Source organism: Prevotellamassilia timonensis (assembly GCF_900106785.1).
GTDB classification, from domain to species: domain Bacteria; phylum Bacteroidota; class Bacteroidia; order Bacteroidales; family Bacteroidaceae; genus Alloprevotella; species Alloprevotella timonensis.
Genome location: NZ_LT629841.1, coordinates 115344 through 230686 on the forward strand (window position 1 = coordinate 115344; position 115343 = coordinate 230686).

At 53.9% G+C, this 115343-nt stretch carries 68 protein-coding genes and 2 tRNA genes (2 of these 70 cut by a window edge); 39 read left to right on the forward strand and 31 right to left on the reverse strand.

What is annotated here, in order from left to right; genetic code table 11:
• The 26 genes from BQ5453_RS02360 to BQ5453_RS02490 form a co-directional block, all read right to left on the reverse strand.
• Nucleotides 1–648, reverse strand: partial view of a uroporphyrinogen-III synthase gene (locus tag BQ5453_RS02360; protein ID WP_071121981.1) — the 5' portion only. The gene continues 93 nt to the left of window position 1, outside the view; 648 of the gene's 741 nt are visible here — the first part of the coding sequence; its start codon is at nt 646–648; its stop codon lies off the left edge, out of view.
• A gap of 57 nt (nt 649–705) precedes the next feature.
• Nucleotides 706–1722 (reverse strand): DUF4271 domain-containing protein, encoded by a 1017-nt coding sequence (locus BQ5453_RS02365; protein WP_071121982.1) that lies wholly within the window; start codon nt 1720–1722, stop codon nt 706–708.
• 115 nt (nt 1723–1837) lie between these two features.
• A complete protein-coding gene (locus BQ5453_RS02370; protein ID WP_071121983.1) occupies nt 1838–2413 on the reverse strand; it encodes an LOG family protein in 576 nt (191 codons plus the stop codon).
• A 182-nt stretch (nt 2414–2595) separates the two neighbouring features.
• Nucleotides 2596–3906 carry a methionine adenosyltransferase gene (gene metK, locus BQ5453_RS02375; RefSeq protein ID WP_071122086.1) on the reverse strand — a complete coding sequence of 437 codons (1311 nt, stop codon included), beginning with the start codon at nt 3904–3906 and terminating at the stop codon, nt 2596–2598.
• 240 nt (nt 3907–4146) lie between these two features.
• Nucleotides 4147–4221: transfer RNA gene (locus tag BQ5453_RS02380), tRNA-Val, on the reverse strand.
• Between the two features lie 125 nt (nt 4222–4346).
• Nucleotides 4347–4976: a hypothetical protein gene (locus BQ5453_RS02385; protein ID WP_071121984.1), complete on the reverse strand. Its 630-nt coding sequence runs from the start codon at nt 4974–4976 to the stop codon at nt 4347–4349.
• Nucleotides 4977–5768: 792 nt separating this feature from the next.
• The gene (locus BQ5453_RS02395; RefSeq protein ID WP_071121986.1) at nt 5769–7349 is read right to left on the reverse strand and encodes a S41 family peptidase; all 1581 of its coding nucleotides are present in this window, start codon (nt 7347–7349) and stop codon (nt 5769–5771) included.
• Nucleotides 7346–7816, reverse strand: a complete 471-nt coding sequence (coaD, locus tag BQ5453_RS02400; protein WP_022101522.1) for a pantetheine-phosphate adenylyltransferase — start codon at nt 7814–7816, stop codon at nt 7346–7348. The genes BQ5453_RS02395 and coaD overlap by 4 nt, the downstream gene beginning before the upstream one ends.
• Nucleotides 7813–9852, reverse strand: coding sequence for a DNA topoisomerase IV subunit B (locus BQ5453_RS02405; protein WP_071121987.1), 2040 nt, complete (start codon nt 9850–9852; stop codon nt 7813–7815). Before BQ5453_RS02405 ends, coaD begins: the two co-directional genes overlap by 4 nt.
• A 54-nt stretch (nt 9853–9906) precedes the next feature.
• The gene (locus BQ5453_RS02410; protein WP_071121988.1) at nt 9907–11040 is read right to left on the reverse strand and encodes an N-acetyltransferase; all 1134 of its coding nucleotides are present in this window, start codon (nt 11038–11040) and stop codon (nt 9907–9909) included.
• Between the two features lie 769 nt (nt 11041–11809).
• Nucleotides 11810–21550, reverse strand: a complete 9741-nt coding sequence (locus tag BQ5453_RS02415) for a LamG-like jellyroll fold domain-containing protein (protein ID WP_083361098.1) — start codon at nt 21548–21550, stop codon at nt 11810–11812.
• Between the two features lie 1429 nt (nt 21551–22979).
• Complete coding sequence (locus BQ5453_RS13905) at nt 22980–24119, reverse strand: helix-turn-helix domain-containing protein (protein WP_083361099.1); 1140 nt, start codon at nt 24117–24119, stop codon at nt 22980–22982.
• Between the two features lie 543 nt (nt 24120–24662).
• Nucleotides 24663–24830: a hypothetical protein gene (locus tag BQ5453_RS14305; RefSeq protein ID WP_154668733.1), complete on the reverse strand. Its 168-nt coding sequence runs from the start codon at nt 24828–24830 to the stop codon at nt 24663–24665.
• Nucleotides 24831–24873: 43 nt separating this feature from the next.
• Nucleotides 24874–26922 (reverse strand): hypothetical protein, encoded by a 2049-nt coding sequence (locus BQ5453_RS02425; protein WP_071121990.1) that lies wholly within the window; start codon nt 26920–26922, stop codon nt 24874–24876.
• 1071 nt (nt 26923–27993) lie between these two features.
• Entirely contained in the window at nt 27994–32061 is a 4068-nt protein-coding gene (locus tag BQ5453_RS02430) for a glycoside hydrolase family 2 TIM barrel-domain containing protein (protein WP_071121991.1), read from the reverse strand.
• 191 nt (nt 32062–32252) lie between these two features.
• Nucleotides 32253–32334: transfer RNA gene (locus tag BQ5453_RS02435), tRNA-Leu, on the reverse strand.
• 603 nt (nt 32335–32937) lie between these two features.
• Nucleotides 32938–34896 (reverse strand): DNA topoisomerase (ATP-hydrolyzing) subunit B, encoded by a 1959-nt coding sequence (gene gyrB / locus BQ5453_RS02440; protein WP_071121992.1) that lies wholly within the window; start codon nt 34894–34896, stop codon nt 32938–32940.
• A gap of 433 nt (nt 34897–35329) precedes the next feature.
• Entirely contained in the window at nt 35330–35674 is a 345-nt protein-coding gene (locus tag BQ5453_RS02445) for a type II toxin-antitoxin system HicB family antitoxin (protein WP_071121993.1), read from the reverse strand.
• Complete coding sequence (locus BQ5453_RS02450) at nt 35671–35922, reverse strand: type II toxin-antitoxin system HicA family toxin (RefSeq protein ID WP_071121994.1); 252 nt, start codon at nt 35920–35922, stop codon at nt 35671–35673. Before BQ5453_RS02450 ends, BQ5453_RS02445 begins: the two co-directional genes overlap by 4 nt.
• A 147-nt stretch (nt 35923–36069) precedes the next feature.
• Entirely contained in the window at nt 36070–39768 is a 3699-nt protein-coding gene (locus BQ5453_RS02455) for a hypothetical protein (protein WP_071121995.1), read from the reverse strand.
• A gap of 1278 nt (nt 39769–41046) precedes the next feature.
• The gene (locus BQ5453_RS02465) at nt 41047–41703 is read right to left on the reverse strand and encodes a porin family protein (protein ID WP_071121997.1); all 657 of its coding nucleotides are present in this window, start codon (nt 41701–41703) and stop codon (nt 41047–41049) included.
• A 660-nt stretch (nt 41704–42363) separates the two neighbouring features.
• A complete protein-coding gene (locus BQ5453_RS02470) occupies nt 42364–42768 on the reverse strand; it encodes a GxxExxY protein (RefSeq protein WP_071121998.1) in 405 nt (134 codons plus the stop codon).
• A gap of 8 nt (nt 42769–42776) precedes the next feature.
• A complete protein-coding gene (locus tag BQ5453_RS02475; protein ID WP_071121999.1) occupies nt 42777–44669 on the reverse strand; it encodes a DEAD/DEAH box helicase in 1893 nt (630 codons plus the stop codon).
• Between the two features lie 608 nt (nt 44670–45277).
• Nucleotides 45278–46408 (reverse strand): DNA-processing protein DprA, encoded by a 1131-nt coding sequence (gene dprA / locus BQ5453_RS02480; protein ID WP_071122000.1) that lies wholly within the window; start codon nt 46406–46408, stop codon nt 45278–45280.
• Between the two features lie 8 nt (nt 46409–46416).
• Entirely contained in the window at nt 46417–46836 is a 420-nt protein-coding gene (locus BQ5453_RS02485) for an acyl-CoA thioesterase (protein WP_071122001.1), read from the reverse strand.
• 234 nt (nt 46837–47070) lie between these two features.
• Nucleotides 47071–48372 (reverse strand): DUF2851 family protein, encoded by a 1302-nt coding sequence (locus tag BQ5453_RS02490; RefSeq protein WP_235860010.1) that lies wholly within the window; start codon nt 48370–48372, stop codon nt 47071–47073.
• A 111-nt stretch (nt 48373–48483) separates the two neighbouring features.
• Between BQ5453_RS02490 and mnmG the strand changes: the two genes are divergently transcribed.
• The 6 genes from mnmG (at nt 48484) to deoC (ending at nt 54679) form a co-directional block, all read left to right on the forward strand.
• Entirely contained in the window at nt 48484–50361 is a 1878-nt protein-coding gene (gene mnmG / locus BQ5453_RS02495) for a tRNA uridine-5-carboxymethylaminomethyl(34) synthesis enzyme MnmG (RefSeq protein WP_071122002.1), read from the forward strand.
• A 189-nt stretch (nt 50362–50550) separates the two neighbouring features.
• Nucleotides 50551–51087: an adenine phosphoribosyltransferase gene (locus BQ5453_RS02500; protein ID WP_071122003.1), complete on the forward strand. Its 537-nt coding sequence runs from the start codon at nt 50551–50553 to the stop codon at nt 51085–51087.
• Entirely contained in the window at nt 51084–52901 is a 1818-nt protein-coding gene (gene uvrC / locus BQ5453_RS02505) for an excinuclease ABC subunit UvrC (RefSeq protein ID WP_071122004.1), read from the forward strand. Before BQ5453_RS02500 ends, uvrC begins: the two co-directional genes overlap by 4 nt.
• 20 nt (nt 52902–52921) lie before the next feature.
• On the forward strand, nt 52922–53374 hold the full coding sequence (gene dtd, locus BQ5453_RS02510; protein WP_071122005.1) for a D-aminoacyl-tRNA deacylase: 453 nt from the start codon (nt 52922–52924) through the stop codon (nt 53372–53374).
• Nucleotides 53374–53718 carry a nucleotide pyrophosphohydrolase gene (locus BQ5453_RS02515; protein WP_071122006.1) on the forward strand — a complete coding sequence of 115 codons (345 nt, stop codon included), beginning with the start codon at nt 53374–53376 and terminating at the stop codon, nt 53716–53718. Before dtd ends, BQ5453_RS02515 begins: the two co-directional genes overlap by 1 nt.
• Before the next feature lie 58 nt (nt 53719–53776).
• A complete protein-coding gene (gene deoC / locus BQ5453_RS02520; RefSeq protein WP_202614958.1) occupies nt 53777–54679 on the forward strand; it encodes a deoxyribose-phosphate aldolase in 903 nt (300 codons plus the stop codon).
• Between the two features lie 120 nt (nt 54680–54799).
• On the opposite strand, the gene BQ5453_RS02525 is transcribed toward deoC, so the two are convergent.
• A complete protein-coding gene (locus BQ5453_RS02525; protein ID WP_071122008.1) occupies nt 54800–55774 on the reverse strand; it encodes a polyprenyl synthetase family protein in 975 nt (324 codons plus the stop codon).
• Nucleotides 55775–55868: 94 nt separating this feature from the next.
• Here BQ5453_RS02525 and polA point away from each other — a divergent pair, with 94 nt between their 5' ends.
• The 28 genes from polA (at nt 55869) to BQ5453_RS02665 (ending at nt 100845) form a co-directional block, all read left to right on the forward strand.
• Nucleotides 55869–58637: a DNA polymerase I gene (gene polA, locus BQ5453_RS02530; protein WP_071122009.1), complete on the forward strand. Its 2769-nt coding sequence runs from the start codon at nt 55869–55871 to the stop codon at nt 58635–58637.
• A gap of 228 nt (nt 58638–58865) precedes the next feature.
• Nucleotides 58866–59447, forward strand: a complete 582-nt coding sequence (locus BQ5453_RS02535; RefSeq protein WP_071122089.1) for a four helix bundle suffix domain-containing protein — start codon at nt 58866–58868, stop codon at nt 59445–59447.
• 95 nt (nt 59448–59542) lie between these two features.
• Nucleotides 59543–59815 carry a hypothetical protein gene (locus tag BQ5453_RS02540; protein WP_071122010.1) on the forward strand — a complete coding sequence of 91 codons (273 nt, stop codon included), beginning with the start codon at nt 59543–59545 and terminating at the stop codon, nt 59813–59815.
• 328 nt (nt 59816–60143) lie between these two features.
• On the forward strand, nt 60144–61106 hold the full coding sequence (locus BQ5453_RS02545) for a metallophosphoesterase (protein WP_071122011.1): 963 nt from the start codon (nt 60144–60146) through the stop codon (nt 61104–61106).
• Between the two features lie 23 nt (nt 61107–61129).
• A complete protein-coding gene (locus tag BQ5453_RS02550; protein WP_071122012.1) occupies nt 61130–63925 on the forward strand; it encodes a TonB-dependent receptor in 2796 nt (931 codons plus the stop codon).
• A 149-nt stretch (nt 63926–64074) separates the two neighbouring features.
• The gene (locus BQ5453_RS02555; RefSeq protein ID WP_071122090.1) at nt 64075–65460 is read left to right on the forward strand and encodes a hypothetical protein; all 1386 of its coding nucleotides are present in this window, start codon (nt 64075–64077) and stop codon (nt 65458–65460) included.
• Between the two features lie 261 nt (nt 65461–65721).
• Nucleotides 65722–66591: a PfkB family carbohydrate kinase gene (locus BQ5453_RS02560; protein WP_071122013.1), complete on the forward strand. Its 870-nt coding sequence runs from the start codon at nt 65722–65724 to the stop codon at nt 66589–66591.
• Between the two features lie 627 nt (nt 66592–67218).
• Nucleotides 67219–68724 carry a GH3 auxin-responsive promoter family protein gene (locus tag BQ5453_RS02565; protein WP_071122014.1) on the forward strand — a complete coding sequence of 502 codons (1506 nt, stop codon included), beginning with the start codon at nt 67219–67221 and terminating at the stop codon, nt 68722–68724.
• Nucleotides 68724–70664: an Ig-like domain-containing domain gene (locus tag BQ5453_RS02570; protein WP_071122015.1), complete on the forward strand. Its 1941-nt coding sequence runs from the start codon at nt 68724–68726 to the stop codon at nt 70662–70664. The genes BQ5453_RS02565 and BQ5453_RS02570 overlap by 1 nt, the downstream gene beginning before the upstream one ends.
• A 121-nt stretch (nt 70665–70785) precedes the next feature.
• Nucleotides 70786–71595 carry a DUF3108 domain-containing protein gene (locus BQ5453_RS02575; protein ID WP_022102048.1) on the forward strand — a complete coding sequence of 270 codons (810 nt, stop codon included), beginning with the start codon at nt 70786–70788 and terminating at the stop codon, nt 71593–71595.
• Nucleotides 71596–71968: 373 nt separating this feature from the next.
• A complete protein-coding gene (locus BQ5453_RS02580; protein ID WP_071122016.1) occupies nt 71969–72436 on the forward strand; it encodes an Lrp/AsnC family transcriptional regulator in 468 nt (155 codons plus the stop codon).
• A gap of 82 nt (nt 72437–72518) precedes the next feature.
• The gene (locus BQ5453_RS02585; RefSeq protein ID WP_071122017.1) at nt 72519–72809 is read left to right on the forward strand and encodes a DUF4491 family protein; all 291 of its coding nucleotides are present in this window, start codon (nt 72519–72521) and stop codon (nt 72807–72809) included.
• 42 nt (nt 72810–72851) lie between these two features.
• On the forward strand, nt 72852–74609 hold the full coding sequence (locus BQ5453_RS02590; protein WP_235860011.1) for a gamma-glutamyl-gamma-aminobutyrate hydrolase family protein: 1758 nt from the start codon (nt 72852–72854) through the stop codon (nt 74607–74609).
• Between the two features lie 119 nt (nt 74610–74728).
• Complete coding sequence (locus tag BQ5453_RS02595) at nt 74729–75733, forward strand: M28 family peptidase (protein ID WP_071122019.1); 1005 nt, start codon at nt 74729–74731, stop codon at nt 75731–75733.
• A gap of 32 nt (nt 75734–75765) precedes the next feature.
• Nucleotides 75766–76197, forward strand: coding sequence for a SufE family protein (locus BQ5453_RS02600; RefSeq protein ID WP_071122020.1), 432 nt, complete (start codon nt 75766–75768; stop codon nt 76195–76197).
• 151 nt (nt 76198–76348) lie between these two features.
• Nucleotides 76349–77863 carry a butyryl-CoA:acetate CoA transferase gene (locus BQ5453_RS02605; protein ID WP_071122021.1) on the forward strand — a complete coding sequence of 505 codons (1515 nt, stop codon included), beginning with the start codon at nt 76349–76351 and terminating at the stop codon, nt 77861–77863.
• 247 nt (nt 77864–78110) lie between these two features.
• Nucleotides 78111–79202, forward strand: coding sequence for a hypothetical protein (locus BQ5453_RS02610; RefSeq protein WP_235860012.1), 1092 nt, complete (start codon nt 78111–78113; stop codon nt 79200–79202).
• A gap of 202 nt (nt 79203–79404) precedes the next feature.
• Entirely contained in the window at nt 79405–79626 is a 222-nt protein-coding gene (locus BQ5453_RS02615) for a DUF2795 domain-containing protein (RefSeq protein ID WP_022101416.1), read from the forward strand.
• A gap of 256 nt (nt 79627–79882) precedes the next feature.
• The gene (locus BQ5453_RS02620) at nt 79883–81199 is read left to right on the forward strand and encodes an ATP-binding protein (RefSeq protein WP_071122022.1); all 1317 of its coding nucleotides are present in this window, start codon (nt 79883–79885) and stop codon (nt 81197–81199) included.
• A 900-nt stretch (nt 81200–82099) separates the two neighbouring features.
• A complete protein-coding gene (locus BQ5453_RS02625) occupies nt 82100–83821 on the forward strand; it encodes a hypothetical protein (protein WP_071122023.1) in 1722 nt (573 codons plus the stop codon).
• Nucleotides 83822–83981: 160 nt separating this feature from the next.
• Nucleotides 83982–85856 carry a hypothetical protein gene (locus tag BQ5453_RS02630; RefSeq protein ID WP_143033265.1) on the forward strand — a complete coding sequence of 625 codons (1875 nt, stop codon included), beginning with the start codon at nt 83982–83984 and terminating at the stop codon, nt 85854–85856.
• A gap of 305 nt (nt 85857–86161) precedes the next feature.
• Nucleotides 86162–86761, forward strand: a complete 600-nt coding sequence (locus BQ5453_RS02635) for a DUF3575 domain-containing protein (protein ID WP_235860013.1) — start codon at nt 86162–86164, stop codon at nt 86759–86761.
• A gap of 107 nt (nt 86762–86868) precedes the next feature.
• On the forward strand, nt 86869–88284 hold the full coding sequence (locus BQ5453_RS02640) for an OmpA family protein (RefSeq protein ID WP_083361100.1): 1416 nt from the start codon (nt 86869–86871) through the stop codon (nt 88282–88284).
• A gap of 33 nt (nt 88285–88317) precedes the next feature.
• Nucleotides 88318–90171, forward strand: coding sequence for a fimbria major subunit (locus BQ5453_RS02645; RefSeq protein ID WP_071122025.1), 1854 nt, complete (start codon nt 88318–88320; stop codon nt 90169–90171).
• A gap of 234 nt (nt 90172–90405) precedes the next feature.
• Nucleotides 90406–91524 (forward strand): FimB/Mfa2 family fimbrial subunit, encoded by a 1119-nt coding sequence (locus tag BQ5453_RS02650; protein WP_071122094.1) that lies wholly within the window; start codon nt 90406–90408, stop codon nt 91522–91524.
• A gap of 35 nt (nt 91525–91559) precedes the next feature.
• Nucleotides 91560–92987, forward strand: a complete 1428-nt coding sequence (locus BQ5453_RS02655; protein WP_071122026.1) for a fimbrial protein — start codon at nt 91560–91562, stop codon at nt 92985–92987.
• 53 nt (nt 92988–93040) lie between these two features.
• Nucleotides 93041–94444, forward strand: a complete 1404-nt coding sequence (locus BQ5453_RS02660; RefSeq protein ID WP_071122027.1) for a hypothetical protein — start codon at nt 93041–93043, stop codon at nt 94442–94444.
• A 20-nt stretch (nt 94445–94464) separates the two neighbouring features.
• On the forward strand, nt 94465–100845 hold the full coding sequence (locus tag BQ5453_RS02665) for a hypothetical protein (protein WP_071122028.1): 6381 nt from the start codon (nt 94465–94467) through the stop codon (nt 100843–100845).
• An 840-nt stretch (nt 100846–101685) separates the two neighbouring features.
• Here the strand turns inward: BQ5453_RS02665 and BQ5453_RS02670 are convergent.
• On the reverse strand, nt 101686–102855 hold the full coding sequence (locus BQ5453_RS02670) for an ATP-binding protein (protein ID WP_071122029.1): 1170 nt from the start codon (nt 102853–102855) through the stop codon (nt 101686–101688).
• A gap of 346 nt (nt 102856–103201) precedes the next feature.
• Here BQ5453_RS02670 and rpoN point away from each other — a divergent pair, with 346 nt between their 5' ends.
• The 4 genes from rpoN to BQ5453_RS02690 all read left to right on the forward strand — a co-directional run bounded on the left by rpoN (nt 103202) and on the right by BQ5453_RS02690 (nt 107934).
• A complete protein-coding gene (gene rpoN / locus BQ5453_RS02675; RefSeq protein WP_071122030.1) occupies nt 103202–104725 on the forward strand; it encodes an RNA polymerase factor sigma-54 in 1524 nt (507 codons plus the stop codon).
• Nucleotides 104726–104781: 56 nt separating this feature from the next.
• Nucleotides 104782–105471 (forward strand): hypothetical protein, encoded by a 690-nt coding sequence (locus tag BQ5453_RS02680; protein ID WP_235860014.1) that lies wholly within the window; start codon nt 104782–104784, stop codon nt 105469–105471.
• A 74-nt stretch (nt 105472–105545) separates the two neighbouring features.
• The gene (gene purE / locus BQ5453_RS02685) at nt 105546–106052 is read left to right on the forward strand and encodes a 5-(carboxyamino)imidazole ribonucleotide mutase (protein WP_022100990.1); all 507 of its coding nucleotides are present in this window, start codon (nt 105546–105548) and stop codon (nt 106050–106052) included.
• A gap of 13 nt (nt 106053–106065) precedes the next feature.
• Entirely contained in the window at nt 106066–107934 is a 1869-nt protein-coding gene (locus BQ5453_RS02690; RefSeq protein ID WP_071122031.1) for a 4-hydroxy-3-methylbut-2-en-1-yl diphosphate synthase, read from the forward strand.
• A gap of 549 nt (nt 107935–108483) precedes the next feature.
• Here BQ5453_RS02690 and BQ5453_RS02695 read toward each other — a convergent pair.
• Nucleotides 108484–110157 (reverse strand): nucleoside kinase, encoded by a 1674-nt coding sequence (locus tag BQ5453_RS02695; protein WP_022101645.1) that lies wholly within the window; start codon nt 110155–110157, stop codon nt 108484–108486.
• Nucleotides 110158–110517: 360 nt separating this feature from the next.
• Here BQ5453_RS02695 and rpsO point away from each other — a divergent pair, with 360 nt between their 5' ends.
• A complete protein-coding gene (gene rpsO, locus BQ5453_RS02700) occupies nt 110518–110787 on the forward strand; it encodes a 30S ribosomal protein S15 (protein ID WP_022101646.1) in 270 nt (89 codons plus the stop codon).
• A 271-nt stretch (nt 110788–111058) separates the two neighbouring features.
• On the opposite strand, the gene pckA is transcribed toward rpsO, so the two are convergent.
• Complete coding sequence (pckA, locus tag BQ5453_RS02705) at nt 111059–112663, reverse strand: phosphoenolpyruvate carboxykinase (ATP) (protein ID WP_071122032.1); 1605 nt, start codon at nt 112661–112663, stop codon at nt 111059–111061.
• Nucleotides 112664–112791: 128 nt separating this feature from the next.
• Nucleotides 112792–115343: the 3' portion of a YfhO family protein gene (locus tag BQ5453_RS02710; RefSeq protein ID WP_071122033.1), read on the reverse strand. 91 nt of this gene lie beyond the right edge of the window; the window shows 2552 of its 2643 coding nt (coding positions 92–2643); its start codon lies beyond the right edge, outside the window; it ends in the stop codon at nt 112792–112794.

Here is a 115343-nt window from a genome sequence, read left to right on the forward strand (position 1 = left end):
CTCAATAGCCGCTTTTGTTACACCGCCAAAGCAAGCCAAGCGCTTGTCGCCCTGTTTGAAGTCGGGGAAGTTCTCAAGCAACGACTTCACACCGGCAGGGGTAAAGAGCACGATCATGTCAAAGTCAAAATCCTTGTCCTTGGGATAATCGTTGGTCACGGTACGATACATCACGCATTCGGTGTGCTTGAGCTTTTTCTCATCAAGCATACGGGCCACATCGTCGTTGTGCACGTCCGACAATGGCACGAGGTAATTTTCCGTCTTGTGTTTGGCCATCACCGTTACCAGCTCGGGCCAACGACCTGTGCTGCCAAAGAACACCTTGCGCTTGCGATACTGAACATACTTTTGAATGTAAAGGGCAATAGCCTCCGACAATCCGAAATATTTCATATCCTCGGGCAAAACCACACGCATCTCCTTGCAGAGAGTGAAGAAAAAGTCCACAGAGTGGCGTGAGGTGAACACAATGGCCGAGTGGTCGAGAATTTGAATTTTTTGTTGGCGGAACTCACGCGCGGTGAGGCCTTCGACCTTTATAAAGGGGTGGAAAGTAAATTCCACGTGTTCTTTGTTTGCAATCTCGAAGTAGGGAGATTTTTCGGAAGTAGGTTTCGGCTGCGAAACAAGAATCTTCTTGATCATGACTACTTTTTAGTTCAGCATAGCGGCCGCTCAAGACCGCGGATTTTGTATCGTTAATTAGTTAATTGTTAACAGGAAATTGCACGCGTAAATCAGTGCGCGGAACAATATGAATAGGGGTGCTATTTCAAGGGTGCAAAAGTACAAAAAAAGATGCACCCAGCCCAGCGTGTAACTGAAAAATATGCGTGAGCACTTGTACAACAGCAGCATTTTGTCAATTACGAGTATGCAAAAGAAGCTTATAAACATATTATGCATACTAAGGTCGAAATACACTACCAACAATGCCACTGGCAGCAAGGCAAGACCAAGCCCGAGCACACACAGCATGTACGACTCTGCCCATTGCTCGTTTTGCTTGCGTTCGAAAAAGATGTGGTTGACAAAGGTGTAAACTGCCATTTTGAACAGAAAGTACACACAGCACAGCCCCACACTCACGCCCAGCACCTTGTAGGGCGAGAGTTGGTTGAACACCTGCACCTGGTAATCCTGCGTGTAGTCGAAGAACAGAATGCCTAACACAAAGCAGGTTTGGAAGATAAGGAACAGCTGCCCGCGTATTTCGGTCTGCGTGCGCTCGGCAAACAGATTTTCGCGCTGACGGTGATGAAAGAAGTCCTTCACCTGATGGCGCAGGTAATGGCGCGAACGCGAAATAACCCACACCACGAGGAAGAAGCTCACCATCAGCACAATGGTTACAAAGCTGTCGGTGCGAAACAGATAGGGCACGGGGTCGCCCGCTATGCCCGATGTTTTCAAGCCCACGAGCGAGTTCTTTTTTACGCCCGCCACACTGTCGAGTTGTTGCACGAACGCATTCTTGGGCATATAGGTGAGCGCGTGCTCCCAATAGTCGCTTTCAAGCGCAACGGGCTTCATTTCGAGCGGTTGTCCTGCTGGCAACGGGCGCATCTGCCGCGGGTCGGGCGGCAGGGTGTCTGCCGGAACTTCTTTTTTATGCCGGGGCTGGTATTTGCGCACACTACCCTGCCCGCTCTCAACCTCAAGAGCGGCTTCCATGTCGGTGTGTGTCACCAACGAGTCGGTTGTTGTTATTTTTGGCATGCTATGAGTGATGTGCAAATGTATGGATACAAGCTAAATATGCGCTAAGCAGATGCCCCAATTTAGCTATTGTGAATTGGTGCGGCGTTAACCTATGGGATGTTTGAACACCTGCTTACATGGCAGCAAACTTGCGCAGCGACTTGTCCCACAACGGTGTAGTCTGTGCCAACTGCAGGGCTTCGGCCGGTGTGGCGGCCACTTGCCAGATGGCGGCATGCTGGCTGCGCATAAATTGCTCGTCGACGGCACGCTGCAACTGTTGCAACAAGGGGTCGTAATAGCCCCCGGTGTTGAGCACCACTATGGGTTTGAGATACAGGCCGAGCTGCTTCCACGTAATGATTTCGAGCAGTTCCTCAAGCGTGCCTACCCCACCCGGCAGGGCTATGCAGGCATCGCTCATTTCGGCCATGAGCTCCTTGCGGCGGTGCATGTTGGGCGTCACCTCCAGACGTGTCATGCCCGTGTGCTGCCACCCTTGGTCTATCATAAATTGAGGTATTACGCCCACGGCCTTGCCGCCATTGGCAAGGCAAGCGTCGGCACAAGCCCCCATCAGCCCTGTGCGGCCCGCACCATTCACCAATGTGTGGCCGCCCAAGGCAATAAGGCGGCCCAGTTCATGGGCCGCCTTTATATACGTCTGCGGCACTTGGCCGCTTGATGCGCTATATACTGTAATTTGCATTAAGTAGGTATTCAAAATTAGTTTATATAACCATGTTCAGAATTAGTCGATATGCCTTGGCGCATTCTTTCGCCCATAAACATAGGTTTCATCGGTCACGTAGCCCGCTACGCTCCCTCTTCAACCTATGTTTATGAACGAAATACTGCACCAATTCATATCAACTAATTTTGAACACCTACTTACAATCCAAATTCTTTCTTAATCTCGTCCACCTTGTCGAGTTTTTCCCAAGTGAAGAGTTCCACCTGCATGGTCTTTTCGTCAGCCTTGCCCTCGTTAAAAGTCTTGCTCACCAGTTCGGGGGTACGACCCACATGGCCATAGCTTGCAGTTTCTTCGTAAATGGGCTGGCGCAACTTGAGATCCTCTTCAATGGCTGCCGGACGCAAATCGAACATTTTGCCAATGATTTGGGCTATCTCACCATCGGTCTTGTTTACATGGCTGCGTCCATAAGTGTCCACATATATTGATATAGGCTCTGCCTTGCCAATGGCATAGCTCAGCTGTACGAGCATTTCGTCGGCCACGCCGGCAGCCACCATATTCTTGGCAATGTGTCGGGCAGCGTATGCTGCTGAGCGGTCTACCTTTGAGGGGTCTTTGCCTGAGAAGGCTCCACCGCCGTGTGCGCCCTTGCCGCCATAGGTGTCTACAATAATCTTGCGACCCGTAAGGCCCGTGTCGCCATGAGGACCGCCAATCACAAACTTGCCCGTGGGATTGACATAGTATTTGATGTTACCCTTGTGGAAAAGGGCTTTAATTTCGGGAGTATGGACACGCTCGTCTATCACGCGCGGAATGAGTATCTCCTCCACGTCTTTTTGTATGCGAGCCTGCATCTGGCGGTCGGCCTCCTCTTGTGAGCCAGCCTCAGCAGCACTGATAAACTCGTCGTGCTGGGTGCTCACCACAATGGTGTCGATGCGCTGTGCCACGTTGTTGTCGTCATACTCCACAGTCACCTGGCTCTTTGAGTCGGGACGCAAGTAGGTCATAACCTTGCCCTCGCGGCGTATTTCGGCCAGCACATACACGATGTCGTGGGCCAGCGAAAGCGGCAGCGGCATGTAAGTGTCAGTTTCGTTATTGGCATAACCAAACATCATGCCCTGGTCGCCGGCACCTTGTGCCTTGCGGTCGATGTTGTTGTCGGCCCCTTTGCGGTCCACACCGCGGTTGATGTCGGCACTCTGCTCATGAATGGCGCTGAGTATGCCACAGCTCTCTGCCTCAAACTTGTATTCAGCCTTGGTGTAGCCAATGCGTGCAATGGTGTGGCGCACCACGTTCTGCAAGTCAACGTAGGCTTCGGTCTTTACTTCTCCGGCCACAACCACCTGTCCGGTGGTCACGAGCGTTTCGCAAGCTACTTTCGAGTTGGGGTCGTATGCCAGCAACTGGTCAAGCACGGCGTCAGATATTTGGTCTGCCACCTTGTCGGGGTGTCCTTCCGACACCGATTCGGACGTAAATAAATATCCCATGATATTGTGTGAGAATAAATAGTTAAAACACAAAACAGCCTGCTTTCGCATGGCGGAAACAGGCAAGGCAGAACTCAGCTAAAATGTTTTGCAATTCGCGAGGTGTGTGCGCCAGCGTTTGTAGCCCATAGCACCCATTGCGCAGCCCGCAGCCACACATCACGAGTTTTAGCATTGTTTTTGAGAGGTTGCAAGCAGCCAAATCTGTCCTCTGTTGTTTCGCTAATAAAACTTAGTTAGTAGGGACGATCGGGCTCGAACCGATGACCTCTGCAATGTGACTGCAGCGCTCTAAACCAACTGGGCTACGCCCCTAACTTTTGTTTTCGGGTGCAAAGTTACGCTTTACTATGAGAAAGGCAAAGCAAATGCCGACTTTTTTTGAGGGAAACAATTACAATGGCAAGGCAGAGCCAAATGCAGCAGAACATGATGTCCCATCAGTCCCAGCCATCTGTTTGAATAAAAAACCTCCATTTTATTGTGTCTTTTATTTGTGGTATACTAATGTCTACTCTGTTTTTATTATCATCATATCCAACAAACCTTGTATAGGTAATAAAAGTCGTTACACTGGGATCCGCTTCACTCCGAATCACATCAAATGTTTTGATATCGCCTCCCATGGAGGGATATCCCATATTTTCCTTGTAAAATTTAGGGCAAATCATGAGACCACTCGGAGGCGTAACTACATTCAGAGTGTAGACCTTTGTTGAAACATAATACTTCCTATTAGACTTTAAGCCATACTTCGAAGCCCATTCACCAAAGCGCACAATTCTCCACCTTGTATTAAAAGTTTGTGAGACTTTACTTATTGTGTAAGATTCACCTTCTTTATAGTTAATGACTTCCTTACTTCCAACTTGAATAGGAAGTTCTCCTGTTGCGAAGACAGACTGCTCAAATTGCGCCTCGCTGCTATAGTAAGTTACATTCAGATTTCTGATAGTTATCTCATTCCCATCATTCATAGTGATGGTTGCGGTATGAGGTTCAGTATCACAAGCTACCACCAACAGGACTATTACAAATACAATATAAATAAAGTTCTTGCCGTATCTCATAGCTAATATTCTAATAGTGTTTTACGATGCGAATATAAGGAAAATCTCCACACTAATACATCTATTCGGCTACATTAACCAGAGTTTATACTACTTCACCAAAAAACATCAGCCGCAAGTCGTTAACTTACAAAACAAATAACCATTAATGCGCAATAAGAACAAACAGAAATGCAGAGAGTTATATACCACAGAGTTCCTATCCACCACCCCTTGCGCACATACACAAAAAAAGCAGTGTCGTATAGACACTGCTGAGGAAAAAGAGCCTTGCAAGCAGGGAAAGACTGCAAGACTCTGGGGGAAGGGGAAGTTGTTCCACTCCGATTCGAACGGGGACTGAGAGAACCAAAAACTCTAGTGCTGCCATTACACCATGGAACATCCACAAAAGGGCATTTCTGCTCTTTGCAGTGCAAAAGTACGACAAGTTTTCCGAACAACCAAATTTTGGTGCATAAAAAGTGCATCGTACAGATAAAAGTGGACACAAAAGTGGCCTACATGCCCTTCCGCGAGCACAAAACTCGCACAAAACGCTAGCTCTAATGGGGGCGACGCGTCTCGCGTCGGGGAAAAATAGCACTAAATAAAGGCTCACAGATAGTACTAATTTCACCACTATCTGTGAGCCTTTGCTTTAATTTTCCCGACGCGAGACGCGTCGCCCCCATTAGTGCTTGCGTTTGAAGCTTGCGTTGGGTGTTAGCGTTTGGTGTTAGCGCTTGGTGTTAGCGCTTGGTGTTAGCGTTTGGTACTTGCGTTGGGCACTTGCGTTTTATGCTTATGACCTTACTTGCCCTCGCTCAAGAACTGGAGCGCACGCTTTACAATGTCGCTGCGCTTGTTCACCAGGCGGAAGTACTCATTGCGGTCCCAGAGATCGTAGGCAATGGTGGTTTTGAGCGTAAACTGCAAATCCTTGAGTGCCGACTCGCGCTCCTTGTCGTCCTTAGGCTCCACCTTTTTGCGCTTGCCCTCGGCCATGATAGAATCGGTGAGTGAGGCGGGCACCTCAAAGTTCTTGTCAAAATCCTCAAACTTGCGATATTTGCGCTTCAGCTCCTTGCGGTGGTCGTCCACATAGCGCAGTGTCCACTCGTTAATGAGGTTGTAGCGGCGCAGCGCGCGGTAGTAGGGCGTGTAAGTGGTTGTGTCGAGCGGCACAAATATGTCGGGCATAATGCCACCGCCACCATACACGGTACGCCCCTTTACCAGGGTTTTGTACACCTTGGCCGAGTCAAGGTGTATGCTGTCAATGCAAGTCAGCTCGCCACGGGTGTAGCGCTTTTCAAGGTCCTGGTCGTACTCACTCTTCTCGCCCTTGGTGTAGGGCTTTTGAATGCAGCGACCCGAGGGCGTGTAATAGTGCGACACGGTGAGGCGTATCATCGAACCGTCGGGCAAGTCGATGGGGCGCTGTACGAGCCCCTTTCCAAATGTGCGTCGGCCAATAATGGTGCCACGGTCGTGATCCTGTACGGCACCGCTCACAATTTCGGCTGCCGAGGCGGTAAACTCGTCAACGAGTATGACCACGCGGCCCTCAGTCTGCATCAGTCCGTTGCCCTCTGAGCGCAATTCCTGACGCGGCATCACGCGGCCGTCGGTATACACTATCATCGAGCCATTGGGCAGGAACTCACTGGCCACCTCCTGCGCTGCGTTAAGGTAGCCACCGCCATTCATACCGAGGTCAAGAATGAGGTCCTTCATGCCCTGCTTCCGCAGTTCGGCTATCTTGTCGTGCACCTCCTTGCCCGATGTGGCACCAAAACTGTCAAGGTGTATGTAGCCGGCAGTAGGCGTTATCATGTAAGCAGCATCAACCGTGTTGACGGGTATCTTGTCGCGCACCACCTTAAAGTGCAGCACACTGTTTGTGCCACGGCGCACAATGTCAAGGTTGGCAACGGTGCCCTTCGGCCCGCGCAGTTTGGTCATGATGCTGTCGCGGTCCATCTTCACACCGGCTATGGTCACGCCATTAACGGCAATGATGCGGTCGCCGGCCAGCACCCCCGCACGCTCGCAAGGGCCTTTGCTTATAACCTGCAACACCACGAGGGTATCCTTCACCATGTTAAAGCTCACGCCGATACCCTCAAAGTTGCCACTGAGCGGTTCGTTCAGTTTTTTGGTGTCCTTGGCATTGGTGTACGACGAGTGCGGGTCGAGTTTGCTGAGCATGCCGTTAATGGCGTCCTCGGCCAGTTTCTTTTGGTCCACACTGTCAACGTAGAGGCTGGTGATGGCCACCTGTGCCATTTGCAGTTTTTTGATTTGCTCAAAGTCCACATCGCCAAAGCGCGATTGTGCGCAGGCGGGCAGTGTGAGCAAGATGGCTAAAAGCAGATAGATATGTTTCATTTCAGTAAGTTGGTTTCGGTTTGTGCCGGCTGCGGCAAAAACGCGCTCACGTCCTTGCCATAGGCAATAAGTTCGCGCACCACGCTCGACGATATGTCGGAATAATGTGCTTCGGTAAAGAGCATGACGGTTTCGACGCCCGCCAGCCGCTTGTTCATGGCAGCAATGTCGCGTTCGTACTCAAAGTCCTTTACAGAGCGCAAGCCGCGCAATATGAATTGTGCGCCCTCGCGCCGCACCAGGTCGATGGTCAAGTCGTTGTAAGCCACCACCTTGATGCGCGGCTCATTGGCATACACGCGGCGTATGGCCTCCACACGCTGTTCGGGGTCATAGAACGAGCGCTTTTTATCGTTTACGCCCACCCCTATCACGATGCGGTCGAACATGGGCAACCCGCGCTCCACTATGCTGGCATGTCCCACCGTAAAGGGGTCGAACGAGCCGGGAAATATAGCTACTTTCATAAGTCGTTGGTATCTTCGTCGGCCAAGTCTTCCTCAACCACCAGATTGTCTATTATAAAACCTTGGCGCTCCATGGTGTTTTTACCCATATAGTACTCGAGCAGCTTGCCCACATTGTCGCTCTTGTGCAGCGTAACGGGGTCGAGGCGCATGTCGGGACCTATAAAGTTTTTGAACTCGTCGGGATCTATCTCGCCCAAACCTTTGAAACGGGTTATTTCGGGGTTCGGACTGAGCTTTTCGATAGCTGCCAGACGCTCCTCGTCGCTGTAGCAATAAATGGTTTCATACTCTGAGCGGTCGCTCACCTGCGTCTTTTTCAGTATGGCAGCCCCCGCGCTGGCATCGGTCACCGTTTTGGGCTTGTTTGCCCCGCGCACCTTCTTCTTTTTGTTACGCACACGGAAGAGGGGCGTTTGCAGTATGTACACGTGCCCCTTCTTGATAAGGTCGGGGAAGAACTGCAGGAAGAAGGTGATAATGAGCAGCCTGATGTGCATACCGTCCACATCGGCATCAGTGGCCACAATCACCTTGTTGTAGCGCAGCCCGTCGAGTCCGTCCTCTATGTTGAGGGCTGCTTGCAACAGGTTGAACTCCTCGTTTTCGTACACCACCTTTTTGGTCAGACCATAACAGTTGAGCGGCTTGCCGCGCAGCGAGAACACGGCTTGCGTCTGCGCATTACGTGTTTTGGTTATCGAGCCGCTGGCCGAGTCACCCTCGGTAATGAATATAGACGACTCTTGTCGCGGGTCTTCTTGGTCGTCGTCGCCCTTTTTGCGCGACTTTGGAGCGGGGTCGTTAAGGTGTATGCGGCAGTCGCGCAACTTGCGGTTGTGCAGGTTGGCCTTTTTGGCGCGCTCGCGTGCCAATTTGGTCACACCGGCTATGGCCTTGCGCTCCTTCTCGCTCTCCTCTATTTTTTGCTTGATAACCTCGGCCACATCGGTGTGCTTGTGCAGGAAGTTATCTACATTTTCCTTTATAAAGTCGCCCACGAACTTGTTCACGCTCACGCCAGACAGTGGGAAGGGTTTCCCGTTCGAGTCCTTGTCGGGGGCCATGGTGAGCGAGCCGAGCTTGATTTTTGTCTGACTCTCAAACAATGGCTCTATCACACGTATGGCTATGGCGGCCACCAAACCGTTGCGCACGTCCTGCACATCGTAGTTCTTGCCGAAATACTCCTTTATGGCCTTGGCTATGTGCTCCTTAAAGGCACTTTGGTGCGTACCGCCCTGGGTGGTATGTTGTCCGTTAACAAACGAGTAATACTCCTCGCCATACTGCGAGGTGTGGGTAAAGGCTATATCGATGTTTGGCCCTGTCAGGTGTACGATGGGGTACAGGCCCGGCGCAGTCATGTTGTCGTTGAGCAAGTCCTCAAGTCCGTTGCGGCTCAATATGCGCCGCCCGTTGTAAAAGATGGCAAGTCCGGTGTTGAGGTAGGTATAGTTGCGGAGCATGTTCTCAACAAACTCTCCGTGGAATCGGTAGTGCTGAAACAGCGTGCTGTCTGGCTCAAAAAATATGTAAGTGCCGTTTTCCTCCTCGCAAGGGCCTTGTTCGTCGCTCACGAGCACACCTTTCTCAAATATGGCCTCATGCATCTGGCCATCGCGCACACTGCGTGCAATAAAGCGGCTCGACAGGGCATTAACAGCCTTCAAGCCCACACCATTCATACCCACCGAGGCGGTAAACACAGCGGTGTCGTACTTGCCGCCCGTGTTGAGTTTCGACACAGCATCTACCAAGGCACCAAGGGGTATGCCACGGCCATAGTCGCGTATTTCGGCAGTGAGGTTGTCGTGTATGTTCACCTCAATGCGTTTGCCAAACCCCTCGTTAAACTCGTCGATACTATTGTCTATACTCTCCTTGAGCAGCACATATATACCATCTTCGGCATGTGAGCCATCGCCCAAGCGACCAATGTACATGCCGGGACGCGTACGTATGTGCTCGGTATCCTCAAGATGTCGTATTTTGCTCTCGTCATAAACGACGGTCGAAGTATTCTCGTTCTCCATTGTCTTGTTATGTTTATGGCAGACCCGTTAACTCGTTAACCCTGTCACGCCCCATCAAATGTCCGCTTTGAAGCAGCGGCGGCGCTTGTGTTGTTCCGTTTTGAAATACTGCCATTGGTTCTGCACCTTCTCGTTCATTTCGAGTTCGGGGTTACTCTCGGCATATTCAAAGCCCAATTCCTTGTAAACGGGAATAAGGTCGGTAAATAGCAGTGCATTCACCCCCTTGCCCTGGTAGTCGGGACGTACAGCCACGAGCAACAAGTCGAGCACTTTGGGGCGTTTCCACATCAAGGCTTTCAGCAGGTGGTACCACCCAAAGGGCAACAAGCGGCCCTTGGCCTTTTGCAGCGCACGCGACAGCGAGGCCATCGATATGCCCACGGCCACTATCTCGTTCTGTTCATTCTCCACAATGCTCACCATGCGCAGGTCGAGCACCGGCACATACATCTTGACATACTGGTCTATCTGCCGTTCGGTCATGCGCGAGTAGCCAAACAGTGGTGTATAGGCATCGTTTATAAGGCGGAATATATCATGTGCCACACCACTCTGTCGCACCTCTTTCTTACTCTTGAGCTTGCGGATATGCAGATTATAGCGCTTGGCTATAATATCCGATATGCGGCGGTGCTTTTCGGGTATGGCATCGGGCACATATATCTTCATCTCCACCCAGTCGGCACTCTTGCTCAGCCCGAGGCGTTCCATGTGCTGCGGGTAGTAGGGATAGTTGTAGATGGTGGCCATGGTCGAGAGCTGGTCAAAACCCTCCACAAGCATACCCTCAGCGTCCATGTCGGTAAAGCCAAGGGGGCCTTCTATCTCGGTCATGCCGCGCTCCTTGCCCCATTGTTTTACGGTGTCGATAAGGGCTGTGCTCACCTCCATGTCGTCAATAAAGTCTATCCAGCCAAAGCGCACCGTCTTGCGGTTCCACTTCTCGTTGGCACGACGGTTGATAATAGCAGCCACGCGGCCCACTATTTTACCATCGCGCAGAGCCAGAAAGTAGTCGGCTTCACAAAACTCGAAGGCGGCATTCTTCTTGGGTGAGAAGGTGTTGAGCATATCATCGTACAAGTCGGGCACCGAATAGGGGTTGTCCTTGTAAAACTCGTAGTTGAAGCGTATGAAGCGTTTAAGCTCGCTTTTGGTTGTTACTTTCTTTATCTCGACAGACATGTAGCGTTATGTTTTGTTTGTGAATGTAGCTTGCAAAATTACTCATTTTTTATCAGTAACAAGGCTTTATGCTTCAATAACCCGCCCTCTGGCGATTATTTTGCCGCAAAATATCACTGTCTGATAAAACTCCGATGCACATAGTAATGCTTTTGCACTTACAGGTAGGGTGTTCAAAATCGGCATCAAAAATGAAATCGTTTTTGGGAATTCTATTCGTTGTTGTTGCTATTCGGTGAAAAGTAAACATGCGAACGGACTCAAGCACAAAACGCTACCTCTAATGGGGGCGACGCGTCTCGCGTCGGGAAAAGATGCAGCTATTATTTAGTAGAGGTTAGTATTTCCCTCCCTTCTCTATTCCGACGCGGGACGCGTCGCCCCCATTAGTGCTAGCGTTTTTTACAGCGCGTTTCAGGCAACTTAAAATGCCTCAAAAACAGTCGCGTTTTTGATGCCGATTTTGAACACCCTACCTTACAGGGCGCGACAGCTCCAACACGCGATTACCCAGGGTGTCGCTACGCTTGCCCTGGGCTATGGATTACATTGGGCTTTTATTGACATCATCGGCTGCGGCTCAGCAATTCAAGCAAGCTTGATTGCATTCGCCTTGCACGATGATTCAGCCCGCACTTGCTAAATCCGAAACTCAAATTACTACACGCATTGGTGGTATTAGCAAACAAATTGACGGGTTAACGGGTAAGTTTGCCAATATAGCATACTTACGCGTCAACCCGTCAACAGGTTAATCAATATTTCGTTCCTACTTCATCAACTTGGCAGTATGGCTCTTGCCGTCTGCCGTCTGTACGGTGATGTAGTACACACCCTCGGCATAGCGCGACATGTCAATGCGCTCTGTGTCGGGTGCGGGGTTCTGGTTGATGTACAACAGCTGGCCATTGGTGGCGTGAATGGTGATAAGACGCATGGCCGGACCATTGGTGCTTGCTGTCACGTGCGTCTTGACGCGACGTGGCATAATGTTCACCTGAGGAGCCTCAGCATCTGTCACACCTGTCGCAGTGAGCAGCTCTATGGCAAACGGCTCGTTGAGCGTACCAATCATGGCATTGTCAACATAAGTCAGAGCAGCGTTGGTTGAACGCACCTGCCCATTGTGTGCCACGCGCACATCAAGTTGCGGTCCATTGCCATCGCCACTGATGGTTATGAAATACAAACCATCAATTTCGACCGATGTACCACGGCACTCGTCGTCAGCAAACACGCCTATCTCGGCACCACTTACGGGTTGGCCGCCTTGCGTGATGCGTGCTATCACCGTCATGTTGTTGGGATAAGCATGGCGGTCAACAGGCGGGAAGGCCGACTGCACCTCGTCACTATTGGCAGCCTTGCCACCGTACGCCTCGCCATCATTGGCTACCATGCGGCGCGCCTTGCTGGCAGGAGCGGCAGTAGGATAACCAAACTGGCGGCTGTCATCAGCTGCGCTGAAGTATATGTAGCCCTGTCCGGGTTCCATAACCTCGAGCGAACCTATCCACTCATAGTCCTGATACATGGCAAATCCGTTTTGGCCCTTCACAATATCACCCGTAACGGGTGCCGCAGGTGCCAGGGCATAGAGCGGCGATGCGGCGTAAGTGGGCGTGTAGCCGAGCCATGTCCAGCCCTTGTTCAGTGTAACAGGCGTGGTGGCAGTATTCACCTGCTCGCCCTTCACGCTGAAGTCAGCGGGCTGCTCCATATAGAGCATGTACATTTCCTTCACATTGAGCTTGTCAAGGCCACCCGTCCAGACCAGACTGTCGGCAGCGGGCACTGCAAACTGCGTCTGGTTCTTGAGCATGCGGGCTGTTGCAGCCACGGGGGCAAAGGTGCCGGCCACGGTGGCATCAACTGGCGTCACGCTGAACGACAGCCACTGCCAGCCCTGATGCAGACTGAACTGCTGCTCTACGGCGTTCGTAGCATTAAGCACATACGGCTTCGTTACGCTGCCGTACACAGCATTGGCGCTGAAGGTCACCTTGTCAGCGGTTGCAACCACCGGGTGTACCTTGCCCGTAGCGGCATGCCATGCCTTGAAGCTCACAGGCGAGCCTGGCTCGTCGGAGTTGCCATAAATGGTAAGCATGGCAAAGTAGCAGTCGTAGCGCTTGTTGTAGACGGGCGAAGCCACACCCACACAAGTGCCCTTGGCATTGAATGCTGCCACAAGGTCGGCGCCATTCTCCGACGGCACACCGTTGAATTGCAACTGGGCCACCATGCTCATGTTCATGTCATACTTAGCAGCATCAACACGCCAGTCAGGCTGCTGTCCTGTCACAGTGAGCTGCACGTGCAGCGGCTGTGCCACACCCTGGTTGCCAGTGAGGTAGAGCGTTGCCTCATAGCGGCCTGCTGCCACCGACGCGGGCACTGTCAGGCGCAACTTGGCTGTGCCAAGGGGCTTGAGCTGTCCGCTCTCGGTATTGAGCGTGAGCCATGAGGGCAATCCGCTGATAGTCCATGCCTCGGCGGCGCTGCTGTTGTTCACAATCTCAACCTCGGTGGTGAGTTTGTCGGCCTGTTGCTTGGCAAGCGTCAACTGGCTGTCGCCCCAGAGCAACTGGTTCTGCTGCACATAAGCCGTCCAGCTGATGGGGTCGGCCAAGTTGTTGTTCACATCGCGTATGCCACGCAGCGTAAAGTTGACGGTGCAACCCTCGAGCGCAGCGGCCGATTCGTTAAGGGTGATAACCACCTTGCGCTCCGATGCGGTAAAGTTGAATGCCACATTGCTGAGCTTGGGAGCAGCCTTCAACCCGGGAGCCTCATCGCCAATGGCAGCCGAGCCATAGAGCTTGGCCTCGTGCGGCTTGGGCAGCGTGGTGGTGGCATGGTCAGCCATGTCGGCCACCACTTCGGCCTGACTGTACTGGTTGAGCTGTATCTTCTCAAACGGATAGTAGGCCACCAGTCCGCTCTCGGTGCCTTCGAGGCGCTGCAAGCGTGCGGCGCGCAGCACATCAGCAGTAAGGCGGGCATTCCACAGGCGCAACTCGTCAAGCTGACCGTTGAAGTAATTGCTGTACACAAAGTCGGCAGCCCCCGCAGTCTGTGCGCGGCGCATCACGCCAAGCATCAGGCTGTCGCTCTGCAAGCGGAGCGGAGCGCTGGGTGTAAACTGTGCCACATTGTTACCGTCAACGTAGACAGCTGCCGTGCCATCGTGCAGCACGTTCAGTGCAAAGTGGTGCCATTGGTTGTCAAGGCAGTCAGCTGTGCCAGTGGCCAGCATCTGGTCGTTCTGGCTCAGTTGCAGCTGGCCTTGGGCATTGAAAGCAGCCATCACGCCATCGACATGGGTGCTGAAAAGCGTAGCCTGCTTGCCTGCCTCGGGCTTGCTGCCCTTAAACCACAGTTCGAGGGCATAATCCTCGTCGGTGGCGGGTGAGCATGAGGTCAGGTCAATGGCAGCATAATCGGTTGTACCGTTCAGGCTGATGGCCTTGTTGGGCGTAGCCATATACCACGAGGCGGCAGGCAGCGTGATGTGGCGCGAGCGGGCCACATCGTTGGCTGTAGTGCCAGTGCCCTCGTTGAGCGGCCAGTAGCCAGCTATGTCGGCAGAGTTGGCCTGCTTGGTCGTGTACATGTCGGCCTTGGCCTCGGCGTATGAGCGGGCAGCGTTCCACAGGGTGAGTTCCTGCATGGCGCCCTTCATTCCGCCACCTATGCGCAGCGGGCCATTGCCGTTGTAGGCGGGCACGGGCTGCGATGCAAACAGACTGGCGTCGGTGTCATCGTAAGCACAGTCGGCAGTGAGTGTGCCGCCCTGGCTGGCGGGCGCATAGCTGAGTGCGAGGTAGGTCCACTTGTCCTTGGGCAGTGTGCCTTCCGACGTCACCTTGGTGCCGGCCACATCGGCCGTGAGGTGACCCTCGTCGTCAACCGACAGGGTAAACTTGGTAGCTGCTGCGCCATGGCTCAGTATCTGGCCGGCGCCAGTGTAGTTGAGCCACATGTTAAGGGCGAACGGACGTGCGGCCAAGTCGATGTCGGCCTCGGTTTGTGCACCCTCGGCACCTGTGAGTTGCAGGGCCACATCGTGGTCAACCTTCGAGCCGTTGAGCTTGCTGGTCACCACAAAGTTCTCGGTCCTGATAAGGCTTGATGCCTTGATGTCCTCGTTGAAGGTGATTGACACTTCACCTTCGGGGGTGAGCACACCGTTGGCGGGCGACGGGTTGCCCAACAGTTTGGGGCGCGCCACGTCTTTCACCACTTCAATGGTCTCACTCTCATTGTTCACCTCGCCACTGCCAAAGTCGCACATGGTGATGGCGCGCAGTTCGTAGGTCTGGTCGGGGAAGAGTGCGTTGTTGCCCATGTCGAGCACATAGGTGGTCGATGCACCGCTGATAAGCTGGTTGTTGTCGGTAAGGTCGGCCTCATCGTTGACAAACTCCTTGGCCAACTGCCAGTCTACATCGCGGGCGCCCTTGTACTGTATGCGGAAGCCCTTGAACGAACGGAAGTTGCGGTCGTAGCGGCTTACCACCATCTTGAGCTGGCTGCCGGTGTTGCAGTTCACCACGCGGTCGGGCACGCTGAGCATGATGTCGGAACAGCTGGGCACAAACTGGGCCGAAATGGCCACGGTGTCGGCTATTACCGGGAATGACCCTGTGGGGTCGCTCTGACACTGCGAGCGCAGGGCGAGCTTGATGTTGTTGTACTCCAGCACGCTCTGGTCGGTTTGTGTGAGTTGCAGCTGCTTGCGCAGGGTGTTGCCAGCCGGCACCAGGAACACGCGGCCGTCGGTCAGTGCCTGGCCGTCGATGCTGAGCTTGGCGCCATTGGGGTTGGTTTCGTCGAGCATAGAGAGCTGGAACCACACGTCCTCACCCGTCTCGCTGTCGTTCTGCATGAGCAGGGTAAAGTTAGCGGTACCGCCTGAGGGCACATCGGTGGCATAGTTATTCTCCACATTGAGTTTGGGCACTTCTATCTGCATGGTAGCGGCCGATATCTCGGTGCCTGGCTCATAGTACTTGCTCACATACTTGTCCTCATAGGGGCAGCAGGTTTGTCCGCCACGGGTTATGAAGATGGGGCCGAAACCGTCGGGGGCATTGAACACGTCTACCGACAGGGCATCGTCGTCGCCATTCTCCTTGAGCGTATAGCCAATGGTCTTGGCGTTCTCCGAGCTTGAGCCTTGCACAAAGGTGTTGCGGGTGCCTGTGGTGGTCTTCACCGTGAGGTCGACACCTGTGCCGTTTATCTCAAATCCGGTAGTCACACCGCCCACTATCATCACCTCAAACTCCTCGCTGGTTTCGTGGCTCTTGGCCTCGATGGTGCCTACCGAGTTCTCGATGGTGGCACCGGCGTCGAACGAGTAGTTGCTTATGAGGTATTCTGTGCGGCTGCTCTTGGCCTCAATTTTGGCCTTCTCGTTGTTGGCCAGGGTCTGTGTCCAAAGCGCCATTTGCGAATTGTACCACTTCACCTTGTCCTCAAAGGCTATGGGCTTGCCATTGCTGTCGGTGGTCTTGGCGGGGAGCATCATGGTGTAGCTCGGCCCATCAAGCTTGTCGCCCGACACGGCGGCAGCGCCCCACACGTCCTTGTCGTTGTTGTTCGAACCAAAGCGCGGATCGTCCTTGCTCACCTTCGACACATACACCACCTCGTTGGTCGTGTTGCTGGTAATGCCCTCTGAGGGGTCGTGCAGCAAACTGTTGCGCACGCTTTCGAGGTTGGGCAGCAGGGTGTTCTCCACATAGTTCTGCGAGTAGTTGAACCCTGTGCCAAACTCCATGCCGGTTGATATAACGTTCTCGCGGGTCACGCCAAAGCCGCCCTTGCCGTCGGGACGTATGTCCACGCTGCGGGCATTGCCAAACAAAATGTTGGTGGCGGTACCTATAAACACGTCGCCGTTGGCGCCCACATAGTCCTCCTCGTCAGACGTGCTCACGCGGTTGGTCGTAGTGGTGGTGGTAGAGCTTGCCTGACTGTCGGTAATGTCGAGGTTGACCTCGGCACCCACTTCAAGGTCGGCCTTGGTCGATGCTTCGGTTATGACACCTGCACCCACGCCCACCCAAGTGGCGGCCTCGAAACCGAGCTTGGTGAGGGTGCTCACCTCGTTATTGGTTACAAACGAACCGGCGTACGAGGTGCTTTCGGTCACAGAGGTGGCTGTCTCATAATAGGCGTTTGAGTTTGAACCCGGGGGGTCGCGCAGCACCATGAGCACCTTGTCGGGGCCTGATGTCACAAAGTTGTTGCCCGACGGCAGTTCGCCAAGCACAATGGCCTTGAAAGTGCCGTTGCCGCTCCACTGCTTTTGTGCGCCATTCACGTCGAACACCATGTTAAGCCCCAGAGTGTACGGTTCTGTGATGTTGGGGAAACCTGCCATAAAGGTGTATTCGGCATGGCCGAGCGAGTCGAGCTGCAACTGGTTGGTGGCCAAGTTGTTCTCGTCCTTAAACTTGCCGTCATCGGCACCTTCAAAGTTCACCACCTGTCCGGCAGCAAACTGGTTGGTGATGGTGACAGTTGACTGCTGCAACGGTACACGGTCGGTGACGGGATTTTGGGCATCGTCCTGGTTGACGTACTGCTCGTAGCCGTCGAGGGTGAAGGTGTAGCGGCGCAACTGGGTGAACACCGGGGCACCCATGGCATAGGTCACTGTGCCCTGCTCGTCGGTGGTGTAGAGCGGCACTTCCTGGCCCTTGGGGTCGCTGAGTGTCACGTACTTGAAGGTGGCGTCGCCAAAGGCCGGAGCACCCTTCTGCTTGACATCGAATGTCGGCTCCACGCGGTGGGCCAAGTTGAGCGATGCCACATAGCTGAAGCGTTGCACAATGCCCTTGTCGGTGGTGACGGAGTCGGTCTTGACGGCCAGCGGATTGCTGGCGTCGATGCCAGGAATGGTGGCGCGGTCGAACACAATCTCGGCGTTTGACGGCACCTCGACACTGGTCACCTTGTACTGCACGGGGGGCACCAGGGCGGCAAACTCGCCTGTGGCGGGGTCGGTGGTGATGGTGATGGTTTTTACGGCATCGTCATCGCCGCCACCCACCTGGGCGGTGCTCTTCACCTGCTTGCTTGCTGCTTCATAGTTGCGGGCGTCGGTGGCGTTTTCGTAGGTGTAAGCACCACCATTGTCTTTGCGCACCACATTCATGCGATAGGCATCGCCTGCGCTGAGCTTTATCACGGCCTGGCCAATGTTGGCCTTGCTCTGTGCCAAACCAAGGGGCTTGCCCTTTTCAACGTCGCCACCTGCCACACGGCCGGCTATTACGACTTTGGTCACATCGGTAAAGTTCACCGCCTCTTCCTTCACAAAGGTGTAGCGTGTGCCAACGCCCTTGTCGTCGGCGGGGAAACGGCCTGCCGAGGCAAACTCGTGGCCCTGCTTCTTTATCTGTATAAAGTGGTCGCCAATGGGCACACTGATGCTGAAGCGGCCCTCGCTGTCGCTGGTGATGGGTTCGCCGTCCTTATAGCAAATGTTGCCGTCTACATAGAAGTTGCAACCCTCCACCGGATAGGTGGTGCCTTCGTACAACACCTGGCCTGTGACGGGGAAGCTTGAGGTATCCTCAAAGTCAACGCCATTGTGGTTGATTGAGTTCTGGCTGACGTAGCGCGAGAGCTTCTGTGGTGTAAAGCTGTGTACGCCCTTGCTTGGCACAACCGAGTAGTTGGTGCCGCTGCCGGTAAATGGCACACCTTTTATCACATAGTTGCCCTCGGCATCGGTGCGGCCGTAAATGCTGAATGCATCGTCGGGGGGCACAATGGTGCTGATGCTGTTCGACGACTTGATGGTGCCGTGATGGCCATTGGCCACGCCGCCAGTCTTGCTGTAGTCGTAAGCGGTGGTCTGATTGGTAATGCCCTCGTCGAGCGGCCAGTACAGATAGAGGTCTTTCTCGTCGCCCGAGAGCTGGTGGTCGTAGGTGGCTGTCAACTCGGCATCGGCAAGGACTTTGTTCCACAAGCGCACCTCGTCGATGTAGCCGTTGAAGTTGTAACTTGCCAAATCGCTCACATTCGTACCAAAGGCCAGGTTGTAAAGCTTCTTTCTGTTTTCCTTGGGCATGCCCGTGGCCTTGGTCTCAAACTTCTGCATCTTGCCCTTGGTGTCGATGGCGCGCAGGGTCCAATTAGCGGCGCCGTCGGTTGACAGGGCTATGGCATAATAGTTGTTGGGCTCGAGCATCACCGTGGTGGGTGTGTCGGCATACTTGTTAGGTGTAGGCAGGCGCAACGTCAGCTGGTAGGCACCGCTGCTGGTACGCTTGCCAAACAGTGAGAAGTTGTCGTAAGTGTCAATCAGCATGGGCGTTGCATCTTTGGTTGCATTGCCCGACTCCTTGATGTTGTCGTCGAGGCGGAACCATGCCTGCATGGTGAGGGGTACACTGTCCATAAACAGGGCACCGGCCTCCTCACGGTCGAGGGGCAGCACAAGGCCACCGCCCACATTGTCTACACGCAATGAGTAGAACTGCGATTTGGCCTCGGCATCGTCCTTGGCCTGCACCAAATTGACACGCACGCCCTCAACGGCCGTACCTGTGCCATAGGCTATGCGGCCGGCTATGGTGCCGGTGGCCTGGCAAAAGCCGTTGTCGGTGGCCTCGGCGGTTTGAGTGCTGTTGCCATTACAGTTTATGTACGACGACACGCGGTATTCGTAGTACTGGCCGGGGGCCACATTGTTGTCGTCGAAAGTGTACATCTCCGAGGTGCCCGACACGGTGTGTATGTCGCTCCAGTTGCCCTTGCTGCCAAGCATACGACGTGCCACCACATAACGGGTGTTGCCCTCAGATATTTGCTGGGCGTTCCAGGTGAGCTTGACACTGTTGCTGTACAGGCCCTTGCTCACGTTTAACGATGCCACACGGCTGCTGCCGCTGATGGAGCCTACGGCAATGGGCGACTCAAAGGTCTTGCCAAAGGCTTTCAGCGCAACCTTGAACTCGTAAGAGTCGCACACATTCTTGATGCCAGTGTACTCGTATTCGCCCGAGGTGGCATTCACATCGGTGCGGGGCACGCTCACGGGGTTGCTCCACTGGGTTGTGCCGGCCAAACGGCTGTACACAAGGAAACTCTGCTCGCTGTTTCTGAAAGCACCATAGTTCCAAGTCACCACCACGCTCTGCTCTTCAGAACGGGTGTCCACCTTGTCAAATACGAACGACGGCACTATCTTGGTCGTCACTGTGGCCTTGAGGTCGTCTACTATGCCTTCCTTCCACCCGTCCTTTTGGTAGGTGACGATATACACATATTCGGTTTCAAGGCTCGGCACTTCCACCTCGCAGTTGTTGGTGTTATAGTCAACGGTAGCGATGAGCTTGGCCGAACTTGCCGACTCGCCTTGCTTGTAGCGGTACACCAGCCACTTGTCTTTATCGCTGCTCAAGCGGGTGTCACCCTTGGTGTTCCAAGTCAGCTTTACGGTTTTGGTCCACTGTTTGGGTTCTGCACTCAAATTGCCCGGGTACGGACAACCGGGCACGGTGACTGACCAAATGGTGCCGTTGTTGTAACGCTGGAACACACTGTTCTTGTTGTCGTGGATGGGATCTACCACACTACCCTCGCCAATATTCATCACGGCACTCCATGCGCCCCAATAGTAGATGGTGACGGCATCGCGGTTGCTGAACGTGCCGTCGAGCGTCTTGGTCACGCTGGTGGCATTGTCGGCCGCATACACCGAACCATACTTGAGGGAAGTATACGACCTTGAATTGTTGAAATAGTAGGTGGGCGCGAAACCCCAGGCTTTCTTATTCGGCAGCTTCGAAGCATTGAATGTAATTTTGCCTGCGGCACTGCGCACAAAACTGCCCTTATTGGTTTGGGACTCGTTGATGGCCGAGCCGGCAGTGAAGTTCAAGTACACGTCTATGTTGTCGGGGTCGTCGCCATTGTCATTGTTGTCCCAACAACCCACGAACCTGATGCCACGCAACTTGCCCTTGCCGTCAGGGGTGCCTTCACCCTCGAGCAATTTCTTTGAAGGGTAAAAGCGGGCGTAGACAGTACGCTTTTTGCCGTTCATCACGTCCTTTACAATGGTAAGGCGGCCATACGCTTCGTTGTGACGCACCAGCTTGTCATGACAACGGGGCATTTCGCCCACCAATATGTCATTGTAAACGGGGAAATTTTTTATAAGCGGCGAAATAGTTCTGTACTCAACGAATTCATTCGCATATATTCTGATTCTACGCATGGCATCAGGCTTGCTGTTATCCTTGTCGTAGTCCATGTAACGGAATTCGATGTACGGACGTGCCTCGCTCAAGGCAATATTGTCAATACATATTGTCTTGGCTACATCTTTGGGGTCGGTGTTTGCCCTCACCACCTGCGGCACAAGACCCCAGGTCATGAGCAACACGCCCAACATGAGCAGCCACCGGCCCAATAGGGGCGGAGGAGGCACTTTCTTCGCTACCCGCTGATGGGGTAATCGTGTAAAGTGTGTGTGCATAATGATAAATGTTTATGAAATTAGTGAATTTGTTTACAAATTTAAGTATTGCCATCGTTTCGATGCAAACGATTGCCCTGTCTTGTTGTCCGATTGCTCATAAGTAGTTGTCCGATTGGTACCAATCGGACACTTTACCCGTTTTTTGCACCGGAATGGCCGTTTTTACGATGAAATGGGGCATTTCTGCGATGAAATGGGCCATTTTTGCACTTTGCACCCCTCATCAGCACGTTTACACGCTTTTTACCTACATCTTACACTTTTTGCCTGCACTGCGCTGATTTTCAATGCTTTACGGAGTGTATGTTACGCTGCACTGTGCCTACACCCCCTTTGCACACTACCTACACACCCTTTGCACTGCCTGCACGGCGGTTGTTCACGCCTTGCACTGATTGTTTTTTCGACAATGGTGGGCAGCAAAAACGCTTGCGGCAGGTAGAATCACCAGTCGGAGCAACTGATAATTCTACCTGCCGCAAGCGTTATAACGCGCTGGCACAGGTGCCAATATGTTGGGTGCAGACAATGCCGTGCTGTCAGTGCAGGGGGGTGTGCAAGATGCACATAGAGCGTGTGGGTAGTGTGTAGGTGGTGTGCAGATAGTGTGTAGGTAGTGTGCAGTTTTACCTACACTCTGTAACGCGCTGATAATCAGCGCAGTGCAGGCAAAAAGTGTAAGATGCAGGCAAAAACGTCACTTTTCACTTTATAGGGGGGTACACAAACGCTACCTCTAATGGGGGCGACGCGTCCCGCGTCGGTGCAACTCAAGCGCTAACCGCTAACGCGGAAAACATAAGAACAGAAGGACATAAGAACAGAAGATATCGCGTTCGTGTTAGCCGCTTACCGCGGGAAACATAAGAACAGAAGTTTACATAAGAAACATATAAGGCCGCTGCGCGGCTGACGGCCACGGACTAACGTCCGGGTGGCCTCAAAAAACATAAGGGCTGACGCCGTAGCGGGGCGGGGCAGCCGCTAACGCGGGAAACAGAAGGACAGAAGAACATAAGGACATAAGGGCTGACGCCGTAGCGTTACAAGTAGTAACGCTACGGCGTCAGCCCTTATGTTTCTTGAGGCCACCCGGACGTTAGTCCGTGGCCTTCAGCCGCGCAGCGGCCTTATGTGTTTCTTATGTAAACCTATGTTCCTTATGTTTTCCGCGCTAAGCGGCTAACACGAACGTTATCTTCTGTTCTTATGTCCTTATGTTCTTATGTTTTCCGCGTTAGCGGTTAGCGCTTGAGTTGCACCGACGCGAGACGCGTCGCCCCCATTAGAGCTTGCGTTTCTTCAAGCGCAAAAGCTTGCGTCTCTTCAAGCACAAAACACCACCAACAAACGCTACCTCTAATGGGGGCGACGCGTCCCGCGTCGGAAAAATAAAAAGAAAATGCTCACCACCGGACACAGCTCGCTACGCTATCTGCCCGTCACGCCACTCGCGGGGCGTCATGCCCGTGCGGTCGCTGAATATCTTGTACAACTGGCTGCGCGATGTAAAGCCACAGGCCGACGACACACTCTCGTTGGTGTACTCGGGGTGCGCCTTGATGTAGTCCTGCGCCTCCTTAAAACGTATGTCGCTCAACCAAATGCGGAAGGTGGTGTGCAAATGCTGGTCGAAATAGATGCTGAGGGTGCGGCGCACCACACCTATGCTCTGCGAGAGTTTGACCATGTTGACGGTAGTGTCGCGAAAGTTCTTTTCGGCACACCACGCAGCAAGGGCGGCCTCGACAACACACACCATTTCGGGTGACAACCGCTCGGGGACGGCATTGCCTGATGCCAGCTCATCGGCGTCACCATCGGCCATTGACTGTGCGTCGTCGGCCTCGTCGTCGGCCACATCGGTCAGCACCTCGTCGATGGGGGCAAGGTTGTAGCCCATGGCCACAAAACTCATGTTGAAGATGACGGCGGAGAGCAACACGGCCGGCCCTACAACAAAGAGCAGCGGACGCCACATGATGGCACCCACAAGGGCAAGCGAGGTGCAGCTAAACAGCAGGTAGCCCGCCCACGTGTAGCGCACATAGGGCATGATGTCGCCACCCGTTTCGGCCTCTACCCTACTCCTGTTACGGTGTATCACGCTAATGGGTATGAAAATGCTCGCGATCATGGACACCAAATAGAGGGTGTGCAACACCATTTGCTCATAGGGCATGTACAGACTGTTGCATGTAAGCCACCCGCTGCCAAACGCAACGAGTGTGGCCACAAACAATGTGACGAACAACAGGTCGTAGCGACGGCGCCGACGCTTTTCGCACTCGAGGTTGAGTATGGAATGGGACACCAGGAAGGCGACGGGGGTGTAGAACAGTATGTTTACTATCACACCGGCATCGTCGCTGTGAGCTCTGAAGCCGTAGACCATTTGCAAGCCATAGTGTATCACCAGCAGCAGGGCGGCAGTCACGAGCGACCAGCGCGACTTTTCGTACTGGCGGTTGACTACGGACACCTGAAAGCGTGACACGACAAGCACGAGTGTTTGCATGGCAAACACTAACAGACAGGTGTATTGTAATAGAAATAATGATGACATTTATTGATTGTTAAGTAGTGCCCGACAAAAGGAGGCACTATCCTTTCGGACTCTGCAAAGTTAAACACATTTTTGCCGCTATTCCAAAAATATTTAGATATTTGCGGAATTAATTCCAAGAATATTTAGATATTTGCGGAATTGGGGTTTGTGAGCGGACCCATCAGAATGGGGAGATTAGAGCCGGTTATTGGCGTTCGGTGAGACTCTAAAACGCACATTTAATGCTTTGGATTTTTACCGGACTGCAATAATTCTAAACGCTAACACAAAACGCTAATTCTAAACACAAGTACAAAACGCAAGCACTAAACGCAAACACAAAACGCAAGCTCTAATGGGGGCGACGCGTCTCGCGTCGGGAAAATTAAAGCAAAAGCTCACAGATAGAAGCCTAATTAGTGCTCATTTTTCCCGACGCGAGACGCGTCGCCCCCATTAGAGTTTGAGTTACTTACGGCACTAAAAATGGGGTTGGCTAACCTCACGGTCTGCCAACCCCCCATGTATAATAAATCTAACCTAATATTTTCAAGTTGTAGCTTAGTCCTCGTCAGACCAAGACTCGCTGCTCCAGCCCTTCTCACCAGAGAAAGAGGTGCCTGCGTCAACTTCCTTGTCGCTCACCTTCAGTTCGTTTGAGGCGGCGAGCATGGTCATGGCGTCGAATGTGATAGCCTGGGCTGTGGGAGCCATATATGTCTTTTTCATTGTCATTATCTGTTTTGATGGTTTAATACTACTGTCAATTTAATTAGCGTGCAATGAACTTGTTGCCACCCTTGATGTAGAGGCCACCCTTAACGGTGCGCACTACGCGACGGCCGGTGAGGTCGTAAACGGGGGCGTTGTTCTGCTCGGCATTGACGATTTGGTTGATACCAGTTACGTTGCCACCAAAGTTCATAGAGATGGCTTCGGGAGCGCCAGCTGCATCGAGAGTCAAATATGCCTTGTTGGCCTTGAGTGTTGTACCAATTTTACCCTTGTAGAATGCTGTGCCGTTAGCACCCTTAGCAAGAATGTAGGCATTGTCGCCTTCGGCGATTGTCTTGTCTGCACCAGCAGAGTTGCCGAGCTTGTTGTTCTCGATTGTAGCAAGAGTTTCATCAGTAGCGGGAACCATGGTTACAGCATCAGCGCTTTCAGAGGTCAAAAGAACGCCTGTCTTTGCGGGGATAGCCTTGCCTGCCTCGATGGCCTTCATTGTAGCCTTGGTATTGTCGGCAGTGCTTACATAGTAGGCTGTAACACCCTCGGGGATAACAGTGGCAAATGGTGCGCTGAATGTGGCGAGGTTGCTCACGCCCTCAACGTCGCTAACAGCGTTGAAAGTAACGGTGTTGGGGTAAGTGGTTTCTTCAATCTTGATGAGTGAAGAGTGTTTGTCACCTCCACTTGTTTTATAGAAAGGCGCATTAGCCTGGTTATAAGAATAAGTTGAACCATTCACCGTGAATATAAAATAATCCTGTTCTGGGTTTTTGCCTGAAGGTTTACGATAACCCATCACGCCTACGTAACCTAAAAGGTCTTCGTTTTCTTTGTCTACTACATAGCCACCCTTTACTATTTTGGCAACAGTTACGGCATATTCTGCGTTGTAAGTATCAACATAGCCCTTGTTGCTATTGGCTCCGTCTGTGCCACCCTTCCACACAAAATGCTTGCCTGCATTATTTGCGAAGGTAAACTTATTGTCACCCACTTTGCGGCAAATCAACTTTGCTGTCTCAGGATAGTTGGCATTAGTTTCGTCTGAAGTAGGCACGAGCGAGTAACCACTCTCTGCATAATCCATATATCTCTTTGCACCATCATAAAATATAGCTGTAAAGGTATAAGCCTTACCATCTTCAGGCATTTGAATATCCGATGAAGCAAGATATGCCGTGTAAGCCGAGCTAAGTGCACTATAATTGGCTAAAGTTTTTGAGGTCTTGGCATTGGTTAAAGCTGTACTAAGATTGGTACGCACCGTCGATGTAGCGGTAGGATAACCTATGCCTGTTTTGCCCAATACATTCTCTGCCTTAGTAATAAGAGACTCGTCAAGCGTGTAATTCACTGTCAGAGTTTTTGCAGAAGCGTCAAAGGCAACTGTCTTGGTACAACCAGCCACATCGGGAATGGTGAAGTCGCTCTCGCTAATTGAGGTGCCGGCTGTAAAGAAGTAACTACCGCCATTGTACACTGTTTTCGTACCCTTATTGGCAGTATTAGTGCTGGTAACCGAGACCGTTGTTGCATCACCTGTAATACTTACAGTATAAACATCATAAGCAGCAAGAGCGGTCTCACCGACCTTTGAGAACTCGAAACGGGCGGCTTTAGTTTGCGCACTTGAAGCACCTCCCATATAGTTCCAACCCGTCCAATCGTCCCAAGTTGCGCCTACTTGATACTGAGTATTGTTACTTGCATCCTGAGTGATTGCATATGAGGGTTCCGCATTACCCTCAATATATTTAGCCATGTTACTACCCCACTTGCCATTGATGTTCATAATGGCATAATTGCTGCCATTTTTGTGCACATACACAAAAGCAGTGGCATCAGTTTTCTGCGAAGCATCGGTACCGAACCACGTATAATTCTTGCCCAAAGCATCTGCCGAATACACATAACGAGGTGCAGTGGCAGAAATATCATTTCTTGAAACGCCCACCACCTGGCGCATCTGATACCAACCAGATTCGAGAGTTGCCGTCGAAACCGGTTCAAAAGTTACCTGTGCCGAAGCGGGCATAGACAGGCTGCCCATGGCAATGAGTGCCAAGGCAAGAGTAGAAATTTTCTTCATAGGTTGTGATATTTGTTGATATTTAGTTATAAGTGCAGCGTCGGACAACGTACAACACAACTATCGCCGCGCTATGGACTGGCAATGCAGGCCATGGCGCGGCGATGACACTACGGCACAAAGGGGGCTTGCACCATAGCGTGTGTACGTTGCTGATGTTAAATGTCTATAACAAATGGGGGGGGGGTAAATAGCAGCATATTGCTGGCGTACAATGCCACGTGCTTTACCTTACGACCAAACTCGGAGGAAAGTACATAATACGCGTTGCGTGTCATAATTTGTTGCTAAATAATTTTGTGTAAAATTACGCTGCCGCATTTGTAAACGCACAACTGCGGCGTGACAGCCTCATCGCTCTGCTCTGCTTTTATCAACAACACTTAATGCAATGGCTGTATCTTGCGTTTTCATTATAAATTCGGCGCAAAAATAAAACCTTTTTAGGTATTGCGCAACACTTCTGTCACACTTTGTGTCACTTTTATGCTTAAAAACATATTCTGAAAACTGTGCGGCAAAGTTCCAAGACTCATAGTGATGCTTTTGCCCTTACAAGCAGGGTGTACGAAATAGACTTTTAGCGAGACAGGTTTTTTGGAGGATTATAAGTTGTATGAAACGCGCCGCAAAGGAACGCAAGCACAGAACGCAAGCACAGAACGCAAGCACACAACGCAAGCACACAACGCAAGCACTAATGGGGGCGACGCGTCTCGCGTCGGGAAAAGATGTGGCTATTTATTTAGTAGAGTTTGTATCTTCCTCCTTTCTCTATCCCGACGCGAGACGCGTCGCCCCCATTAGTGCTTGCGTTGGGTGCTTGAGTCCATTCGTATGTTTACGTTTCACCGGACTGCAATAAGATGAAAACATATTCTGAAAGCCATACACGCAAATGGGCTGACAGGAAGATGTGCTGATGATGCGCACGCGCACAAAAAAAGGGCTGACGCCGTAGCGTTACAATTTGCAACGCTGCGGCATCAGCCCATTATTATATTAGCATATTGCGCATCTGCTCACATTTGTACATTTGCACATCTGCGAGCGAGGCGCCCTGCGTGTTCGTTATTCTGCAATCAGCGAGAACTCTGCGCCTGAGGCGAAGTCCTGGCCATTCTGCTCGTTGAGTGCACGGAAACGAATGTAACGTGCCTTGACGGGCTTGCTGAACATGACGCGCTTGAGCTCGGCATTGGCAGCGAAAGTGCCTTTGCATACAGGCTCACCCCACGACTTGCCGTCCTGGCTCACATACACCTCGTAGTCCTTGACCCAACCATTCTGGCCGCTCTGACGGGGCAGGAAGGTGAAGCCCTTCATGAGCTTGGGCTCGGCGGCATCGAAGTCTACCCAGTGGGGGTACTTGGCCAGGGTGATAGAGTACATGGTGTGCCAAATGGTGGCGGGGTCGCCATCGACAAGGTATGAGGCATCGCCACTGCCAGGCTCCTGCGACGAGGCAAAGACTACCTGCAGGGGCACGCTCTCAACCTTGGCATAGGTCATGGAGGTCTTCATAGCGGGATTGTCCTTGTACCACGTGGTGATGGTGCCACCGGCACGCAGATTGACGGGCGCGGTGTAGGCTGTGGCCTTCTTGCTGCCGCCCAGGGCATACATGATGGTGCGGCCCTTGGCAGGACTGCTCAGTGTGACCATGCCCGTGCGGCTGTGTTCGATGCTGATGGGCTGCTCACCCGAGGGGCTTACCTTGGCCACCTCGGCAAGCTGCTGCTGGGCTGCGAGCGGACGTATGATGAAGCCGAAGTTGTAGTTGTGGCTGAGGGCCTGGTCCTCAACAAACGGGCCACCCTGGCCGCAGCTGGCTCCGCCAAGACCGGTTACCTTGGCGTCGAGATGCAGGTAGGTGCCATCGCTCTCGGGCAGCTGGTAGATGTGGGCTGCCTGGGTGAGCTGCTGCTGGCTCCACGGCAGAGCCGATACAGACATGACGCTGTCGGCCACAAAGGCTACACCCTCGCCACCCTGGGCGGGACGCAGGGCGCAATAGCGCACCTCCTCGCGGTTGCCCATAGACTGGGGCTTGGGCAGTATGATGTCTTGCTTGCCCACCTCGCCCTGGTGCAGCTCGATGAACTGGCCGGTTTTGCGGTCGGCATAGTTGTTGACAGGGCCGCGGCCGTAGTAGCTGAACTGGTTGTACTGCTTGGGCAGTTTCATAGAGTAGCCTATGCGGGGCAGTACCACATTGGTGCGGTTGGCCGAGATGGCGCTCTGCAACTCTACCGAGCCATCAGGATAGATGGTGTACACCTGGTTGGTGGTGAACTTGAAGTCGTCGGCACCAAGGGCGTGCTTGCCCTGGCTGAAGGTGTAGACTGTCTGCGGGTTGCGGTCGCGGTCGGAGTATACCTGCTGGCTGCCCTCGCGGCCCTGGCTCTCGATGGTGAGGCTTATTTGTGTAACACCGTCCTTGCCCTTGACAATGGTGGGCTTGCCCACTACCTTGTGCTGCAGGTCGTAAAGTCCGTTTTTGAACCACGCGTTGTGATAGCCAATGCCGGCATCGTTGTCGGTGGGGGCACGGAAGGCGTCGAGCTTGGGACCGTTGCCGTTGGCAATAATCTCCTGTCCGTTGTAGGCAAGGTGGCTGATGGCGCCTGTGCTGAGGTCGATGTCGATGTCGTAGTTATGGCCCTTGACGCTGACTTGCTTGCTGCCTACTGTGACATTGGCAGTGCCCTTGGCGGCCACGCTCTTAATGGCGGGGGCCTTTACGTCGGCACCTTTCACGCGGAGTTGCTCCTCCATCTGTACATAGCCCTTCTTGGCCCACGGCATGTCCTTGCCCTGCAGGAACTGCACCTTGACAAAGTACTCGCTGTTAGGGTCGAGCTGCGCGTAGTTGTAGGGCAGCACATACTCCTGGCGCTCACGCGGGCCGAGTATGTTCTTGGCGCCCAACAGGGGTTTGTCCTTCTCCACACACACGCCGTCTTTGTAGAGCGACCATACTACTTGATAGCCCTTGAGCGGCTCGAAATAGTTTTTGTTGAATATCTCGATGCGTCCCTGTTTGAGGTCGACAGCCTTGACGCCCACATTCTGATACACCTTTTTCACCTCGAAGTACTGTGCCTTGGGTGAGAGGTCGGGGCGCATCACGCCGTTCATGCAGAACATGCCGTCGTTGGGCTTGTTGTCGGGTCCGAAGTCGCCGCCGTAGCCCCAGTAGGTTTTGCCGGTTACGGAGTCGGTGCCCTCCATGGCCTGGTCTACCCAGTCCCAGATGGCGCCGCCCATAAAGAAGTTGGTGCTCTCTATGGCGTTCCAATAGTCTACCAGGTTGCCCACGGCATTACCCATAGAGTGTGCGTACTCTGATATGTGGTAAGGGTACTTCATGTTGTAGTTGCCCTTGACAGCGCCCTGCACCCAGGCTATTGAGGGGTACTGGTTAGAGCCTATGTCGACAATGTCGTTGTTGCGCTCATACTGCACGGGGCGGCTCTGGTCGTACTGCTTGATGGCGGCATAGCAATCCTTGAAGTTGTCGCCGGGTCCGGCTTCGTTGCCAAGGCTCCATATCACCACCGAGGGGTGGTTGACAGTGCTGTGCACCATCTCCATGTTGCGTGCCAAGTGGGCGTTGCGGAACTCGGGCACATGTGAGAGGCTTTCCTTGCCATAGTAGTACTCGTGGCTTTCGATGTTGGCCTCGTCCTCAAGGTAGATGCCGTACTTGTCGCAGAGGTAGTACCAGTAGGGTGCATCGGGATAGTGTGAGTTGCGCACGTGGTTGATGTTGCCACGCTTCATCAGGAACACTTCCTTCTGCATTTGCTCGCGGGTGACGTAGTGTCCCGTCTGCGGATTGTTTTCATGACGGTTGACGCCCTTCATCTTGATGGGCTTGCCGTTGAGGTAGTAGTAGCGTCCGGCCAGTCCGAACTCGTCCTGGCTGGCGGGTGTGTCCTTAATTTCGATTTTGCGGAAACCTACGTTGGTTGAGAAGGTCTCCACCACCTGTCCCTTTTTGTCCTTGAGCTGTCCGACGAGGGTGTAGCGGTGTGGTGCCTCGGCGCTCCAGGGCTTTACCACATTGCCGGCATTGAGGGTGACGCTGGCGGTAAGTTCGCCATTTTTGGCCACGTCGCCCACCTTGGCCACTGCTGACACGCCTGGCACGAGGGTGTTGTTGTCGGAGTAGAGTTCGTTCTCGTAGAGGCTGTACTCAATGGTGTAGCCCTTGGCGGCCTTGGTGGTGAGGTTGCTCACCTCGGCACTGATGTGGAGGTTGCCATTGGTGTAGGTGGCATCAAAGTCGGGAATGGCCTTGATGTCGCGCACCTGCACCTTGGGTTTGGCAGTGAGTGCCACGGTGCGGAAGATGCCCGGCAGGCGGAACATGTCCTGACTCTCGAGGAAGGAACCGTCGCTGTGGCGGTATACCTCGACGGCTATCACGTTTTCGCCCTTCTTGTTGAGATAGGGTGTGATGTCGAACTGTGCGAGGTTGCGTGAGTTCTTTGAGAAACCTACGTAATGGCCATTAATGTAGAGGTAGAAGAATGAGTCTACGCCATCGAAGTTGATGTACACTTCCTTGCCGTCCCACGCTGCGGGGAGGGTGAAAGTGCGGCGGTAGGAGCCTACCTCGTTGCGGTTTTTATACGTCATCCAGTCCTTGGGCGGGGTGCGCATCACCCCACCCTTCCAGTCGCCCTGTCGCACTTGGTGCTGGAATATGACGCGCTGGTTTGAGTAGAGGGGTTCACCATACTTAAAAGTGCCGTTGGCTTGTTTGCCGGCCATGTTCCACGACATGGGCACTTGTATTTTGTCCCATGCCGAGGCGTCGAAGTCTGTCTTGTAAAAGTCCTTTGGGCGTTCGTCGGGATTTTTGGCCCAATGGAACTGCCACTGGCCGTCGAGGCTCTGCCAGAGGGCGCTGTTTTCGGGCAGCACCTTGCGCGCCTGCTCTACATTCTCAAACGAGAAGAACCAGGCGTGTGGCTGCTGCTTGTTATAGGCTACCGAGTCGGGGCTTTGCCACTCCCAGCCTGTGGGTGCGGGCATTTGTCCGTAGTAGAAGCCTCCAAGGGGCGTTACTTGTGCCCACATCGGGGCAGCCAGCAGGGCTGCCATGAGGGTCATTGTTGTCTTACGCATATTTATAATATAGGTGTATGTAACTGTTCAACACTGCGGGCAGACTGTATGTGGTCTGCCTCAACGCGTTACAAAGGTAAGTATTTGTTTTAATAAACTGACGCCCGTACAGCACATTGTGGGGCGCAACAAACAAAAAAAGGATAATTCATTGAGCCTCGTGCTCAAATCATTATCCTTTAAGAATAGCGTACCCAGAGCCGGGGTCGAACCGGCACGGGTTGCCCCACTGGTGTTTGAGACCAGCGCGTCTACCGATTCCGCCATCTGGGCTGCTTGCCATACCCCTTTGGGGCTTTAAGCGGTGCAAAGATAGGCACTTATTTGTAAACTGCCAAATTTTTTGGAGAAAAACTGATGTGGTAATGTGGTAATGGCTAATATGGTAATGGGCTAATATTTTAATGGGCTAACGCCGTAGCGGGGCTTGGCAGCCGCTAACGCGGGAGACAGAAGAACATAAGAACATAAGGACATAAGGGCTGACGCCGAGGCTTTTGAAGCGCTTACCGCGGGAACATAAGGACATAAGGACATAAGAACATAAGGACATAAGGCCGCTGCGCGGCTGACGGCCACGGACTGACGTCCGGGTGGCCTCAAGAAACATAAGGGCTGACGCCGTAGCGGTACTATATGTAACGCTACGGCGTCAGCCCTTATGTCCTTATGTTCTTATGTTCTTTTGTTTACCGCGTTAGCGGCTGCCAAGCCACGCTACGGCGTCAGCCCTTATGTTTCTTGAGGCCACCCGGACGTAGTCCGTGGCCGTCCGCCGCGCAGCGGCCTTATATGTTTCTTATGTAGCTTATGTTCTTATGTTCCCGCGGTAAGCGTTACAAAGCCGCGCAGCGGCGTCAGCGCACGCGCAGCCCGCTAAGCATCTACATTAGCATAAATAGCGTTCTTCTCGATAAACTCGCGGCGCGGACCTACATCGTCGCCCATAAGCATGGAGAACACATAATCGGCATCGGCGGCATTCTCGAGCGACACCTGCTTGAGCAGACGCGACTCAGGACACATGGTAGTGCTCCACAACTCCTCGGGGTTCATCTCACCAAGACCTTTGTAACGCTGCGTCTTGATGCTGCCCTCGGTGCCGTCGCCATACTTGTCCATAAACACCTGACGGTCGCGGTCGTTGTAGCAATACTCCGACACCTTGCCCTTGGTGCACTTGTAGAGGGGCGGCATGGCAATGTAGAGGTAACCGTCTTGAATAATCTGCGGCATGTAGCGGTAGAAGAGTGTCATGATGAGGGTGGCAATGTGCTGACCATCGACATCGGCATCGGCCATGATGATAACTTTGTGGTAGCGCAACTTGTCGAGGTTGGCCTCCTTTGAGTCCTCGCCCATGCCAAAACGTATGCCCAGGGCCTGAATGATATTGTTCACCTCGTCGCTCTCAAACGCCTTGTGCCACATGGCCTTCTCCACATTAAGTATCTTACCACGCAGAGGCAGAATGGCTTGTGTGGCACGGCTGCGGCCCTGCTTGGCAGAACCACCGGCCGAGTCACCCTCGACAAGGAACAGCTCGCAGATGGCAGGGTCCTTCGATGAGCAGTCGGCCAATTTGCCGGGCAGCCCGCCACCCGACAGCGGACTCTTGCGCTGCACGCTCTCACGCGCCTTGCGGGCGGCAATGCGGGCGGTGGCGGCAAGTATCACTTTGTCTACAACGAGCTTGGCCTCCTTGGGGTGTTCCTCGAGGTAGTTTGTCAACGCCTCGCCCACGGCCTGGTTTACAGCACCGGTCACCTCGCTGTTGCCAAGTTTTGTCTTGGTCTGGCCCTCAAACTGCGGTTCGGCCACCTTGACGGAGATGACGGCAGTAAGACCCTCGCGGAAGTCCTCGCCCGATATTTCCACCTTGGCCTTCTCTATCTGTTTGGCGGCAGTTTCCTCGGCATACTTTTTGAGCACACGGGTAACAGCCTGACGGAAGCCCACAAGGTGTGTACCGCCCTCGATGGTGTTGATGTTGTTGACGTAGGAGTGTATGTTCTCGCTGTACGAGGTGTTGTACATAATAGCCACCTCGATGGGTATGTTGTTCTTCTCGGTGTTGAGATAGATCACATCGTCGAAAAGGTGCTGGCGCGAAGAGTCGATGTAGCGCACAAACTCGCGCAAGCCGAGGTCGGAATGAAACACGTCCTTGCGCTGGTTGCCCTCCTCGTCGGGACGCTGGTCGGTAAGGGTGATGGTGATGCCGGCGTTGAGGTAAGCCAGTTCGCGCATGCGGTTGGCCAGTATCTCGTACTTGTAGGTGGTGGTGGTAAAGATGGTGGGGTCGGGCCAGAAGTGCTGGCGTGTGCCCCGAATGTCGGTGTCGCCCACCACGGCCACAGGTGCCTGCGGGTGGCCCTTGGCATACTCCTGACGGTAGATTTTGCCATCGCGGAACACCTCGCTCACCATTTTGGTGGAGAGGGCGTTCACACAACTCACACCCACGCCGTGCAAACCGCCTGACACCTTGTAGGAGCCCTTGTCAAACTTGCCGCCGGCATGGAGCACAGTCATTACCACCTCGAGTGCCGAACGGTGCTCTTTGGGGTGCATGTCGACGGGGATACCGCGTCCGTTATCCTGTACGATGATGGAGTTGTCGGTGCAGATAGTCACCTCGATGTGGGTGCAATAGCCTGCAAGTGCCTCGTCGATGGAGTTGTCCACGGTTTCGTAAACCAGGTGGTGCAAGCCCTTTTCACTGATGTCGCCAATATACATGGCGGGGCGCTTGCGCACGGCCTCCAGGCCTTCGAGCACCTGAATGTTACTGGCGCTGTATGCCGAAGCGCCTTTCTTTTCAAGATCTTCCATTATAGGGATTATGAGTAGTTAGCATGTTGGAGTGCGCAGCGTGTGTACACCTGCACATATTAGCGTACAAATATACTCATTTATTTTGAGTTACAGGGCATAGATGCGGCTGATAAACGCATTGATCGCTACCACCAAACACAAGCACTAATGGGGGCGACGCGTCCCGCGTCGGAAAAAGATGCAGCTACTTATTTCGCAGAGCTTGTTTTCACCTTTCTCTGTCCCCGACGCGAGACGCATCGCCCCCATTAGTGCTTGCGTTTGGTGCTTGCGTTTAGTGCTTGCGTTTGGTGATTGCGTTTATCGCAGAGTGGCATCATTAGGAAGCACAAAACGCTAGCACTTATAGGTAGTCGCGTTTGACGCTCCATTCGCATGTCTACGTTTAACTAAAACAGCAATAATTGCCATTAAGTAGGCGCACTGAAGACTATAACATGGCTGCTATTTGCCTGTCAATTGCTTGCCTGACAAACGCATTGATTGATATGCCTGCTTGTGCTGCAATTTGCGCTATTTTAGTGTATGCATCGGGCGATATACGAATATTCAACGCACCCTTGCAACTCTTGCACGGCTGCACACCCTTACTCTCACAGTATGCTATATAGTCGTCTACAGCATTCATAAAGTCCTCCTTTAGTTGGGCCACAGTTTCGCCCTCGTATGTTATTTCTGTTTCGTGAGGCAAATCAAGCACATGCCCGTAAAGACAATTATCTTCTTCACTCATCTCCACACTGCCTACATACCCTTTATATCTCAACTTATTCATAGCAAACCATTATTTTGTAAAAAATCCATTACTTGTTTCATCACATAGGCTTTTATAAAACGCTCTGGGTGAGGTTTATGAGCCATATAGGCCATGTCGCCGTTCTCGAAAATGACTCTCGAACCGCTTGTACGTCCTTTGTTACTGACTTCAAAACCCAATAGAGCAAAAAGTCTTACCAACTCTTGCCATGTAAAATCCTTTGGCTGGAGCTTAAAGCGTTGTATTAGTTTGTCTTTTGTTCCCATTTATGCACTATAATGCTGCAAATGTAATTATTATTTTGTTACGCTGAAAGCGACAGGGCATGAAAAAAGGTGCGCCCCGTGTTGGGGGACGCACCTTATTAAATTATTGCATGTCAGCTGAACGGGTCAGCTGTGATGCGGGCTTTGTTACTTAACAAGCACCTTCTGACCACCGATTACGTAAACACCAGCGGGGAGGTTCTTGGCAGCGTTGCTGCTCTTAACACCCTGACGGAGGAGCTTGCCATCGATGCTGTAAACGTCAACCTTGGCAGGAAGTACGATTACCTTAGTAGCGTCGATGCCAGTGAGGGCATTGCCAACCATCTTGCCGAGTTCGAGTGTTTCGTCACCCTTCTCAGAAGTAGTTGAAGCGTCACCGTTGAAGTAAGCGCCGTTGGCAGCGATGTCAGCACCAGCTTCAGGAGCTACAGCTACAGCACCATTGTTGTTGATGTAAGCCTTGCCTGCGGGGATCTTGACAGCTTCGGTCAGTACACCCTGGAGGCCGTTTACGTTCTTAGTTTCGTAAGTGTAGTTACCTTCAGTCAAGTCGTTGGCTGTTACTACCTGAGTAAAGCCTAATGTAGTAACTTGACCAGCAGCAGTAGAGTTAACCATGTCTACAGAGTAGATGAACGGTGTACCGGCTTCAACTACATCATCGTATGCGCCAAGCACAAGCTTGTCACCGTTTACACCAATTACCTTGTACGGTGTGATGTAACCGTCGCCTGCGGCGATGTCTACTGCGAATGTACCAGCATAGAACTGGCCTTCCTTCACGTTAGCAAGATAGAATGACTGAGTGGCGATCTTATCCTTTGCCACCTCTTCGATGAAGAAGTTAGAGTTAACGTCGGCAGTATCGCTCCATGTTACAATGGTGTTGAATGCAGCCTTTGCATTCATATACTGGGTTACACCATTCTCGTCCTTGCCTGCGTTGAAGCGGAATGTTTCGGGTGCGATACCCTCTACATTGATAGGAGTAGCCTCGATGCTCTGGTAGATCTTACCGTTAGCACCAGTGAGGTACATACCTGTAGCGAGGTTGCGGAAAGTAACCTGACCATTGGCAGAAGCCTCAGCCTTCCAAATGAGGCGAGCATCTTCTGCAATGTTGATAGTATCCTGCAACTTGGTGAAGTCAGCATCAGCAAATGAGGCAGAGTCCTTAATGGCAGAAGAGCCATTCATACGGTAGAAGCGAACTGGAGTAAAGCTGCCAGTTACTTCGGTAGTAGCATTGTTGCTCTCTGAGTAGATGATAGCACGGTAAGTAACACCCTTTGAATCGTTGCCAGCCTTGTTCTCAAACTTCTTAGCAGCACTACGGAGTGTGTAGAACTTGCCAGCTTCGGGCAACTTGATAGAAGCCTTGAACTCGGCTACAGCAGCATTGATTTCGTTAACAGCAGCATTGATGTCAGCGAGCTTAACGCTGTTGAAGCTCTGATACTTGGTTATAACATTAGCGAGTTTTTCGGCAACCTTAGTAGGATACTGAGCAAGCTTGTCACCAATCAAGTTCTTAGAGCTTGCAGCGTTGTAAACGCTTGAGGCTTCAGCCAAAGCAGTTGTTACGCGGCTGGGATCGGGGTAGTTGTTGTTGAAAGCATCGAGCGCAGCCTGCAATGAAGCAATCTGAGCGTCGGTAGCTGAGCTGTCAGCCACCTGCTTGCCAGCAGCTTCAATCTGGGCCTGGAGTTCTGTAATTACAGCCTCATTGGTGTTCTGCACGTCCTGAAGCTCGGGAGTGTAGCTCTTCACTACGGGTTCGGCAGCCTCCCAAATGTTGAGCTTGGCTATAGCAAAGTAACCACGGTTAGTCTGGGGGTTAGATGCATTGAAGAGTGTCTTAGTGGCAGCGAGCTTGATGTAAGCGTATGAACCATCGAGGTGCATAGCAGCAACACCTACTGCATCGGGAATGGTTTTGGTTTGGCCTTCAGCCTTGTGACCCTTTTCATCTACATCAGTGTAAGTTACAGCAACAGAGTCAGTGTAGTTGATGTCGGCCAATCCCTGGAACTTCCATTCGGTAGCATTGGGATTTTCCTTGTTAAACTTGTTAGCGCCATAAACGGCGAACTGAGTGGGGAAGTCGTTGCCAGTAGCACGCTTAGCCACCTTAACGAGGATGTCGCCAGTAGCGTCTTGTTCGAGTTCGGCTACGAGGTAGTGGTTCTTGCTGATGCTGGGCTCGAAAGCGCCACCTGACCATGAAGAGTGGAAGTAAGTAGTACCATCCCAGCCTTCGCCTGTAAGGGCTTCGTAAGTATTAACTTCGTTAGTTTCCTTTTTGTTGCAATACCAAGGAGTGTTATCCTCATCGCCAGTGTGACGTACGAGGGCACCTTCGGCAGAGAAGTCGTTGTCGAGCACATAGTCGGCAGCGGGAGCGTAAGAGATGCCCTTGTTAAGAGCATATACTGCATCGCCATAAAGGCTTGCAAGCTTTTCGTTGCGCACATCCTGCTTGGCTTCTTCCAACACAGCGTTAAGTTCGTCTTCGGTAACTGACTCAAATACGAACTGGTTGCCCGGATCATTGTCGTAGTTCCAATTCAACACCCCATGTGAATCAGGGTTGGTGCAAGCACGCTCGTTGTTCTTGGTATTCTTGATGTAGAATGATGCGTGGTTGAACATGTTGCCAGTCTCAGCACCCTTGCGCAACATCACGATGTTTTCGCTCTGGCTCAAACCATAGTGGTTGGCTACAGCAATCTTGTGAGTGAAGTAGAGGCCAGTCAGCACATTTTGGACAGTGGCAGAGTCGCCCTTTACCACCTTCACACGCCACAAGTACTTCACAGCATCGGCGTCGAGCTTGGCAGGCTTGGTGTAGTTGCCATTGGCGCTGATGTAGTCCTTACCATTGCCCTTGTCGCCATAAAGGAACATGGTGTTGCCCGCATTGAACATACCACGGCTATCGTGAATGAAGTAAATGCCATCGGCCATGGGGAAGGTAGAAGTCTTCAGCTTTTCGATAGTAGCTTCGATACGGTTGCAGAGGTCGTTCACCTGCTCGTCAGTGAGTGTGAATTCGTCGGCATTGAGTGCGGCGTTAGCCTCAGTGTAAGCTGCGTGGGCAGCTTCTACGAGTTCGGCAGGACAAGCACCAGGATTGGTACCTGCAGGATAAGTTACTGCAGGATCGGTGTTGTTGGCAAAGTATGCGTCCATGTACGCCTGGAGCTTCTCCTTACCCTGGGGCTCGTCTACAGCATGAATCTGCCAAGCATTGGTATCTACATAAATTGCGTAGAAGGGTGAGTAGTAGTGACCAAGGAACTGGATAGCACCATTAGCCGAGGGCTGCTTTGTAGCAAGCACAAAGCTGGGCTGGCTCAAGTCCTGAGCCTGACCCTGAGTGGTTTTAGAACGAGGATCTGTACCATTTTCAACAGCCAAAGACACGGTGAACTGCATGGCCTCAGCCTTGTCTGCAGTTACAGCGATCATCTTGCCGTTGAAGGGGCCGTAAGAAGTATCCTCTTCAGAGTCATCTCCGCTGGTTGTCTGCAAAGTGTAATCCTTTACATAAAGACCGGTTGATACTTGTTTCAGGACGTAGAGGTTGAGTCCGTCAACTTGACCCGACACTTGTTCGAGGCGGTAACGGCAGTCCTTGGTTACAGTGCTCGAATAGCCCTGTCCGCAAAGGTACTGACCACCACCCATGTTACCCGTACCGTTGAGGAGGATATCCTGGCTTGTCACAGCTTCCACTGTTTCAAGGAGGTTACCCTCTCTGTACGCCTGGGCCATAGCGCCGGAGATTCCTACTGCCATGAGCAGGAACAATGAAAGGAAATAGTTGTAAAACCTTTTCATTTGCGTAAGTGATTTATAAAGTTAAACATAGAATTGAGTTTCAACAGATTTAAGGAGCGTTTTTGCACCCCCGATGTGGTGCAATGTGCGCACCATACCATATTACGTGGCAAAGATAGTGAAATGTTTTTCAATGTAACAAAGTTTTCACGCATCTTTTTTCAGATTTAATAGAACTTAGTGTTTGATGTTGCTAAGAGCGGTGTGCAATTTGGGGTGTTTGTGCAGGCTGCGAAATGGTGTAGTTTCCCTCACAGCACTTTTTGGTTGTTTTGCTTGCATCTTGCACTTTTTACCTGCACTGAGCTGATAATCAGCACTTTGCGTAGTGTAGGTATACTTGCACTCTGCCTGCACTGTCACTTGCACTTGTCTGCACTGGGGGTTACACGTGCGTGCACTGGGTGCCACACTTGTCGGCACTGGCAACGGGTGTTGTGTGTCATGGCAGGGGCGTGTGCCGGCATAGGGGGACAGGCGCGGCGGGTGCTCCTATCGGGTTTTTGCGCTCCCTATACTGACATGAGCGGGTGGCGTGATTGTGGTGCTGCGTGCATGACTCGGGTTTTTTGTAGTGCAGGTGGTGTGTAGTTGGGTGTGTAGTTTAGTGTAGGTAGTGTGTAGTTTAGTGTAGGTAGTGTGTAGTTTAGTGTAGGCAGTGTGTAGTTTAGTGTAGTTTAGTGTAGGCAGTGTGCAGGTGTACCTACACTGCGCAAAGTGCTGATTATCAGCTTAGTGCAGGTAAAAAGTGCAAGATGTAGGTAGAATGGCTATTTCCTATTTTTAGGGGTATATGGTGGCATGTTGGCTTGCTGCAATAGTTTGACGCAAGCACTAAACGCTAACACTAATGGGGGCGACGCGTCTCGCGTCGGGGAAATGCAAGAGCACTAACTCCACGCCTGTTTGGGTGCCTTTGCCTTAATGCCCGACGCGAGACGCGTCGCCCCCATTAGTGGTAGCGTTTGGTGCTTGCGTATAGTGCTTGCATTTGGTGGTAGCGTTTAGTGCTTGCGTATAGTGCTTGAAGTCGTTCGCATATTTACATTTACCTGTCAACAATGGTTTGATAAGTTGGTATTAAAAAGACTTTGAGCACTTGCATAGTACAAACGAGGCTGTACAGCGCTCTGTACAGCCTCATTTAGGACAAGAACATAACAATCTATGTATTCTACTTAACTCGATGCAAAGGTACGCTGTGTTTGTGGCCTTGGCAATACCTAATTGTGGGTATTTGGCTTTTTCGTACCTCGCAATGGTGCGATGGAGGGAGTGTCAGAATTTGTAGCCTAAGGCTATGAGGGCTGACACATTGCGGCGACCCGCGGTGTTGAATTTGGCTATTCCCCAATCGGCTTCGAGACCTACGCTGACTGATGAGGGGAATTGGTAGCCGAGGTAGGTTTGCACGCCGTAGTCGAAACGGTGTGTGCCTGGCTCGTTGAAGGTTTTGTGCTCGTAGTAGTAGCGCTGCGAACCGCTCTGCTGGGTGTCGCCTTTGGTTTTTTGTTTACCGCTGAGGCCGTAGGCCAGATAGGGGCCTGCGCTGACGATGATGTAGCTTGAGGGTGCTGTGCGGAGGTAGTAACTGATGAGGAGGGGTACTTCGAGGTAGTTTTGGGTGGCGGAGCGGTTGATGACGCCTGTGAGGGGCTGGCCGGTGTCGGGGTTGTAGAGCTGGTTGTGGTCGGGGTCGAACACGTAGGCGGTTTGGTTGGGATTTTTGGCGCCTTTGCCGTATACTTCGATGCCTGGGGTGAAGCTCCAGTGTTGGGTGAGTTCTACTTCGTAGCCGATGCCTATTTTGAAGGCGCCTATCACTTGGTCGGAACCGTAGTGTGAACTGAGGCCGCCGCCGAACTTGAGGTGTATGCCTTGGGCGGTGGCGGTGAGGGGGAGAAGGAGGAGGAGGGGGAGAATGTGGTGTTTCATTGTTGGAGAGTTGTGATATTTGCCGATAATATTCGCCGCTAATATTTGCTGCTAATATTTGCCGCTAACGCGGAAAACATAAGAACATAAGGACATAAGAACATAAGACCAAATGTGCTTCAAGACGTACGGGCATGGACTGCGTCCATATGCCCTCAAGAACATAAGAGCTACGCCGTAGCGTTTCATGCAGTAGATCTTATGTTCTTTTGTTCTTATGGTTCCGCGTTAGCGGATAAAGCCTGTATGGGGAAAAGTGGTGTTTCATTGTTCGTGAGTTGTGATATTTGCCGCTAACATTTGCCGCTAACGCGGGAAACATAAGAACATAAGGACATAAGAACATAAGTGATGCAAGACATACGGGCATGGACTCCGTCCATATGCCCTCAAGAACATAAGGGCTACGCCGTTAAGACCTTGAGCGATATATAAGGAAGCAATAGCATGAAACGCTACGGCGTAGCCCTTATGTTCTTGAGGGCACATGGACGCAGTCCATGCCCGTACGTCTTGAAGCACATTTGGTCTTATGTTCTTATGTCCTTATGTTCTTATGTTTTCCGCGTTAGCGGATTGTTATAAACAGGGCTACGCCGTAGCGTTTAATGCTATTGGTCTTTTGTTCTTATGGTTCCGCGTTAGCGGATAACTATAGACCTATAAACTATATTTGTCATAAGTGCCACGTGACAAGCCCTGGCGATATTTGCGCTTTATTTTTATCTTTTCGCCCCAGAAATTTATCAATAGGCCGGTATCTAATCGTGATGCTTTCAAATAATTGACTAATTGCATTTCATGTCGTTCTGTCAAATCGCCAACTGTTTTTAACTCAAGTATCAAACAGTCCTCGACTAACACATCCACCTTAAACAGACCAATCTCACTGCCATCATCATAAATTACCCTTATGGGAACTTCTTTCTCCGCACTGAGACCAACTTTGCGCAACTCTATAAGAAGAGCTTCCTGATAGACGCTCTCTAAAAAGCCCTCACCAAGATAACGACGCACTTTAACAGCACAATTTACAGTTTCTTTGACAATTTCCTCAATGTCCATATATTATTCTACTCGAAGAACTGCTTCCAATCGTCCTTGGTGATCTTCTTCTTGGCTGGGGCGTACTCGGGCTGGGAGTTGGACTTGCGCTTGGCTTTCTTGTCGGCCTTTTTGTCGGCTTTCCACTGCTGCTTCATGCTGCGGGCATCGGCTACCTCGGCATAGGTGCGGCGCTGGCCACGCTGCTTGCGCTCGGGACGGGCATTGCGCTCACTGGCATGCGGGGCAGACTGACCGTCGGTGCGCTCGGCATGGTCGACCACGACCTTGCGGTCGCCTACCTTGACGCGCTTCATCTTGCTGAGCACAAGGGGGGCGTCGGCGTCGGGCACCTCGAAGAATGAACAGTTGTTGGTGAGGTCGATGCGGCCTATCTCTACCTTGGCACCACGCACATGGCGGTTGACAAGGTTGATTATCTCGCGGGCATAGAAGTTGTCACGCTTGCCAAGGTTGATGAACAGACGGGTGTAGCCCTCCTCGGCCTGGTGGGTACCTTCTGCCCCACCCTTGCGGCGCTCGCGGCGTGAACGGCCGTCAGCCTTGCCGCTGCCGTCCTTGGCGTCGCGGCCGGTGGGCTGCTCTATGACGGGGGCATCGGCATAGTAGCGCAGGAAGTGGCCAAACTCGCGACTAACGATGCGCTTGATGAGGTCCTCCTTGGTGAGCCAGTCGAGCTTGCGGAATATCTCGGGCATGAAGGGGGCTATCTCGGTGTCGTTTACCTCGATGCGCTCAAGCTCGTCCATCACCTTGTAGAGCTGCTTGGTGCATATCTCTTGAGGCTCGGGCAGGGTGCCGACCTCGAATTTCTTGCCTATCACCTTTTCGATGATGCGCACCTTGCCCTTCTCGCGCAGGTGGATGATGGAGATGCTTGTGCCTCGCTTGCCGGCACGGCCGGTGCGGCCCGAACGGTGGGTGTAGTTCTCAACATCGTCGGGCAGGCCGTAGTTGATGACATGGGTGAGGTCCTCGACATCAAGGCCGCGGGCTGCCACGTCGGTGGCCACGAGCAGCTGGGTGTGGTGCTGGCGGAACTTTTGCATGGTGAGGTCGCGCTGGGCCTGCGAGAGGTCGCCGTGCAGGGCTTCGGCATTGTAGCCGTCGCGAATGAGGTGGTCGGCCACCTCCTGTGTTTCGAGACGGGTGCGGCAGAAGATGATGCCGTAGATGCGGGGATAGTAGTCGACCACGCGCTTGAGGGCGGCATACTTGTCTTTGGCGTGGACAAGGTAGTAGATGTGGTTGACGTTTTCGGCACCTTCGTTGCGCGAACCTACCACAATTTCTTTGTAGTCGTGGAGGTAGCTCTTGGCTATGCGCTCAATTTCCTTGCCCATGGTGGCCGAAAAGAGCAGGGTGTTGCGCTCGGCAGGCACACCGGCCAGTATTTCGTTGATGCTCTCGGTGAAGCCCATGTTGAGCATTTCGTCGGCTTCGTCGAGCACCACATTCTCAACGGCGTCGAGACGGGCCACGCCACGGTGCATGAGGTCGATGAGGCGGCCGGGGGTGGCTACTATCACTTGGGCGCCCTTGCGCAGGGAGCGTATCTGGCTCTCGATGCTCGACCCGCCATATACGGCGAGCACGTGCAGATTGTCGATGTAGCGTGAGTACTCTTTGAGGTCGCCAGCTATTTGCAGACAGAGTTCGCGTGTGGGACTGAGTATGACGGCCTGTGTGGCACGGTTGTCGGGGTTGACCTTTTGCAACACGGGCAGTCCAAAGGCGGCTGTCTTGCCTGTGCCGGTCTGGGCAAGGGCTATGACATCGTTGCCTACGCCAAGGAGGTAGGGTATTACTTCTTCTTGTACGGGCATGGGGTGCTCGTAGCCCATTTCGCTGATGGCGCGGCGTATCTCGGCCGAAACGCCTAACTCTTCAAATGTTTTCAATGTGGGTGGGGTATGTTTAGTTGTTGCTTTGCTTGTGCTAACAGAAGAGCCGTTCTAATCGCGGCTTCGGCAATCGAACGGCTCAGATAATGCTTTACTCAACTTTCGAATTTAGCAAATGCGGGCTAAAACCGAAAGTTTAATGCTTTACTGAAGTTTCGGATTTAACAAGGGCGGGCTGAAAGCCCAATGGAGCACATAGCCCAGGGCAAGCGAAGCGACACCCTGGGTTTCACGTGTTGGAGCTGTCGCGCCCTGTAAGGGCAAAAGCTTTAACCCTTTAATCCTTTATATTGCCTTAGCTGATAGCTGGATTTGCGGTCATAATATGAAGCACCAAGCGTATGTATATCTTGTTCAAGAACTGCGCCATAGCTTAAAGCTTTTGCCCTTACAGGGCGCGACTGCTCCAACGCGTGATACCCAGGGTGCCGCTTCGCTTGCCCTGGGCTATGTGCTGTTGGCCTTTCAGGCCGTACCCGCCTAAATCCGAAACTTGAGTGCTTTATATCTATGTGCTGATTAGCGGTTTGCAGTATTACGGTGCAAAATTACTGAAAATCAGCAACGTGTACAAGTAAATGACGTTACTTTCGGAGGGAGGGGCTTCAGTTCTTCAGCCTGAAGCGGTTGCCGGGCAGGCGCTTGATGGCGTTGAGGTCTTCGAGGTCGAAGAGCACGTCGGTGAGGGCTGCGGGGGCAAGGCCTGTTTGGTAGGATATTTGGTCGGAACTGAGGGAGTCGGCGGTGCCGAGTGCATCGACTACTAACTGCTCGAGCGGCTTGTAGGAGGTGAAGAGCTGTGGCTCGGCGGGCGCGGGGGCGGGCTGCCACTTGAGCAGGCGCACAATGTCGGACGCGGAGGTGACGAGTTCGGCCTGGCGGTCGGCTATGAGGCGGTTGCAGCCCTCGGAGGCGGGGTCGGTGGTGCGGCCGGGCACTGCCATGACGGGGCGGCCGTAGCTGCGGGCTATGCGGGCTGTGACAAGGGAGCCGCCATGGTGGGCACTCTCAACAACGAGTGTGGCAGAGGAGAGGCCGGCTACTATGCGGTTGCGCTGTATGAAACGGCCACGGTCGGGCGAGGTGCCGGTAAAGTACTCGGTAATGAGACCGCCATTGTGGGTCATCTGGCTGGCGGTGTCGCGGTGCAAACGGGGGTAGATGCGGTCGAGGCCGTGGGCCAGAACGGCGGCGGTGGGGAGGTGGCTATCAAGAGCCGCACGATGGGCATGTATGTCTACGCCATAGGCTAACCCGCTGATTATCAACACATCCGGAATGAGCAGCGCGAGGTCGCGAAGGAGGCTTTCGCACATCTGCTTGCCGTATTCGGTGACGTGGCGGGTGCCTACCACGCTGAGTATGTGGCGGCGGTTGAGGGTGCCTGTGCCGCAGTAGAATAGCTGCAGCGGGCGGTCGGTGACTTTGGGCTCGAGCAGACGCGTGGGGTAATTGGCGCTGGTGGTGGGTATGACTTGTATGTGATGTTGCTGGCAGAAGTCCATTTCGGCCTCGGCACGGGCTTGGGCTTGGTGCAGGGCGGCAGTGTCGGCACGCAGGGCGGCCCACTGGCTGTGGGTGGGACGGGTGTCGGCAAGGGCGGCGGTGGCGGTGCCATAGTGTGCCACAAGGGCAAGGGCTTGCGACTGGCTCAGACCTCGCAGGGCGCTGAGGATGAGTGTGGCAAGGGCTTCGGCGGACTCGTCGGGGTGTGGGGCGATGGGGGCTGAGGGCATGGCGGCGCTTACTTTGCGGGGGTTGTAACGTGGGGGTCGGGCACTATGAGGTCGAGCTCGGGGCATTGGCTGAGACGGCCGTTGACCAGGCAGACGGCTTCGACGGTTGACTTGAACACGGGGCGCATGTCGGGCAAGCGGTAGAGGTCTTGCACGAATACGTATTTTATGCCTTCTTTTTTCAGGCCGAGCTTGCTCACAAATTCGTCGCCGCTGCGCAGGGGGGTCTTGAAGCGCATTTGCATGCCGGCCACCACGGCGTCGATGCCGCGCTCGTGCAGCTCGGCAAAACTGACGCCGCGCGAATGCAGAAACTCGTGACGGGTGTGCTCGGTGTAGTGTTGGTAGTTGGCATTATTGACAATGCCCTGGAGGTCGCACTCGTAGTCGCGTACCTTGAAGTTGAGGCTATAGATGTACATTTGAATTTTAGTTGAAGAGTTGAGGAGTTGAGGAGTTGGTGAAGAGTTGAAAAGTTGAAGAGTTGAAGAGTTAAGGAGTTAGTTTATGAGTTGATGGGGTGACGGGTAAGTTTGCCAAGTTATTTCACTCAAGTTTCTTATCAATTCAACGTTAACACAACAAGCAGTGTAGCGCATGGCATGCTTACTCGCTAACTTCTCAACTCATCAACTTTTCAACTTGTTAACTCCCCCCACAATTCAGCTCCTGCCTTGCTTGAGATAGAGTGCGCCGAACTGGCAACGCAGGCAGTCCTTGCCATCGCAGTAGTGCTGGCGCAACTGTATGAGGGCCTGGCTGTCGGCAGCGTGGGCGGCCTTGATGCCGGCGCGCTCCCAGCAGCGGGTTATGTAGTTGCGCTCGGCGGGCAACTGCTCGAGCAGGGTGAAGGCGCGCTCGGCCAGGTCTTCGTCCATGCGCTGGCGGCCACAGGCAAAGAGCAAGGGCGACACGGTGTTGATGAGCAGCAGGTTGAGCGAGGAGGTTTGCAGGGTTTTGTCACTCTCGCGACTTTCCTCGCCAAAGGCGTAATGGGTGCGCCAGTAGTTGGTGACGCCTATTCTGAACAGGGCACGCAGAGCATCGAGGCTTGACGTTTCGGTCAGCAATGAAAAGTCGGCACGGCGCTCGCTGTAAAGGCGGGCCAGTTGCGACAGGCGCACATGCGGAAAGTTCTGCGGACGCAACCGCCCGAAACGCCACTGTGCATGGCTGATGGGGGTGAGGCCGAACTTGTGCTGCAAAAATGCGTACTCCGACTTGAGACGCATATAATAGCTGTCGCGACGCTCGGCCTTGACGAGGGTGTCGTCGAGCAGTCCGGCCTGGCCCATGAAGAAGGCTTCGACCTGGAACACGTCGTCGCGGTGCTTGCCTATCTGCTGCGGGTCGATGGTGAGGGCCCACTGCTCAAAGGCTTGGGCATTGGTGCCGAACCCGAAATTGCGCGCAAGGGTGATGAAAAAGGCACGCTCCCAGTCGCCGCCCGTGCGGTGCAAATATTGCTGCACACGGTCGGTTTTGCTCTCGAGCCGCTCTACCGTGAGGCGACTGAGCCAATTATGTACGGTGAGGGGAGGCACATGGGGTATGATGCGGTAGCAGGGCGGATAGGTTTCCTCATCTATCAGTGCCTGATAGTTGTGTTGCAGATAGTCGGGCACGCTGAGCACCATTTGCGGCAACTGCTTGCCGTCGGCTGTGTGCACCTCGGCATCGGCTGCCGACACAATGTGTAATACGACATTGTTGTAGGCCGCATCGGTGTCGTGATGGTGGCGGAACCAGTCGCTCGAACGCTCGTGCACCTCGACATTGCCGGCCCACAGCATGCCGTTTATTTTTACTTTTGCGTTGAAAAAGTCTGGGCCGGAGTTGACCAGGTTGTGCACGCCGGGGTCTATCACATCTACTGCTTGCCCGTCGGTGGTGGCAAGAGGCGCAAGGCCGTACAGGCGATGCTGCCAAACGTAATGGAGCAGGTATTCCATGAGTCGTTCCATATTGGTTAAACCAACAAAGGTAGGCTTTTTTTGAAATCCCGCAAACGGGGGAATGAGATAAATCAATAAAAACTCGTAATTTTGCCACAAATAATAATACAATCACAATACATGGAAACTGTATTTCACTACGACGTCGTTGTTGTCGGTGCAGGCCATGCCGGTTGCGAGGCGGCAAGTGCCGCTGCACGCATGGGGGCCAAAACGTGCCTGGTGACAATGGACATGAACAAAATAGCGCAGATGAGCTGCAACCCTGCCGTGGGCGGTATTGCCAAAGGGCAGATTGTACGCGAAATTGATGCGCTCGGCGGACAAATGGGTGAGGTGACTGATGCCACGGCTATCCAGTTCCGCATGCTTAACCGCTCTAAAGGCCCCGCCATGTGGAGCCCAAGGGCACAGTGCGACCGCGCACGCTTTATTACTGAATGGCGACACCGGCTCGAAAATACGCCTAACCTGAACATTTGGCAGGACGAGGTGACGGAGGTGATTGCCGAACAGGGCGTGGTGAAAGGTGTGCGCACCATTTGGGGTGCCACGCTCATGGCACGTGCCGTGGTGATTACTGCGGGCACTTTTCTGCGCGGCTTGATGCACATTGGTCGCAAACAGGTGAGCGGCGGACGATGCGCCGAACCTGCTGCGGCTTTCCTGACCGAAAGTATCAACAGTCTGGGCATTCGCTCGGCACGCATGAAGACGGGAACGCCTGTGCGCATTGACAAACGTTCGGTGCATCTCGACGAAATGACCGTGCAGCCGGGCGAGACGGATTACCACCGCTTTTCGTACATCAGTCCGATGCGCCCGCTGCCGCAACTGCCTTGCTGGACGACCGACACCAACGCCGAGGTGCACGAGGTGCTGCGTTCAGGATTGGCCGATTCCCCACTCTACAATGGCCAAATCAAGAGTATCGGTCCGCGTTACTGCCCGAGCATCGAAACCAAGCTTGTAACCTTCCCCGACCGTGACCACCACCCTTTGTTTCTTGAACCCGAGGGAGTGGAAACTAACGAGCTTTACCTGAATGGCTTTTCGTCGAGTCTGCCGATGAATGTGCAGATTGAGGCACTCAAGCGCATACCGTGTTTCCGCGACATTGTGGTGTACCGTCCGGGCTATGCCATCGAATACGACTTTTTCGACCCCACACAGTTGCACCACTCTCTCGAGACGAAGGCTGTCAGCGGCTTGTTCTTTGCAGGACAGGTTAACGGCACCACCGGATATGAGGAGGCGGCGGGCCAAGGCTTGATGGCGGGTATCAATGCCGCACTCAAGTGCGCTGGAAGCGAGCCTTTCGTGCTTCACCGCGACGAGGCGTATATTGGCGTGCTCATCGACGACCTTGTGACAAAAGGCGTGGACGAACCCTATCGTATGTTTACCTCGCGAGCCGAATACCGCATACTGCTGCGCCAGGACAATGCCGACATTCGCCTCACGCCTTATGCCGAAAAGTTTGGATTGGCCACAGCGGAACGTTTGCAGCGTTTTCACGCAAAGAAAAACAAGATTGGCGAAATCATCGATTTCTGCAAGCAGTACCCCATCAAGCCAAACGACATCAACGCCTTTCTTGAAGCGGTGGGCACTACCCCACTCCAGCGCGGCTGCAAATTGTTCGACCTCATCAACCGTCCGCAGTTGTCGCTGCTAAAATTGGCTGATGTCATCGCACCATTCAAGGAATTTCTCAACGCCATCACTTCTGACGCTGAAGAAACGATTGAGGCGGCCGAAATAGAAATGAAATACCACGGCTACATAGCTCGCGAGCGTGCCATGGCCGACAAGATGCAGCGCCTTGAGAATATCAAAATCCGCGGGCACTTCGACTACGACAGTATCACGCAGTTGAGCACTGAAGCACGCCAAAAGCTTACTTCAATCGACCCCGAGACGCTTGCACAGGCCAGCCGCATTCCGGGCGTTTCGCCAAGCGACATCAGCGTACTGCTTGTTTTGATGGGACGATAGGCGGTGCTTGACAGGACGGCGAACGGCGCACTTTTATTTCAAGGCCGTTCGCCGCTTGTTTAAAGTAACGCTCTAACAGAATATCCCCGCATAGGCGTTCAAACAGCCAAATACGGCCATTTTACCGCCGTTTAGTTCGCGTTCCACGTGAAACAAACAGCACTAAAGCATATCAAAATCAGGAATTTCATGAATACAAAACTGCTTTTAGACAATCTCCGCACGGTATACGACTTTCCGAAACCTGGCATACACTTCAAGGACGTTACCACACTGTTCAAAAATCCCGCGTGCATCGAAGAAATGGCGCAAGAGTTGGTGCGCATTTACCAAGACAAGGGCATTACAAAGGTAGTGGGCATTGAGAGCCGCGGCTTTGTAATGGGCGCCATTTTGGCCCAGAAACTCGGTGCCGGCTTTGTGATGGCGCGCAAACCCGGAAAGCTGCCAGCCGAAACGCGCAAAGCCACCTACCTTAAAGAGTACGGCTACGACACCATCGAAATACACGCCGACGCCATCACCGCCGACGATGTGGTGTTGATACACGACGACCTACTCGCCACCGGCGGTTCGATGCAAGCCGCATACGACCTTGTACAAGCGTTCAAACCGAAGCATACGTACATAAATTTCCTTATAGAATTGCAAATGGAAGGCCTTGAAGGACGCAAAGCCCTTGGCAAAGACCTTGACATTACAACACTACTCACCATCAGCGAATGAATGCCGAGTTACAAACCTACCTCAAAGGCATCGTAAATAATCTGCCCGAAACACCGGGGTGCTACCAGTACCTCGATGATTCGGGCACTATCATTTACGTTGGAAAGGCCAAGAACCTGAAACGACGCGTCAGCTCATACTTCAACAAAGAGCAGCAGACGCGCAAAACCCGATTGCTCGTCACACACATACGCGACATTCGCTATGTGGTTGTAAAGACGGAGGCCGACGCCTTGTTGCTTGAAAACAACCTCATCAAGCGTTACAAGCCGCACTACAACGTTCTGCTCAAAGACGATAAAACCTACCCTTCCATCGCTATCACCACCGAATATCTGCCTCGCATATTCAAAACACGACAACGCGGCAAACGCGGTGCAATATACTTTGGCCCCTACAGCCATGTGCCCACTCTCTATGCACTGCTCGACTTGTGCCGCGAGCTGTACCAACCGCGCCCGTGCCACACTCCCATGACCCGCGAGGGCGTTGAAAACGGCAAATACGACGTCTGCCTCGACTACCACATACACCGCTGCAAGGCTCCATGCGTGGGCAAGCAAAGCCACGACGACTATATGCGCTGCATTGAAGCCTGCAAGGAAATACTGAAGGGCAACACCGCCGATGTGGCCCGCAAAATGCGCGAAGAAATGATAGCCCTGGCCAACGAACTGCGTTTTGAGGAGGCACAAGAAATCAAGCGGCGGTACGACTTGATAGAGAGTTACCGCGCAAAGAGCGAGGTGGTGTCGAACGTGTTGCACAATATTGACGTATTCAACATCGAGACCGAGGAAAAAACGGCCTACATCAACTATCTGCACGTAACCAACGGCTGCATCAACCAGGCATTCACCTTTGAATACAAGAAAAAACTCGACGAAACCGACGAGGAGTTGCTCACGCTGAGCATTATCGAGATGCGCGAGCGCTACGCCAGCCAGTCGAAAGAGATAGTTGTGCCGTTCCACGTCGACCTGCCCGATGGCATGGTGGAACAGACCGTGCCCCAGAAGGGCGACAAGAAGAAGCTGCTCGAACTGTCAAAGCTCAATGTCAAGCAATACAAATTCGACCGTCTGAAGCAAGCTGACAAGCTCAATCCCGAACAAAAGCAGACACGATTGATGAAGGAGATACAGCGCGACTTAGGTTTGCCCAAATTGCCCCTTCACATCGAACTTTTCGACAACTCCAACATCAGCGGCGCCGATGCCGTGGCCGCTTGCGTCGTGTTTGAAAAGCTCAAACCCGCCAAAAGCGAATACCGCAAGTTCAACATCAAAACCGTGACCGGCCCCGACGATTACGCCTCAATGAAAGAAGTGGTGCGCCGCCGCTACACCCGCCTGAGCCAGGAAGGGCGCCCCCTGCCCGACCTCATCATAGCCGACGGCGGACGCGGACAAATGGAAATGATACGCGAGGTGGTTGAGGACGAGTTGGGACTCGAAATCCCCATAGCCGGTCTGGCCAAGGACGACCGCCACCGCACCCGTGAGATGCTCTACGGCTTTCCGCCCGCCATCATCGGCATCAAACCCGAGAGCCAGCTGTTCCGCACCCTCACACAGATGCAGGACGAGGTACACCGCTTCGCCATAAGTTTTCACCGCGACAAGCGTTCTAAGCGCCAGACAGCCTCCGAACTCGACACCATAGCAGGCATAGGCCCCGCCACCAAGCAAACCCTGCTCAAGCAGTTCAAGAGCGTCAAACGCATAAAGGAAGCCACTCTGCCCGAGCTGCAAGCCCTGTTAGGCACAGCCCGAGGCGAAAAAATATACCACAATCTGCACACCAACGGATAAATAGACGTAACTTTGCCCACATGAGAGCAGTAATACAACGCGTGCAACACGCATCAGTCACCATCAACGGCCAAATAAAATCGGCCATACACCAAGGTTTCCTCATTCTGTTAGGCATTGAAGAGGCCGACAACCGCGACGACGCCGACTGGCTATGCCGCAAAATAAGCGCTCTGCGCGTGTTTGACGATGAAGACGGGGTGATGAACCGCAGCCTGCAAGACATTGGCGGAGAAGCGCTCGTAGTAAGCCAATTCACCCTCATGGCCTCATACAAGAAGGGCAACCGCCCGTCGTACATACGCGCCGCCGGCCATGAGCACGCCATACCCCTTTACGAATACTTTTGCCAAGCTCTCGAGCAAGCCCTCGGCCGCCCCATCGGCACAGGCCAGTTTGGGGCCGACATGAAAGTCGAGCTGCTCAACGACGGCCCGGTAACCATCTGCATGGACACCAAAAACAAAGAATAATGCCCCAAACCTTAGCCGACCTACAAAGGCGTGTAGACAACTGGATACACACCTATGGCGTACGCTATTTCAGCGAACTCACCAACATGGCCTGCCTCACTGAGGAGGTGGGCGAACTGGCCCGTGTGATGGCCCGAAAGTATGGCGACCAATCGTTCAAAAAAGGCGAGACACACGACCCTTCTGAAGAAATGGCCGACGTGCTATGGGTACTCATCTGCCTGGCCAACCAAACCGGTGTAGACCTTACCAAGGCCATGGAGCAGAGTTTTGAAAAGAAGACCAAGCGCGACGCCACACGCCACCTCAACAACCCAAAACTGGCACCCCGCGAGCAGCCCTGAGCCGCCCGCGCACACAACACAATAACACACATATCAAGAGACTATGCCCGAATTACACATCAACCGCAACGATGCTCAAAAGAGCAAATACGAACAAGCATTCGACAAGTTCAATCTTCACCTCGACGACGCCCAGGTTAGCACCCAAGTACACAAACTCGTGGCCGACAACCGCAGCAAATACAACACCCCCGAGGTGCTCAAGCAGCTGCTCAGCACCGTCGAACTGACCACCCTCAAGGTGACCGACTCACAAGAGAGCGTGCTCCAGCTCACCGAGCGCGTCAACGAGTTCTCTGATGCGCACCCCGACCTCCCACCCCTGGCCACCATCTGCGTATATCCCAACTTTGCAAAGATAGTAAGCGAGAGCCTCGAAGCCGACGGCGTCAAGGTAGCCTGCGTGGTAGGCGGTTTCCCATCGTCACAAACATTCATCGAAATCAAGACCGCCGAGACTGCCCTTGCCGTACACGACGGAGCCGACGAGTGCGACTGTGTGCTCAACGTGGGCGCCTTCCTCAGCGACGACTACGAAACCTGTGCCGACGAAATTGAAGAGATAAAAGCCGCCTGTGCCGACAAGCCCCTCAAGGTCATACTCGAAACGGGAGCCCTCAAGTCTGCCATCAACATCAAGCGCGCCGCAATACTCGCCATGTACGCCGGTGCCGACTTTATAAAGACCTCTACAGGCAAAATAGAGGTCGCTGCCACGCTCGAGGCAGCCTACGTGATGTGCACCGCCATCAAGGAATATTACGACCTCACAGGCACGTTTATAGGCTTCAAGGCTGCCGGTGGCATCAAAACCACAGCCGAAGCCATAGACTTCTATACCGTGGTACGCGAAATCCTTGGCGAGGACTACATCAAGCAGGGCCTCTTCCGCATCGGCACAAGCCGTCTGGCCAACCTGCTCGTCAGCGACATCTTGGGCGAGGACGCAAAGCCCTTCTAAAGCCGCCCCCACACACCAACAAACCGGGCTGCATTCTGCCATACATTGGCAAAATGCAGCCCGGTTTTTGTATCTTTGAAAAACGGCCCTACCATGGGCGTTTCACAGCATCACATATCGTTACAAAGAGCGTTCCACTACAAAGTCGATGTAGCCTCTGAGCGCCTCACGCACCTCAGCGTTATGCCAAGTGTCGAGCAGCGACAAAGCCTGTGCGTGAAACTCCTCCATGCGCCGCTGCGCATATTCAATGCCGCCATGCGCTTTGGTATAATCCACCAGCGCTGCAATGTCGTCGGCCGTGGCCTCGCCATTTTTTACACGCATGGCGAGTGCTCTAACTTCCTGGTTATCAGCGTTATTGATAGCATATATAGCCGGCAGGGTAAGCTTACCCTCGCGCATGTCATTGCCCGTAGGCTTGCCAATGCGGTTGTCGGCATAATAGTCAAAAATGTCGTCCCTGATTTGGAAACACAGGCCCACAATCTCGCCAAAACGCTTGGCGCGCGCCACATACTCAGCATCGGCACCAGCCGATATGGCCCCTAATTCGGCACAAGCCGCAAAGAGCGCCGCCGTTTTGTGGTGAATGATATGAAAATAAGCCTCCTCGGTGATAGCCTCGTTGCGGATATTAGCCAACTGGCAAATCTCGCCCTCCGAAAGCGTGCCACCCAGGCGCGAAATAATCTCCACCACCCCGATGTTGCCCGTCATGGCAGCCTGCAGCAGCGAAGTCGACAGCAGGTAGTCGCCCACCAGCACTGCCACTTTGTTGTCATACACAGCATTCACCGAGCGTTGTCCGCGTCGTTCGCCACTCTCGTCCACCACATCGTCGTGCACAAGCGAGGCTGTGTGCAGCAGTTCGAGCGTCACCGCCGAGCGTAGCGAGTCAACCGAAACGTCCCCCAGCTCACGAGCCATCAGCACCACCAGTAAGGGGCGCATCATTTTGCCCTGACGCCGGCGCACATAGTCGAGCGCCTGGCCCAGGAAATCATCATCGTGAGTCAGTGCGTTGTCAAACAAAGCCTTGTACTGAGCCATCTCCTGCAACACAGGTTGGCGAATTGCTGCTAATTTGTCCATACGTTTCGGTTTCAGCTTACAAAAGTAGTAAAAACTAACTTATTGTACGAGAGTATTTGCGTACTTTTGTAAGCATAATAACAATATATAAGCTATGCAAACCCTCTATCTGCTCGACGCCTACGCGCTCATATACCGCGCTTACTATGCACTGATACGCTCGCCGCGCATCAACTCCAAAGGTCAGAACACCTCGGCCGTGTATGGTTTTGTCAACACACTCAACGATGTACTGAACACCGAAAAGCCCGATTTCATCGGCATTGCCTTCGACCCCGCCGGCGGCACCTTCCGCCACGAAGCCTACCCTGCCTACAAGGCCCAGCGCGAGGCCACGCCCGAAGACATAAAGTGGGCCGTGCCCGTTATCAAGGACATCATACGCGCCTACAACATACCCATTCTCGAAGTGCCGGGCTACGAGGCCGACGATGTGATAGGCACACTGGCCATGAAGGGGCGTGAGGCCGGACTCGAAGTGCACATGGTCACCCCCGACAAGGACTATGCCCAACTGGTGAAACCGGGCATTTTTATGCGTCGTCCCGGCCATGGCGCCTCAGCCATGGAGAAACTCGGCCCCGACGAAGTCTGCCAAAAATACGGCATCAGCCACACCGACCAGGTGATTGACCTGCTCGGCCTCATGGGCGACACCGCCGACAATGTGCCGGGTTGCCCCGGCGTAGGCGAGAAAACCGCCGTCAAGCTCATCACCCAGTTTGGCTCGATTGACAATCTGCTCAACAGCACCGACCAACTCAAGGGAGCCATCAAGCGCAAGGTGGAAGAGAACAAAGAGCAAATCAGTTTTTCTAAATTCTTGGTCACCATCAAGACCGACGTGCCAATCGACCTCAACCTCGATACCTTGCACACCACCGAGCCCAACAAGGAGGCCTTGCGCCCGATTTACGAAAATCTGGAATTTCGGGCCTTCATCAAGAAACTCGATGACAAACCTGCCGAAGTGCAAAAAAGTGTGAGCGAATGGGGCGCTCTCTTTGACGCGCAGCCCGACAACTGCGCAGACGAGCCAAAAGAAATCACGCAAAAAACACTCAATGACGTGCCACACACTTACATTCTCGTTGATAATGAGAGTGATGCGCAGCAGCTTTGTGAGCATTTATTGACTTTCAGCACGGTAGCCATCGACACCGAAACCACCTCAATCGATGCCATCAGCGCCAAATTGGTAGGATTAAGCTTTGCCGTCGACGGCGGCAAGGCCTGGTACGTTGCCGTTCCACGTGAAACGGAGGAAGCGTGCCGCATGGTTGAGATTTTCCGTCCGTTGTACGAAAGCCCCGACACGCTCAAAGTAGGACAGAACCTCAAGTACGACCTCACCGTGCTCCACACTTACGGCATTGCCCTCGCCCACCCCATGTTCGACACCATGCTGGCCCACTACCTGGTACAACCCGAGTTGCGACACAACATGGATTATCTGGCCGAGATATACCTGGGCTACCAAACCATACACATCGATGAGCTGATTGGCCCCAAGGGCAAAAAGCAGAAAAACATGGCCGACCTCGAACCCGCACAAATTTGCGACTATGCCTGCGAGGACGCCGACATCACCCTGCAACTCATGCAACCGCTCAAGCAGGAACTTGAAAAATACCAGCTCACTCATGTGTTCAACGAGATAGAGATGCCACTCATGCCCGTGCTGGCACGCATGGAGATGAACGGCGTGTGCCTCGACACCAACACGCTGGCCCAAACCGGCCAACACTTTACGGAGCGCATGCAACAGCTCGAGGCCGACATCTACCAACTGGCAGGTCATGAATTTTTGCTCACCTCGCCGCGCCAGGTGGGCGAAGTGTTGTTTGACGAACTCAAACTCAACGAAAAGGCCAAAAAGACCAAGAGCGGACAATACTCCACTGGCGAGGAGGTGCTCGAAGCCATCAAGCACAAGCACCCCATTGTAGAGAAAATTCTGGCACACCGCGCCTTGAAAAAGTTGCTGAGCACCTACATCGACGCGCTGCCCAAACTCATCAACCCCGCCACGGGCCACATTCACACCTCGTTCAACCAGGCTGTCACAGCCACGGGCCGACTGTCATCATCCAACCCCAACCTGCAAAACATACCGGTGCGCGGCGACGACGGCCGCGAAATACGCAAAGCCTTTGTGCCCGAACCGGGCTGCATATTCTTCTCGGCCGACTACTCGCAAATCGAGTTGCGCATCATGGCCCACATCAGCGGCGACGAACATTTGGTCAACGACTTCCGCGAGGGGCGCGACATACACGCCGCCACAGCAGCCCGCGTATTTCACAAGCCGCTCGACGAGGTGACGCGTGACGAGCGCCGCAAGGCCAAAACGGCCAATTTCGGCATCATCTACGGCATATCAGCCTTTGGCTTGGCCGAACGCATGGAGGTATCTCGCGCCGAGTCCAAAGAGCTCATTACCAACTATTTCAGCACCTATCCAAAGGTGAAGGACTACATGGAACGCAGTGTGGCCGAAGCCAAAGAGCGCGGCTACATTGTCACCGCCTTTGGCCGTCGCCGCTACCTGCCCGACATCAACTCACGCAACGCTGTGGTGCGCGGCTATGCCGAGCGCAATGCCGTCAACGCCCCCATTCAGGGCACCGCTGCCGACATCATCAAAGTAGCCATGATACGCATCGACGAGCGCTTCCGCCGCGAGGGCATACAGTCTAAAATGATACTCCAGGTGCACGACGAACTCAACTTTTCGGTTGTCCCCTCCGAGCTCGACACGGTCAAGCGCATCGTCATCGACGAGATGGAGCAAGCCTACCAAATGAGCGTGCCATTAGTGGCCGACTGCGGCGAAGGCCACAACTGGCTCGAAGCGCACTGATAGGAGATAAGCCAGATGGGTCTAATGAGCCTATTGAGCCTAATATGCCTATTGAGCCTAATATGCCTATTAAGCCTAATATGCCTATTAAGCCTAATATGCCTATTAAGCCTAATATGCCTATTAAGCCTAATATGCCTATTGGGTCTAATATGCCCATTATGCCCAATAGGCACCCCCAAACAACAAACCAACCAAACCCAACCAAACAACAAAAAAGAAACTACCATGGAAAAGCGCCCAGTTGACAAGCAATTCCTTCGGCAAGGCAAGGACTACACCACGCTCATTTGCTACAAAAAGGCGGTGATAAACTACGACATCACCTACCACTTTGCCCACAAGTATCTGGAGCGTGGCGACCGCACCATCGACCAAATGATACAGGCGGCGCGCTCGGGCAAGCAAAACATTGTGGAGGGCAACATCGACGGCATCACATCAACCGAGATGGAAATAAAGCTCACAAATGTCAACCGTGCCAGTCTGCATGAGTTGTTGGAGGATTACAAAGACTACCTGCGCGTACACGGCCTTGAACAATGGCCTGTCAATTCGCCCAAGGCGGAGCAAACGCGACGCTACTGCGCCACCCACAATGCCCCCGAGGACTATACACAGAAAATAGCGGAGCGGTCGGCAGAAACGATATGCAACATTGCCATCACGCTAATTCTGCAAACCGATGTCATGATAAAGGGACTGATAGAGTGGCAAAAGAACCATTTCAAAGATAAAGGCGGCATAAAAGAGCAATTGTATAATGAGCGACGCAAACAGAGGGGGGTATTAAAGAGAGAGGAGCAATAAACCATCTAATACATTGTATAAAACACTTTAAGCACACCGGCAAGCAACAATGCCACAAAGAAAAGAATTTTAATAATAATATAAACCATTCAACTATGACGACACACACCACCATTATGCGCGCAGTGCACAACAACCGCAGCACCCTGAGGCTCTGCATATTCATTGCGCTATCCATCACCCTGACTGTCAAGCCGCAACCCTTGGGCGCATACACCGGTCTGCTGTTTGCACTGTCAGTCATTGTTGGCGCATGCCACATCAGCCAGCTTGCGCGCAACAAACAAAACTTGTTGCAACTGTTGCAAAAGAGCATATACAGCATACTGTTCAGCCTTGCGCTGCTTGCCATCTGGCTGCTGTCGTAAGCGACCAATGCGCTCTGCGCCCAACGTTGCACGCCACCCCATAAGGCGTGCACACAGCAATGGCAGAGCGATGTTACGGCAACGGGAGGTAGAAAATTCAATCGGAGCGTTTGAATTTTCTACCTCCCGTTGCCGTTTTTACGTCCTCCCGTTACCGTTGTTACACCCTCGCGCAACCCGAAAGCCAGCACCCCGTGGCACAAAGCGGGGTGTGGTGCGAGGCACGCGTGGTAACGAGTTCTTAACAACAACGTTACATCACGTTCATATAGCACACCTAACTTTGCAGCGTAAAACAAACGTATATACTACTTAACACAAAGGCTCAATGAAAAAGAACCTGTTCAGTACCACACTGACCATGCTGTGCACAGTGGCCATGCTGCTGGCGGCCACACTGAAAATGCAAGCCCAAACGCCTGCCGAATGGAAAGCCATGAAGGGCAATGTTACCATGTACATGACCAACGACATGGGGCGCAACGGCTATTACGACCAAAAGCCCATAGCCGAACTCATGGGGCACATGGGCGAAACACTCGGCCCCAAATGCGTGCTGGCCGTGGGCGACATACACCACTTTAATGGTGTGGCCTCGGTAAACGACCCCCTGTGGACAACCAACTACGAGCAAGTGTACTCCCACCCCGAACTCATGCTCAACTGGTTTCCCGTGCTGGGCAACCACGAGTACCGCGGCAACACACAGGCCGTGCTCAACTATGGCACAGTGAGCCGCCGTTGGGTGATGCCCTCGCGCTACTACACCAAGGTAATCACAGGCAAAGGCACAAGCGTGCGTGTGGTGTTCATTGACACCACGCCCCTCATCGACCGCTACCGCGCCGACAGCATCACCTACCCCGACGCCCACAAGCAGGACATGCAAGCCCAGCTCAACTGGCTGGACAACACACTCAAGACGGCCCGCGAGGACTGGGTGATTGTAGTGGGCCACCACCCCATTTATGCCCAAACCCCCAAGGCCGAAAGCGAGCGCACCGACATGCAAAAGCGCGTGCTGCCCATACTCAAGCGCTACCACAATGTAGCCATCTACGCCTGCGGCCACATTCACAACTTTCAGCACATCAAAATGCCGGCCGACGACATTGACTATGTGGTCAACTCCTCGTCATCGCTGGCACGTCCCGTGCAAGCTGTTCAAGGCACCGTGTTCTGCAGTCCGGCCGACGGCTTTTCAGTCATTTCGGCCACCAAGGAGCAACTCAACATGTACATGATAGACAAAGACGGCAAGGCCATTCACACCATCAGCCGCCGCAAATAACAGCACAGGCAGCATACCACATAATGAAAAAGTATTTACTCAGCACAGCACTCATGGCCGCCATAGCCACCGCGGCCGGGGCGCACACCATCGACGGCATAGTCAAGGACCAAAAGACGGGCGAGCCGCTCATTGGTTCGGTGGTCGAAGTAAAGGAATTGCCAGGCGTCAAGACCACCACCGGCCTTGACGGCTCATTCCGCCTGCACGAACTGCCCGACAGAGGGCGTTACACGCTGGTGGTAAGATACCTGGCCTATAAAACCCGCGAGGTGCCAGTTGAGGTGTCGGACACGGGCACCGTGACCATTACGCTCGACGAGGACGTCCGCCGCTTTGGCGAGGCCGTAGTGACAGGCCACCGCAACAGCCGCACCGACATCAGTGCCATCAGTCTTGAAAAGAATGCCGGCAATGTGCTCAACGTGATGAGCCAGCAGAGCATACAGCTGTCGCCCGACGTCAATGTGGCAGCCGTGCTGCAACGCGTGTCGGGCGTAACGCTTGAGCAAAGTGCATCGGGCGAGGCATCGTACGCCATACTGCGCGGCATGGACAAGCGCTACAACTACACGCTGGTGAACGGCGTAAAAATACCCTCGCCCGACGACAAAAACCGCTACATACCGCTCAACATATTCCCCTCCGACCTGATGGACCGCATTGTGGTGTCGAAATCACTCACGGCCGACATGGAGGGCGATGCTGCTGGCGGCGTGGTGGACATGGTTATGAAGGACGCTCCGGCACGCTTTGAGCTGCAGGCCAACGGCGCTGTGGGCATGAGCGACTACTTTTGGAACGGCAACCGCCATTACCTGTCAACCGACCGCGGCCATGCCACTGCCAAGGCACCCTACGAGGCTTTCGGCAAAGATTATGCCGCCACCGCAGCCGACTTTAAGCACGGCCCCGCACAGGTCAAGAGCCACTCGGTGCCCGCACCCAACTTTGTGGGCGGCCTGTCGGTGGGCAACCGCTTTTTCAACGACCACCTGGGCGTGATGCTGGCCGGCAGTGTGCAGAACACCTACCGCGGCACAGAGCGCACATACAATGCCGTAAAGATGGCATCGGGTGAGCAGGCCATGTACATATCGAGCCTCAAGCACCGCTACTACTCCATGCACGACCTGACCACAGGCGTGCACGGCAAGCTTGACTTTGCCATTGGCGGGCAAAAGCTGGAGTGGTACAACATGTACGTGCGCACCAACTCCGACGCCACGCGCTACAACAACAGCGTCAGCACCGAATACCTCAGTTCGCAATCGTACACACAGGACGACGAGTTGCGCTCCTCTACACAGACGCAGAGCATCTTTGCCTCACACCTCAAGGGCACGCATCACATTCTGCCCGACCTCACCTTCGACTGGGCCGGCATCTTTTCGCGTGCCAAGGAGGAGGAACCCGACCGCACCTACATCACACTGACCAATGAGGTGCAGACACCTGCCAACGGACTGGACGGCTCGCTGTGGGACGGACAAAAAACGCTGCTCAAAACACGCCCCAAGGAGATGGAACGACGCTTTCAGCACAACAAGGACACCGACTGGGCTGGCTATGCCAACCTGAGCTACAACACCCATCTGGGCAACGCTGTGGAAGCGCTGTGGAAGGCTGGCGCACAGTATCGCCGCAAGGAGCGCAGCAACCGCTATTATTCCTACCAGTTTAACCCGGCCGACATACAGCAGCAGCTCGACGGCAACGGCTTCGACCAGTTTGCCGCGCCCAACTGGGTGTGCCGCACCCCCTACACACAGGCCTCGCAGCTCAACTACAACTCGAAGGAGCACGTGGGCGGCACCTACGCCATGGTGACCCTCAAGAGCCACTTTGGCGAGTTGTATGCCGGCTTCCGCGCCGAGCATACCAACCAGATTTACACCATGCTGCAACACTTTGACAACCTGGGCCCTGTGGGCGAGCAGAGTTATTGGGACTATCTGCCCTCGGCCTCGCTTAAATGGAAGCCTAACAGCAAGATGAATGTGCGTCTGTCGTACTACCGCAGCATCAACCGCCCTGGCTTTTACGAGATTGTGCCATACCAAATCATGGGCGAGGAGTATCAGGAAAAGGGTAACCCCAACCTCAAGCGCGCCCGCATTGACAATGTGGACCTGCGCTGGGAGTGGTTTCCCTCGGCCAATGAGCAGGTGCTTGTGGGCGTGTTCTACAAATACCTGAAGGACCCTATCGAACAAGTGTTTGTAGCATCAGATGGCAAGATGGGCAGCGGAGCCGATGCTTACTACATGCCGGCCAACTTGGGCAATGCCAAGAACTATGGTTTTGAAATAGACGTGGTAAAGTACATACGTCACTTTGGTGTAAAGGCCAACTACACCTACACCCACTCGGCCATCACCACCACCAAGCGCCAATACAAGCTCAATGGCAACGGTGAGTACGAGAGCGGTGTGACGCAGAAGCGTCCGCTGGTGAACCAGGCCCCGCACACGGCAAACCTGTCGCTGCTCTACAAGGACACCAACCATGGTTGGAACGCACAGTTGGCGGCATCGTACACTGGCACCAAGCTGGCTCTCGTGTCGCCCTTCAAGGACGCCGACCAGTGGGACAAGGCTTTGTTTGGCCTTGACTTCAGCGCCGAGAAAAAGTTTGACAACGGCCTGTCTGTCTTCTTCAAGGCCAACAATCTGCTCGACGCCAAGCGCGAGCGCTACATCAAGACGGTTAATGAATCGAACCTGGAATATGAGGGGCAACGCACCGACCGCACTGTGGTGGGCACTTACCGCTACGGACGCACCTTCCTGCTGGGTGTAAGATACACGCTTAAGTAACAACACCTTAGCCGGTGGCACCAACTGGCAGTGCCACCGCACAATAACACTAATCAGACTTCAAGATGATGCAAACCGGGCGCAATATGCCAAACCCGCGTGGGGCTGTGTGCCGAGGTGCAACTTATCGCTTAAATGAAAAGAGCTATATGAAAAAGTTCAGCACATACGCTTGCCTGGCAGCCATGGCTACCGCAGCAATATTCGCCACCTCGTGCGAAAATGACAACATCAACCCCTACGACTACACTGCAGGCGGCTCAAACAACAATACCAACCAAGGCTCGACCGAAGTAGTCAAGACGCAACTGGCCGAATACCCCGTTGGCTCGCTGGTGTGGACCAAGGACACCACGCTCACCGAGAGTGTGAAGATACCCGAGGGCACCTCGCTCTACATTGAGCCTGGGGTGACGGTCACCTGTAAGTCGGGCACACAGGTGCCCATCGAGATTGTGGTGTTGGGCAATCTCTACTGCATGGGCACAAAGGAGAAGCCCGTGGCCATTGTGTCGGACACGCGCAAGCCCAACGACTGGGGCGGTATCATCTGCGGCTTTAAGTGTGAGGAGGTGGTGCTCAGCCACACCGAGGTGGCCTACGCCGGAGCCACTCCCACGGAGTCGTCATTGTCGTACCAGAACGCCCTGTTCAAAACACCCATCGACGGTGGTGTGCCAGCCTTCCACTTTTGCAACGTCAATGGCAAGTTTGCCATGGCCGACTGCTACTTCCACGACATTCAGAACGATGCCACCTATTTTACCGGCGGCCAGGGCGTCATATACAACAGCATATTTGCCAACACGGGCAATGCGGCCGATGGCGGCGAGGCCATCAACGTGAAGGCGGGCTGCAAGCTCGATGTGGCCAACAACGTGATATACGATGCCTGTACCAATGCCTTCAAACTGTCGAACAGTGGCAACAGCGAGACGATTCCGCTCACACAAATCACGGTGTACAACAACACCATGGTAAACTGCGGCTGGCGCCGTACAAAGAACAAGAAGGGGGGCAGCGTTTGGCTTGAAAAGGCCAGCGCACCGGTGTTTGCCAACAACCTGGTGTACGACTGCCGCTACGGCATGAAACAGCCTAAGAAGGACGGGGCCAACCTGAAGGACGCCTGTGTGGCGCCTAACTACTACTACGCCTCAACACAAACGGGCGTGGACCAAATGGCCAAGACTGCCGACCTCATTATTTGGAATGATAATGACATTAAGAGCCAGGTGCCCGGCCAACTCGACCCGCTGTTCAAAGCCTTTACGCAGAACCCGGCCATGAACATCAACTGCGAGGTGGACGATGCCTCAAAGGGTGCTCCCCTGCCCTACGACCGCAACTGGAACTTCAATGTGCAGGCGGGCAGTCCGACACTCAGCGGCGGCAAGGCTGACATTGCACGCATCTTTGAATACGGCTTGGCCTTCTTTGGCATGAAACGCATTCAGTTTGCCAACTCGGCCAACGACCAGAACTATTACTTTGCGGCACCTGCACCGAGCACGCGCTTTGGCGCACAGCTCTAAACGCTGGCCGCAGGAAAGCATTATTCAGACACCAGGCTCAAGCACCGACGCGGAAACGACTCGCCCGCAGAAGTGCCAGAGCCTGGTGTTCTTATTTACTTGCCGGAGATACGGTGGTGATTATAGTTGTGTGATTATTAGTCGTTTGCACCCTAATTGTGTTCTGCAATGACCTGTAAACTACCACATGGCGCATTATGCGGCGGCGTTGTTAAGTATTTATTAGTAACTTTGCACGCTTTTACAAACGTACTACAACACATGAACAAGATATGCTGCATCGGGCACATCACGCACGATAAAATCATTACCCCTACCACCGAGGCCGACATGCCGGGTGGCACATCATACTACTTTGCCCACGCCATGTACCACCTTAATGGTGGGAAGAACTTTGAACTTGTCACATCGCTGGCACCCACCGACATGCAGCCGGTTGACGAACTGCGCCACATGGGGGTGAAGGTGACTGTAATACCCTCGCACCACACGGTGTACTTTGAAAACAAATATGGCGCAAACCAGAACAACCGCACACAGCGTGTGCTGGCCAAGGCCGACCCCTTTACGGCCGAGAGCCTGAAGGGGGTTGAGGCCGGCGTGTTCCACTTGGGCTCGCTGCTGGCCGACGATTTTGGTCTCGACGTGATACGCGCGCTCAAGGCACGTGGCGTGGTGAGTGTTGACTCGCAGGGCTACCTGCGCGAGGTGCGCGGCGAAAAGGTTTTTGCCGTTGACTGGCCCGACAAGCGCGAGGCACTGAAAATGATTGATGTGCTGAAGGTGAACGAGTATGAGATGGAGGTGCTCACGGGTCAGAAGGAGGCGCATGACGCTGCCCTGCAACTGGCCGAATGGGGGGTGAACGAGGTGTGTGTAACCCTGGGCGACTATGGTTCGGTGGTGCTTGAGAATGACCACTTTTACGACATTTGCGCCTATCCGCCCAAGCAGGTGGTTGATGCCACGGGGTGTGGCGACACTTACTCTACCGGCTACCTGTATATGCGCTCGCGCGGAGCCGACCCCAGCGAGGCAGGACACTTTGCCGCAGCCATGTCGACACTGAAACTCGAACACAGCGGCCCCTTTGCACGCACTGAGGAGGAGGTTTTCTCGCTGATAAAATAATGTCCGCTACGCTCGCCATGCCCACGAATGTGCTGATGTGCACATTAGCGGGCATGGCGAGCAACACTTAATACCCGTTGGCGGAGTTTCAGGCTTACGGGTTAACAAGTTGACAGGTTAACAAGTAAGTATCTGAAGTTTCGGATTTAATAAGGGCGGGCTGAAAGCCCAATGTAGCACCCAGCCCAGGGCAAGCGAAGCGACACCCTGGGGCTTCCGCATAGTAGAGCCTCCGCGCCCTGTAAGGGCAAAAGCCTTAATCCTTTATTTGTTATTCTTACTTGATAGCTGAATTAGCGGTCTTAAAGTGAAACATCGTATGTATTTTTTCAATACCTGCGCCATGTCTTAAAGCTTTTGCCCTTACAGGGCGCGACTGCTCTGACACGCGATACCCAGGGTGTCGCTTCGCTTGCCCTGGGCTCCGTGCTCCATTGGGCTTTCAGCCCGCCCTTGCTAAATCAGAAACTTGAGTAAGTATGCTTTACACCACTTATTATGTTAGAGTCTGAATAGTGAGAAACTTAAAAAGCTTGGCAAACTTACCTGTTAACCCGTTAACTTGTCAACTTGTTTACTAATTCCACCAACGCGTTATTATACATTTTATTATCTTTGCACGTAGTTATGAACCTGACATCAATCATACGACCTGTGTTCAACAGCCGCTTGCACGCTATTGAACGCTACGAGAGTCACGCCGAGGACATTCAGCGCGACACGCTCGAACGACTACTGCACGAAGCCGCACGCACCGAGTGGGGGCAACGCTATGGATATGACAACATGCACAGCTACGAGGAGTTTGCGGCCAAAGTGCCTGTAAGCACCTACGAGGAGCTGAAGGGATATATCGACCGCATGCGTCACGGCGAACGCGATGTGCTGTGGCCCGGCCAAGTAAAATGGTATGCCAAATCGTCGGGCACGACCAACGACAAGAGCAAATTCATACCCGTAAGCCGCGACGGACTGCATGACACGCACTACCAAGGTGGCACCGACGCGGTGGCCCTGTACCTGCACAACAACCCGCTGAGCCGCCTGTTCGACGGCAAAGCGCTGATATTGGGCGGCAGTCACGCACCTAACTATAATGTGGCTAACTCGCTGGTGGGCGATTTGAGCGCCATACTCATCGAGAACATTAACCCGCTGGTTAACCTCGTGCGCATTCCGCCCAAAAAGATTGCCCTGCTGAGCGACTTTGAGGAGAAGCGCGACCGCATTGCCGAAATAGCCATTAAAAAGAATGTGACCAACATATCGGGGGTGCCGTCGTGGATGATGGCGGTCATTACACGTATGCTCGAACTGAGCGGCAAGCAGTACCTTGACGAGGTGTGGCCCAACCTTGAGGTGTTCTTCCACGGCGGGGTGGCCTTTACACCCTACCGCGAACAGTACCACCGCCTCATACGCTCTACTAACATGCACTACATGGAGACGTACAACGCCTCGGAGGGCTTTTTCGGTTTGCAGAACGACCCGCTCGACGCGGCCATGCTGCTCATGATTGACTATGGGGTGTTTTACGAATTTATCCCCCTCGACGAGGTGGGCAAGCCCAACCCTACCGTGCTGCCGCTGTGGGAGGTGGAACAGGGCAAGAACTATGCTATCGTGATTAGCACAAGCTGCGGCTTGTGGCGCTACCAAATAGGCGACACGGTGAAGTTTACGTCGACCAACCCCTACAAGTTTATCATCAGCGGACGCACCAAGAGCTTTATCAATGCCTTTGGCGAGGAACTGATTGTGGACAATGCCGAAAAGGGGCTGCACGAGGCCTGCAAGGCTACCGGCGCCGTGGTGAGCGAGTATACCGCCGCACCGGTGTTTATGAACGCCGAGGGAAAGTGTCGCCACCAATGGGTGATTGAGTTCAGCCAGCAACCGGCCGACATGGAGGCCTTTGCCAATGCGCTCGACCTGGCACTGCAGCACATTAACTCTGACTACGAGGCAAAACGCCACAAGGACATCACGCTGCAACGGCTCGAGGTGGTGACAGCACGCCAGGGCCTGTTTAACGACTGGCTCAAGAGCAAGGGCAAACTCGGCGGGCAGCACAAGGTGCCACGACTGAGCAACAACCGCGACATTATTGACGACATATTAAAACTTAACTGATGCGCTCCACACACTTTCATACCCGACACTTGACGGGCTTGGTGTGCACGCTGCTTTGTGTGGCGTGCATGTTGCTTTCGTGCGCCAATCCGGGGTCGGGGCCCGATGGGGGACCTTACGACGAAACGCCGCCACGCATTGTGCAAATGCTGCCGGCGCTGGGCAACACGGGAGAGAGGGCTCGAAAGGTGACGATTGCCTTTGACGAACCCGTGAAGATTGACAACGCAAGCGAGAAGGTGATTGTGTCGCCACCGCAAATCAATATGCCAGAAATCAAGACTTCGGGCCGACGCATCAGCGTGGAGCTGATGGACTCGCTCAAGCCTGGCACTACTTATACCATCGACTTTAGCGACGCCATTACCGACTGCACCGAGAATAACCCGCTGGGCAACTTTACATACTACTTTAGCACGGGCACGCAACTCGACACCATGGAGGTGGCAGGACACGTGCTGGCTGCTGAGAACCTTGAACCCGTGAAGGGCATCATGGTGGGGCTGCACAGCAACATGGCTGACTCGGCCTTTACTACGCTGCCCTTCGACCGCGTGGCGCGCACCGACGCCAACGGCCATTTCTGCATCAAGGGGGTGGCGCCGGGCAATTACCACATTTATGCCTTGAAGGACGTGGACGGCGACTTTAAGTATACGCGCGGCGAGATGCTGGCCTTTAGCAGCGAAACGGTGGTGCCGTCGTCTTTTCCCGACGTGCGGCACGACACGCTGTGGGCCGACACCATACGCATCGACACCATCAAGACGGTGGCCTACACGCACTTTATGCCCGACAACTTGGTGCTGAGGGCTTTTACTGAGAAGAATAACACACGGCAGCTGCTCAAGTCGCAGCGCGAACCGGCTTACTTCCGCACTTACTTTACAGCTCCCTCGGCGCATGTGCCGGTGGTGCGCGGCCTTAACTTTGATGCCGCACACGGCATTGTGGAGGACCGCTCGGCGGGAAACGATACCATCACTTACTGGCTGGCCGACACGGCGCTCGTAAAGCAGGACTCGCTCATGGTGGCCTACACCTACGAGGCTACCAACGACTCGACGCTGCAGCCTTACTTGCAAACTGACACGCTGTGTCTTGTGCCACAATTCTCGTATGAACGCCGGCAGCGACTGGCGGCCGAGGATTTGGCGAAGTGGCAGAAGGGGCTTGAAAAGCGCCACAAACGCGGCGACTTCAGCCAGGAGAAACCACCCGTCAGGCCGCTGAAGATGCAGCTGGCACTGCGCGGCAGCATCAACCCTGACGAGAATATGCACATCTCCCTCGATGAGCCGGCGGCAAGGATTGACACAACTAAGTTCCACCTTTACCTTAAAGTGGACTCTACCTACAAGGCGGTGCCTTTCAAACTGAGGCGCGACGCGAACACGCTGCTGGCGTACACGCTGTATGGCGAGTGGAGGCCGGGACAGCAGTACTTGCTCAACATTGACTCGACTGCTGTGACGGGACTGTCGGGTGCGGTGTGCAACAACTTCGACACCAAATTCAGTGTGGCGGGTGACGACAGCTACGGCTCGCTGTTTATGACAATAGCGGGGGCCGACTCTACTTGTGTGGTGCAACTGCTGCAAGGTGACAAGGTGGCCAAACAGGTGCGCGTGAAGAATGGCCGTGCCGACTTTTACTACACCAGACCTACCGACTACTACGTGCGGGCCTTTATTGACGCGAACGGCAACAACCGCTGGGACACGGGGTGCTACGCCGAGGGGCGCCAGCCTGAAATGGTGTACTACTATCCGCACAAAATTACGGTGCGTGCCAACTGGGACATTGAGCAGACATGGCAACTTGATGCGCTGCCGCTGAACCGCCAAAAACCAGCGGAACTGGTAAAACAGAAGGGCGACACCAAGAAGACGCCGCGTAACCTTAACGCTGAACGCGAACGCAAAAAGCGAGGCGGGTGATGACGCCACACTATTATAGCAAACGGGCAAGCGGACTGTGGTGCGGACAGTGAAGCGACCGTAGCAAGCCCCTGCCCTACTCTATTTCATTACAAACCAGACCTAAACACCATTATGAACTATGATTAAGAAACTCATGCTACTGCTGCTGTTAGTCGTGTCAGGACTACAGGCCAGCGCGCAATGCTCGTCGAACAACACGGCATTCAAAAGCGGCGAAACACTTATCTACGACTTGTACTTTAACTGGAAATTTGTGTGGATAAAGGTGGGCGTGGCCTCAATGAACACCACGCAGACTACCTACGGGGGGCACCCGGCCTTGCGCACGTATCTGATAACACGCGGCTCGAAAAAGGCTGACAAGATATTTGTGATGCGCGACACGCTGATGGCATACACCGGGCTCGACCTCGTGCCGAAGTATTACGTGAAAAAGGCTTTCGAGGGCAAAACTTACCGCAAAAACGAGGTGTGGTACTCTTACCCCAAAGGCAAATGCAACGTGAAGATGCGCTATCAGCGCGACCACAACCCGGCCAGCCACTCAAGTCACTCGAGCAAATACTGCGCCTTTGACATGATTTCGATGCTGATGCGCGCACGCTCGTTCTCGGCCGAAGGCATGAAGGTGGGACACCGCATCAACTTTTTAATGGCTGACGGACGCACCTGCGAGTGGAAGAGCATCGTCTATCGCGGCAAGAAGACTTTCAAAATGGAGAACAGCAATACCAAATACCGCTGCCTCGTGTTCTCGTTTGTTGAAAAGGAGAATGGCAAGGAAAAGGATATCGTTACCTTTTACATTACCGACGACAAGAACCACCTGCCGGTGCGACTTGACATGAACTTGAACTTTGGTACTGCCAAGGCGTTCCTTACGGGGGCACGCGGGCTGCGCAACCCGCAAACGGCTAAAATCAAGTAACGCAAGCACCAAACGCTAACACTGAACGCTAGCACTAATGGGGAGCGACGCGTCTCGCGTCGGTGAGATGGACAACGCACACAATCACCAACATAACAGACCGTGCCCGACGCGAGACGCGTCGCCCCCATTAGTGCTAGCGTTTGGTGTTAGCGTTTTGTGCTCACGTTTGGTGCTTGCTTTGCTCTTTTTATTACAAAATGAAAGAAAATAACCTATTTATTTTTGCTTAATGCCTATCTTGCACTAACTTTGCTACCGAATTATAACATAATGCTTACCTTTCGGACATCAGCACCTCTGCTTGTAGGCTTACATGGTGCGGCAGAATGGTAGGCACATACACCTAAAAGATAAAAAACCTACACTTATCATGGAAAAGGTTGACCAGCTTGACCTCAAGATTTTGAAGATTATTACAGTTAACGCACGTATCCCGTTTAAGGACGTGGCCGCTGTGTGCGGTGTGTCGCGTGCAGCTATTCACCAACGCGTGCAACGCCTCATCGAGGCCGGTGTCATCACCGGCTCGGGCTACACCGTGTGCCCCAAAAGCATTGGCTACAGCACTTGCACCTACGTGGGTATCAAGCTCGAACGCGGCTCTATGTACAAGGGCGTGGCCGAGCAGTTGGAGAAAATTCCCGAAATTGTGGAGTGCCACTTCACCACCGGCCCGTACACAATGCTTGTCAAGCTTTACTCGCGCGACAACGAGCACCTTATGGACTTGCTTAACAACCACATTCAGGAAATTCACGGCGTAATATCGACAGAGACGCTCATCTCGCTCGAGCAGAGCATCAACCGCACGGTTCCCGTTACCCTGCAAGAGGATTAAAACAGACTTTGGCGGCGGGGCAGTACACATAAGCAGATGTGCCCTGCCCCGCCTTAAGGATTATCACATAACACACTCGCACATGACACTTACTGGCCCGCTCATTGGTTTGGCCACGTTCCTTATTATAGGGGCGTTCCACCCCGTCGTTATCAAGACCGAATACTACTGCGGCACCAGACCGTGGTGGGTGTTTCTCGTGGCCGGAATAGGCTGCATTGCCGCAGCACTGTTTGTAAGCAATGTGCTGGGGTCTGCCGTACTGGGCGTGACGGGCTTTTCGTCACTATGGACCATTCTCGAGCTATTTGAGCAACACCAACGGGTGGAGAAAGGGTGGTTTCCCAAAGGGCCCGGACACGGCAAAAGATAGCGCACCACCACAGTTTGTGGCGGCTTATACAACATTATGCAGATGATGATTGACATTGACCAACTCAACACCGAGGCTCTGGCGGCGCCTGCCAACCGGCCTGTTATTGGCATTACAGGCAACTTTAACGAAGGGCAGCTCAAGCTGCTCCCCGGTTATTTCCGCTCTATCGAGGCTGCTGGCGGCACCCCCGTGGTCATTCCGCCACGACGCAAGCCCGACGCCTCGCTCATCAGTCTGATTGACCGCATCGACGGGTTGCTGCTTTCGGGCGGAGCCGACATCAACCCTATATTGATGGGCGAGGACCCCGTGCCGGCACTGCACGGCATCAACAACGAGCGCGATGCCTTTGAACTGGCACTCACACGCTTGGCTTACAACCGCCAAGTGCCCATGCTGGGCATCTGTCGCGGCATACAAGTGCTCGCTGCAGCACTGGGCGGCACCGTGATGCAGGACATAGCCACGGCTATGCCCCACTCTACCCTGGTCAAGCACTCACAAGACGCTGACCGCGGGGTGGCCACACACTTTGTCACGGCCGAGGCCGACTCTGTTGTCGGACGGCTGCTGGGCACACGCTTTGCCGTCAACTCCTTCCACCACCAAGCCGTGGGCGAACCTGGCCCCCACTTTAGGGTGACGGCACGCTCGGCCGACGGGGTGGTTGAGGCTATCGAGAGCACCGACATGAAGAGTATCATTGGCGTGCAATGGCACCCCGAATGCTTCTGGCCCGAAGGCGACAGCTGCATGATGCCACTGTTTGAGCACTTTATAGCCAATGCCACACAATTTGCCACTGCCAAACGGGTGCACGAGCATGTGCTCACTCTCGACTCGCACTGCGACACGCCCATGTTCTTTGACAAAGGGGTGGAACTTACCCGACGCGACCCACAACTGCTCGTCGACTTTCCGAAAATGCGCGAGGGACACCTCGATGCCACTACCATGGTGGCTTATCTGCCGCAGGGCGGACGCTCTGAACAGGAGGAGCTGCAAGCCACACAAATGGCTGTCAAACTGCTCAACGAGATTGAGACACGCGTGGCAGACGCACCCAATGTGGCACTTGCACGCACACCGGCCGACTTGTACCGCCACAAGCTTGAAGGCAAGCTGTCCGTCATGCGCGGCATTGAGAATGGCTACGCCCTGGGACGCGACATCGACAATGTGGCTCGATTTGCACAAATGGGCGTGGTGTACATCACGCTCTGTCACAACGGCGACAACGACATCTGCGACTCGGCACGCCGCTCTACCAACGAACACGGTGGTCTGTCGGACTTTGGACGCAAGGTGGTGGCCGAAATGAACCGCACAGGTATCATGGTCGACCTTAGCCATGCGGCCGAAAGCTCTTTTTACGATGCACTGGCCTGCAGCACCACCCCTATCGTTTGCTCACACGCTTCGAGCCGCGCACTGTGCAACCACCCGCGCAATCTGACCGACGACCAGTTGCGGGCGTTGGCCAAGGCTGGCGGTGTGGCGCAAGTCACACTGTACCACGGCTTCCTGCGTCTTGACGACGACGGCATACCGGCCACTATCGACGACGGGGTGCGCCACTTGATGCACTTTATCGATGTGGCAGGAATCGACCACGTGGGCATCGGCACCGACTTTGACGGCGACGGCGGAGTGCCTGGCTGTGCCTGCGCTTCCGAACTCATCAACTTTACACGCCGCTTGCTGGCCGAAGGGCTCACCGCTGCCGACTTGCAAAAGGTATGGGGCGGCAACTGGCTGCGTGTCATGCAGCTGTGCCAGGACAAAGCACAGTGCTGACACCTGCGTCTCTCGCATATCCCCCCACCCACACACACTGAGAGCATCTGTGCGCAACACTGCGTATGACGCTGTGCGCAACGCTCTACCATCATATTAGTAACAGAGTATCAGCTATCATGAACAAGATATTTGCGGCCTCACTGGCCGCCATCATACTGGCAGCCACAACCTGCCTCGCTGGCTGCAAAAGCCAAAAGCAGAGTGGCGACGACACGGCCACCGACACCATTGCGGTGACCCAAATAACCTTCAACGCCGACTCGGCTTTTGCCTCTATCGAAAAGCAGTGCAGTTTCGGCGCACGCGTACCAAACTCCGAAGCGCACGACCGCTGCGCCGCCTACATCGTGGCACAATTCAATGCTTTAGGACTTGATGTGACAGAGCAAAAGGCCGACCTCAAGGCTTGGGACGGCAAGGTGCTCAAGTCAAACAACATCATTGCGGCCTACCGCCCCGATCTGACCGACCGCATCATCATCTGCACACACTGGGAAAGCCGTCCGTGGGCCGATGCCGACCCCGACTCTACCAAGCACCACCAGCCCGTAATGGCTGCCAACGACGGTGCAAGCGGTGTGGCCGTAATGCTCGAAGTGGCGCGCCACCTGGGCGAGCTCAAGCCCAACATTGGCATTGACTTCATCTGCTTCGACTCCGAGGACTATGGCGCCCCCTACTGGGCCGAAAGCCAAGCCCCGCAGGACGGCTCCGACTGGTGTCTTGGCTCACAATACTGGGCTGCCCACCCGCATGTGCCAGGCTACAAGGCGCGTTTCGGCATACTGCTCGACATGGTGGGCGGACAGGACGCCCGATTTGCCTACGAGGGCATAAGCATGCGCTATGCACGCGACGTAATGGTGAAGGTGTGGGACGCTGCCACACGCGCCAAGGCCGACCACCTGTTCCAGCCCATTGAGGGCGGCTATGCACAGGACGATCACGTGCCCATGAACGAGACTGCTGGCATACCCACCATCGACATCATTCCATTTATTGAGGGAGAGCACTCCTTTGGCACTACCTGGCACACCACCAGCGACACGCCACAAAACATATCGAAGGAAACTCTGCGCGGCGTGGGACAAACGCTGCTGCAATTCATCTCCGAACAATAATACAAAGCATAACACTTAACACACTAACTGCCGTGACTATTAACGAGATACAAGACGAGATTATTGAAGAGTTCTGCGAGCTCGATGACTGGATGGACCGCTACCAACTGCTCATTGACCTGGGCGAGGAGCAAGCCCCCCTACCCGACTCTGACAAAACGGACCAGAACCTGATTGACGGCTGTCAGAGCCGCGTATGGATAACATGCGAGGAGCATGACGGCCGCCTCGACTTCCGAGCCGAAAGCGACGCACTGATTGTAAAGGGCATCGTGTCGCTCGTTATCCGCGTGGTCAACCACCAAACGCCCAAGGACATTCTCGACGCCAAGCTCTACTTTATAGACAAGATTGGCCTTACCGAGCACCTCTCTCCCACCCGCTCAAATGGCTTGCTCGCCATGATAAAGCAAGTGCGCATGTATGCCCTCGCCTTTCACACCAAGCTCGAAGAGAACAAGTAACACGCCACGCACAAGCCCAAGGCTGCGGCACAGGAGACAAAGCGCATGCGCTGCTAAATATTTATGCACAAATACGCAAAATGCTGCATACACGCCACGTGTATGCAGCATTTATTTGTATATTTGCAAGCAAAACACACTACTTAGCAACATGACAATACCCGAGATTACTGCCGCCGAGGCGGCATCGATGATACAAAACGGCGACCTTTTGGCCGTGGGCGGCTTTGGTCCGGCTGGCTCGCCCAAAGTAATAACGCCAGCTCTTGCAGCCCGTGCCCGTAAAGAGCATGAGGCTGGGCGTACCTTCAAGGTGAATGTGGTGACGGGGGCCTCAATCGGTGCCAGCTGCGACGGCGAACTGGCCGCAGCCGATGCCGTCGACCGCCGTTTGCCCTTCAGCGTCAACCCCGAAATGCGCAAGGCTTACAACACGGGACATGTGCGCTACACCGACCTCAACCTGTCAGACAATGCCTCACACCTGCGCCAGGGGCTCACGGGGCGCATCACATGGGGCATTATCGAAGCCTGCGATGTGCAGGAGGTGCGGGGCAAACTGCGCATTTACCTCACTGCGGGCATAGGCATTGCGCCCACCATCTGTCGTTTGGCCGAAAAGGGTGTGTTCATTGAACTAAACACCTGGCACAGCACCAAGGTAATAGGCATGCACGACATCTACGAGATTGAGGATCCCTGGTTCCGTGCCCCGATACGCATCACGCAGCCTATCGAGATTATCGGACTGCCATACATCGAGGTGGAGCCCGACCACGTGCGCGGCATTGTTATGACCCATCTGCCCGACGAGGCACGCGCCATGAACCCTGCCAACGAGGTGACACGTGCCATTGGCCAGCACACGGCCGACTTCCTGGTGTGGAACATGGAACAGGGCTTCATCTTCCGCAACAAGCTCATACTGCAAAGCGGTGTGGGCAGCGGAGCCAATGCCGTGATAGGTGCCCTGGGCGAATCGAAGGAGGTGCCCAACTTCTCCATCTACACCGAGGTATTGCAAGAGGAACCCATGCGCCTCATACGCGAGGGTAGGGTAATGGCCGCCTCAACCGGTGCACTCACACTGAGCCCCGAACATCTGCAGGACCTTTACCGCAACATGAACGACTACCGCGGACGTCTGCTGCTGCGCCCCTCCGAAATATCAAACTGCCCCGAAATCATTGCCCGCCTTGGCGTATGCTCGCTCAACACTGCCATCGAGGTGGACATCTACGGTCACGTCAACTCCACCAAAGTATGCGGCACACGCATGATGAACGGGGTGGGGGGCTCGTGCGACTTTACCTGCAACGCCATGCTGGCCACGTTTACCTGTGGTTCAACCGCCAAGGAGGGCCGCATAAGCAGCATTGTGCCATTCTGCTCACACGTCGACCACACTGAACACTACGTCGATGCCATCGTAACCGAATATGGCGTGGCCGACCTCCGCAACAAGTCTGCCCTCGAAAAGGCCGAGGCTCTCATAGCCATTGCCCATCCCGACTACCGTCCCATTCTGCGCGAATATATGCGTCTGGCCGGTGCCTACGGCGGACACACGCACCACATCTTACCGGCGGCCTTTGCCATGCACGACACCTACCGCCGCAAGGGTGACATGCGCCTGGTTGACTGGAGCGAATACATCAAGGACTGACAACCCATTATCCTACTGACACCAAGAGGCAGGAAGGCCAGCGGCTTTCTTGCCTCTTGTCTTTTTATATCATTACGGTATTGACAAGTGAATACACCTTAGCACCCTAAAACTTTGATAACAAGCAACAAAGTTCAAGCAAGCTTGACTTTCTTCACTCGGTTTGCACTATCTTTTGATAAGATAGGCGGCACCTCACAACAAAGTTCAAGCAAGCTTGACTTTCTTCACTCGGTTTGCACTATCTTTGAATAAGATAGGCGGCACCTCACAAGAAAGTTCAAGCAAGCTTGACTTTCTTCACTCGGTTTGCACTATCTTTGCACAGAGAAGTACAAAGAACACCATCAACTACAAAAACCACACTACCATGATTGTACACGCAGCCAACCCCATTTACGACAGCATATTCAAGTATTTAGTCGAAGACAAACGCATTGCAAAGATACTCATCTCCGCACTGCTAAAGAAAGAGGTCCTCGATGTTGAATTCCGCCGCCATGAGTACACCAACAATGTACGCAACGACATTTCCATGTTCCGCATAGACTTCGGAGCCAGGGTGCGCGAGGCCGATGGCTCAGAACACCTGGTACTGATTGAACTGCAAAAGACCTGGATCGAAACCGAGACGCTGCGTTTCCGCCAATACCTTGGAGCACAGTATTCTGACCCCAATAATATTCAAAAAGAGGAGCGTCTCAAACACGGATATGCCATACCAATGGTTACCGTCTACCTGCTGGGGCACAAAGTGGGCAACATCGAAGAGCCTATCCTCTACGTCAACCACAAGTCATACGACTACAACGGGCACGAAATTACCCAAGGTCTGCCAGACCCCTTTGTCGAGAGCCTTGTACACAACAGCATCATTGTACAAATACCCCGTCTGCACGGACATGTCAACAACCGGCTTGAAGAGGTGCTCAGCGTATTCGACCAAAACAGAACCAACGAGTTCAACCACCATATCATCAACATCAACGAAGAGGAATATGCCAACGATGACGACATGCTCTACATCGTACGAAAGCTTACCGCTGCTGCTGCAAATGCCAAACTGCGCCATGACATGAACGTCGAGGACGAATTTTTCACAGCTATCGAGAACCGCGACACTACCATAATGAATAACGAAAGGGAAATAGCTGAACAAAGGGCATATATCAACGAGCAGAAATGCCAAATCAACGAGCAGCAAAACCAACTCAACGAAAAGAACAAGATGCTGCAATCTGCCATTAAAGCCATGATGAACAATGGGTTAGACGTGGCTACCATCGCCACTTCGCTTGGCATAACAGAGGGTGAGGTTGAAGCGCTTATGGCAAAATAAACCCTCGTCAAAAGCACAAATCAGCATTTGGCGGCAAAAAAGAAGGCAACAGATACCCTCCATTACAATAAAAAGTGTATTTTTGCCGCCAAAAACCACTGAGCAGTTGGGAACTTGCGCAACACCTCACACATGCTGCACCAAGGAACGGCCCATGCTGCCCGACATTTAAGTATAACCTCAAACCCAAATAACTGACACTATGTATTGGACATTGGAATTGGCCTCAAAGCTTGAAGATGCACCTTGGCCAGCAACAAAAGACGAACTCATTGACTACGCCATGCGCTCAGGAGCACCGATGGAGGTGGTAGAAAACCTGCAGGAACTTGAAGACGAAGGCGAAATATACGAAACCATCGAGGACGTATGGCCCGACTATCCTACAAAGGAGGATTTCCTCTTCAACGAGGACGAATACTAACTCACACCCAAGCTATAACCAACATATAGCACAAAGCCTTTCAATAAGCGGTATAGAATTTCTGACATACAGATTTCTATACCGCTTTTTTAGCACCTGACAACCCCGCCCACAGCACATGCAAAGCCTACTCATGAAAGAGGGATGATAAAACGCTCCGAAAAGTTGCTTCGTTCATCATAATATTGTACATTCGCACCTAACAAGTTCGAAAAAGTGTCATCTTTGGCACAAATCCGAAGTCATCAGTGCAAATATGAGGATAGAGAGAGACATAATAAACAAACTCAAAGAATGGAAAGATGCTGAAAAACGCAAACCAATTCTTCTGAAGGGCGCCCGTCAGATAGGCAAAACATGGGCTATGGAGGAGTTTGGAAGAGAGTATTTCGACTACACGGCAAAATTTGATTTTGACCGTCAGAAAGAATTACAATCAGCCTTCACCGTATCAAAGGAGCCTGCACGCATCATAAAGGAACTTGCCCTTTACAGCCAAGTACCCCTTGTCCCGGGCAAGACACTGCTCATATTCGACGAAATACAAGAATGCGAGGAGGCGCTCAACTCACTAAAGTATTTTTTTGAAGACGCCCCCGAGTGGCATATTATTGCAGCAGGCTCGCTGTTGGGCGTTGCTGTGAAAAGGAGGAGAATGACCGTACCAGTAGGAAAAGTACAGGTCGTACGTATGTATCCTATCACATTCAAGGAATTTTTGCGGGCAAGTGACGTTCAAACATTCAATTTCATAGAACAGATAAATCAGCCAGAAAAACTGCCCCTTATCATACTTGATAAATTAAAGTCTGAATACCGCAGATATATGGTGTCTGGAGGAATGCCAGAAGCAGCTGTAAGCATGCTTGAAAATCAAGGCATGCAAGCAGTGGACGACATATTACAGGGGATATTAGACTTGTATGAGCTTGATTTTGCCAAGTATGCGGAGCCGCGCGAAATACCGCGCATACATGCCATTTGGCACTCACTGCCATCTCAACTTGCCAAGGAAAATCGAAAGTTCATCTATAAGATTATAAAGAAAGGGGCAAGAAGCCGCGACTATGAAGACGCCTTGCTCTGGCTCGAAGATGCAGGCATGATATACCGTGTAAACGCTGTATCGAAACCCGGAATGCCTTTAAGCGCCTACGAGGAACCTGACATATTCAAGGTTTATGCCAGCGACTGCGGACTACTGCGGCAGTTGGCCGGACTACCAGGAAGCATCGTCATCGACCCAACCTCTAACTACACCGAATTCAAAGGTGCAATGGCTGAAAATGCTGTACTACAAAGCCTGTTGCCCTCATACGGTTCCATACCTTACTATTGGACTTCAGAAGGAAAAGCCGAGATAGAATTTCTATTACAGCAAGAGCACGAGGTAGTTCCTGTTGAAGTCAAGGCCGAGAATTGTGTCAGCGGCAGAAGCATTGTTGTATACAACGAACGCTACCAGCCCAAGAACCGCATACGTTTCTCCTTTCTCAATTTACAGCAGAACTGTGGAATGCTTGCTTGTCCGTCACCTTTAGCAGAGTGGGCTATGAAATGGCTTATCAAATAAAGGCCATATAGCGCGTGACTCACAGCAACCCACACAACAAACAAACTGACAGGCTATTGTGATGTAGCATCATAGTGCTCTTGAAACTCAATATATCATGTTCCTCTTCAACGAGGACGAATACTAACTCACACCCAAGCTATAACCAACATATAGCACAAAACCTTTCGATAAGCGGTATAGAAATTCTGACATACAGATTTCTATACCGCTTTTTTAGCACCTGACAGTTCCACCACACGGTGCCACAACAGGGCAGGGTGGGGCGGGGGAGAAGCCCTGCTTGCATACACGCCAACTGCTCATGCAAAGAACGTGATGCGCTTGTAAGAGCACAGAAAACCAACTGCAAGAATACAGAAAAACACTTGTGAGAGCACAGAAAGCCACCTGCAAGAATACATAAAAACACTTGTGAGAGGACTTAAATGCACTTGCGCAAAAGCTGAAAAACACTTACGGGAGGTAGAAAAATCTATTCGTCCAACAGAAAAGTCTGCCTCCCGTAACAAGAAGAACGCTCTCCCGTAACAAGAAGAACGCTCCCCCGTAACATGAAAAACGCTCCCCCGTAACAAGAAAAACGCTCTCCCATAACAGGAAAACGCTCCCCCGTAACAGACAAATCACTCCCACCGAACCCAAAAGGCCACCTCACGCAACACGTAAGAGCCACACCCAACACCAAAAGTGTGCAAACAGCGGCACGGGCATTCGCGGCCAGGACACAATCAGATATATTTCTTGCAACAAGCACTGCAAAACGCCGAAATAATTACATTTTGCAAAATAATCGTGCAAAATACTTGCATATTATCTATTAACGTACTACCTTTGCTTTCGTTATAAATACAATACAACAATTAAGAACTCCTTACAACTACCAAAATAACACAGCTTATGAGACATCTCTACACAGCTTTTGCAGCAGCCCTTATAGCAAGTTCGGCTGCTACCGCACAAACCGCCGCCACGCGCAATGTGCGCCTTACCCCTAACAAGCAAGCCATAGCTTTGGCCAAAAAGTCCAACTTCCGGCCGGCCGTCAAGCTGGGCAGCACTGCCGCATCGGGCAAGCGCTTCAACGTAGCCTCCACTACCGGCACCACTACCACAGCCCCCATCATCGATGCCCAGCCCGAAGGCAAGCTCCACGCCAACTTCTACTTTTCGGGCGAGAGCTTTGTCAACATGATGGGCTATGAGGCCCAACTGCCGTTCGACGGTATTTGGGGCAAAATAGTCGAGGCTCCCGACAACAAGACCATATACATCAACAACCCCATCGGGGCCTACTATTCTGACGCATGGATTAAGGGCGAGCGCACCACTGGCGACACCATCGAGGTAAAACTGCCGCAGCAGTTTGTACACGAGGAGTACGACGGCATGAGCACCGACGCCTGGCTTTACAAACTCGTGCCCGTCAAGGTTGAACAGGACGGCGAAACCTACACCACCTTCAAGCCCGACTCTACGAGCCAGACCGTGAAATACGTGTGGCGCAACGACAGCATCGTACTTGTCAACACCACACAGGACAGCAAGCTGCTTGGCATGTGTACCGAGGCGGGCGAATGGTATGGCTATGGCGACTACATACAGCAGTACACTGTGTTCGACCAACAGCCCGTTGCACCCAAGGACGAGACCAAAGCCACCCAGATGAGCATCACCTACTACGACTCAGGACAGATGTACGGCCGCGTAAAGAAGGTGGTGCGCGAGGGCAACGACATCTACATTGCCGGGCTCAACGGAAACATTCCCTCAGGCTGGGCCAAGGGCACCATCAGTGGCAACAAGGCCACATTCAGCGGCCACCAGTACATGGGCCTCGACACTGTGACAGCAAGCTACGCCTTTTTCGAACCCGTGTCGCACAACATGGTGTGGGACAGCGAGATTGGGGATTCAATAGAGAGCCTCACACTGGCCGATGCCATCACATTTGACTACGATGCCGACAAGGGCACACTCAGCACCGACAGCACCTTTGTGGCCAACCAGGGTTACAAAATGTTCAACCAGGTGTTCACCTACGACGGCGCAACCCTTGAGCCATGGACCGAAAAGGCCGCCACACCGCTTGCCGTAGACGCAAGCACCATGTCGTACATGCCCTTCAGCGAGGAGTACGGCTACGGTCTGCTGGCCTTCGCACCCAGCGAGTTCGACGCCGACGGCTACATTCTCGATGCCAACAAACTCTACTACAGCATCTACCTCGACGACGACGTTCTGACCATCGACCCCGATGAATATAAACTGTTCCCTTACGAAACCACCGAAATACCCTTCATCTACAGCGACATGCTCGACTTTGTCAATTATGCCGGCTTGTGGCAGGTTTACACCTTTGTCACGGGCATCGACCGCATCGGTGTACAAATGATTTACAAGGGTGGTGGCGAAGTGCGCAAGTCGGCCATTACCTATATAAGCGCCACCGACGAGGACCCCTCGGCTGTGAGCAATGTGGCCCAAACCGGCAAGGTGGCTGGCGTCACCTACACCGACCTCAGCGGTCGCCGTGTGAGCCGCCCCGGCAAGGGCTTGTTCATTCAGACCACACGCCTGGCCGACGGCACCATCACTACAAGCAAGCGCTTGTTCAAGTAAGCCGCACGTCTGAATTATGACACATACATATTGAGAAGTCCGGGAGCCTTATGCCGGCTCCCGGACTTCTTAAATCTCTTAATGAGTGGTGCTGATGTTCTTGATTTCTAAATTCTAAGCATCACACACCGGCCCCACCCTTTAATCCCACCACACACACATGAAACTATTACACACCTGTCTTGCCGTTCTGCTCATGGCCCTTTGCACAGGCCCCGTGGCTGTGGCACAAACCACCACCATGGACTACAGTTACTACGACGGCACCACCGACCTGGCACAAACAGGGTCGGGCAAAAAGGAGACCTACGACGTGGCCATACACATCAATCAGCCGGCTCTCACTGGCACCACCATCAAGGGGGTGATTATCAGCATACCACACACCACGGCTGTCAGCAACCTTAAAGTGTGGCTGTCAAAGAAACTCACGCTCCAATCCATCGACGGCAAAAAGCAGAATGTGCCCGACATCTGCACACAACCCGCCGACACCGCATTGGCCTTCAGCAGCACCTACATACCCCTCGACCAACCATACACCATCACCGAGGGTGGCGTATATGTGGGCTACACCTTCACCATCAATGCCGTTGGCACCGACCAAAATGCGGCCAACCCGCTGATTGTGTGCGAAAGCCAGAACGAGGGCGGATTTATGATACATTCTACCAAGAAGTACCTCAAATGGGTTGACCAGTCCGACGTAGCCAATTTGGCCATGAAAGTACGCATCGACGGCGTGGCAGCCAACAGCGCTTCGGTCAGCCTGCCCGCCACCATCTACACCATCACGGGGCAAACGGCCACCACCAACGTCACAGTGGCCAACTACGGCGCCAATGGCGTGCAGTCCTTCGACATCGACTACACCGTCAACGGCACACCGCTCACCCAACACTGCGACCTGCCCGCCGGACAGCAGTTGCCGGGCGAATTTGGCAAGAGCACCCAAGTGGCCGTCAGCCTGCCCGCCATCGGGGCCGACGGCACTTATCCCGCCACCATCAGCATCAGCAAGGTGAACGGGCAGCCCAACTCAAGCACAGCAGCCCCCACCGCCTTCGAGGTGGACGCACGCGCTTTCATACCCACACACCGTCCCGTCATCGAGGAGTTTACAGGCACCTGGTGCGGCAACTGCCCGCGCGGCTACGTTGCCATGAAGGCCATGAAACGCCTGCACCCCGACCGCTTTGTGGGACTGGCCTACCACTTCAACGACAGCATGATGGTCATGACGCAAGAGCAGTTCCCGATTTCAGTAACCGGCTACCCCATAGCCTCGATTGAGCGTCACGGCACCACCGACCCCTATTTCGGGTCCGACTCAAAAGGCGCCCACCCATTATACATTGAACGGGAGTGGCTGGCCTATGCCAACCAGTATGTGCCTGTCGACGTGGCTGTCGAAGCCAAACTCTCGGCCGACGGCAAGGAGGTGACAGCCCAAGCCGGCATCACCTCAACACGCGCCATGAGCAATGCGGGTTACAAGGTCGAATTTGTGCTCGTGGGCAACGGTCTGAGCGGCACGGGCAATGGTTGGGTGCAGGAGAACTATTATAACAATGCCACCGCCGACATATTTCCAGAGCCGGAGTTTGCCCCCTTCCTTGGCACTGCCGACAAGGTGGCCGGCCTCGACTACGATGATGTGGTGCTTGCCACTACCCGCACACTCGGCACCGACGTGGCACTGCCCAATGCCCTGGAGGCTTACAAGCCCTGCCAGGCTGCGGCCACATTTGAGCTTGACGCCATTGTGACGCCCGACAAGCTGAACCCCGTAAAGTTTAACAAGACCAAACTCGATGTGGTGGCCCTGCTCATCAATGTGGCCACCAACAAGGTGGTCAATGCCGGCATTGCGGCGGTTGACGCCACAGACTATCGCACGGCTGTGGGCCAGCTTACCACCACTGGTGCCCAACCCAAGCAACCCACCATCTACTACGACCTTAGCGGCCGCCGTGCAGGCGCTGCTGCCAAGGGGGTGCTCATAACCAACACCGGACGCAAAGTAGTGCGCTAAATCTTTGCGCACCACGCCACAGCAAGCGGACTTGCTGCAACACTCTGTACAACGGAGTTTGCGGCAAGTCCGCTCTTATTTTTGCACAAATTGCTCTAAAATATTTTGTAAGGCGGAGTTAACATTTTACCCCCCCAACGTGTAAACTTTACTAATTAAGCAAAATAATGCATCACAGCTACGCTATTTTGCAACATCTGCCGCCTTTATAAAACGTGAAAGGTTAGTAATTTTGTAGCTAATTTTATAAGGATAACGCGCACGCAGAACAAACGCACGCAGAACACCTACAAAGGATAACACGTATGAACCTCAAACAACGCATATTGCAACGCTTGGGGGCACTGATGCTGGCCAGCATTCTATGCCTCAACCTCAACGCACAACACGCGGCCGTCAAAACCAATCTGCTGTACGACGCCACTCTCACGCCCAACCTCGGTGTGGAGCTGGGCCTGGGGCGCAAAAGCACCATGCAGGTGCTCTACGGCCTCAACTTGTGGAAACACCCCTTGAACAACGACAAGATGTGGAAACACTGGCAACTGCTCGGCGAGTACCGCTGGTGGCCCTGCTCCAAGTTTAACGGCCACTTTATTGGCGTGCACGCCATGGGCGGCGAGTTCGACATGCAGAAGGTGCGCTTCAAACTGCCCTTTTACAACTGGCCTTCCGACCTGCGCGACAAACGCTACGAGGGCTGGAACGCCGGGGGAGGCTTTACCTACGGCTACCAATGGATATTGGGCCGGCACTGGAACCTCGAGGCATCGCTCGGCGTGGGCTATCAGTACATCAGCTACAAGCGTTACCCTTGTGCCGAATGTGGCACCACCGAGGAAAGCGGACACAAGCACTACTTCGGGCCCGACAAACTGGCGCTCAGCCTGATGTACGTGTTCTAAACGCTGATGCCACCACGTGCACAGCCACATTTTGGTGTGCAGCCCCGGCCCAATGCGCCCCGCCTGCCACAACCACCTCACCCCCCCTTACTATCAAACAGCAACTTATGTCAATCAAACACATCATAGCCACATCGCTCCTGGCACTCGCACCATTGGCCGCCTGTGCCCAAGGCAACAGCATGCACCAGCTTGCAGCACGCCCCATGGCCAAACCGGCCGGCGAATCGCTGGTGGTAACCTGGCGCATGACCATGGACAGCATGCGCATACGCTCCAACCAAACGCTGGTGTTCACCCCCGTCATTGAGGACAAGCACGGCCACACACAAACGCTGCGCTCCATCATGGTGAACGGACGCCGCCAGCACTACGTATTTCTGCGCAACGGCAACAAGCATTACCCCGACGCCATTGAGCTGCAGCGCCACAACGGCACCACACAATGCTACAACTACCGCGAGGCCATCGACCTCGAGCCGTGGATGAACGACGCCACCGTGCGCATTGCCACCGACACCTGCGGATGCGGCAATCTGGTGGGCAACAGTGCCGGCACACCCGTCGACATCAATCCGCACTGGGAACGCAAATGCGCCCTGGCCAACGTGATGCCCGCCGTCAGTGCCGACGACCCCGTGCTCTCGCTGCAGGGCAAGGCTTACCTCGACTTTCCTGTCAACCGCACCGAACTGCACCCCGACTACCACAACAATGCGGCCGAGCTGCACAAAATAATGAGCACCATCGACACCGTGCGCCACAACCCCAACGTGAGCATCACCTCTATCAGCATTCACGGCTATGCCTCGCCCGAGGGGTCGTGGACCAACAATGCCCGTCTGGCACAGGGACGCGCTGCCACGCTCAAGGAGTATGTGCGCAACCAGTACGACATACCGGCCAAAACGTATCATGTAGACTTCACCCCCGAGGACTGGGCAGGGCTCGACACCTTTATCGTGCGCAGCAACATGGCCGACAAGCAGGCTTTGCTCGGCATTGTGCGTGCCGACATGGACCCCGACGCCAAAGATGCCCAGCTCAAGCAGCGCTACCCCGAGGCTTACAGCATTCTGCTCAACGCGTGCTACCCCTACCTGCGCCACTCCGACTATGAGGTGAAGTACAAAATACGCCCCATGAGCGACCGCGAGGCCGCTGCCCTCATCAGCACCGAGCCAAGGCTGCTCTCGCTCACCAAAATGTACCGCATTGCGGCCCTTTACGAGCCGGGCAGCGACCAGTACAACGAAGTGATTGAAACCGCTGCCAACGTTTATCCCGCCGACACCGAAGCCAACCTCAACGCTGCAAGCGTGGCACTACGCCAAGCTGACATCACACGCGCCGGGAGCTACCTCAAGCGTGCCGGCCAAACGCCTGCCGCCATCAATGCCCGCGGCGTGCTGGCCCTGCTTCAAGGCCATTTGGCACAGGCTCAACAACTCTTTGAGCAGGCTGCCGCCAACGGCTCCGACGAGGCCAAACGCAACTTGGCGCTCATTACAGCTGCCAATTAAGCACTCTATATAAACTTTACATACATAAGACTTATGAAAAAGATTTATTTACCTTTAGCTCTTGCTGCCACCCTTGCATTAGGTGCTTGCAGCAGCGACAATGTAGTAGACAATGGTGGGTCAAACCCCATCGACCTGAGCAAGGGAGGCTTTGTCAAGATGAGCCTCAACCTGCCTACCGACAACAACCGCGGCAGCCGCGCCGAACTCAACGACACGCTCAAAGATGGTCTGGCCAACGAGTACGGCATCAAAAATGCGTACCTCGTGCTCTTTGAGGGAATAGATGAAAACAACAAAGAGAATGAAGCCAAGTTCAAAGGTGCCTACGAACTCGAGAACAGCGATTTTAGAGATTTTGAGGCGGTGGGCGACGACCCCAACCACGTAACGATCACAAAGCGTATTGCCTTTGCCAACGGCACGAAGCCCCAAAGCGGCAGAAAGCTTTTCGCTTTGGTGGTGCTCAACAACAATAACTTGTTTACTGTCAATGCCACCAAACACGAACTGACATTTGACGATACTAAAGTGGACGCTGCAGCTTACAAATCTACTTCTAACTTCATCAACTTCTCTAAAGCCCTTGCCAGCACAAGTACCGACGGCACAACACCCTTTGCCTCTAACGTGGCTACCAACGGCATCTTCATGACCAACGCCCCACTCTGCACCGAACCTGGCGGCGCCACCGCCCCAAGCACCGATGCCAAAATCAAGACATTGGCCGATGTAACCAACAACATCTACACTACCGAGGCCGAGGCCAAGTCGAAGCCCGCTGCAGAGATTTATGTGGAGCGTGCCGTAGCCAAGGTGACTGTACAGAGCAAGAGCAAGACCAACGCACTCGAGGTTAACAAGAATATAAGCTACAAGCTGTACAACTGGGCGGTGGACAACACCAACAAGAAGAGCTACATCGTGCGCCAGTATGACAATAATTGGAACAAGCTCTATTCCGACAAGGCTGCAGGCGCCAACAAGTACCGCTTTGTGTGGGACACACCGGTGAACCCCAACGCTACTGAAGCCAACAAGCGTTACCGCACGGCATTTGCCCAAGACCCCGAATATCTTACCACTACCGATTCTACCAAATACAACCAAATGGGCAACAACGCCAGCATGACGTTGAAGACAACGTTTGGCGACAATGCCCCGCAGTATTGCAACGAGAACACCTTCAAGGTAGAGGCTCAAAATCAGGACCAAACTACCCGCGTGGTACTTGGTGTTAAAATGTCTGAGCCTGGCACAGACACCTATGATAAAGACCTCTACACCATCAACGACAACAAGGAGGTTGTTTACACCAAAGCCACTCTGGCCGAACGACTCAAAAACATTCTGCTTCAGGAATCTGACGTAAAGGATTGGGTTGCTAAGCACGCCACAGATGCTTCATTCGACATCACATTCGACACCGATAAGGCTGGTGAAACTACCATCACAAAGGCCACCTTTAAGGGCAAGACCACCACACCCGGTGCTACTGAGGAGAAACTTGAAAGCTTCACAACCAAATTCGATAATGCTCTGCCCAACATCGTTCGCTACAAAGGCGGCGTGGCATACTATGCCGTGCGCATCAAGCACTTTGGCGACAGCGACACACCTTGGAATAAAGAAGGACAGAACGTAACAGCCGGCGGCAACAGTAATATCTATAACACTAGTAGCACTGATAGCGAAAACTGGTTCCTTGGCCGCTACGGCGTAGTGCGCAACAACTGGTACGACATCAGCGTGAACAAGATTCAAACACTTGGCGATGCCACCATACCCGCATTCACTAACGACCCCGACGATGTGCTTGAGAACTATATCTCTGTAAGCATCAACGTACTCTCATGGAGCAAGCACACTCAAGGTGCTGACCTCTAATTTATAACCTTACCATTGGGGGCTCACCATACAGCCCACGGCTCATGGCGAGCCCCCAATGCTTTTCTATACTCACACACCACGCCCTGCCGCTGGGCGCATGGCAAAATACAGCGGGATATTGCCTCTTGCAGCCACACCATTACACAATGCGCTGCCACCAATACCGACACTACACGCCGCCAACCGTGCGGCCACAGCATACATACCATACACACCCCACACCAAATTGAGATGACACACCTACTCAGCAAAGCCCTCATTGTGCTGGCCACCGCAGCAGGTCTGGCCTCATGTGCCGACATGAAGGAAGACCTGCCCCCCTGTCCGCAAGGGCTTGACATACACTTCAAATACAACTACAACCTGCAGCGCGCCGACATGTTTACCGACCACGTGGGGGCCGTGAGCGTTTATCTGTTCGATGCCAACGGCCACTATCTCGAACAGCGCACCGTGCAGAACACCGCTGCAGCACAGCCGCTCAAGAGCAAGGACTTCTGCGTACACTTCGACATAGCTCCCGGCACTTACCAATATCAGGCTGTAGCCTTTCAGCGGCCCTATGCCGAATGCCAGGCCACAGCGGGCGCACGCTTCAAGGTGTCGGCACCACAGTCGGCCAGCGACAATCTGCAAACGTTGCGCATTGCCCTGCCCGCCAAGCCTATAAGCGGGGTGGCCGACACCATGATGGTTGACAACGCTGCCCTGCCACTCGACACGCTGTGGGTGGGACAGTCGGCCCGCCCCGTCACGGTGCGCTACAACGACAAGCTTGCCACACAGGCCGACACCTGCTCATTGGTGCGCGACACAAAGCAGATTAACATCACGCTGCGCGACCTTGACAATCCGGCCGCCCTCGATGTGAACGACTTTACGTTTACCATCACCGACCGCAACGCCGCGGTGGACGGCTACAACACGGTGGACGGGCATACCACGCTCCGCTACACGCCATACGCCACGTGGAACACCACCGACCCTATCAACACTGCCTCCGCCACTACCTACCCGAACACTAACAACGCGCAGGCTCCCGGCCGCATGGCACACGCCGATTTCATGACCTCGCGCATCATTTACCACAGCGGTGCCGACGCCGCACACAACGCGCAACTCGTCATTTACAACAAAAGGACGCAGCAAAACGTGGTGCGCATCGACCTGGCCGACTTTCTGCAACGCCTGCGCTCGTCGGCCGAACGTAACTACACGGCTCAGGAGTTCCTCGACCGCGGCTACGACTACCGTCTGTCGTTCTACCTCAAGGGCGGCAGCTGGAGCTACGCCAGCATCGAAATTGGCGTCCTCTCATGGGCTGTGCGCATTCAGAACGAGGACATTTAGCCTCCCTCTACCACCCACATCATTCCACCTGACAAATGAAACTGCGATTACTGACATATCACCTCACATTGCTCTGCACCGCCTGGCTGCTCCTGTCGGCCTGCCACAACGACACTGCCGGGCCCGCCACCCCGGTGGTGGGGCCCAACACCTATGTGCGTATGCAAGTGCAAGTGGCGTCAGGACGCAAGCAGCGCGCCACTGCTGCCGAAGAGGGGCTGCCACGCGAAAACAGCATCAGCCAAATCACCATCATACTCTTCAAGGGGGCTGAGGGCGGCATCAATGCGGCCAATGCCGACAAGGTGACCGTGCGAGCCTTTTGCTGGGACGTGCAGCCGCTCGGCGCCACCACCTACACCACCGGCAGCCGGTTGTTGCCTGCCAACATGGAGTATGGCACATACAACGTACTGGTGGTGGCCAATGCCAACTATGCCGCGCTTGATGGCCACACTCTGGCCGAGGTGCGCACACAAATATACAATGGCACGCCCTGGGCCAACAACATCTATGCCGACCAAAGCACCGCCTGGCCCGAACGCCAATCGGACTTTGTCATGACATCGGCCGCCGACGCGCAAATAATAGTGGGCACGGGCAGCCCCCATACTGGCACGGCCAACGACGCCTTTACCACCACCAGCGGCCAGCCCATCGACCTCGATCGCCTGGCCGCCCGCATTGATTTTGTGCCCGATGCAGCCTATCTTAAGAAGGCGGCCGACGGCACCATCTACTACGAATATCCCGTTACCGATCCCAACGGTTCTGCCACCAGCAGCAAGTTCCGCCTCAAATTTGTAGAGCCCTACAACATCACGCAGCAAAGCACCTTGTTCGAGCAGAGCATGGATGCCGACGCCACCACACAGGCACCCAAGGACAGTGTCATCTACCTTGGCGGCGAGAGCACCGAGAGCGGCACTCCACGCTATGTGGCCGACCCGCTCACACTGCACAAGGGCAACCCGGCCACCACGGCCGACGCCTACAACGCTTTCTACGTAGCGCTGAACCGCTACAATGCCTTGCCGCAGAACGGCGCCTTGTTGCGCACCATATACCCAGTGCGGCAGGGCAACCACGCCAACCCCGACGATCCTGCCAACCCCTACTACATAGTGGCCTATACCGCCGAGAACACGCTCAGCGTGGCCTTGCAGCAAAGCAACGATGTCAGGACCTACGCCACGGGGCTGCGCTTCTTCGGCACCTACTTGCCTAACGGCGAGGAGAGCAAGGCTTACGACCGTGCCTACGACTTTGACATTCGCCACCGTTCATCAGACACGGCGTCCAACCCCAACCTGGCCCTGCCCCTGGCCTACGGCATTGTGCGCAACAACATCTACCGCGTGCGCATCAGGAAAATTACCCGCACCCCCGACAACTTCAACATCACGCTGCAAATACGTGTGGTGCCATGGCAACGCTACGAACACGGCGATGTTATTATGTAAAGCCAAGACTAACTTACCCGTTAACCCGTCAACTAACTCATAAGTAAAGCCCAATGAAACACCTGCTCAGCATACTATTATTGTCAATCATACTGGCGGCCTGCAGCAGCGACCCCATAGCGCCCCCTGCTACCGACGGCACACCCATCAAGCTGTCTCTGCGCATTGCCACACAAAGCAAAGACGCCCAAAGCAAAGACGCCCAGAGCAAGGCCAACGCCTTACCCACATTAGGCTGGAACTACGAGCAGGGCGACGAACTCATCGAGAATTGGGTGGTCATCATGGTCAACGACGCCGACCACACCATCGAACAGGTGTTCACACCCGCCACCAGCCCCAATAACGTTGAGGCCGACAAAGTGGCCACCAATCTGCGAACCACCGCCTCAAACAAGACATTCTACTCCTTTGCCAACATATCCCTGGCGCAACTCCAGCAGGCCACCGGGCACACATTTGCCAAGGGCGGCACCATGCCCGACATAGCCTCGGCCACCTGGCACATCGACGGCAACGGCTTCGACCCCAAAGCCAAAGATGCCACGGGCCGCGCACAAGGCATACCCATGACAGGCATTTGCCACATGAGCCTTACCAACAAGGATAACGAAACGACCAAGACACTCTACGTGGTGCGCATGCTGGCCAAACTGCAGTTCAACATTACCAACAAAACCGGCGCCGACATCACCATCGACACCATCAGCATCGACCGCCTCAGCGCCAATCCGACCGACGGCGGCGTGCAAAACGTCATGCTGTTCCCCTCGGCCACACCCACCGATGCCAACACGCAAGTAGTGCAACAGCCGCGCCTCAACGGCACACAGCCACAGCAGGTATACCATCTGGCGCTGAACCAAGTCGTGGCCAACGACGCAAGCATCGGGAAAACACTTTACGTAAACGAGTGCACCACCCCCGCCAACACCTTTGGCCAATTCATGCTCACCGTAAGGCTCACCATGGCCGACGGCACCACCACACAGCAACGTTACAGCGTGGTGAGCAACGACAATGGCAACTGGCACTTCATTGCCCGCAACGACTGGCGCATCATACCCATCACCCTGCAAAACATCAAGCTCGACCTCATACCGCTCGACTTTCCCGCCATTGGCGTGCTGCCCTGCTCGGTCAAGGAGGCCGACGGCACATTCACCTGCACCTTCAACGCCGGCGGCGAGTTCCGCCTCACCCCCAAAGTCACACGTTTTGACAATGGTGCGGCCGTGCCCGATGCCGACTGGAAATTCAGCCGCTTCAGCACCGACACCTACCCTGCCGCACCGCCGGCCGGCTTCTATGCCGCAGCCCCCTCATGGTTCGCCCGTGGCAGCTACATCACCGGCACCTTTGGCACCGCCACTGGCCAGGCCTACCACACACTTTACCTCACCCACAACGCCACGGGGCGCACCCTTGTGTGCCGTGTGCGCATCGTGCGTCCATAACAATCATTGTATAAACCATTATGACAAAGCATCTCACCATACGTCTGTCATTACTATTGTTGCTGTTATTCCACACCGCCACAGTCCGTGCCTGGAGCGTGACGGCCGTGGCCGATGCCGACGTGGCGCATGCCTACCTCAACAATGTGGCATCTGGCTCTATAGCCGAAACTAAGACTGATGTGACGGCCATCAAACTCAGCAAGTACTATACCAGGATACTGGCCGATTTAGGACTGACAGAGAACGCCTCAGGGCAGTCGCTCTACATACGTTGGTACATCGAAAATGCCGACGGCACCTTGGCCAACATCGACGGCAAACTCACACCGGCCACCACCGACAAGGGGCACATTACCGACACGCAGTGCCTTTATTGGTGCAGCACGCTCACCACCACGCCTTTTAACTCGGCCAACAAAGCCGCCATTCTCGACCTCAACTACAAGAATGCCGGCACTGTGGGCCAAAAGGTGGTGGCGCTCATTGCCAAAATTGACGACACCAACCCCCTCACCACTGCCAACGGTGCCGTAACGGCCGAGCCAGCCAAGTTCCAGCTCAAGTACAGTTTCAGACTGGTGGACCAGACTAATGCCCGAGCCTGCTATATTACAACTGACGCCTCACACTTAACGGCAGACCAAGCCTATTTCACTTGCAGTAAGAATGCCACGAACTTTGAGATAACAGCCGATGCTGGGAACAATAAATTCTCACGCTTGTATCTGGTTGACCGCACCACAGGGCAGATGATTGAAAACAGCCAAGACTACATAGCACCTGTCAACACCTTATGGCCTGTATTGGGGGCATTTTACAAAACGCCACAAGGCCAAACATTCTACTCACGTACAACAGCTACTACTAACCCACAAAGTTTGCGTATCACCCTGCCAGCAGGCAAAACGCCCAGCGACATCAAAGTGGTGCGTCTCTATAGCGACAATAACACCGGCCTGGTAGCTGGTAATCTTGTCAATGTCAACACCAAATACCCCGACTACTTTGTAGCACAAGACCCCGTGGCATGGAGCTCGGTGACTGAATATACTTACAAGCCTTACACTTTCCAACACTCCTCGGGCTATGCCTACAACTATGCCCCCGAGGGACTGAAAGACGGCCGCCAACAAGTGGCGCAATGGACCTACCAATACTACGTTAAACCTGGCGAGAAGCGCAAACTTATCGTACCTATAGCCAGCCATGATGGCAGCGACAAGACTACAAGTTCCATCGAGCCGACTGGATATTGGAGGTGGTACGACAATGCCACCGACCGCGCCTGCACCTACATCAGCACCACCAACAACACTGGCTACAAACTCGAGGAGCCATGTTATGACGACCACGACCAGTCATACGGCCTGTTCAAATATCAACTTGGCTATAATGAGTGGGCCACGGTTGAGAATGTGGCTTCTGTAATGTTCAACACCCCTACAAGCGGTTGGACCGGCACCGACGTGGCTTGCGATGTGAGCCGCTATAAGGACTACCCCGGCACAGCCCCTGACGTTAAATACGAGCCCACGCTCTCGTTGCGCTATCTGTTCAAGGTGCGCCCAGCCACCGATATTGCCGACAACATCAAGAAAGCCCTCATGTCTGGCACTGCCTACGAGGACAACGGCCACATAACGCTCGGCATGTACAATGGCTACAAGGGCAACATCACCCTGCGCATGGCCATCAGCGACTTGAGCATGTACTACTTCTACCCCTACACCAACACCGACTTTGCTGCCCCGTCACAGGAGAGCCACTTCGGCACCACGCTATGCCAGGGCAAAACGGTAACATGGACGGCCATCACACGTATCGGCACTAAATACTACTACCACATACTGAAAAATACCGAAGGAACCGAGGCCATGCTCCAAGGCCGATATGACATCAATATCAACATAGAATCGTTCAAAGGCGAATACAGGCCCGTGAGCGACGGTCTTGGCCAGCCCTCATCAGACGTGCACACCATCAGCAGCATGGCCATAGGGCAACCCTATTATGTGTTGGCCTATGTCAACGACTACGACAGCCACACTGCCACCACCAAGCACTCCACGCCTGTGGCACGTTACACCTGCTACTTCCGTGCTGAATCGGCTCCGCAGGACATCGACAGCCTCGACTACAACCGCACACACGCCGTGCTCGAACGCAACTACACCCAAGTGGCCGACATCAGCTTCGACGACATGGCGGGCATGAATTATAACAAGCCTGACACAATATACGTCAATGGCGATGCCTACAACAACCAGTGGAACCAACCGTTAGACTGGAACCGCACTTACTATGGTTTTGTGTACCCCGGGCTCACATCACAAATGGCCCTTAATTCTGACTGGATGAAGCAGTGGTACAAATACTCGCCCTACCATGGCGACTACGTGATTATAAAGTCAATGAACGACCCCGTTGCCTCAAAGAATGCCATTGGAAGCTACTGTTTCTATGCCCCTGAAACACTTTACGATGCCACCTACTACCGCACAGGCGGCAAGCAATACGGCTATTTCGTATACCTTGATGCAACCGACGAGGCACGCCCCATTATCTCAACCGACTTCGATGCCAACCTGTGCGAAGGTTCTACCGTCATTGCCACTATCAACATTGCCAACATGACTGATAAGACTGCCGCGCCGCCACAGCTCATGTTCAAACTCTACGGCGAGGCCATCGACCAACAAACGGGGAAAAAGCAGAGCCAACTCATACAGTCGTTTGCCTCGGGCGATTTCAAGTCGGTAGGTGCCACCGAAACCGGCCGGTGGTATCAAGTGTTTGCGTTCTCGGTAATAGCTACTGGCACACACCCCGAAAAGTATTCACACTTTTACATCACCGTCGACAATCAGGGAGCCAGCACTGATGGCAACGACTTTGCCATTGACGACATACGCATCTACGTTAAGAACCCGAAGATTGAGGTGCTGCAGCAAAGCGACGATGCCGACATCTGCAAAAACCGCGAGAATGGCGCCAAACTCAAACTCACCATGGTGTACGGCCAAGTGAAGGACGCTCTCGAACTGCCCAACTATACCGACGCCACCACCGACATCACACGCCCGCTCTTTTGGCGGCTGGTGCATGCCGACACGGGGCTACCGGTCAACACGGCGTATGGCGACTCTACCTACAATGCCGGCCACACACACGACTATGGCGCCATTGTGGTGCACAGCACCGACACCCTTAACCGCCGCAACCTGTACGCAGATGCCAACGAATACTACCACCTCATACTGGCCAACCGCTTTTTCAAACTCGACCCCCACAAGCAGTACTATGTGTCGATAGCCACACCGCGGCGCCGCATTGTCAACGGGGTGGAGGTGTACGAACCATCGTCATGGGGCACCCCCAACGCCACGTGCTCCATCTACAGCGAACCGCAGGACTATGTGCAGCAAGATGCCGTAGTGACCGACGAGAATGGCTCGGTCAACACCACCTTCTCGGCCGAGTGTGGCGCCACCACGGTCATGGTGCAGATGAAGGGCCGCCTGTCGCTACCCGACGGCGTGAACGGCGGACGCATAGAGGTGAGCCGCTGGCCCTTCGACTGGTTCAGCGGTTCAGTAGCCGATTTTCAAGCGGTGAGCGGCCTCAACACCGCCCTTGTCAACTTCCGTGCCGAATACCCCAACGACACCACCCTGCAGCCCACCAAGGGCTGCTACACCAAGGCCGACTCCACGCTGTTGCACCAATATGTGAAGGGCGTGCCAAGCAACAGCATCAATGAGTATGAGCAAAAGCTCTATCTGCTGGCAAGCGACACCTTCAAGGCGCCCTTCAACCTGCCTGCCGATGGCAATCGCGTTGTCAAGATTACGCTCATTCCACTTGCCGGACAACACACCGAACCGCGCACCATGCCGGTACAACACTTCACCATTTGCGGCTATCCGCTCGAAACCTCGGCCACGCTCACCCACGACGGGCCTGTGCTCAACCTGGGCTTCCCCTCGGTCACCTATCCCGACGAATGGGCACACACCGCGCGCTACCTGCGTCTCGACCTCAACCAAATGGCCGCCCTCATGACTGATGGCAAATACCTGCGTGTGCCCATACACAGCTATGCCGACGCGCAACGCCCCATCAGCACCAAACTGCACAACCTGCAGTTTGTCACGTACAATGCCGGCACAGCCCCGGCACAGCTCATACTGAGCGCCACCAACGACCCACTCAACACGGCCAACATTGGCAAGAGCTTTGGCACTGTGCAAAACCCCACCATACAGCCCGCCACACGCAACCTGTCGTTCAATCTGGCACCGGCCAAGGCTGCGGGCATCGAACTGCACGAAGGCTACGACTACACGCTCGAAATGCAATACTACGATGCCACACAGAACCCCGGCTCGGCCAACACCTGCAAGGGCACTACCTACATCACGCTGCAGGTCATACCCGAGTATGTGACGTGGACCAACCAACTGGCCAACAACGACAACTGGAACAACGATGCCAACTGGCGACGCGCCAGCAAGGCCGAACTGTACAGCACCACCTACAAGGATTATGGCACTGACATTCCGGGACTGCAGCAAACTGCGGGCAGCGATGCCGGCAGCACACCGCACGCTTTCATTCCGCTGCGCACCACCAAGGTGATTGTGCCAACTGGTGGGGAGCCTCCCTTCCTTGGCACTTACTCCGTGGCCGCACACGACTCGCTGCTCATCTACCTTGACAACGCGGTGAATGCGCCGGCCACCACCAACATAGCCTACTACATGGTGCTTAACGACAAGCCCGTCACATCGGCCACAGGCACCTATTACGACTGTGTGCGCTTCTATGCCAACACGTGCGACCAGGTGTACTTCAAGCCGCGTGCCGAACTGCGCTACCAGCAATACTTGCAGTATAACCAGGCGTGGGTGGACGTTGAGATGCAGCCGGGCGAGTGGACCATGTGGAGCTCGCCGCTCAAGTCGGTTTACGCTGGCGACTTTTATGTGCCGCAGGCCACTGGCCGCCAGCTTACCGAGGCTTTCAAGCCCATCACCTACAATGCCGCCGTAAACAGCCGCGCGGGCTACCCCATCTACCAGCGCAGCTGGGACAAGGCGCAGTCTATGGTCATTACCGACTCCGACGATGCCCTGCGCAACGACTACGATGCTTACATCGACTACGACTCGTTCAGTGGCACCGACACCCTGGCCGTAATGCAGCAGTGGAGCAGCCGCTACAACGATGTGACGGTGCCCTATGCCCCCGGTCGCGGCGCGGCCCTGCTGAGCGAGGACAAGCCGCTCACGGGCCAGCCCACCCTGGTGCGCCTGCCAAAGGCCGACACGCAGTATGCCTACTACCGCGCCGATGGCACTAAGCGCCAAACGGTGGCACTGCCTGCACGCACCGGTCAAGGCCAACTGGCCACCTCCGACCCCGCAGTGGGCGACCCGCAAAAGCTCACCGGACGCCTCGTCATCAGCATCGACGAGGCTAACAAGCACCAGGACAACGGCTACTACCTTGTGGGAAACCCTTACATGTCGTCGCTCCACATGAAGCGTTTCTTCGACCAGAACACGCAGCTCTACCCCAAATACTGGACCATGCAGAACGGGCAGATGTGTGCCTTTGATGCCAGCGCCGACAATGTGGTGGCGCCCATGACGGCTTTCTTTGTCAAACCCGTGAGCGGCACCTTGCTGCAAAACATTGAGTTTCTGCCCATCATGACGGTGCCCTTCACCTCGGCCGTGACGCAGTCGGCCGAGGCCACGCTGCGCCTTACGCTCACCAGCGGCAGCCACACCACCAGCGCAAGCATTGTGGCGGACAAAGGGGCCGCGGCCGACTTTAAGGAGGGTGAGGACGTTGAGGCCATGTTCGACTCCAACACCACGGGCTCTGCCCTCACGCTTTACACCATGGCGGGCCAGTTGGCGGCCGCCATCAACCATGTGCCCGATCTGTGCAATGTGCCGCTGGGCATTGTGGCCCCCACCACCAGTGCTGCCACGCTGCACATAGCTGGCACCGACCAGCTGCGCAAACCGCTCTACCTGTACGATGCGCACACCAAGCACTACACGCTGCTCACCGACAGCACGGCTGTAACGCTCACGCCCAATGCGGTGGGCCGCTACGCGCTCACATCGCAAGCCATTGCGCCCCAACCTGTGCAAACGGCCTTGCGCTGCTGGGCCTCACAGGGGGGCATGGTCACTGCCACCACCGCGCCCGACGATTGCCTGCGTGCGGTGCTTGTGTTCGACCCCACGGGTCGCCTTGTGCGCGAGTTTCAGCCTGCTGCCGTGTCGTACACTTTCAACTTGCCGGCCGGCCCTTACCTCATCACTGTGTGCTCTGACGCTGTGACGGAGGGCCGCACCTTCAAGGTGGCGGTGGGGCATTAGCACTAAACGATAGCACTAAACGTTAGTGCTAAACGCTGGCACTAAAGGCTAACACTAAATGCTAACACTAAACGCAAGTACTAAAGGCAAGTACTAAAGGCAAGTACTAAACGCTTGCACTAAATGCAAGCACTAAACGCAAACACAAAACGCAAGTACTAAATGCTAACACTAAACGCTTGCGTTTAGTGCTTGCATTTGGTGTTAGCGTTTAGTGCTTGCGTTTAGTGTTAGCATTTAGTGTTAGCATTTAGTGTTAGCATTTAGTGCTTGCGTATTCTTGCGAGGCGCCTCGTCCCCATTAGTGCACAATGCAACAACCATAAATATTTGTTTGGGGATTTTACCTGCACCTTGCACTTTTTGGCGTAACGCACTGGTTTTCAAAGCTTCTGAATGTGTAGGTAACAGCTGTCACTGCATACACATTGCCTGCACAAGTGTATGTAAAGACGCACCAAAGTGCAGTAGTATTTACTATTGTGCCAGAGCGGCGCACGAATTTAGGGAGGTAGAATTTTCGGTTTCTCCAAAACAATTTCCTACCTCCCTATGCTGTTATACGTGGCTGCGCCCGTAAAAATCCGTTATTGTTAGTGCAGACAAGTGCAAGCACTGTGCAGACAAAGTGCAGGTGCAGTGCAAGCAAGTGCAAGCACTGTGCAGGTGTACCTACACTACATAATCCGCTGATTTTCAGTTTATTTAGAGCAAAAAGTGCAAGATGCAAGCAAAATTGCCAAATCAGTATTTATGGTAAAACACCTGCACATTGTGCACTAAAATTAGCCCACAGGCAAACGGGGTGGCAAACTGCACAACACGGCCTTCCACGCCCACTTAATACAACAGCCCAAACCACCACAAAGGCAGTACATTGTCGTGTCCATACTCAATGTCGTCCTTCACAACATAGGCATTCTGCAACCCTTCAATTTGGGCATTTCCCTTTTTGCGTCCGCCTATCTCAAAGCTGGCACCACCTATGCAAAAGTCTGTTTGTCTTGACGCCACAACATCTGCCACTACACGCGCCTGATTGTTGAAAAAAGTTTCACGCACATTGCCAATGTTAGCATTTTGAGGAGCAAGGGCATATATGATGTTCGTGTTGTCAAGATACACTTTATCCACCTTGCCCAACTGTCGTATGCCAACTGTGTCATCACGTAATTGCGCCACAAGTCCGGCCTCCTCAAGTAGCGTAAGGTGTTCGGCCACCACATTACGGCTTACCCCCACCATCTCGCCAATCTTGCTCATATTGGGCTTAAAGGGTACGCTCTCAGCTATGATTGACAGCAGCCGTTTCAGCTTGTACGCCACAGCATAACTCATCATCGCAAATGCGGGTATGTCTGCATCAACCGACATACTCACAATCTGCCTGAGCTTCTCTATATATCCCGACTCCGACGCAAACGGGTAATATCCATTGTGCAAATATTCAGCAAAATAGGCCAAGGGGTGTTCTATCGCACCAACTTCAGCATTTTGCTGCAATATCTGCTCCAGTGAGTGTACTGGCACGACTATGCCATGTGCGTATTCAAGATATTCTCTGAACGACAGTCCTTGCATGTGGTACATTACCGCACGGCGGCTCAAGTCCGACACGCCCTTTCTGATGTCGAGCACCGACGAACCAGTGAACACCACGCACAAGTCCGGGTAGTAGTCGTATATCAACTTCAGTTCCTTCGACCAATCGGGATAGCGGTGTATCTCGTCTGCAAACAAATATTTGTAGCCAAGTTTCGACAGTTGTCCGGCAAAGTCGACAAGGCGGTGTGTAGTAAAATAGAAGTCCTCCATATTCACATACAACACCTTCTCCCCCTGCAATTGTTGCTTTATGCGCTGCAAAACAAGGGTTGTTTTGCCTACACCTCGAGGGCCGGTCAAACCTATCATGCGGTTGCTCCAGTCTATCTTGTTGTACATATAGCGGCGAAATTGTACCGGTGTGCGCGCCACTATGTTGTTATGTCGTTGAATTAGCTGCTCCATATCTCAAGTCATTTTATGCAAATGTACTAAAATTGCACTGACTCGGTGCAAATTTGGCCGCAAATTGCACCGAGTTAGTGCAATTATTGGCAAAATTTGCACTGAGTTAGTGCAAATTGCGCTCGGTTTGCAGTACAATTAGATAAAGTACGCGCCACCTACGCGGCACCTCGGCAATGAAAAGGAAAAAGATTGCATCGTTTTTCCTTTTCATTGCGCTCGGTTTGCAGTACCTTTGAATAAGCTACGCGGCACCTCGGCAATGAAAAGGAAAAAGATTGCATCGTTTTTCCTTTCCATTGCGCTCGGTTTGCAGTACCTTTGTAGCATAAAACAGACGTTACCTATGGCACAACGATTAGAACAAACACAGGCGGCTGTGCAAACACAGCAGTTGGCATCGCTACAAGTGGCGGTGGCCAAACTTGTGGAGCTGCCCGTAACCGAACTGGCCGCACGGGTGAGAGATGAAATGGTGGACAACGCCGCACTCGAGGAGAAGGACGGCGAGGACTATCCTACACACGACGAGGCCGATAATACTGACAATAACGATAACAACGAGGAGAACGACAAGGACGCTGAGGCCGACGAGGCAAATGCCTATGAGGAGAGCGAGGACTACGGACGCGAGGCTGACGCTATGGGCGACTACTTCTCGGCCGACGATGTGCCTGACTACCTGCAACAACGCGCCGACGAGGAACGCGACCGCAAAGAGATGCAGTACTCAGGACAGACCTCATTCTACGAGGACTTGCAGCAGCAAATCAGTGAGCACAACCTTACCGAACACGAACAGGAGGTGATGGAATATGTCATTGGCTCGCTCGACGAGGACGGCTTTTTGCGGAAGGACCTTGATGCGCTGGCCGACGAGTTGGCCATTTACCACAATATAAACACCGACCGCCACGAACTTGAACGCTTGCTCGGCATTTTGCAACAGTTTGAGCCGCGAGGCATCGGTGCACGCTCGCTGCAGGAGTGCTTGCACATACAACTGACTGACCCCGAGCGCCGCACGCCTTACACCAAACTGGCGCTGGAGGTGGTTGACCGCTGCTTTAAGGACTTTGTGGGGCGCCACTGGAACGTGGTTAAGCAGCGCCTTGGCATGGACGATGACACCTTTGCCCATGTGCGCCACTTGCTCGTTCACCTCAATCCGCGTCCGGGCAGTGCCCTTAACGACTCTACCGCACCAAGTGCCCCAACGGTGGTGCCCGACTTCTATGTCAGGGTTGACGACGAAGGACGCGTGGAGGTGGGCATGAACAATGGCGATGTGCCCGAACTGAGGGTGAGCCAGGCTTTCCGCGACAGCATCAAGCAGTATGGCGGCAACAAGACGAAACTGTCGCGCGAGCAACGCGACGCTTACACCTACGCCCGCCAAAAGGTGGACTCGGCCTTGTCGTTTATCAACTTGCTCACGCGACGCAAGGAGACTCTGATGTCGGTTATGCGTGCCATTGTTGACAAGCAACACGCCTTTTTTGTGAACGATGATGACGAGAACGACTTGGTGCCGCTCACGCTGAAGGAAATTGCCGAAATGGCACGGGTGGACATTTCGACCGTGTCGCGCGTGACGAACAGCAAATATGTGCAGACTATGTACGGCACTTACCCGCTCAAGTTTTTCTTCTCGTCACAGTTCACCACAAGCGATGGCGACGAACTCTCTGCCCGCAAGGTTAAGGCGGCTCTGCGCGAGCTGATTGACGGCGAGGACAAGCGTCACCCGCTGAGCGACGAGGCGCTGGCCGCCAAGCTCAAGGAGGCTGGCTACAATGTGGCTCGCCGCACTGTGGCCAAATACCGCGATATGCTGGGACTGCCTACCGCACGCCTGCGCAAGGAGTGAACGGGGCAGGGGGGGAACAGGTTACCCCTAATCAATCAACACAAAACAGATACATCTTGGACAATACTGACATACATAACGAATCAAGCGCCCACACGGCGCACAATCTGCGTGAGAAGGCCAGCGGGGTGAGCAGCGAACTGATAGTGCTCACTGCCCACGTTGTGTCGTCGCTCTACTCGCCGTTTTACCTGCCGGTAGTGGCCTTTGTGGTGCTGTTCTTGTTCAGCTACCTGAACATGCTGCCCATGCAGACAAAGGTGATACTTACACTGATTGTATACTTCTTTACGATACTGCTGCCCCATGTGGCCATATACTGCTACCGCAAGCTGAATGGGTGGACACGGCACCAAATGAGCCGCCGCGAACGCCGTTATGTGCCTTACGTGCTGAGCATTGTGAGCTATGGTGCACTGCTCTACCTGCTCTACGGCATTCACATGCCACGCTTTGCGTTGGGGGTGATTGGCGGCGCGCTGGTCATACAGGTGGTGTGCGCCATTGTTAACAACTTTATCAAAATCAGCACACACGCTGCCGCCTCGGGGGGTGTGGTGGGGGCACTGATAGCCTTTTCGTTCATCTTTGCCTTCGACCCCACATGGTGGGTGTGCCTCACCACGCTGCTCTGCGGCATGGTGTGCTCGGCACGCCTCATTCTGCGACAGCACACCTACGCCGAAATAGGGTGGGGCGTACTGGTTGGCGTGGTGAGCGGATTTGTCAGCATTTTGCTGATATGAATGGTTGACAGGTTAACGAGTTGACAGGTTAACCACGCCCTCATATATAGACTTCAAACTCTACAAATATAATTATGACACCAATTATTAGCATTATCATGGGCAGCACAAGCGACCTGCCCGTTATGGAGAAGGCTGCCAAGTTTCTTGAAGAGATGCAAGTGCCTTTCGAAATGAATGCCCTCTCGGCACACCGCACACCTGCCGAGGTGGAGGACTTTGCACATGGTGCACAAGCACGCGGCCTGCGTGTGATCATTGCCGGTGCCGGCATGGCTGCTGCACTGCCTGGCGTGATTGCCGCCAGCACTACGCTGCCCGTTATAGGTGTACCCATCAAGGGCATGCTCGACGGACTGGACGCCATGCTCTCTATCATACAGATGCCTCCCGGCATTCCCGTAGCCACTGTTGGCGTGAACGGTGCACAGAATGCGGCTATCCTGGCTGTTGAAATGCTGGCACTCTCCGACGAGACTCTGGCCAAACGCCTGGCTGACTATAAAGAGGGCCTGAAGCAGAAGATTGTGAAGGCCAACGCCGACCTGCACGAGGTGAAATATCAATTCAAAACAAACTAAGCTTACTACATAAGTGTCGATATTCAACTATAATCCGCGAATGAGCCACGAGGTGGTGATTGGCAACCGGCCACTCGGCGGCAATAATCCGCTGCGCATACAGAGCATGACCACCACTGCCACCACCGACACCGAGGGTTGCGTGAAGCAGTGTATGGCCATATTCGACGCTGGGGCCGACTATGTGCGACTGACTACACAGGGCACACGCGAGGCCGAGAACCTGCGCCACATCAAAGACGAACTGCTGAAGCGCGGCTACGACCGCCCGCTGGTGGCCGACGTGCACTTCAACCCCAATGTGGCCGATGTGGCGGCTGCCATTGTGGAGAAGGTGCGCATCAATCCGGGTAACTATGTGGACCCGGCACGACAGTTCAAACACCTGGAATACACCGACGAGGAGTATGCCGCCGAACTGGCACGACTTGAAGAGCGGTTTACCAAACTGCTCAACATCTGTAAGGCGCACCACACGGCTCTGCGCATTGGCGTGAACCACGGCTCGCTCTCCGACCGCATCATGTGCCGCTACGGCGACACGCCGGCGGGCATTGTGGAGAGCTGCATGGAGTTTCTGCGTGTGTGTGTGAAGGAGGGATTCAAGGACGTGGCTGTGTCTATCAAGGCATCTAACACGCAAGTGATGGTGCGCTCGGTGCGCCTGCTGTGCAGCGTGATGCGCATGGAGCACATGGACTTTCCGCTGCACCTTGGCGTGACCGAGGCCGGCGAGGGCGAGGACGGACGCATAAAGAGTGCCGTGGGCATTGGCGCACTGCTGGCCGACGGCATTGGCGACACGCTGCGCGTAAGCTTGAGCGAGGCTCCCGAGGTGGAGGTGCCTGTGGCCTACAAACTGGCCGAATATGTGGTGCGACGCGCCGGACACCCCGAAATTCCCGGAAAGGAGGCCCCGCAGTTCAACTACGAAAATCCTTCGCGCCGCCGTACCACTGCGGTTGGCAACATAGGTGGCGACAATGTGCCGGTGGTCATATCCACACGCCTCAACAACGAGACGTACACGGCTACCAACGGCCAGCCCACGCCCGACTACATTTATGTGGGGCGCAGCCTGCCCGGCAAGGACAAACGCATGGCTGGCACGGGCTATTTGGTGGACGCTGACTTGTGGCAGGGCGAGGTGGGCACTTATCCCGTGTTTACGAAACGCTACCTCATGGCCATGCCTGCGTGCAGGGCAAGCATCAAGTTCTTGTTCCTCACTTACCTCGACCTTGACGACGAGGTGAAGGCGCTGCTGCGCACCGTGCCCGGGGTGGTTATCATAGCACAAAGCAACCACCAGAACCGCTTGGGCGAGCAACGCGCACTGGTGCACGAACTGTGGTGTGAGGAACTGCGCACCCCGGTGGTGTTCTTTGAGCAATACCGCATGGGCGAGGGCGACAAGGAGAATTTCCAGCTTTACGCTGCTGCCGACATGGGCGCACTGATGTTTGACGGGCTGACCGACGGCATCATGCTGTTCAACCAGAAGCCTGAGGGTCAGCGCCCGCTGCCGCTCGAGGTGCAGGACGCCACAGCCTTTGCCATACTGCAGGCTGCCCGCTTGCGCACTACCAAGACGGAGTATATCAGCTGCCCTGGCTGCGGCCGCACGCTCTACGACCTACCAGGCACCATTGCCCGCATCAAGGCTGCCACAGCGCATCTCAAGGGCCTTAAAATAGGCATTATGGGCTGCATAGTGAATGGCCCAGGCGAGATGGCCGATGCCGACTATGGCTATGTGGGCGCCGCACGCGGCAAGGTGAGCCTTTACCGAGGCAAGGTGTGTGTTGAAAAGAACATACCAACCGACGAGGCCGTTGACAAGCTGCTCGAACTGATTGAAAAGGACCGCAGCAACTCTTAACCGGTTCTTGGCTATAGGCTATGCTGCCTGTTAAAACGTGAACAGGCGAACGTTCTCAAGTACAAAACACAAGCACCCAACGCTAGCATCAAACGCTAACTCTAATGGGGGCGACGCGTCTCGCGTCGGGGAAGTGCCATGTTCATACACTTAATAAAGGCTCACAGACAGTGCTAATTACACGCTTGTTTGTGAGCCTTTGCTTTCATTTCCGACGCGGGACGCGTCGCCCCCATTAGAGCTTGCGTTGGGTGGTAGCGTTGGGGGTGCATTTGGTGCTAGAAGAAACGCAAGCACTAATGGGGGCGACGCGTCTCGCGTCGGGAAAGTGCCATGTTCATACACTTAATAAAGGCTCACAGACAATGCCAATTACACGCTTGTCTGTGAGCCTTTGATTTCATTTCCGACGCGGGACGCGTCGCCCCCATTAGAGCTTGCGTTTAGTGGTAGCGTTGGGTGCTTGAGTTTTGTGCTTGAGTCCGTTCGATGTTTACGTTTCACCAGAGACAAGTACACTATGACGCGTTTAACCCGTCAACCTATACGTTAATACTTGAACGTGCTGCCGCCCAGGAACTCGCGCAACAACGAGGTTGGGGGCAAACCACGTATGGAAATAGGTTTGAGGTAACTCAGAAATTTGCGCAAGCGGTATGCCTCAGAGTATTCGGGAGCCGACTCGGGCACCTCTTCAAGCAAGGGGAGCGCCTGGTCGCGCAAGGCCGCAAATTCAAAGAGCAATGCCGTGTTCATCATTTCGTCGGCCTGCTCCTGGAAGGGGAATATCCAACGCTCCTCGCCACGGCGCACCGAGGGCCATTGCGCAATAGTCTCCTGTGCCGAACGCGCACGATACTTGTGATCGCGCACAATGCGGCGCAGCAAACGGTTGTCGGTGGTAGGTATGTAGTTGTGGTCGTCGAGCAATATGGTGGTCAGGGCCGAGGCATATATCTTGAACTTGTGCTTGTCGGCCACACCCTCTGTCAACCGCGGATTAAGGGCATGAATGCCCTCGAGTATCAGTATGTCGTGCTCGTCAAGGTGGTAATGGTGGCCGCTGGGCGCACTCTTGCCCGAAGCAAAGTCGTAGCGTGGTGTTTCCACCTCCTCGCCATGTATGAGGGCATTTATCTGCTCGGTGAGCAAGGGTATGTTCATGGCGTCAATGTGCTCAAAGTCGTAATTGCCATCGGCATCGCGCGGCGTGTTGACACGGTCGACAAAGTAGTCGTCGGTAGATATGGGCAACGGGCGAAGGCCACAAGCCATAAGCTGCACGCTGAGGCGCTTGCTGAAGGTGGTCTTGCCACTCGACGATGGGCCGGCTATGAGTATCACCTTGAGTTCGGGGTTGGCAGCTATGCGGTCGGCCAAGTGGGCAATTTTCTTCTCCTGCAGAGCCTCGCTCACGTTGATAAGGTTGTTGGTGTAACCATGGCTGCAAGCATCGTTGAACTCGCCGATGGTGGTCACACCCAATATCTCGTTCCAGCGGTGCTGCTCACTGAACACTTCAAACATTTTGGGTTGTTCAACCATGGGGCGTAGTTGTGAGGGATTTTCAGGGTCGGGTATGCGCAACAGCAAGCCGTCGCCATAGAGCGCCAGGTCGAACAAATAGATTTGCGAGGTTTTGATGAGCAACGAACCATAAAAGTAGTCGGCCGTGTCGTCAAGGGTGTAGTAGGTGGTGTAGAGCTTGCCCACACTCTCAAGCAGTTTGGCTTTGCTCTCAAGCCCGTCGGCACGGAAGCGCGCCACAGCCTGCTCGGTAGGACAGGTTATGCGGTGAAATGGTATGTCGGCCGCCACTATCTGCGCCATGCGCTGCTTGAGCTGGTCTACCACCATTTGCGACACCACACCGTCGTTCGAACCCGTAATGAGGCGGCAATAGTAGCCATTCGACACGGGGGTTTCGATGCGCAAACGGGCCGAAGGACCATAAATGTCGCGCACCGCCTTGTAAAGCACAAAGAACAGTGAACGCGTGTAGGTGCGCAAGCCCGACGATGAGGTGATGTCGAGGAACTCCACATCTTTGTCGGTAAAAAACGTGAAGTGCAGGCCCTCAACCTTATTGTTTACCTTGGCACTGGTCGGGCCGTAGGGCATGTTAAGGTCGAGCATTTCATACACCTCTTCAAGATTAAAGCCTATGGGCACCTTGTGTGTGCGCCCCGTGTTTTTGCAACGTATGGTTATATTCTTGCTCATGTTTGTACTATTTTTAGTGTGGAGAGAGGAGGGCTATACATTAGCATCAAGAGAGCGGCAGACCACTCCTGCGGCCCACACAGCCACCACCATGCAGCAGCCCGTCTTATCAACGCTCAAATATACACTTATTTGCCCAAAATACCCTTTGCAAATGTGTGAAATTAGCTTGCAATGTTACACTTTAGGACATAAATGCCGCAATATCAGCACATTACGCACAATTATCGGCCGAAACACTTGGAGCTTTTGAGAATAGTTGCTACCTTTGCAGCCGCTATGTGTAAAGCAGCTGCGCGCAACCTTGCGCACAATGCCACACAGAGCATTATTACATTCATATCTCATAATTCATACACAATGTACTTAGATTCTGAAAAGAAGAAAGAGATCTTTGGCAAGTACGGACAGTCTAATTCGGACACTGGTTCAGTAGAGAGCCAGGTGGCCTTGTTTTCTTACCGTATTGCCCACTTGACGGAGCACATGAAGCAGAACCGTAAAGATCATACGACTGAACGCTCACTCGTTAAGATGGTAGGTAAGCGCCGCGCGCTCCTCAACTACCTGAAGCGCAAGGACATCGAGCGTTACCGTGCTATCGTTAAGAACCTCGGCTTGCGTAAGTAATCACGCTGCTGTACAGAGGTTTACTAACGAGACTCTGAAAAGCTTAATCCCGCCCAACACTGATGTGTCGGAGCGGGATTTTTTGTGCTCGCTTGCCAATGGGGTAATGGGGCAATGAGGGCAATGAGATAATGTGCTAATATGCTAATTGGCACATTAGCATATTACCCCATTAGCATATAACGCAAAAAGAGTTGGCCTTGCACCGGGGTGCAGAGCCAACTCTTTGAGTTGTTATGCTTTAAGCTTAGAACTTATTTAAGCCGCACGATTAGAGCTGGGGACCAGCAGCAACGAGAGCCTTACCAGCTTCGTTGGTTTCGTACTTCTTGAAGTTCTTGATGAAGCGTGCAGCGAGGTCCTTAGCCTTCTCTTCCCATACTGAAGCGTCAGCGTAAGTGTCGCGAGGATCGAGGATCTTAGGATCAACGCCGGGGAGTTCAGTAGGAACAACGAAGTCGAAGTAAGGAACAGTCTTGGTAGGAGCCTTGTCGATAGAACCATCGAGGATAGCGTCGATGATACCACGTGTATCGCGGATAGAGATACGCTTGCCTGAACCATTCCAACCAGTGTTTACGAGGTAAGCCTTGGCACCGTTCTTTTCCATCTTCTTAACGAGTTCCTGAGCGTACTTGGTGGGGTGCAATTCGAGGAATGCCTGGCCGAAGCAAGCTGAGAAAGTAGGAGTAGGCTCGGTGATACCACGTTCAGTACCAGCCAACTTGGCAGTAAAGCCAGAGAGGAAGTAGTACTGAGCCTGAGCCTCAGAGAGGATAGATACAGGAGGAAGTACACCGAAGGCATCGGCAGAGAGCATGATAACCTGCTTTGCAGCGGGGCCCTTGCTGATAGGCTTAACGATGTTGTTGATGTGGTAGATAGGATAGCTTACACGAGTGTTTTCAGTTACAGTCTTGTCAGCGAAGTCAATCTTGCCGTTAGCATCAACAGTTACGTTCTCGAGGAGTGCGTCACGCTTGATAGCGCCGTAGATATCGGGCTCGCTTTCCTTGTCGAGGTTGATAACCTTTGCGTAGCAACCACCTTCGTAGTTGAACACACCGTTGTCGTCCCAGCCGTGTTCGTCGTCACCGATGAGCTTACGCTTCGGGTCGGTAGAGAGGGTAGTCTTACCAGTACCTGAAAGGCCGAAGAAGATGGCAGAGCTTGTCTCTTCCATGTTGGTGTTAGCAGAGCAGTGCATAGAAGCGATGCCCTTGAGGGGGTTGTAGTAGTTCATCATTGAGAACATACCCTTCTTCATTTCACCACCGTACCAAGTGTTGATGATAACCTGCTCGCGGCTTGTGATGTTGAATACAACGGCAGTTTCTGAGTTGAGGCCGAGTTCCTTGTAGTTAGTTACCTTAGCCTTTGATGCGTTGTAAACGATGAAGTCAGGTTCGAAGCTCTCAAGTTCTTCCTTTGAAGGACGGATGAACATGTTAGTTACGAAGTGAGCCTGCCAAGCAACTTCAACGATGAAGCGCACAGACATGCGAGTTTCCTTGTTGGCACCACAGAAACCATCTACTACGAAGAGACGCTTGTTAGAGAGCTCTTTCTTAGCGATTTCCTTAACGGCTGCCCAAGCCTCCTGTGAAGCAGGCTTGTTGTCGTTGGGATATTCGGGAGTAGTCCACCACACTGTGTCCTTTGAGTTCTCGTCCATTACGATGAACTTGTCCTTAGGAGAACGGCCAGTGTAGATACCTGTCATTACGTTAACAGCGCCGAGTTCAGTTTCCTGACCCTTTTCAAAACCTTCGAGACCTGCCTTGGTTTCCTCTTCGAACAACTGCTCGTATGAGGGGTTGTGAACGATCTCTGTTGCGCCGGTAATACCGTACTTGGTTAAATCTAATGTTGCCATAATGCTTTATTAGTTAATAAAAAAAGTTTACTTGTTAGTAGGGTTAGGCAGCAGGCAGAGCAAGTGCCCGCGCTTTACCGCAGCAAAAGTACGAAAATGTTGGTACAAACGAAAAGTTTTAACGCATTTTATTTTGCTAATTTGCTGCATTCTTCTGCGCCATTGCTGGTGCGTTCCTTGCCTTTGCTCTGGCGCCATAGCGCAAAAGCGAACAGGGCTATTATCACAGCCAGTGCTGCGTAGGCCACGCTGTTGGTGGCGGTGATGCTGGCGGGGTGGAAGGTCATGACCACCTGGTGCTTGCCGGCAGGCACCTTGAGGGCGCGCAACACATAGTTGACACGGCCCAATTCGGCGGGCTTGCCGTCGATGGTGGCGGTCCAGCCGGGGTAGTATATTTCGGAGAACACTACTACGCCGCCCTTGGGCGAGCTGATGGTGTACTTCAGGCAGTCGAGGTCGTGGGCTGTTACCTGCACGCTGCCGCTGTCGAGAGGCGAGCCGTCGAGCACGGCGCGGAACTTTTCGTCGGCCACAGCCTTGTGTTTGGTGTCAAGCCCAGTGAGGCCGGCCATTTCGGCGTCGGCATTTTTCACAAAGTTGATGTTGCTCACAAACCAGCCGTTGCCGTTGGCATAGGGGTTGAGCACCACCTGGTCGGCCTGCTTGCCAAACATAAAGTATTTGGTGTTGAGCATGTTGAGCACGGGCGATATGCTGTCGCCTTTAACCTGGCTCATGTCGCCTTGTGCATTGTTCACAGCATTGACGAACTGCTGCAGCTCGTTGTTGAGCTGGCGGTCGATAAGGTCCTGATAGCGGTGCAATTTGGCTGCGTGGTAGCCGCCAATGCTGTGGTGGTAGTATGAGGTGGCGTTTGACGTTTCGTTGAACGGACTGCCGCCTGTGCCGAGATTTACCACACGGTAGTAGGTGGTGTCTTGCAGCACGCGGGCATCGGCGGGCGACTTGGTAAAGTTCTCCTCCATTACCGACTCCTCGGTGAACGAGTCATTGTTGAGGTAGCGCTTGTCAATCTGCCACATGTCGGCCAGGCAGATGATGCCCAGCAGCAAGCACATGAGCCAGCCCTGCAACTTGTTGGCGGCATAGGCCCAGATAACCAATACGCCCAGCACAATGATAAAGGCTGAGCGCAAGGCGTCGGCCGAGAGTATGGCATGGTGCATAGAGGTGATGGCGGCCATATAGCGGCCCACGAGGTCGGCGGGGAAACCGGCCTGGCGCATGTAGTCGAAGGTGGTGGCGTCGCTTTGCGATATGCAGTCGCCCACCACGCCCGGGGCCAGCCAAACAAGCAGGCAGAAGCCGAGGGTGAGCACAGTGGCTACGGGCAGACCTACCTTCTTTACCATCGGAGCCTGTTTCCAGTTGGTGAGCTGGAAGAGTTCCTTGCGCTTGCTTATTTCGTACAAACAGAGTATGGCGAGCAGCGGCATGGTAAATTCGGCTATGACGAGGGCTGAACTTACGGTGCGGAACTTGGCGTACATGGGCAGGTGGTCGATAAAGAAGTCGGTAACGCCCACATATTTACCCCATGCAAAGAGCAGACTGAGCACGGTGGCGGCCAGCAAGGCCCACTTTACAGGGCCCTTTACATAGAACAGGCCGAGCACAAACAGGAAGCACACCAGGGCACCCACATACACGGGGCCTACGGTGAAGGGTTGTTCGCCCCAATAGAGGTTGAGACCCGGGGGAGTGGCTTGCAGTCCGCTCTGCTGGAAAACCTGCTGAGTTTGGCCGGCGCACTGGTAAAAGTCGTCGTAGCCGGGCAAGTCCTCTACGTTTTCGCGGTCGAGGATTGACGATGAGCCGCCGCCCTTGTAGTCGGGAATGAGCAGTGTAAGGGTTTCGTCAATGCCATAGCTCCACATGGTGATGTAGTCGCGGTCGAGACCCGAGGTGGCCTTTTGTGCCGTTTGGCCCTTGGCGGGTTGTGCGGTGAGTTCGGCCTTGCCACGCATTGACTCCTGCGCATACTGGTAGGTGTGGTAAAGGTTGGGCAGGTTGGCTGCCACGCCAAGCAAGCCGGCCACTATCAGCACACCGGTGGCCTTGAGCCAGCTGCCCATTTTGCGGCGCACAATGGCGTCGACGAGGTAGGCCACTGCCATAAAGGCCATGACAAAGATGAAGTAGTACGACATCTGTATGTGGTTGCTCACCACCTGCAGGGCCGTAAATAGGGCTGTAACAGCACCGCCCCACAAATATTTGCCGCGGTAGCACAGCACCAAACCGCCTATGGTGGGCGGTATGAAAGCAAGGGTCATCACCTTCCAGAGGTGGCCGGCGGCAATGATAATGAGGAAGTAGGACGAGAAGGCCCACAATATGGCGCCTAACGCTGCCAGATAGGGCTTAAAGTTGAATGCGCGCAGCAGAATGTAGAAGCCGAGCAAATAAACGAACAGGAAACTGATGGCCGGAAACCAGTAGATGGTGCCAAGGCCAAAGGTGTAGCCCACCTTGTTGAGGGTATCGGTGGCACTGTACGAGGGGGCAGTCTGATAGGTGGGCATGCCGCTGAATATGGCATTCGACCAACGGCTCACCTCGCCACCATGGTGCTGCTTATACTGCACCTGCTCCTGCTTCAGGCCCTCGGCGGCCACACTGTCGTGTCCACCCAATACCAGGCCCTCGCTCATAG

What these genes read in the sequence shown, in the direction of transcription:
- BQ5453_RS02365 (WP_071121982.1), bottom strand. Translation starts at nt 1,722, where the DNA reads ATGCCAAAAATAACAACAACCGACTCGTTGGTGACACACACCGACATG.
- BQ5453_RS02370 (WP_071121983.1), bottom strand. Translation starts at nt 2,413, where the DNA reads ATGCAAATTACAGTATATAGCGCATCAAGCGGCCAAGTGCCGCAGACG.
- metK (WP_071122086.1), bottom strand. Translation starts at nt 3,906, where the DNA reads ATGGGATATTTATTTACGTCCGAATCGGTGTCGGAAGGACACCCCGAC.
- BQ5453_RS02385 (WP_071121984.1), bottom strand. Translation starts at nt 4,976, where the DNA reads ATGAGATACGGCAAGAACTTTATTTATATTGTATTTGTAATAGTCCTG.
- BQ5453_RS02395 (WP_071121986.1), bottom strand. Translation starts at nt 7,349, where the DNA reads ATGAAACATATCTATCTGCTTTTAGCCATCTTGCTCACACTGCCCGCC.
- coaD (WP_022101522.1), bottom strand. Translation starts at nt 7,816, where the DNA reads ATGAAAGTAGCTATATTTCCCGGCTCGTTCGACCCCTTTACGGTGGGA.
- BQ5453_RS02405 (WP_071121987.1), bottom strand. Translation starts at nt 9,852, where the DNA reads ATGGAGAACGAGAATACTTCGACCGTCGTTTATGACGAGAGCAAAATA.
- BQ5453_RS02410 (WP_071121988.1), bottom strand. Translation starts at nt 11,040, where the DNA reads ATGTCTGTCGAGATAAAGAAAGTAACAACCAAAAGCGAGCTTAAACGC.
- BQ5453_RS02415 (WP_083361098.1), bottom strand. Translation starts at nt 21,550, where the DNA reads ATGCACACACACTTTACACGATTACCCCATCAGCGGGTAGCGAAGAAA.
- BQ5453_RS13905 (WP_083361099.1), bottom strand. Translation starts at nt 24,119, where the DNA reads ATGTCATCATTATTTCTATTACAATACACCTGTCTGTTAGTGTTTGCC.
- BQ5453_RS14305 (WP_154668733.1), bottom strand. Translation starts at nt 24,830, where the DNA reads ATGAAAAAGACATATATGGCTCCCACAGCCCAGGCTATCACATTCGAC.
- BQ5453_RS02425 (WP_071121990.1), bottom strand. Translation starts at nt 26,922, where the DNA reads ATGAAGAAAATTTCTACTCTTGCCTTGGCACTCATTGCCATGGGCAGC.
- BQ5453_RS02430 (WP_071121991.1), bottom strand. Translation starts at nt 32,061, where the DNA reads ATGCGTAAGACAACAATGACCCTCATGGCAGCCCTGCTGGCTGCCCCG.
- gyrB (WP_071121992.1), bottom strand. Translation starts at nt 34,896, where the DNA reads ATGGAAGATCTTGAAAAGAAAGGCGCTTCGGCATACAGCGCCAGTAAC.
- BQ5453_RS02445 (WP_071121993.1), bottom strand. Translation starts at nt 35,674, where the DNA reads ATGAATAAGTTGAGATATAAAGGGTATGTAGGCAGTGTGGAGATGAGT.
- BQ5453_RS02450 (WP_071121994.1), bottom strand. Translation starts at nt 35,922, where the DNA reads ATGGGAACAAAAGACAAACTAATACAACGCTTTAAGCTCCAGCCAAAG.
- BQ5453_RS02455 (WP_071121995.1), bottom strand. Translation starts at nt 39,768, where the DNA reads ATGAAAAGGTTTTACAACTATTTCCTTTCATTGTTCCTGCTCATGGCA.
- BQ5453_RS02465 (WP_071121997.1), bottom strand. Translation starts at nt 41,703, where the DNA reads ATGAAACACCACATTCTCCCCCTCCTCCTCCTTCTCCCCCTCACCGCC.
- BQ5453_RS02470 (WP_071121998.1), bottom strand. Translation starts at nt 42,768, where the DNA reads ATGGACATTGAGGAAATTGTCAAAGAAACTGTAAATTGTGCTGTTAAA.
- dprA (WP_071122000.1), bottom strand. Translation starts at nt 46,408, where the DNA reads ATGCCCTCAGCCCCCATCGCCCCACACCCCGACGAGTCCGCCGAAGCC.
- BQ5453_RS02490 (WP_235860010.1), bottom strand. Translation starts at nt 48,372, where the DNA reads ATGGAACGACTCATGGAATACCTGCTCCATTACGTTTGGCAGCATCGC.
- mnmG (WP_071122002.1), top strand. Translation starts at nt 48,484, where the DNA reads ATGGAAACTGTATTTCACTACGACGTCGTTGTTGTCGGTGCAGGCCAT.
- BQ5453_RS02500 (WP_071122003.1), top strand. Translation starts at nt 50,551, where the DNA reads ATGAATACAAAACTGCTTTTAGACAATCTCCGCACGGTATACGACTTT.
- uvrC (WP_071122004.1), top strand. Translation starts at nt 51,084, where the DNA reads ATGAATGCCGAGTTACAAACCTACCTCAAAGGCATCGTAAATAATCTG.
- dtd (WP_071122005.1), top strand. Translation starts at nt 52,922, where the DNA reads ATGAGAGCAGTAATACAACGCGTGCAACACGCATCAGTCACCATCAAC.
- BQ5453_RS02515 (WP_071122006.1), top strand. Translation starts at nt 53,374, where the DNA reads ATGCCCCAAACCTTAGCCGACCTACAAAGGCGTGTAGACAACTGGATA.
- BQ5453_RS02525 (WP_071122008.1), bottom strand. Translation starts at nt 55,774, where the DNA reads ATGGACAAATTAGCAGCAATTCGCCAACCTGTGTTGCAGGAGATGGCT.
- polA (WP_071122009.1), top strand. Translation starts at nt 55,869, where the DNA reads ATGCAAACCCTCTATCTGCTCGACGCCTACGCGCTCATATACCGCGCT.
- BQ5453_RS02535 (WP_071122089.1), top strand. Translation starts at nt 58,866, where the DNA reads ATGGAAAAGCGCCCAGTTGACAAGCAATTCCTTCGGCAAGGCAAGGAC.
- BQ5453_RS02540 (WP_071122010.1), top strand. Translation starts at nt 59,543, where the DNA reads ATGACGACACACACCACCATTATGCGCGCAGTGCACAACAACCGCAGC.
- BQ5453_RS02545 (WP_071122011.1), top strand. Translation starts at nt 60,144, where the DNA reads ATGAAAAAGAACCTGTTCAGTACCACACTGACCATGCTGTGCACAGTG.
- BQ5453_RS02550 (WP_071122012.1), top strand. Translation starts at nt 61,130, where the DNA reads ATGAAAAAGTATTTACTCAGCACAGCACTCATGGCCGCCATAGCCACC.
- BQ5453_RS02555 (WP_071122090.1), top strand. Translation starts at nt 64,075, where the DNA reads ATGAAAAAGTTCAGCACATACGCTTGCCTGGCAGCCATGGCTACCGCA.
- BQ5453_RS02560 (WP_071122013.1), top strand. Translation starts at nt 65,722, where the DNA reads ATGAACAAGATATGCTGCATCGGGCACATCACGCACGATAAAATCATT.
- BQ5453_RS02565 (WP_071122014.1), top strand. Translation starts at nt 67,219, where the DNA reads ATGAACCTGACATCAATCATACGACCTGTGTTCAACAGCCGCTTGCAC.
- BQ5453_RS02570 (WP_071122015.1), top strand. Translation starts at nt 68,724, where the DNA reads ATGCGCTCCACACACTTTCATACCCGACACTTGACGGGCTTGGTGTGC.
- BQ5453_RS02575 (WP_022102048.1), top strand. Translation starts at nt 70,786, where the DNA reads ATGATTAAGAAACTCATGCTACTGCTGCTGTTAGTCGTGTCAGGACTA.
- BQ5453_RS02580 (WP_071122016.1), top strand. Translation starts at nt 71,969, where the DNA reads ATGGAAAAGGTTGACCAGCTTGACCTCAAGATTTTGAAGATTATTACA.
- BQ5453_RS02585 (WP_071122017.1), top strand. Translation starts at nt 72,519, where the DNA reads ATGACACTTACTGGCCCGCTCATTGGTTTGGCCACGTTCCTTATTATA.
- BQ5453_RS02590 (WP_235860011.1), top strand. Translation starts at nt 72,852, where the DNA reads ATGATGATTGACATTGACCAACTCAACACCGAGGCTCTGGCGGCGCCT.
- BQ5453_RS02595 (WP_071122019.1), top strand. Translation starts at nt 74,729, where the DNA reads ATGAACAAGATATTTGCGGCCTCACTGGCCGCCATCATACTGGCAGCC.
- BQ5453_RS02605 (WP_071122021.1), top strand. Translation starts at nt 76,349, where the DNA reads ATGACAATACCCGAGATTACTGCCGCCGAGGCGGCATCGATGATACAA.
- BQ5453_RS02615 (WP_022101416.1), top strand. Translation starts at nt 79,405, where the DNA reads ATGTATTGGACATTGGAATTGGCCTCAAAGCTTGAAGATGCACCTTGG.
- BQ5453_RS02620 (WP_071122022.1), top strand. Translation starts at nt 79,883, where the DNA reads ATGAGGATAGAGAGAGACATAATAAACAAACTCAAAGAATGGAAAGAT.
- BQ5453_RS02625 (WP_071122023.1), top strand. Translation starts at nt 82,100, where the DNA reads ATGAGACATCTCTACACAGCTTTTGCAGCAGCCCTTATAGCAAGTTCG.
- BQ5453_RS02630 (WP_143033265.1), top strand. Translation starts at nt 83,982, where the DNA reads ATGAAACTATTACACACCTGTCTTGCCGTTCTGCTCATGGCCCTTTGC.
- BQ5453_RS02635 (WP_235860013.1), top strand. Translation starts at nt 86,162, where the DNA reads ATGAACCTCAAACAACGCATATTGCAACGCTTGGGGGCACTGATGCTG.
- BQ5453_RS02640 (WP_083361100.1), top strand. Translation starts at nt 86,869, where the DNA reads ATGTCAATCAAACACATCATAGCCACATCGCTCCTGGCACTCGCACCA.
- BQ5453_RS02645 (WP_071122025.1), top strand. Translation starts at nt 88,318, where the DNA reads ATGAAAAAGATTTATTTACCTTTAGCTCTTGCTGCCACCCTTGCATTA.
- BQ5453_RS02650 (WP_071122094.1), top strand. Translation starts at nt 90,406, where the DNA reads ATGACACACCTACTCAGCAAAGCCCTCATTGTGCTGGCCACCGCAGCA.
- BQ5453_RS02655 (WP_071122026.1), top strand. Translation starts at nt 91,560, where the DNA reads ATGAAACTGCGATTACTGACATATCACCTCACATTGCTCTGCACCGCC.
- BQ5453_RS02660 (WP_071122027.1), top strand. Translation starts at nt 93,041, where the DNA reads ATGAAACACCTGCTCAGCATACTATTATTGTCAATCATACTGGCGGCC.
- BQ5453_RS02665 (WP_071122028.1), top strand. Translation starts at nt 94,465, where the DNA reads ATGACAAAGCATCTCACCATACGTCTGTCATTACTATTGTTGCTGTTA.
- BQ5453_RS02670 (WP_071122029.1), bottom strand. Translation starts at nt 102,855, where the DNA reads ATGGAGCAGCTAATTCAACGACATAACAACATAGTGGCGCGCACACCG.
- rpoN (WP_071122030.1), top strand. Translation starts at nt 103,202, where the DNA reads ATGGCACAACGATTAGAACAAACACAGGCGGCTGTGCAAACACAGCAG.
- purE (WP_022100990.1), top strand. Translation starts at nt 105,546, where the DNA reads ATGACACCAATTATTAGCATTATCATGGGCAGCACAAGCGACCTGCCC.
- BQ5453_RS02695 (WP_022101645.1), bottom strand. Translation starts at nt 110,157, where the DNA reads ATGAGCAAGAATATAACCATACGTTGCAAAAACACGGGGCGCACACAC.
- rpsO (WP_022101646.1), top strand. Translation starts at nt 110,518, where the DNA reads ATGTACTTAGATTCTGAAAAGAAGAAAGAGATCTTTGGCAAGTACGGA.
- pckA (WP_071122032.1), bottom strand. Translation starts at nt 112,663, where the DNA reads ATGGCAACATTAGATTTAACCAAGTACGGTATTACCGGCGCAACAGAG.